This window comes from Kitasatospora sp. NPDC042419 (assembly GCF_056437345.1).
Map to the genome: position 1 here is coordinate 114,120 of NZ_JBWKAW010000010.1, position 115,343 is coordinate 229,462.

Consider the following 115,343-nt stretch of genomic DNA (forward strand, 5'->3'; position numbering starts at 1 on the left):
GGCGGCGATCGGGAGTGGGGGCGCGGGCGGGGGCAGTGGAGGGGGCCGGGGCTGGGGCTGGGTGGGTCAGCCCAGGGCGATGGCGAGCACGTCGTCCTCCCGGCTGATGTGGTCGATGGTGATCTCCCCGGTCGCACCGTTGTAGGCCCCGGTGCCGCCGGTGACGGCGAAGGTGTGGGACCACTGCGTGGGCGCCGCCAGCACCTCGGTCAGCGCGGGGAGCGGCCGCTGGTAGGCGGTGGCCGCGGTGAGCGTCCCGTCGGCGAGGCGGAGCACCAGGGTGGCGATGACCAGGGCCCCGTCCGGTCCGACGGTGACGGGCAGGCAGTGGGCGCTCTCGGTGCCGACGGGCTGCCCCTCGGCGTCCCGGAGTTCGTAGTGGACGAAGTACGGCGTGCCGGTGGTGAGGACGTCAGGGATGTTCGCCGACGCGCGCTTCCCCTGCAGGTTCAGGGTCCTGGCGCGCCGGGCGGCGTGGGCGGGTGTGGCCGCTCCGAGCGCCGCTCCGGCGCCGACGGCGGCCGCGGATGCCATCCGCAGGGCGTTCCTGCGGTCGATGTTCGTCGTCATGTCGCCGGTGCCTCGTGCTTCTCGGGTTCGCACGTCGTCGTGCTCGTGTGGTGGCGTCGCCCGCGCGGTCGCGCGAGGACGGACGAGGGCGCGGGTACGGGCGGGGTGGGGTGGTCCGCGTCCTCTTCGGACACGCGGCTCCCTTCCCGTCCCGGTCGGCGTCTACCACCCGCCCGGGCAGGGTTCCCTCGAACGGATGAGCGCCTCGCCCAGTGCTGCTGACGGTGACCGGTGGTCAGGTCCGTTGCTCCCTCCTGCGGAGGGGGAAGGTCGAGCGAGGCGGAGCGGACGGTGAGCACGACGGGCAGCGGGTGGTGCCCGCCGAAACGCGCCGAGCCCCGGCCGGGCGGCGGCGCAGGTCAGGGGCTGGGCCGGGGCAGGCCGGGGCGCGGTCGGCCGTTCACCGCGTGATGAGCCCGGGCACCGGGAACCCGACGGCCCCCGAGCCGTTCGGTGCCCTGTCCGGCCTCCCGGATCAGCCGGACGGACCCACCCGAGGGTGCCGCGCGTTAGGCTGCCCGCATGAGCAGCGGCGACCACGAACAGCGCGTCGAGGCGACCGGGACGGCCGGAGCGGCCGGAGCGGCCGGAGTGGTCCGGGTGGCCGGAGCCGCCGGGGACGCGGCGGACGGTGCCGCCACGCACGGGACGCACGGGACCGCCGCCCTCCCGCCGCTGGACCTGATCGCCGGGCTGCTGGCCACCGGCGGCGTCGCCGTCCTCAGCGGTGCCGGCCTGTCCACCGAGTCGGGCATCCCCGACTACCGGGGCCCGACGGGCAGCCTCCGCCGCCACACCCCGATGACCTACCAGGAGTTCCTCGCCGCCGAGGGCAACCGGCGACGCTACTGGGCGCGCAGCCACCTCGGGTGGCGGACGATCGTCGAGGCCCGCCCCAACCCCGGCCACCACGCCGTGCAGCGGCTGCGCCGGGCCGGACTCGTCGCCGGGGTCATCACCCAGAACGTCGACGGTCTCCACCGCGCCGCCGGCACGCTGGACGCCGTGGAACTGCACGGCGCACTCGACCGGGTGGTCTGCCTGGACTGCCGGCGCACCACCCCGCGCGAGCGGTTGGACCAGCGCCTGCACGCCCTCAACCGAGCCTTCCCCGCCCGGCTCCGGGCCCTGGACGGGACGGTGGCGGCCAACCCCGACGGCGACGCCGACCTGCCCGCGGACCTGGCGCAGTCCTTCCGGATCGCCCCCTGCGAGGTGTGCGGGGGAGTCCTCAAGCCCGACGTGGTCTTCTTCGGCGAGAACGTGCCCGCCCCCCGGGTCCAGCACTGCTACGACCTGGTCGACGACGCCCGCGCGCTGCTCGTCCTCGGGTCCTCCCTGAGCGTCCTCTCGGGACTGCGCTTCGCCCGCCGCGCCGCCCGCGCGGGAAAGCCCGTCGTGATCGTCAACCAGGGGCCCACCCGCGCCGACGCGCTCGCCGCCGTCCGGGCCGAGCTCCCGCTCGGCGCCGCGCTGACGACCCTGGCCGACCGGCTCGGAGCCCCGCCGCCGGTTTCCTGACCGCTCGGCCCGCACCCGTCGTCGTCCTCCCCGCTCGGCAGCCCGCACCCGCCGGGGCGCTCGCCGCCACCCGCCGGTGGTCCGTGACCCCCGTGACCCCCACCCCGTGGCGCGCGCAGCCCCGTCCGCCCGGTCCGCCCACACCTCCCGCACCTCCCTCGCGGCCCGCGCGGCCCGGGAACGTGGCTGGGCCCGACGGAGGACCCTGCGGAGTGTTGCGCCGTTCCGGCCCGGGACCGTCCGCGCATAGTGCGTCATGACCTTCACCCGGACAACGGCGCTCACCGCCGCCGTGCTGACCGTCGCGGCCGTGACCGCCACCCTGCTCCCACCCGCCCCGCAGGCCGCCGCCGGCACAACCCCGCCGTCGCACGCCTGCGTCCGCTCCGACCCCGCGGCCGACGCCCGCGCCCGCGAGGTGCTCGACATCGCCCGGCAGGTCAAGGAAGAACTCGACCTGAACTCCGTTGTCCTGCGCGTCACCGTCGACGGCCGGGAACTGGTCACCGGGGCGCTCGGCGAATCCATGACCGGGGTCCCGGCCGAGCCCGACATGCACTTCCGGGCGGGCTCGGTGGCGTTCCCCTTCCTGGGCATCGTGCTGCTGCAGCTCGCCGAGGAGGGCCTGGTCGGCCTGGACGAACCGGTGTCGCGCTGGCTGCCCGGCCTGCCGCGCGCCGACGAGATCACCCTGCGGATGCTCGGCGACTCCACCTCGGGGCTCGCCGACTACGTCACCGACCCCGACTTCCTCGCCGCGATCTACGCCGACCCCTTCCGGCACTGGGACGCCGACGAACTGGTGGCCATCTCGACGAGCCACCCGTTCTGGTACCGCCCCGGCACCAACTGGAGCTACTCGCACGCCAACTTCGTCCTGCTCGGCGCCGCCCTGGAGAAGATCACCGGTACCCGCCTGGACCACCTCCTGGAGGAACGGGTCACCGGCCCGCTCGGCCTGCGGCAGACCGTCAACAGCTACACGCCCGACATCCCCACCCCCGTCCTGCACGCCTTCACCGCGTCGCGCGGCACCTACGAGGAGTCCACCTTCTGGAACCCGTCGTGGACCACCGCGCCCGGGGCCGTCCTCGTCACCGACATCTGCGACCTGGCCCGGTCCGTCGAGGCCGTGGGCACCGGAGAGCTGCTCTCCCCGGACTCCTTCCGGACCCAGCTGAACCCCGGCACCGTCGGCCTGCCCGGCCCCGGGCCCGACTGCCCGGAGACCGTCTGCCTCCCGCAGACCGCGGCCCGGCACTTCGGGCTCGGCGTCATCGTCGCCGACGACTGGATCCTGTCGAACCCGTCCTTCTACGGCTACGCCGCGATCGAGGCCTACCTGCCCGCCGAGCGCCTGGCCGTCGCCGTCGCCACCACCAAGGGCTGCGCCAGCCCCGACCGCAACACCGCCCAGGACGTGGCCGGCCGCATCGCCGCCCGCCTCGCCCCGGACCACCCGCTCACCCTCGGCTGACCGGGGCACCCGGGTCGCCCGGGCGACCTGGGCCGGCGCGCGTGCGCTGGTGGGCACACGCGGCGGAGGGCGCCCGGTCCCGGACCCGTGTGCGCGGGTCCGGGACCGGGCACCGGTCGTTGTTGTCGTCGCCGTCGCCGTCGCCGTCGCCGTCGCCGTCGCCGTCGCCGTCACCGTCACCGTCACCGGACTGTCGGCGCTATCGGCGGTGAGCGGACGTGAGCTGCTCGGTCAGCCAGTCCGCGGTGGCGGGGAGCCAGTCGCCCAGGGCGTTGCCGAGCAGGTGGTTGCCGTGCGGGACGAGCAGGAGGCGGCCGTCCGGCGCGGCGTCGGCGAGCGGAAGGGCGTTGGTGACGCCGGGAATGCGGTCCTCGCCGCCCTCGACGACCAGGAGCGGGCAGGTGATCCGCTGCGCCAGGCCGGTCAGGTCGACGCGGCCGGCGAACGCGCGGGCGGCGTCAGGGTTGCCGCAGCGCTGGATCAGAGTCGCGGTGACGAAGGGCACCAGGGCGTCCCAGTCGAGCCGCCAGGGGCCGCTGACCAATGCGGCGGCGCGCACGCGCGGTTCGTGGGCAGCGGCCGTGGCGGCGTAGTAGCCGCCGAGGCTCAGTCCGATCACCCCGGCCCGGCCGACGTCGATGCCGCCGTCCTCCCCGGCCGTGCGGGCGTCGAGCGGGGAGAGCGCGGTGAGCGCGTCGAGCGCCCGTGTGACGACCCGGTGGTAGTCCGGATCGGGGGCGCTCTCCGGAGCCAGGGCGCCCTGACCCGGGCCGTCAAGCGCGAGCACGGCAGCGCCGCGGGCCAGCAACGCGTCGGCGACGCGGTGGAACTCCTCCTTGCCGGAGTCCATCCCCGGGAGCACCAGGACCACCGGGGGCCGCACCACCCCGTCCGGCCTGCGGAGCCAGCCGGTGAACCCCTCGCCGGTGATTCGCTCGGCCGCCGGGTCGAGGTGCGTCAGGGCCTGCTCCATGGCCTGGTCGGCCTCGGCCGCGGCCAGTGCGGCGGCCTGCCGGTCCGGGTGGGGGAGCAGGGTGGCGAAGTGGAACCAGCGGGCCGCGGTCCGGTACGCCTCGCCGGCCGACAGGCTGCGCCCCGCCGCGGCGGCGGCCCCGGCTGCGTCGAGGTGACGGCGGCCCGCCTCGCGGAAGGCCTGCGGCCAGTCGCGCAGTGCTTGCAGGGGGCCGGTGACCCGGTCGTACTCGTGCGGGTCGAGGCCGGTGCCGGTGGCGCGCGGGCGGTTCTCCGCGACGAACGCGGGCAGCAGGTCGGGGTGGTCGAGGAAGGAGAGGTCCAGGGTCATCTCGTCGGCTCGTTCTCGTGACAGTGGTGGGCAGTGGGCGCTGGGCGTTGGGCGGTGGAGGGGAGGGATGGTGCGGGCGAGGGTCAGGAGACGGTCAGGACGGCCTTGCCGCGGATCCGCCGCTCCCTCAGATCACCGAGGACGGCGGCCGTCTGCGCCCACGGGGCGACCAGGCCCAGCTCAGGGGTCAGCCGTCCCTGCTCCACCAGCCGGACGAGCGTCGCGAGGTCCCGGCCGGTGGCCTCGGCGGAGTCGGTGTCCGCGTAGTGGAAGTGCCGGATGGTGGCGGACTCCGGACCGGCGAAGAAGTCGAAGAAGTCCAGCGTCACGGGAGTGCGGGAGGCCTGGCCGAACCAGATCAGCGTCCCGCGCCGGGCCAGCCGGGCCAGCGCGACCGGCAGGGCGGCGCCGCCGGTCGACTCCAGTACCAGGTCGTAGGGGCCGCGCGCCTCGCCGACGTCGTGGATCACCTCGGCCGCTCCCAACCCGGCGAGCCGGCGCCCGCGTTCGGCGTCGGCCGTGACCACGGTGAGTTCGGCTCCGGCGGCCGCCGCCAGTTCGGTGACGTAGTGGCCGACACCGCCCGACGCCCCGGTGAGCAGCACCCGGCGGCCGGCCGGCGCGCCGGCGAGGCGCAGCAGTCGCAGCGCCGTCAGCCCGGCCAGCGGGAGCGCCGCCGCCCGGACACTGTCGACGGTCTCCGGCAGCTCGGCCAGCGCGGTGGCCGGCACGGACACGTACTCAGCCCAGCCCCCGGTCGACGGGTGGCCCACCACCCGTCGGCCGACGGCGGGACCGGAGCCGTCGGCGGCCGCCTGCACGACCAGCCCGGCCACGTCCTTGCCGGGCCGCCAGCCAGGCGCGGGGGACTCCAGCTGGAAGGTCTCACCGCGGTTCACCGAGAAGGCCTCGACCCTGACCAGCGCCTCGCCCGGGCCGGGCCGGGGCTCCTCGACCTCGGCGAACTCGACGGTCTCGTCCGCCCGGCCGGTGGGCACCAGTGCCTTCATCGCTTCCTGCTCTCCTGATCGTGGATCGGCGGCCGGCGGCTCACCCGCGGCCGGTGGGTCCAGCAGACACCGGCCGGCCGGGCCGGGGCCAACAACCGTCCGGTCCCGGCGACAACCGACGGTTGTCGGGCTCCACAGCGGGCGCGCGCCCGCCCACATGCCGCCCTGTCGTCCGCGCCGCCCTGTTGTCCGCGCCGTCCTGTCGTCCGCGTCGTCCTGTCATCCGTGTCATCCGCGTCGTCCGCGCCGTTCGGGCCGCCCATGCCGTTCGGGCTGCCCGCGCCGCCGGTCATCGTCCGACCCGACCCGTGGAGGGCGGCTGCGCCGCGGGCCGTTACGCTGGGCCGCCATGGATCTCGATCTTGCCCAGGTCCGCGCCTTCACCGCCACGGCCGACGAACTGCACTTCGGGCGGGCCGCCGCCCGCCTGGCGATCAGCCAGCAGGCGCTCTCCAAGCGGATCGCCCGCCTGGAGAACGCGCTCGGTGCGCGTCTGATGGAGCGTGACGCGAGGGGCGTCACGCTCACCGACGCAGGCCGGCGCTTCCTGGAGCCCGCCCGGCGTGCCCTCGCCCAGGGCGAGCAGGCGGTGGCGGCGGTGGCCCGCAGCCGCCGGCCGCTGCGCATCGACGTCTGGGGACACCTGTACGCGCCGATGCGCACGCTGGCCCAGGCGGTCGGCCGCCCGGCCGGACCGGAGGCCGGGCAGGGGAGGGGATCGGAAACGGAGGCCGAACCGGAGATCGAGCCCGTACCGGGGCGGGACCTGGCCTCGGTGGCGGCGGCCCTGCGTTGGGGCGAGTCGCACGCCGGCTTCGGCCGGGTCCATCCGCTGCCCGCGGGCGACGACACCGGGCTGACCCACCGGCTGGTCCGTCTCGAACCCGTGGACGCCCTCGTCAGCACCGACCACCCGCTCGCCGGCCGGGACGTGCTCAGCCCCGCGGACCTGCGGGGCAGCGTGCTGCGCTACCCGGCGGCCGTGGACCGCCTGGACTTCCTCACCCGGTTCGCCGACCGGTTCGCCGTCACCGCGCGGGTCGGCGGACCCAACCTCGGCCTGGAGCACTTCGTCGAACGGATCCGGACCGACCCGGGTTGCTTCTCCCTCTTCCCGGCCGACTGCCCGCTCCCCGACCTCCCGGCCGCCGCCCCCGTCCGTCCGTCCGTCCGTGCGGTCCCACTGGCCGACCCGACCCCGCTGTACGCGTGGTCACTGCTGTGGCCGTCGGACCCCGACGCCGCCCATCCCGGTCTGGACACCCTCCTGCGCGCCTTCGCCGCCCGGGCCCGGAGCAGTCGCTGGCTGGACTACGACCCCACCCGCGACTGGCTGCCCGCCCCCGACCTGGCCGCCCTCCGCGGGCTGTGAGCTGCCGGGGCAGGCCGCGTGCGACGCGATCGCCCGGACCCAGGCGGAACCCGAGGCGTCAGTGATCACTTCAGCGCGCGGGCGGTTTCGACCGCCTGCCGGACGTCCGGGTGCGCGTCGTCGGCGAGGCTGTCCAGCAGCTCGCCGACCCCGGGTGTGGACCACCGGGCGACCGCCCAGGCCAGGTGTCCCCGGACACCGGGGTCGGGGTGGGTGGCGAGGTGGGCGAGACGGACGAGCGGGCCGCGTCGGCGCATCGCGAACCAGTACAGCGCGTCCCGGAGCGCGGCCGGGTCTCCGGGGTCACCGGCTTCCGCGATCCGGGCGAGCAGTACCCCGACCCGCGGGGGCGGGCCGTCCAGGGGGTGCGGCAACCGCTCGCGCAGGCGCCGCGAGCCGTACTCGCCACGGATCCGGCACCCGTTGCAGGTGCACGGGCGCACACCGTGTGCGCCGGGCATGTACCGCCACCCCGCGACCTGCGGCGGGGTGCGGATCCTGTGCACTTCGCGCGGACGGATCGCACGGGGCACGAACACCTCCCATCCGCGGGGATCCTTCGTCGCGGCGATCCGCCGCACCGCCTCCGCGGCGGTCAGAGCGGCCTTCACCTGGTCCGAGTAGCGCCCGACCAGCACCTGTTGTGCGTCATCGAGACGCAGGTGGACGGCGAGCAGCCCGCCCTGGCTGCCGGACCGTGCCAGCTCGCGCAGCCACTGGTGGGTCACGGTGTACGACGGCAGCACCGGGAAGCAGTACACCCCGCGAGCCCCGCTCCGCTCGTAGCTCACGGCGCGGATCCCGGACCGCCGGATGCGCGGCACGTTCGCCGCCGAGGTCAGATGCACGAACATCGCCATGACCGCGCATATTAGACGATCACTCCGAAGGATTTCGGAACACCGGAGAAGGGTCGGTGGAGCGAGCGCACGGGAGAGTCCTGCCCGCGCCGGTCACCGGCTGCCCTGGGGTTCTCGCACCCACTCCAGTGCAATGATGAAATGATCACCGGATGAACGACGACGCCTCCGCGCCGACGCCCGTCATCCTGGGGATCGACGACCTCCGACCGCTCCCCAGGGCCACTCGGATCGCCCGCACCAGCCGCGAAGGCATCCGGCTCCTGCAGGAGCACCGCGGCGGCTTCATCGACGAACTCTGGCTCGACCACGATCTCGGCGGCGACGACGACATCCTTCCCGTGGTGACCCTCCTGGAAGAAGCCGCCTTCAGCGGCGAGCCCTTCCGGATCGGAACGGTCTTCGTTCACAGCGCCAACCCCATCGGCGCCGCAACCGTCGTGCAGGCACTCACACGCTGGAACTACCGAGTCCGACGCGCTACGGCCTAGCGAACCCGCCCCGGGGCCGAGACCTCGGCGCCCGGCACGACCCGCGAGACGCTGCGATCGGCCCTCTCGCGGGCGGCGGAAGCCGTTCGAGCAGCGGCTCACCCCGACCCTGAAGGGCCACCTGACCGTTGTGGGGCAGTAGCGTGCACCCATGACTTGGCGGGGACCGACGTATCGGACAGTGGACGGGGAGCGAATCGACGGGGCCTGGTGCCATGTCTGGCGGCGGCACCGACCGGACGGCGAGTACTTCATCGACGACCTGATCGTCTTCGCCGACGGGACGATCAGGTGCAGCGAGCACCTGGACCTGCCCGGCCTCGGAAAGCTGTTGGCATCTGGGCGGATCGCCGTGACGAAGCCGGGCTCTCCCCGGATTCCGGACGAGCCGTCGAAGTGGCTCTCCCGCCGCGGTGAGGCATTGACCCCCGAGGGCTTCCTCCTGGAGGTCGCCGACCAGATCGAGGAGCTCAGCGGGCGCCCCACCTCAAGGCAGCGGTGCCGGGACGCGATCCGGCGTTTCCCGCAGGAGCCGACCGAGCAGGCCCGGACCCTGCTGCGGGACGCGTATTCACCGCCCCGGCCGGGGCGGAGTCGGGGGCGATTCCGGCGCCCGGTGAGGAGACCCGGCTCGACCACCTCGGCGTCGAGGTCGGGTCTGTCGAACAGGTCGCAGCCGCGACCGTCCGGTTCGGGGGCGCCGGCCTCGCCACCTTCGAGGAGGCCGACACCTCCTGCTGCTACGAGCTCCAGGACAAGGTCTGGGTGACCGGCCCCGGCCGGGTGGCCCTGGGAGGTCTACGTGGTCAAGGCGGACGCCGACACCCTCGGCAAGGGTGCGGCTGCGCCGGACGCCTGCTGCGGTACCGCTGCGCCGTAGCCGGCCCGGTCCCGGGTTTCCCGGATTTCGAGGATGCCGTAGGCGGTCGTGGCTGTTGCTGCGGCTGTGGCGTGGTCGTGGTCAGCCGACCCGGATGACGCTCTTTCCGCGGGTGGAGCCGCTCGCCAGGTCGGCGATCGCGCTCTCCACGTCGGCGAGCTCGTGCTCGGCGGTGATGTCGATGCGCACCGAGCCGTCGGCGAGCAGTGCCAGTGCACGGGTGACGCTCGCGGCCAGCCGGCCGGGGTCGGTCCGGCTCAGGAGGTTGCTGTTGTAGGTCATCAGGGACTGCCCGTTCATCAGCAGGTCGTTCGCCGAGACGTCGACCGGCTCGAAGGTGGAGATGTTGCCGTAGACCGCGAGACGGCCGTGCGGGGCCAGTCGCGCCAGGTTCGCGATCCGGGTCGCACCTCCGACGGGGTCGAGGATCGCGTCGAAGGTCTCCTCGCCGAGGGCCTCGGGGAACTCCTCCCGGGTCAGCACCTCGTGGTAGCCGAACCGGCGCGCGTACTCGGCCCGGTCGGGGTCGCCGGCCACGCCCACGATCCTCCGGGCCCCTGCCGCGGCGGCGAACTGCACCGCCAGGGTGCCGACCCCGCCCGACGCCGCGTGGATGAGCACGCTGTCCCCGGGGTCGATCCGGGTGACGGTGTTGATCAGGTCGTAGGCGGTCGGGGCGGTCCAGCCGGCCCCGGCCGCGGTCCGTTCGTCGACGCCGTCCGCGCGGACGGCCAGTGCGGACGGGGCGAGCGCGACCTGGGCGAAGCCGCCCCCGCCGATGAGGGCGGTGACCTGCTCCCCGATGCGGCTCCCGTCCACGCCGTCGCCGACCGCGACGATCCGGCCGGCCGCCTCGAAGCCGGCTGCGAACGGGCGGGGGACGGGGAAGTGACCGTCGCGCACCAGCACGTCGCCCCACTGGACGCCCGCGTAGGCGACCCGGACGGCCACCTCGCCCGGTCCGGGCACCGGCTCGGGGGCTTCGGTGAGGCGGAAGTGGTCGTCGGTGCCCAGAACAACAGTCTTCATCGAGTTTCAACTTTCTGCGTCGACTCAGTAACCTGACACCGGTGAATCTAGGAGTATCAGGTAGTTGAGTCAAGTGAGGAAGTTGAGACATGGCTGAGGTGCCCGTCGAGGAGTACCTGTGCACCCGCATCCGCCGTGCCGAGCAGGCACTGATGGGCCACCACGAGGCGGTGCTGCGCGGCTACGGGCTGACCATGACCCAGTACGCGGCGCTCCTGGCGCTCTCCAGGGCGGACGGCCGGTCCGGCGCGCAACTCGCCCGCTCCTGCGGCGTCTCCCAGCAGAGCATGGCAACCGTCCTGAACGGCATGCAGACCAAGGGGCTCATCGACCGCCAGGCCTCCGCGGCCCATGCGAAGGTCATGCTCGCCACCCTCACCGACGCCGGGCGGGACCTGCTCGACCAGGCCTACCAGGAGGTCATCGTGCTGGAGCGCGCCCTCACCGACCGCTTCAGCCCCGACGAGCACCGGCAGTTCTGCGAGCTGCTCGACCGCGCCACCGCCACCCTCGTCGAGCAGACGCCCAAGCCCGCGGGACGCTGACCCCGTCGCCGTCGCCGTCGCCGTCGCCGTCGCCGTCGCCGTCGCCGTCGCCGTTGCCGGGGCCGGGGTCGAGCGCGGGGTCGGGGGCGGCGACGGCAGTGCCGCAGGCGCGGCTTCCTAGTGGAAGGTGAACGCGGGTGCGGTGTCGGCGGCCTGGGCGGCGCGGTAGACGGGCCAGGCCAGGGCGAGGTCCTGCCACGGCAGCCCGACCGGCGCGAACACCGTCGGCCGGTCGCCCTCCCGGGCGGGGACGGTGCCGCGCAGGACGTCCGACAGCGTGCCGGCCGCGTCGTCGGCCCGCAGGCCGGCGCTGTGCAGCACGCCCGAGGCCGAGGCGAGCGCGGTGTCGTCGACCAGCAGGCGGCTCGCCCGGAGCAGCGCGGGTGACAGCTCCGTCTTCCCGGCCTCGTCGAAGCCGAGGCTGGTGATGTGCAGCCCGGGCCGCAGGGCGTCGACGTCGAGCAGAGGCTCGCGCGACCAGGTGGCGGTGATCACGATGTCCGCCGCATCGGCGGCCGCTCCGGCGGTGGGCAGGACCTCGCCGACGGCCGCCGCCCGTTCCGGATCGAGGTCGTGGGCGTACACCCGGCCGATCGGCCGCAGCGTCCGCAGGGCCCGCAGCGTCGTCCGGCTCTGCGCTCCCGCACCGATGACCGCGACCGTCTCCGCACCCTCCGGTGCGAGGACGTGCGTGGCCAGGGCTGCGGCCAGCCCGGTCCGCCAGGCCGTGACGGACGCCGAGTCGAGCAGCGCCAGCAGTTCCCCGTCCGCGAGCGAGTGCAGGCAGACGACCCCGCGCAGCGCCGGGGTGGCACCCGGGAACTTCGCGTTGACCTTCACCGTGTACGCGGGGACGTCCGGGAGCAGCCCCGGGATCAGGCACATCGCCGTGCCGGGACCGGGCAGATCGGCGCCCACCCGCCGGGCGGCGGGCAGGAGGTCGCCGGCGCGGAACCCCGCCTCCAGGGACTCCAGCACGGTCGGCACGTCCAGTGCCGCTTCGACGTCCGCGCGGGAGAGCAACAGGGTCATGGCGGAGTCTCCCACCTGGTGGACGGACCGGACGGACCGGGATGCAGAACGGGGGTGGCAACCGTGGAACGGTTGCCACCCCCGCAGGTCGGAGCGCCGGGCCCGAATCGAACGAACTCTTCCCACTGAAAGTGGGCGTGCTGCCAATGCACTACCGACGCCTGGCCGACCGGGCTTCCGGCTGCTTCCGCAACCCGCCCTGCCGACGAGGAAGAACCTACCAACGGATGATCGGAAACCGAAATCGCCCTGAACGCCGCTTCCATGACGGTTCGCCGCCGGCCGGTGGTAGGTGCAGGGGTACTTCGGAGCCTGCCCGGGCGGGCGTCGCCCAGGGCAGGCTCGGGGCAGGCCGAGGACAGGCCCCGGACAAGCCCCGGCAAGCCCCGGACAAGCCCCGGGCAGGCCGCGGGCGTGCCCGGAAAACGCCTTGCCGCCGGGAACGGTCGGGGACGATCCTCGGGCATGGACCTTCCCCTGCACGTGATCGAACTGGACGCCGACCTGACGCTGCGCCGCTTCGCGGGCGACGCGGACCTCCCGGAATACCTCCGGGTCGTCGAGGAGTCGCTGGAACACCTCCGGCCGTGGATGACCTGGGTCGCCGAGCACAGCCGGGAGAAGATCGCCGAGTACCTGGCCGTCCGTCAGGAACGCTGGTCGAGCGGGACGGACTTCGCCTACGCGATCGTGCTGGACGGGGCGATCGCCGGCGCCTGCGGGCTCTTCCGGCGCGAGGGCACGGCCGACGACGGCAGGGAGATCGGCTACTGGCTGCACCCCGCCGCCACCGGTCGCGGGGTGGCGACCCGCAGCGTCCGCGCGCTGGTCGAGCAGGCGTTCCGGCTCCCCGGCGTCGACCACGTCGAGATCGTCCACGACGTGGCCAACCGGGCCAGCGGCGCCGTTCCCGCACGGCTCGGCTTCACCGCACACCTCCGCCGCCCGGCCGAGCGGCTGGCCCCGGCCGAGAGCGGGGAGGAGCAGGTCTGGCGGTTCACCCGCCGTCAGGCGGGGGCCGGGGCGGCCGCCGAGGCTTCCTGACCGCGCGGGGTCGGCTCCCGTTCCGGGCCCGACGGCGGGTGGCGGCCTGCGGGGGCAGCCCCGGATCAGGGCTGGAACGGCATGCCCGGCCGGGGGCCGCCCCGTCGGTGGAGCCGGCGCAGGAAGGAGAGCACGCCGGGGGTGCCGGCCGCCCAGGCGGCCGACTCGGCGGCGGGGTCGCCCCGGGGCGGCGGGTGTCGGCGGCGATGCGGGGGGCCGGTCCTCCGACTCCTGCCGTCAGGTCAGGAGTCGACGGGACAGTCGAAGCGCGTCGGGATGTAGGTGACCCACGGGTCGTCGATGCACGCCACCGGGGTGAGGTCCTCGTCGAACTCGTCCTCGAAGGTGATGGTCTCGTCGTCGATGTCCAGCGGGCCGGCGTCGCGGATGTCCAGGGCCAGTGCGCTCATGGGTGGTTCCTCCCGTACGGGTTGGCGGATTCCTTGCGGCATGCCCATGCTGGCCGGCCCAATCGGTTCACCACAGGGGCTCGACATCGCCACATCTGTGGACTTGCGGGGCGGCCCTTGACGGGATGTGTGTGAGGGGCGGAGCCGCGTCCACGGTTGTACGGCCGGCTGGCCGACTGGCTGGCGGGCCCGCCGGGGCGCCTCACCTTCGGTCGCCGATGTCGTCGGTTCCGGAGCCTGCGTGAAGGGCGGACCCTGATCGTCCTTCCGGCGAAGGCGTTGCGATCGGAGAAGTGCTCGGCATTACCGGTCGGCGGCCGGGCTGTCGGACGCGGTCATCGAGCAGGGATGGCAACGCGGCCGTCTCGCATGAGGTTGTCGGCCACCGGCCGGTTCGGCGACGAGGGCCGGGGCGGCGGCGCCGCAAGGGGAGACGGGACGTCTGAGGGAAAGGCGGATTTATGGTTCGTCATACAATGAAGTGTCACATTCTGTCGAAACCGGTGATCGCGAGACGGCCCGGTGCTACGGTCTGATCATGTCCAAAATCGACATCGATCTGCTGACCGCCGAGTTCTTCGGGGCCTTCGACAACAGGGACGGCAAGCCGGCCGACGTGGCGCGGCTCCGGCGGCTCCTCATTCCGGGTGGCGTGATCGTCAAGACCGGCCCGGAGCTGACGGTCTACTCCGTGGAGGAGTTCATCGAGCCGCGCGAGCGGTTGCTGAACGAGGGGCGGCTGGTCGGATTCTCCGAGTGGGAGACCTCCTCGCGGACCGAGATCGAGGGGGACATCGCGTCCCGGTTCGGCGAGTACCGCAAGTCCGGGATCCTGGACGGGGAACCGTTCGAGGGCGGCGGGACCAAGACCATCCAGTTCGTCCGGACGGCGGAGGGCTGGCGGATCGTCGCGTTCTCCTGGTACGACCGGCCCTGACCGGCCCTGACCGGCCCTGATCAGGGGGCCGGGCGCCCCCGGGGTGGCGGCGGATCATCCCTGGCCGCCCGGCCAACCGAGCCCCCGCCCCTATCCCTATCCCCGCGGCGTTCCTGACCGGAGCCCGCACGGGCACCGGTCAGGCGGAGCTCCGGGCGACCGGGTTACGGGAAGCTGAGCCGGGCGACGACGGGGGAGTGGTCGGAGGGGCCGGGGTGCGGTGCGGTCGGCTGGGCGCCGTTCACGTCCGGCAGGCTCGCGGTCCCGGTGGAGACGGCGGTGACCCGGTCGAGCAGCGCGTGGCTGATCAGGATGTGGTCGATGAGTTCGCGCTGACCCTCGAAGACCCGGGAGAAGCCGCCCTCGGCGAGGATGCGCGGGGCGAGGTTCCAGAGCCGGCTGCCGTCGCGGAGGTCGGGGTTGTCGAAGCCGCCGGTGCCGATCTGGGAGCCGGGAGGTCCGTAGAGGATCTGGGTGGTGGCTGCCTGCCACTCGTCGTTGAGGTCGCCCAGGACGACGACCCCGCGGGTGCGCCCCTCGTCGGCCAGCAGGCGGTCGGCCAGCTGGCGCACGGCTGTGGCCTCGGCGCCGCGCCGGAACAGGGCGTAGGCGGCGTAACGGGCCCGCTCGCCCTCGTCCTCGGTGCTGTGGCGGTTGCCGGGGAAGGTGAGGAGCTTCGACTTCAGGTGGCAGACGACGAGCTGGAGGGTGTGGCCGGGGGCGGGCTCGACGGACACGGCCAGTGCGCCGCGCCCCATCGTGTGGATCGGCTCGCCGACGTCCTCGACCTGGATCGGCCGCAGGCGGTCGGGGAAGGCGGTCCGGTCCTCGATGCGGGTGAGGGGGTGGCGGCTGAGGAAGCCGACCCTGATGCCGCGGCTGTCGGGGTGGTCGGAGATCTCGGTGTGCCAGTCGCCGTCGAGGCGCTGGGCCAGGTCGGCGAGTTCCGCCGGGCCGCCGACCTCCTGGACGCCGAGGACGTTCGGTGCGATGCGGTTGACCGCGTCCGCAAGGGCGGTGAGTTTGGCGTCGTAGACGTCCTGGTTCTTGGCGGCGCACCGGCGTGAGGGCGGGGCGCCCTCCTCCCGGGGCCGGCAGAGGTTCTCCAGGTTCCACGTGCCGATGACCACGTCCATGTGTGCTCCTGTCGCCGTGTCGGGGCGGGCCCCGGCGTCCCGGTGCCGCTGTCGTGGCCCAGTGTCCCGGCCGTCGGGGGGTGGCCGGCCGGGAGGGCGGGGGCGGCGCACGCGTGTTCACCCGCGTGGTCGTGAGTCCGACCGGAAATGAGCCGAATATGTGCCATGAATGAGAGTCGGAAGTCAATTCTGGATCGGAATTGACCGACTTGGGAAATCCCCGGAATTCCCTGGCGATTTGACGTAGGGGGGCAGTACGCTCACGGAGCATTGGCACCGGGTCGGCGGACACGGGGCGTCGTGCCATGCGGACAGGAGATTCCCGGTGATCGATCTGCTGTTGTACCCGCACACCGACCTGCACGTCGTGCTCACCGGCGCGCCGCCGTTGAAGCTGACGTTCCTCACCCGTGACGAGGCCGTCCCCCCGTCCGACGCTTTCGTGGTCACCCCGGTGGCGTCCAGCCGGTGCGACGTGGACTTCTTCGCGCCGCACAAGGACAAGGGGTTTCGCTTCGAGGGCGTACCCGTGTTCGACAAGGCGACCGGGACCGTCACCGCCACGACCCCCGGGGTGTTCCTGTTCCAGGCCCGGCTGGACGACCGCTACATCGTCGGGCGGCTCCAGGTGCACCGGTCGATCGTCGGCTGGTGGTTCGGGAACGATTCGATCACCACCGCCCTCGACCCGCGGGTCGCGCACACGCAGCCGTCCGTCTACGCCAAGTTCAGCGACGACCCCGGCGTCGGGACGGACCTCGTCGGCGACATCACCGGCCACGGGTACGTCCAGCTGACGCCGACCGACCCGACCAAGCTGGCCGTGACACCGCAGGGCCGGGTCCGGGGCCTCGTCGTCACACCGCTGCTCCCGGACACCGTCTGGAAGATCTCCGGCTCCATGGCCGGCGTGAGCCCGCCACAGCCGCTGGACGTCCGGGTGGTCGACTACGCCGCGCAGCACGCGGTGGCCCAGCAGCAGGGCGGCGACCCGGCCGCGATGGCGGAGAAGCACAACGTGCTCTTCCTCGCCGAGGGCTTCCGCGAGGAGGACCGCGGCCGGTTCGACGAGATCGTCACCCGGGTGACGCACGAGATGTTCGAGAAGCCCGCGCACGAGCCGTACGGGATCCTGCGGGGCAGCTTCAACGTCTTCAAGGCCTTCGCCGCGTCCCGGCAGCACACCGTCACCTGCGGCTTCCGGGTCACGGACGCCAACACGACGACGGAGGCGGGCCGGGCGAAGGGCAACGGGTTCCCCATCCCGCTCAACCGGAAGGTCTCCGCCGGGAACTTCTACACCCTGGAGGAGCTCGTCCAGCGGGTCGGGCTGCCGAAGCGCGACGATCCGCGGACCCCCGCCAAGTGCCTGACGGACTGGCAGAGCCAGGACCTCGACGACTTCAGACCGGAGCGGACGGACACCCCGCTCATCGAGGCCTGGAAGCGCCACCAGTCGGTCGGGATCCTGCACGCCCGCGACACCTTCCTCGGCTTCTACCTCGGCACCCGGTTCGCCGACCGGGAGTCGGGCCGGGGCCCGGTCACCAGGCCCGGCGCCGACGCCGTCAACGACCCTGCGGTCAAGGCGTTCGTCAAGCGCGTCTACGAGTTCTACGCGAACCCGCCGACCAGGACCCTGACCCTGGACCCGCGCCGCCACCCGCCCGAGCTGTACATCAGCGGACGCTACGTCAACCCGGCCAACACGCTGATGCGCTACGTCGGCGGCCTCACCGTCCCCGGCGCGGCCGGGCCGATCGGCACGCACTGGCAGCCGGACGACGGCCGGTACCAGCCGAGCCGCGGACTGATCGCGGTGATCGCCTACGACGGCGTCGTCGGCGGTACCAACATCAACGTCAGGACGGTGACGGCGCAGACGGTGCACAGCTTCCCCGCGCTGCCCTTCGTCTACGCCAGCGCGGCCGACCGGCGGGAGATGCGGCGCGACCCGCTGGACGCGATCGCCGTGGACTTCGACGACGTCGTCCAGACGGTGGCGCACGAGTTCGGCCACAGCTTCAACCTGGAGGACGAGTACGAGTACACCGGCGGCGACGGCGACGACGCCAAGCGGACCAACGACCTGACCGCCGACAACGCCTCGGTGCTCGGCTTCCTGCGGTCCGGCACGGACCCGAACGACCGCCACATCGAACCGGACCGGATCAAGTGGCTCAAGCTGCCCCGCATCCGCACCGCCTCGGTGCTGCTCGCCGACTCGGTGAACGTGACCACGCCGGTCCGGGGCGTGAAGCTCACCGTCGGCCCGGGCAACATCGCCGAGTGGACGCTGGCCAGGACGCTCCTCACCGAGGTGCGGCTACGGGCCTTCGGCATCCTGCCGGGCGGCCAGCAGCTCCCCCTGAGCACGGCGGGCGACCGGTACCTCGACGGGCTCCTCGTCGGCGCCGTCCTCCCGGCCGAGGGCGCGATCGTCCTCACCCGGGCCGGGTCGGCGCCCTTCCCGACCTTCGTGAAGGGCTCGCTCGTCTTCGTGCCGCTGAAGGACAAGCAGCGCGAGCCGCTCCAGGTGGTGGAACCGAAGGTGCTCAAGTTCCTGCGGGACAACCACACCCCGCTCAACCTGGACCCGGACACGGCCGAGCGGAACGACGAGGAGGACGTCCCCCTGGAGATCCCGGACTTCAGCGCCCCCTGCAAGCCGGCCCGGCTGGTCGGCGTCTACGAAGGGGCCGCCCGGGTCGCCGGCGCCCACTACCGGCCGACCGGCCGGTGCAAGATGCGCAAGAGCTCGGTGGAGTTCTGCCACGTCTGTGCCTGGCTGATCGTCAACCGCGTCGACCCGACGTTCCACGCCCTCCTCGACAAGCACTTCTACCCCGAGTCGAAGAAGGAGGCGAAGAAGCATGAGTGAGCCGGGCACCTTCGAGCGGATCCTCGCCGAGGTCGGGCAGGCCCTGCTGCCGCTGCGCGAGGCGCTGGCGACACCCGCCGCGTTCCGCGGGCTGCTGCGCCGGCTGGGATGGCTGGTCGACGACATCCCCCAGCCCTTCGTCGAACTCCGCACCGGCGTCGAGACGCTCTACGACGCCCTGCGCAGCCTGCTCGGCGACGGCGGGCTGAACGTGGGCGGCACCGCCGGCGACGGCGGGGCCGGTGCGGCCGCCTCCTTCTCGGCGGACGACGTCAAGCGTGCGGTCGGCGCCGTCCAGGGACTGATCAGGGGCATCCACGCGATCACCGACGCACCCGCGTCCGCCATCCCCGCCTCGCTGCGCGCCGACGGCTTCCCCGCCCTCTTCCCCGGCCAGCTCCTCGACCACCTGGTCGTCACCTACCTGCAGCGCTACCACCCCGGCGTCGGTTTCGCCCTGCGCAGCCTCGGCGTCATCAGGGCCCGCTACGCCCCGGCGACCGGCGGGCGCCCGCCCTACGTGCACCTCTCGCTCGACCTCGGCGAGCTGCCCAGGGCGCTGACCGACCCCTCACAGGTACTCAGGAACGCCTTCGGCTGGGGCGAGCCCGGCCTCGACCACGCCGCACTGCTCTCCCAGCTCGACAACCTGCTGCGCTCCGTCGTCCCGAGCGTCGAGGTCGAGGACGTCCCGGACGCGACCGCGGCGGCCGTCCGGGGCAGCGCGCCCGACCCTCTCCTCCCGCCGTCCAGGGCGCTGGCCGCCGTCCTCTTCGAACGCGTCCAGCCGTCGGCGCGGATGGCGGCCGAGGTCCGGCTGCTGCCGCTGCCCGCCGCCGACGGCGCCCTTCCGGGCCTCGCACTGCTGCCCTCCTTCGCCGGGCGGCAGGGCTTCCGGTTCGAACTCGGTCCGGACATCGCCGTCACCATCCGCAGCGACCTGGACCTCCAGGGCGGGGTCGCACTGCTGGTCCGCCCCGACCGGGGCGTCGAGATGGTCCTCGGGTTCGCCGGCTCCGGCACCCCGGCCCGCGCCAACGGCGCGATCGACGTCCGGATCGAGCGGTCCGGTCCGGCCGGCGAGCCGACCGTGCTGCTCGGCTCGCCCGGCGGTACCCGCCTGCAGTACCGCCGGATCGCCGGCGTCGGCGGGGTGCGCCTGGTCGGCGAGGCGGTCGACTTCTTCGCCGAGATCGACCTGGAAGGGCTGGAGTTCGTCCTCTCGCCCGGCGGCGCCGACGGCTTCGTCTCCTCCATCCTGCCCAAGGACGGCCTCACCCTCGGCGCCGACCTCGCCGTCGGGCTCTCCCACCGCCAGGGCTTCTACTTCCGCGGCACCTCCAACCTGGAGATCCACCTCCCGACCCGCCTGGAGCTCGGCCCGCTGGAGATCCAGGGCCTGACGATCTCGGCCTCGCCGTCCGCCGACCGGCTGCCGATCGGCCTCGGCGCCTCCTTCAAGGCCCGGCTCGGACCGCTCACCGCCGTCGTCGAACAGATCGGTCTCACCGCAGACCTCGCCCTGCGCTCGAAGGGCGACGGCAACCTCGGCCCGCTCGACGTGTCGCTCGGCTTCAAACCGCCCAAGGGCGTCGGGCTCGCGGTGGACGCCGGCCCGGTCAAGGGCGGCGGCTACCTCTTCTTCGACCCGGACAACGGCGAGTACGCCGGGGCGCTCGACCTGGAGTTCTCCGGGCTCGTCGAACTCAAGGCGATCGGCCTGATCAGCACCCGGATGCCGGACGGCACCGACGGGTTCTCGCTGCTGATCGTCATCACCACCGAGTTCGGCGGCACCGGCATCCAGCTCGGCTACGGCTTCACCCTGCTCGCCGTCGGCGGAGTGATCGGGCTGAACCGCGGCATGAACCTGCAGGCCCTCGCGGAGGGCGTGCGCACCGGCGCGGTCGAGTCGGTGATGTTCCCCAAGGACGTCATCGCCAACGCACCCCGGATCCTCTCCGACCTGCGCCGGTTCTTCCCGCCCGAGCGGGGCCGGTTCCTGATCGGCCCGATGGCGAGGATCGGCTGGGGGACGCCCACCCTGGTCAGCGTCTCGCTCGGGGTCGTCATCGAGATCCCGCCCGGCAACATCGCCGTCCTCGGGGTGCTCAAGTGCGTCCTGCCGAACCGGGAACTGCCGCTGCTGGCACTCCAGGTCAACTTCGTCGGTGCGCTGGAGGTCGACAAGTCCAGGCTGTGGTTCTTCGCCGAGCTCTTCGACTCCCACGTCCTGACCATGACCATCGACGGCGGCATGGGCCTGCTGGTCGCCTGGGGCGACGAACCCGACTTCGTCCTGACGGTCGGCGGCTTCCACCCGTCCTTCAAACCGCCGCCACTGCCCTTCCCGGTGCCCAAACGGCTCTCGGTGGACATCCTCAACCGGCCGGGCCAGCTGATCCGGGTCTCCGGCTACTTCGCCGTCACCAGCAACACCGTCCAGTTCGGCGCCGCCGCGGAACTGCGCCTCGGCTTCGGCGGGTTCGGCATCGAGGGCCACCTCTCCTTCGACGCGCTGTTCCGCTTCTCGCCGTTCGCCTTCACCATCTCGATCTCCGCCGGGGTCTCGCTGAAGGCCTTCGGCGTCGGCGTCTTCGGCATCGACCTGCGGTTCCAGCTGGAAGGCCCGGCGCCGTGGCGCGCGCACGGCAGCGGCTCCATCTCCCTGCTGTTCTTCGAGATCTCCGCCGACTTCGACATCACCTGGGGGGAGGAGCACACCACCACCCTGCCCCCGGTCGCCGTGCTCCCGCTGCTGGCCGGCGAGATCGCCAAGACCGAGGGCTGGCAGACCAGGCTGCCCACCGGCGGCGGCAACGCCCTGGTCACCCTCCGGCAACTGCCCGAGACCGACGAGCTGGTCCTCCACCCGCTCGGCACGCTGTTCGTCCGGCAGCGGGCCGTCCCGCTCGACGTCCGCCTCGACCGCGTCGGCGCGCAGCGGCCCGGCGACGGCCGGCGGTTCAGCCTCGCCCCGGCACCGGACAGCGGTCTGGTCCGGGTCTCCGTCACCGGCGAGAAGTTCGCGATGGCGCAGTTCCAGGACATGGACGACGCGGCGAAGCTCTCCCGCCCCGCGTACGAGAGCCAGGACGCCGGGCTGGAGCTGACGGCGGCCGCCGGCACCCTGCTCTCGCCGCGCGTGGTACGCCGCAGCGCCCGGTACGAACTCCACATCATCGACAGCGGGGTGCCCGCGACCGCCGCCGCGGCGCGCCGGGTCGTCCCCATGGCGGCCCGCTCCCGCACGGCCGCCGGCGGCGCCGCGCCGAAGCGCTACCACAGCGTCAGCCCGGCGGTGTTCACACAGCTGCTCCGGGGCAGCAGCACCAGCCGCTCGCCCCTCTCGCAGCACGAGACCGCGCTGCGCAGGCCGTTCACGGCCGAGGAGACCGTCCGGCTCGCCGACAAGCGCTACGTCGTCGCCAACGTCCGCAACAACGTGCAGGCCTACCCGCCCGGCGGCGGCCTCGCCACCGCGACCTTCCGCAGCCGGACCACGGCGGAGGACGCCCTCGCCGACTGGGTCGACCGCGACGGCAGCCTGGCCGGCACCCTGCACGTCATCCCGGAGGACGAGGCGGTGGGCGTGCCGTCCACCCCCGGCACCTGGACGGTCGCGGGGCCGCCGCCCACCGTCGCGTGGGACGTCGAGGCGGTCCGCCTGACCAGCGGCAGGATCCTGGTGGCCGGCGGCACGGACGCGGCCGGCCGTGCGCTCGCCGCCACCGCGCTGTTCGACCCCGTCGCCGGGACGTGGACGGCCGCCCAGCCGCTCACCGGGGCCCGCAGGCTGCACTCCACCACCAGGCTCGGCGACGGCCGGATCGCCGTCGTGGGAGGCCGCTCCGGCACCGGCGGCCCGGCCGGCAGCCGGGACTCCGCGGACGGCGCCGGCCCCGGAGGCGACACGGCCGGCCGGGGCCTCACGGACAGCGGCACGGTGCTGGCCACCGCCGAGCTGTTCGACCCGGCGGCCGGCACCTGGACCGCCACGGCCGACGGGCTCGCCACCGCACGCCACGGCCACTCGGCGACGCCGCTGCCCGACGGCACACTGCTGGTCGCCGGCGGCACCGACCGCAACGGCCGGGCCCTGGCCGGGGTCGAACTCCTCGACCCGGCCACCCGCACCTGGCGCTCCGACCTGCCCCCGATGACGGACGCCCGGACCGGCCACCAGGCCGTGCCGCTGAAGAACGGCCGGGTCCTGGTCGTCGGCGGCGCCCTGCCCACCGGCGGGCCGGAGCGGGCCCTGGCCCACTGCGAGCTCTACGACCCGGCGACCGGCACCTGGACACCGACCGGGAGCCTGCTGACCGCGCGCAAGGGCCACCAGGCGACCCTGCTGGCCGACGGCCGCGTCCTGGTCACCGGCGGCGACCCGACCCCCGGGCCCGGCCGCTACGACCCGCGCAGCCTCGCCACCGCCGAACTCTACGACCCGGCCACCGGCAGCTGGACGGCCGCCGCCCCGCTGCCCGCCGGCCGCGGCCGGCACCGGTGCCTCGCCCTGCGCTCCGGCCTCGTCCTGCTGATCGGCGGCACCGGCGCACCCACCCGGCGGACCGGCTACCGCAACGTCGCCGCCTACGACCCCGCCCGCGGCAGCTGGAGGACCACCGGGAGCCTGACCACCGGCCGGTCCGGCTTCGCGGCCGTGGAACTCACCGACGGCCGGGTGCTGACCGTGGGAGGCGTCGCGCTCGCCGGTGCGGCCGCCCCGGGCCCCGACCCGCTCGAACCGGCCGCCACCACCGAGCTGTACATCCCCTGACGACGGAAGGTACGACGCGATGACCAGTCCCACCGTGGTGGCCGCAGCGACGTGGACGGCCGCGCACGACCTGACCAGGGCCGCCGCCTGGCACGGGCAGCACGACGGGCCGGTCGTGCTCAAGGGCACGAGCAAGGTCCTGGTGGTCGGCGGCGCTGACGCCGGCCGGGCCGCGCTCGGCCAGGCGCTGGTCTACAACCCGGCCGACGACACCTGGAAGCCCACCGCCACCCAGCCCGCCCCCCGCAGGCTCCACACGGTGACCGCGCTCGCCGACGGACGAGTCCTCGTCACCGGCGGGATCGGCGGCTCCACCGCGCCCGGCCTGGCCACCGCCGAGGTCTACGACCCGGCGGCCGACACCTGGACCTCGGCCGGCACCATGCGCCAGGCCCGCTGGGGCCACAGCGCCGTGCTGCTCCCCGACCACAAGGTCCTGGTGGCCGGGGGCACCACCGTCCGGGCCGGCGGGAGCACCCGGGCCCTGCGCTCCGCCGAGCTGTTCGACCCCGCCGCCACCACCGACGCCGCCCGGTGGACCCAGGCCGCGGAGATGACCGACGCCCGCACCGGCCACCCCGCCGTCCCCCTCAAGGGCGGCAAGGTCCTGGTGGTCGGCGGCACCGTACCGGTCGGCACCGACCAGGACGCCGCACTCGCCTTCTGCGAGCTGTACGACCCGGCGACCGGCACCTGGACGCCGACCGGGAGCCTGCTGCGCCCCCGCGCGCTGCACCAGGCCACCGCCCTCTCCGAGACCACCGTGCTGGTCACCGGCGGCCGCGCGCCCGGCGCCGACGACGACGGCACCTTCGACCCGCTCAGCCGCCGGACCGCCGAACGCTTCGACCTCACCACCGGCACCTGGACCGCAGCCAGGGACCTCACGGCCGGACGCGCCGCCCACCGCGCCGTCCCGTTCGGCGCCGGCCGTGTCCTGGTGATCGGCGGCGCCGGCGGCGGCGCCGACGAGGCCGGCTACCGCAGCACCGCGCTGTACGACGCCGCCACCGACCGCTGGACCGCCGGACCGGGCCTCGCGACGGGGCGCTGGGCCTTCGCCGCCGCCGTCCTGCCCGGCACCCGGGTACTGGTCACCGGTGGCGCCGCCCGCTCCGGCCTCGCCGCGGCCGACCCGACGGTCACCGAGCTGACCGCGGCCACGGAGCTCTACGACGGGAGCGGCGCATGACCGCGAACGGCTACTCCTTCCTGCCCTGGCTGCGCACCGGCCTCGCCACCCGGATCACCGGCGACCCGGGCACCGCCGCCCGCGCGACCGTCCCGGTCGAGCTCCTGCTCGGCGGCGAGTCCCTGACCGGCGCCCCGCTGACCCCCCTCCCGGTCGGACGACCGGTCCAGCTGTACGGTCCGGGCGACATCACCGGCGTCGACTCCCGCGCCGTCTCCCGCCTGGAACCGCGCCCGGGCACCACCAACGTCGAGCCCAACTACCTCGCCCACATCGAGTTCTACGACGAGGGCCTTCCCTGGCGCTACAGCCCGGCCGCACCCGACGCCGCCACCGGACGCCTCGCGCCCTGGCTCGCACTCGTGGTGCTGGCCGCCAGGACCGACCCGGCGGGAGCGCCCGCGGAGTTCGAGGACGGCACGGGCGGCGGGCCGCTCCCGTTCATCACCGTGAAGGACCCGAACACCCTGCCGCCACCCGCCCAACTCGGCGCCTGGGCCCACGTCCACGTCCACGGCGCGCTCGACCTCCCCGTCGCCAGGGACCTCTCCGGGCCCGGCGACCCGGTGCTGCACGCCTTCGAGGAGGTGCTGCGCACGGACCCCGACCGGGCCTGCTCCCGGCTGGTCTGCCCGCGCCACCTCCAGCAGGACCGGACGTACGAGGCGTTCCTGGTCCCGGCCTTCGAGACCGGGCGGCTGGCCGGGCTCGGGCTCGACCCGGCCGCCTCCCCGGGCGCGCTCCACGCCAGTTGGGGCCCGCACTACGAGGGCCGCCAGGCCGAGGGCCGGCTGCCCTACTACCACCGCTGGTCCTTCACCACGGGGGCCACCGGCGACTTCGAGTACCTGGTCCGGCTGTTGCAGCCGCGCCGCCCGGACCCGCGGGTCGGCCGCCGGGACCTCGACGTCCACCGGTCCGCCGGGCCCGGGCTCCCGCCCATCACGACCCCGGCCTCGATCGGCGGGGTCCTACGACTCGGCGGTGCGCTCCAGCTGCCCGAACTGCCGGTCGACGACTGGGAGAACTGGGACAACTGGTACGACAGGCCGCCGCCCGCGGCCCCGTACCCGCACCCCTTCCAGCAGGCCCTCGCCGGGCTCGTCAACCTGGCCGAGGCGTACCGGGACGCCACCCCGGCGGCGGTCCACGGCGCGCTGCCCGCCGCGCAGGCGCAGTCGCTGTCCGCCGGCGTGGACCCCGTCATCACGCCCCCGCTGTACGGCCGCTGGCACGCACTCACCTCCCGGCTGCTGGTCGGCGCCGACGGCCACCCGGTGCCCCCGCCCGCCGACCGCAACTGGGTGCACCGGCTCAACCTCGACCCGCGCTACCGGGTCGCCGCCAACTTCGGCGCCCAGGTGGTCCAGGCCCGCCAGGAGGAGTTCATGGACGCCGCCTGGGCCCAGGTCGGCGACGTCCTGAAGGCCAACGCCAGGATCCGCGAGGCCCAGCTGGCCCGGGAGGTCGGCCACCGGCTCCAGGTCAAGCACCTGGAACCGCCCGCCCCGCCGGCCGTCCCGCCGCCCGGCGCGCTCGCCGCGCCCCCGCCGCCCTCGGGCAAGTACCTGACGCTCACCGCTCCCGCGCACGGGCGGGTCACCGCCCCGGCCACCCCGGCGCCCGCATCCGCCGCAGCGGCAGCCGCAGCCGGTGCACCCGCCGCGTCCGCCCCGGTCGCCGAGGACCTGGCGGTGGGGTTCCGGGTCGCGGCCAGCCGGGTGGCGGCGGCGCCGGTCTCCGCCCCCATGCGGCGGATCACCCGCCCCGGCTCCCGGCTGATGCGCTCCCTGACCTTCCCGGCGGACCGTCCGCGCGAGGCACTGGTGCCGCGGATGGACGCCGCCGTCGGCCCGGTGACCGCCGCCGCGGTCAAGACCAGACCGGCGGCCCTGGTCACCCCGGCACGACTCGACCGCGAGCTGCACCCGGTGATCGGCCTGGCGGCGGCCGCCGGGGACGCCAACCCGGTCGGCTCGCTGCCGGTCAGCCGAGACTTCGTGATCAAGGAACTCGGCGACCCCGTCCCACCGACCACCGGCGGCACGGAGGACAGCGAGGAGGCCCGGCGCTTCAAGGACGCGCTGAACGAGCTCTACGAAGGCTGGGCGTCGGCCGCCGCCGTCGGGCGGCCCGCCGTCCGGGAGCAGCTCGGGGTGACCGGCACCACCGGCGCCGTCCTGGAACGCCTGCGTTCGGACACCACCGTCCCGAGGAGCCTGCTCAGCTCCGTCAGCCTGCCCGAGCGGCTGCGGCCGTTCGCCGAGGAGTTCATCGAGGCGATGGCCTACCCGGTGATCGACCTGCCGATGTACCAGTCGCTGATCGACCTGTCGGTGGACGTGTTCGCCCCCAACCTCAACCTGATCCCGGCGAACTCCATCACGCTGCTGGCCGACAACCGGAGGTTCATCGAGTCCTTCCTGGTCGGGCTCAACCACGAGATGGCCCGGGAGATGCTCTGGCGCGAGTTCCCCACCGACCAGCGGGGCACGCCGTTCCGCCAGTTCTGGGACCCGCGCGCCGTGCTCTCCCCGCCCGGGGAGACGCCCGGCCAGCGCCGCGAACGGCTCTACGACATCCGGCCCGTCCACACCTGGGGCCCGGCCGCCCTGCTCGGCCGTAACGACAACCGGCAGCTGCCGGGCACCCACCAGAAGGAGGACCTCGTCCTCGTCATCCGGGGCGAGCTCCTCAAGAAGTACCCCAACGCCGCCGTCTACGCGCACCGGGCCGCCTGGCCGCTCGACGACGACGGCAACCCGGTCACCACCGGCGAGCGGGTGCCCGCGCCGCTGCCCGACGAGGACCACCCCTCCCCGGACCTGGTCCGGCTGCCGCGGTACGAGGCCAAGGTCGAGCCGGACATCCACCTGCTCGGCTTCGACCTCGACGCCGCCGAGGCCCGCGGCAAGCCGCCCGGCGACCTGGGCTGGTTCTTCGTCATCAAGGAGCGCCCCGGCGACCCCCGCTTCGGCGTCGACGAACCCGAGGGCCCGCCGGCGCCGGTCGAGGTCTGGAACGACCTCAGCTGGCGGCACGTCGATCCCGACCACCTCGGCTTCATCGAGTTCGGCGACGCCACGCACGTCGGGCTCGCCGACTTCAACGGCTCGGAGGACGACCAGGAGAAGCAGGAACAGCGGCAGGAGGACGCCGCACTGCCGCTCTGGCACTCCGGCCTCAGCTCGGCCGACATCGCCTACATCCTCTTCCAGGCACCGGTCCTGGTCGCCGTCCACGCACAGGAGATGCTCCCGGTATGGCCGACAACGACCTGATGGCCGACGACGACGCGACGGCCGACGCAGCCACCGGCGACACCGCCGCGCCCGCCCCGGGCCGGGCGCCGGTCCCGGGCCCCGTGCCCGCCCCGGATCCCGTACCCGCGGCAGCCCCCGTGCCCGCCCAGGGCCCGCCGCCCGCCGCGGCTCCGGCGCCCGCCGCGGCTCCGGCGCCCGCCGCGGCCCCGGTGCCCGACACCGGCCTGAGCGACGACTACCCGGTCCTGCTCGGCCCGGTCCGGATCGAGGCCCGGTTCACCGCCACCGAGTTCCTGATCCGCGTCTTCCCCGACGAGTGGTCGGTCGACAGCTTCGAACCCCGGCCGACCGAGGCCGAACTCGGCGCACTCGACGCCTACTGGACGGCGCTGTGGCGCACCGGCGGCGACGCCGTCGGCGAGCAGACCGCCTGGCACGAGCTGGTCGGCCGGATCCCGGCCGGCCGGGCCACCTGGCTGCTCGGCGACCACAAGCCGGCCAACCCCGCCGACCGGCCGGTGTCCGTGCCGGCCGGCGCCACCGTCCTCGTCGTCCGCAGTGACACCGCCCCGCCCGCCGCCGCCCGCCCGCCCGCCACCGCCTACTGGACGTCCGTCTGGCGGGCCCACGGCGACCGCGCCGCCCTGCGGGCGGCCGAAGCCGCGCTGCTCGCCGCCGCCGGCCCGACCAGGGCGGCCGCGATCCGCGCCCGCCGCCCGGCCGGGATCGACGCCGCCCCGACCGGGACCGGCGACACCGTGGTGGTCGCCTTCCTCGTGGTCCCGCGCCCGCCCGCCTCGGCGATCGCCCCGGAGTCCTGGACCACCGCCGCCAGGGCCACCCTGCTGCCCGACCGCTTCCGCTTCCTGGGCTGGGCCGGCGGCCGGAAGGTCTTCGACCTCGACGGCGAACCGGTACCGGCCACCCTGCCGGTCAGCCCCGACCCGGCCGCCACCGACCGGCTGAAGGTCGACGAGTCCACCGGCGCCCTCCACGTCCCCGAGGAACTGCGCTGGCTCACCGAGTTCGAGCGCGCCGTCACCCTCGGCATGGGCCTGCGGATGCCCCTCACCGCGGACCTCAAGGGCGGCCTCGACCGGCTGGTGGTCCTCGGCCTGCGCCGCCGGTCCGCCCCGGAGCAGACCGCCACCGACCTGACCGCCCTGCTCACCCGGCAGCTCCGCAGCCCGGCCGGCCTGAGCCTGCTGCCGCAGGGCACCCCGACCAACAACACCGAGCAGGCCCCGGCCGGCCTGCACCCCGGACTGGAGGCCGACGCCGGCCTGCGCTCCGCCGCCACGCTCCGGGCCGCCCCGGCCGGCGCCGACTGGACCGCCCGGACGGACGGCCAGTGGTTCGCCGAGCTGCTCGGCCTCGACCCGGCCGCCCTCGCCGGGATGGCGCACGCCGACGCCACCGACCAGCGCGAGGCCCGGGCCGCCAACACCGCGCTCTGGCCCACCACCTGGGGCTACCACCTGCAGACCATGCTCCACCCGGTGCTCAGCCGCGACGCGGTCGAACAGACCAGGCGCTTCTTCGTCCGGTACGTCTCCGGACGCGGTCCCCTCCCCACCGTCCGGATCGGCCGCCAGCCCTACGGGATCCTGCCGACCACCGCGTTCACCCGGCTCGCCTGGCCCGCCGCCGCCACCCACCGCCGGGCCCTGCACACCGTGCTCGGCGAAGCCGCGGCCGACTGGCAGGCCGCCACCGCCAAGGTCGCCCACCTCGACGGCCGGGCCGACGACGCCCACCAGCACCTGCTGGACATCCTCGCCCTGCACCCCACCTCGGCCGAGTACCACCAGCGGTACGCGCAGAGCGTCGAGGACGTCTTCAACCGGGAGAACCTCGGCGCACTCGGCTCCACCGTGCTGCCCGCACTGGAACGCCTCGGCATGCCCGGCCCGATCCGCGCCCTGCTCACCCGGCTCGGCCACCCCGACACCGGCCCCGCCCAGGACCCGGACCTGATCCGCCGCCTGTTCACCGACACCCACCACCCGCTGCTGGCCCCGCTCGTCGACGACCGGCCGCTCTCCGAGACCGCCCCCGTGCGGCCCTACACCGCCGACGGCGCCAACTACCTGCGCTGGCTCGCCGCGCACGCCCGCACCGGCCTGGAGACCATTCGCACCGAAGCCGGCTTCCCCGCCGACGACCGGCCCGCCGCACTGCTGTACCTGCTGCTGCGCCACGCGCTGCTGCTCGGCTGGGCGGACGCCGCCACCGAACTGGCGATCGCCCACGGCGTCGCCACCCCCGCCGAGGCCGCCGGCACCGACCCGGCGTTCATCCACGTCAGGATCCCCGCCCCGGGGCAGGCCATCCCCAGCGAGAGCCGGTTCCGGCGCCTCTACTCGCCCTCGCCCGAGATCACCGGCGACCCGTCCCGGCTGGTCGTCGACCACATCCCGCTGGTGCTCGGCACCGACCCCGCCACCGCCCGCCTCACCGAACAGGCCGACGCCCTCGACCTGCTGACCGACCTGCCGACCGCCCGGCTGGAACGCCTCCTCGCCGAGCACCTCGACTGCGCCACCTACCGCCTCGACGCCTGGCGCCTCGGCCTGGCCAACGAACGCCTCGCCGAACTGCGCTACGGCCCGGACGGCCCCGACGGCACGGCCCCGGCCCGGCGCGGCCTCCACCTCGGCGCCTACGGCCGGCTGGAGAACCTCCGCCCCCGACTCCGACAGCTCACCCCGGTCACCCTGACCGGCCCGCTCGCCGAGGTCTTCAAGGGCACCACCCCGCTGATGCACGACTCCGCCAACGGCGGTCACCTGCACGCGCCCTCACCCGACCAGGCCAGGACGGCGGCCGTGCTCCGCGCCGGCTACCTCGCCAACGGCACACCGCAGAACCCCGGCTCGTTCGCCGTCAACCTCAGCTCCGCCCGGATCCGGACCGCCCTCGGCATCCTCGACGGCATGCGCCGGGGCCAGTCCCTCGGCGCCCTGCTCGGCTACCGCCTCGAACGCGCCCTGCACGACGCCCACGAACGGGCCGAAGTCGACAGCCTCGTCTCCGCCCTGCGCCTGCACTTCCCGCTGCGCGCCGGCCGGATCGCCCAGACCGTCCCGCACCAGGCCGACGGGCCCGACCCGGCCAAGCCCCTCGCCATCGAGCAGATCGAGGCCCGCAACGTCGTCGACGGACTCGCACTGGTCCGGCACATCACCCGCACCGACGTCCCCGACACCTACCCCTTCGGCCTCGGCAGCGCCCTCCCCGCCGTCGACGAGAAGCAGCAGACGGTCGTCGACCGCGCCGTCCGCGGACTGCTCGACGTCCACGACGCCCTGGCCGACCTCGCCGTCGCCGAAGGCACCCACCAGGCGCTCCTGGGCAACGCCGAACGCGCCTCCGCCACCATGGACGCGTACGCCAAGGAAGGCCTGCCGCCCGAACCCGCCGTGATCCGGACCCCGCGCAGCGGCACCACCCTCACCCACCGCTTCGGCCTGCGGCTCACCGCGGGCCTCAAACCCGACCAGGGCGCCCCGCCGTTCAGCCGCAACAACCCGCGCGCCCAGGCCGAACCGGCCGTCAACGCCTGGCTGCCGCGGCTGCTCCCGCCGCCCGACACCGTGGTCGCCCAGGTCACCTGGACCGACCCGGTCAGCGGCCGGCCCCGCTCCCGCGCCGTCACCCAGGCCGACACCGGCCTCCAGCCCGTCGACCTGCTCTGGGCCCTGCGCCCGGTGGGGGAGGGCGCCATGACCGACCTCGACGACCGGATCACCGGCGTCGTCATCGCCAAGGACAGCCCGCGTCCCGACGCCGAACTCACCATCCGCTACACCGAACGCGTGGCCGGGAAGATCACCTTCTTCGAACTCTCGCCGCTGGTCGGCGCCTTGCGCTCACTGCTCACCACCGCCCGGCCGCTGCGGCCCAGCGACCTCGTCCCCGCCGCCGGCCCGACCCCCGCCGACCGGGCCGCCGACACGGCCGTCTCGCTGCCCAGGGAGCGCCCCGCCGCCGTCCGGGCCTCCCTCGACACCCTGCGCCGCGCCCTCGCCGACTACCTCGCCACCCTCGCCCCGCTCTTCCCCGCCGACGCCCCGCCCCGGCGCGCCGACCTGCTCGCCGGCATCGACACCCTGCTCACCGGCTACGCCGGCCTGGTCACCACCGCCGGCGGCTTCGGCCTGGTCCGAAGCGGCTGGGGCGAACTCGCCCAGTGGCGCCGCGGCGTCTTCACCGACGTCCTCGCCGCCGTCGCCGCGACCGCCGAGCGGATGGCCAGGGCACTCGCCCAGGCCGACGCCCTGCTCGCCGCCTACGACGCCCTGCCGTCCGCCACCTCCGACGCGGAACGCTTCCACCTGCTGCAGCGCGCCGAACGCCTGATCGCCACCAGACCGACCGCACCACTGCCCTCCCGGCCGTCCACCCTGCGCGTCACCGTCGCCGGCCGCCGCCAGGCCTTCGACAACCGGCTCCAGGCCCTCAAGGCGCAGGCCAGGACGGGCCGGACGACCCTGAGCGGACTGCTCGCCGAGGTCGCCGCCAAACTGCCGCTCACCGACATCGACCCGACCGGCCTGGACCTCACGCCCCACCAGGACCGCGTCGTCGCCCAGGGCCGCGAACTGCTCGACCGCACGGTCGCCCTGCGCACCGAGATCACCGGCCGGCTCGCCGCCGCCGACCGGGCCCTCGCCGAGTACGACGCCGCCGCCCCGGGCCCCGACCGGGTCGAGGCCGCACTCGACGCCCTCCGGGCCCTGCTCGGCGAGGACGCCCTCGCCGTCCCCGAGTTCACCCCCGCCGCCCAGCTCGCCGCCGACTGGAAGAAGGCCCGCGACGACAGCGCCGCGCTGGTCCAGCACCTCACCAAGCCGCCGTTCGGTCGGGACTTCCCGATCGACGACTGGGCCCACGGCATCGCCCGGGTCCGGGAACAGCCGCGCCGCTGGGAGCAGGCCGTCCTGCTGAGCGACGCCCTGCGCGGGCCCGGCGGACTGCTCGGCGACCTGCTGGGCGAGCTGCTCCAGGCCAAGGAACCGCAGCTCGTCCCCGTCCAGCTGCCCTACCGGCCCGACGACCACTGGCTGGCCATGGACTTCAAGCCCGGCACGGCCGTCACCGAGGACAAGGTCCTGTTCACCGCGCACTACGCGCCCGACCCGCCGCCCGGCACCACCACCCAGGCCGGCCTCCTGTTCGACGAGTGGACCGAGGTCGTCCCCGCCGAACGCGAGACCACCGGCATCGCCGTCCACTTCGACGGACCGGACTCCGAACCGCCCCAGGCGATGCTGCTGGTCGTGCCGCCGGTCCGCACCGGCACCTGGAGCACCGACGACCTGCTCGCCGCCGTCGACGAGACCTTCGACCTGGCCAGGACGCGGGCGGTCGAACCGGCACACCTCGACGACACGCCCTACGCCCAGCTGCTCCCCGCCACCGTCCTGTCGGCCACCCGGCAGCCGATCACGATCTCCACCGATCTCGCCGTCGCCAACCAGCGCTGGAAGGCCGCCCATGACTGAGCCCCGGATCGACGACCTCGCCCGGGCGATCGAGGCCCGCACCCACCCGGCCGTCGGCGTCTGGAACCGCCTGGAGGGCCGTCCGCGCACCACCGACTTCGAACGGGCACTGCGCGCCGAGGTACGCGACCCGCTCTGGCTGCTCACCCGGCAGTGGCAGCTCGGCGAGTTCCGCGGCAGCGACGCCGGCTCGCCGGTCACCGCGACGTACTCGGTCGGCGGCGCCGCGCCCGGCCGGTTCCGCCCGGTGGGCGGCGCCGCCGAACCCCTGCCGCCGGACCGTCCGCTGGAGGCCCTCGCGGAGCGGCGCCCGGTGCCCTTCCGGTTCGGCGCCGACCCGGTCGCCCTCGACCTGCGGCTCGCGATCGGCCGCCGCTGGCTCAAGCTGATCGGCCGGAACCCGGCCCTCGGCGACCTGGTCTTCGACTTCCGCGGCCAGTACGTCAAGCTCTACCCGATCGCGCTGCCCGACCCCGACGGGGACGACGACGCCGCACGGGTCGCCCACCCCGAGGTCTGGGCGACCGTGCAGGCCGTCGCCGGCCGCCGGATGGACGGCTACCTGCTCTACCGCCACCTCAAGACCGGCGGGCGCGCCTCCGACCGCATCAACGACCTGCTGCACGTGCACTACCCCGCACTGGACGCCCTCGGCGACCGCCTGGTGGCGTGGTTCGACGGCCTGATCGACCAGCCCGCCGGCGACGCCACCTGGGACCCGCGCCGCCTCGAACACCGCTTCTCGGTGGCGACCGCGGGCGAGGACGGCACCGAGACCGTCCTCACCGCGCAGGAGTACCCGGGCGGCGAACTCGACTGGCACGCCTTCTCGATCGACCCGGACACCGCGGTCGGCGGCACCGGCCCGCCCCCGCCCCCGCTCAACCGCACCGTCTTCCCCGCCCCGGTCCGCTTCTCCGGCATGCCGCTCCCGCGCTGGTGGGCACTGGAGGACGGCCGCACCAACTTCGCCGCGGTCTCCCCGGACAGCACGGACCTCGCCCGGCTGGTCTTCCTGGAGTTCGCACTGGTCTACAGCAACGACTGGTACCAGCTCCCGTGCGACCTGCCCGCCGGCACCCTGGCCTCGATCCGGGGACTCGCCGTCACCGACGTGTTCGGCCAACGGCTCTGGATCACCCCGGCGGGCAGCGGCAGGGACGAGGACTGGCAACGCTGGTCGATGTACACCCTCGACACCATCGGCGACGAGGACGTCCCCGCCGACACCCGGCTGTTCCTGCCGCCCAGCGTGCCGAAGGTGGCCGACGGCCCGGCCCTGGAGGAGGTGTCGCTGATCCGCGACGAGAACGCCGACCTGGTCTGGGGCATCGAACGGACCGTCCAGCTCGCCACCGGCGAGGGCCGCCGCGGCAGCGAGGTCGCCGCCGAGATCCAGGCCCACCACCTGCGCCTGCACCCGCCCGCGCCACCGGACGGCCCGCTCGCGCCCATCACCTACCGGGCGATGAACTCCGTCCCCGAACACTGGATCCCGTTCATCCCCGTGCACGTGCCCGGGGACAACCGCAGCATCCAGCTCCAGCGTGCCGCGATGCCCAACGTCGTCGGGGTGCTGCCGCCCGTCCAGCCCCGGACGTCCCTGCTGCGCGAGGGACTCGACGAGACCGAACCGCGCGGGTACTTCGTCAACGAGGAGGAGGTCCCGCAGTCCGGCACCAGGATCACCCTCGCCTACAACCGCACCCGCTGGCGCGACGGCCGGGTCTGCCTCTGGCTGAGCGCCGCACGCGGGACCGGCCGGGGCGAGGGATCCAGCGGCCTGGCCTTCGACCTCCTCGTCGACACCCCGCCCACCGACCGGTGACCCACCGAGCAGCGACCCACCGAGCAGCGACCCACCGGCGGGGGAGGTGTGAGGTCGTGACAGCATCCGGGGTGTGGTGATCTACGACGAACGTCTCTCCGTCCCGAGGCGCTGGTGGCTGACCGTCCTGGTGGCCGCCGCCGCCCTCGCGGCCGCCCTGCTCCCGCTCGGCGCGCCGGCCGCGGCCGCCGCCGCGGCCCTCCTGCTGACCATGGCGGCCTCGGTGCTGTGCTGGTACGGCGCCGCCCGGATCCGGATCTGCGACGGCGTCCTCGTGGCCGGTCCGATCGTGCTGCGAGGCGAGCACACCGGCGCGGTCGAGATCCTCGACGAGGCCGCCGCCTTCGCCTGGCGCACCCGCCTGGCCGGTCCGCGGGCACGCCTGCTCATCCGCACCTACCTGCCCCGCGCCGTCCGCGTCGAGGTCGCCGAGCCCGCCCTGCTCTGCTCGTACGTCTACCTCTCCACCCGCCGTCCGACCGCGCTCGCGGCGGCCCTCGCGGAGGCGCGCGACCGCTACGCCACCACGGCGGCCCTGCGCGGCTGACGGGATCCGGCCCGGCGGGGGCGGCCTGGCGGGGTCGGCTCGGCGGGTCGGCCCTGCTCGACGCGCCCGGCGGGTGCGCCTCAGACGGCCCTCGGTTGCCGCGATGAGCAGCGGACGTCCGAGCCTCCTCGGGCGGTCGACCGCACCCCATGGCTCCTACGATTCGAGTCATGGCTCGTTCTGACGATGTGCAGCCCGCGTTCTGGGACGCCGGCAGCAACTGTGGGGTGTAGCAGCCGCTGACCGACCAGGCTGTGCGGGACGCCGAGCGATTGCTCGATGTCACGCTCCCGGCCGCGCTGCTTGATCTGTTGCGCGTTCAGAACGGAGGCCGGGTGACAGACGCTTGGAACGCTTCGTCGAGGGCCTCACTTCCGCCGGCGACTTCGACTGAAGCGCCACCGGGACACATTCGGCTGACCTCGCGAACCGGGCAGATCCCGCCCACGTCACGGCAGGGCGAACGCCGCCTGATGCGGCACTGGACAACCGCCGCACCTGCCAGGAACCCCGCCGTGTCACCCGCCCGGCCCGGGGCAGTCTCCTCACATACCCTCAAGTCACATACCCTCAAGCCGTTCATGGAGGTCCTCGGCGAATCGCGTCCGATAGACGCCGTGGACGATGGCCCCGGGAGACTGGTAGCCCCTGTGCTCAGGGTTCGAGACAACCCCGTCCCACGGCGCCACGCCTTCTGGAAGCAGCGGAGCGCGGCCCAGATACATCCGAGCGACTTCTTCCAGCCGTCGTTCTCCCGCAATCACCGAGCTCCACAGCCCGTAGCCCTGCCCGACCACCCACATGCACAGATCCTCGGTGCTGTCCTCGGACCAGACGTCCCCGTCCACGCTCACGCCTTCCGAGAAGTCGGCGAGCGATTCCGCCGCGGACTCGTATGCGAGCGCGAAGGCTTCAAGCACCTCCCGCGAGTGGGACTCCAACCACAGCTCCAGGGCGGACAGACGCGGTCGTGTCGTTTCCAGGACCTCCCAGAACCAATCGGAAGCATGATCCGGTCCCATCGCGGCTCCCGTGTCGACGGCTGCGGTACTCGCCCGACCGTACAGCGCGGTGGAGTTCCCCGGACACGCCCGGGCCTCATCGTCGGCGAACGGCGCTGACCATCTGCACAGGCACCGGTCTGTCGTCGGGCCCGCGCCGCCTCACATCCGGGACCTCAGCACGTCGACCTCGCATCCCGGCGCGAACGGGTCGAAGCCGTGCTCGATCAGCCAGCGAACCACCAGCAGGCTCCGCAGCGACCACCACGCGTGGATCACGTCGAGGTCGATGTCGGTGCCGTAGCCGGCGAGGACGTCGCCGAGGTGCTCCTCGTGTCCGAGCGTGAAGGTGGCGAGGTCGTACAGGGCATCGCCCTGGCCCGCCTCGGACCAGTCGATGATGCCCGTGACCTCGTCGCCGTCGACGAAGACGTGCGCGATCTGCAGGTCGCCGTGCGTGAACGCCGCAGTCCACGGTCGGAGCGCGGCCTGGGCGACCTGGCGGTTGCGGGTGACCAGGTCGGCGGGCAGGAGGCCGTTCGTCACGAGCAACTCGCACTCGTGGTCGAGTTCCGCCGCCAGCGTGACGGTGCTCCGGCCGGCCTGGCCCGGCCAGGGCGGCAGCGGGGCGTCGTGCAGCTTCCGGATGGCGGCGCCCGCCGCGGCCCACGCCGCCGCCGACCCGGTCGACGGCCCGCCGAGGCGCCCGAGCGTCGTCCCCGGGATCGCGGCGATCGCGAGCACGGGCGGCTTGCGCCACAGGACCTCGGGGGTCGGAACCGGCGCGAGGGACATCGCCTCGACCTCGACGTCGATGCGCGCCTGATCGGCGTCCACCTTCAGGAACACGTCGCCGACGCGCAGGGTGGCGCGCTCGGAATGGGCGACGACGAGTTTGACCTCATCCATGGGCGACCAGTATCCCGGGGACGGTCGCCGACGTCGCCAGGTTTATCGCGCGCGATCACGCGGCTGACCACGTCCCGCTATGCGGCGGCCCCGGTTGTCGAGCGACTAGTTGACCAGACCGCCTGCGGCCGACCCAGGAACCACCGCGCCCGACGGGGCCCGCCAGGGCTGTCGGCGTGCCGTGCTTGGATACGGCCTTGCCCCGAGCGTGGAAGGAAGAGAACTTGACGCGCACGACACCACCGCGGCCTCTGGACATCACTACAGGGTTTCCGGAACTCGCCGGCCTGGCCAGGACAACCACCCGCCTGCACCCGACTCCCGGAGCGCCGACCGTCCACGACAGTTCGGTGGGCGGTCCCCTGCTGTGGCCGGTGGACGAACCCTGGCCGGAGAATGAGCCGGGGTGTCCGCCGGTCAGGCCGGTGCAGAGGCCGGCAGACGTCCACCAGGTGCGGGCCCTGCTGACCCAGGCGTGGGTGCGGCTACACCCTGCAGGTCTACAGCTGCGTCAGCACGCCCTCGCACCTGCCGCGCACGATCATGCAGTAGCCCGGGCCAAGGCACCCCGAATGGCGACTCCCACCGTGATGAGGATCCGCCGGACTCAAAGAGCAGTGTCGGTGGTCGTACAGTTCGGATCTACCGAAATTCCTGTGATCGGCCCCGCGTTCACCGGGCCGAGCGCCGTGTTGTCACACGGCACGTAGCACTGGAAGTGCGGGGGCTCGGCCGCACCCGCCCGTCCTGACACCCGCCGGCCCCGCCGTTCGCCGGCCCTGCCGACCGTCGGTCCCGCCGTCCGCCGGCCTCGGCTGCCCGCCCCGGCACCCGCCGGCCCTGCCGGCCGTGGACCGTGTTGCCTCAGCGGTCCTCCGGCGCACCGGCGCCTACGGGGTGCTCGGCGGCCGGGCGGTCGCTGCCACCCCCTGTCCCCGCCGAGCCGAACCTGACCGCCGAGACCTCGGCGTGTCCGATCCGCCGCAGGGCCAGGAGGACCGGTTCGTTGAGCACGGTGAGGGCGACCATGGCCTCCAGCTGCTCCTCGGCGGGGTAGCCGGCCAGCACGTCGAGCTCGAACTCGGTGAGGGGGGCGACGGCGGCCGCGTACGGGCGCAGCCGGGTGATGTCGCAGGGGTGGCCGAGCCGTTCGAGCGCGGTGACGGCGTCGACCAGGTTCCAGTACAGCGGTGAGTCCTGGCACTCGCTCCAGCCGGTCTCGGCCAGCAGCTCGTCGACGGCGGCGCGGGCCGCGGTGCCGGGTTCGGGCCTCTCCTCCTGGTCCGGGCGGCCGCTGAACAGGGCCTCCTGGGCGGCGCCGAACCGCTGGTGCTGGTCGAGCGTGTCGTCCTCGGCGGCGCGGATGACCTCCTTGGTGGCCGCGATGCTCATCCCGCCCACCTGGACGAGGGCGCGGACCAGTCGGAGCCGGCGCAGGTGGGCCTCGGTGTACTCGGAGCGGGAGGCGGTCACCCGGTCGCCGGCGGGCAACAGGCCCTCGCGCAGGTAGTACTTGATCGTCGCGGTCGGCACGCCGCTGCGGGCACTGAGGTCGGACAGCCGCATGGCGGGCTTTCCTTTCGGACGGGCTGGACACCCCGGAGGGATAGTGTCACTATCTTAATAGGGATAGCGACACTATCCATGAACCTCAGGGGTGAGTCATGGCACCAACTACCCTTTCACGCGGGCGAACCACCGATGCCCACGACGGCGACGTCGTCGTCTTCCTGATCGGCATGCGCGTCAACCGCTGGCGCGCCGTGCGCCAGTGGTGGCCCGCGTTCAAGGCGATGCCGGCCATGCTGCGGGAGCTCGCGACCGACCCGGACTCGGGCATGGCGGGCTTCCGGGTCGTGGTCGGCGGCGGCCTGCGCGAGATCACGGTGATCCAGTACTGGCGGGACGCGGACCGGCTGATCGCCTACGCCTCGGCGACCGACCGCAACCACCGGCCCGCCTGGCAGGCGTTCAACCGCCGCGCCCGCGCCGCCTCGGCCGCCGAGATCCCGGCGGCGGGGATCTGGCACGAGACCTTCCACGTGCCCGCCGGCCGGCACGAGTCCATCTACGTCGGAATGCCGGACTTCGGGCTCGGTGCGGCGTTCGGCACGCAGCCCGTGGCGAAGCGCGGCGACACCGCCGCACAGCGGCTTGCCCGCCAGGCGGGCTGACCACGGCGGCCCGGGCGGGATCCGGGCGGGGCGGGATCATGGGCGGGGCGGGGAGGGGTGGGATCGTGGCGGGTCGGTGTCCGCGCCGGGCGGGCCGGCTCCCTCCCTTCGGCCCGCGCCCTCCGCTCCCTCCCGTTGGAGCCCTGTCCTCCCTGGTCAGCCGTCCGTTCGGTCGGCGGAGCCCCTTCGGAGATGTGGTCTGATGGTGCGATGATCGACGAACGCTTTGCCGCAGAGTGCCTGACCCCCGTCGAGGAGGTGGTCCGGCAGGCGGCCGCCGCCGAGATCATGCCGCACTTCCGGACGCTCGCCGCCGACCAGGTGGCCGAGAAGAAGGGCCCGCACGACCTGGTGACCATCGCCGACCGGCGCGCCGAGGCGTACCTGTCCGCGGCCCTGACGGCGCTGCTCCCGGGCTCGGTGGTGGTGGGGGAGGAGGGCGTCGACGCGGACCCCGACCTCTACCAGGCCCTGAGCGGCGACGACCCGGTCTGGATCATCGACCCGATCGACGGCACCCGGACCTTCGTCCGCGGCGGGGAGGGGTTCTGCACCCTGGTCGCCCTCGCCCACCAGGGCGAGGTGCTGGCCTCCTGGACGTACGCGCCGGCACGCGACGAAATGGCGACGGCGCTCCGGGGCGGCGGCGCCCGGTTCGACGGCGTTCCGCTCCACGCCGGATCCCCCGAACCCGGTGCACCGCTGGAGATCGCCGCCTCGCACCCGTCCTACACCACGCCCGAGCTGAAGCACTCCCTGCTCGGGCTGCGCACCGCCGGGGTGACCACCAGGCCGTGTGCCGGATCGGCCGGTCTCGAATACCTGGCCATCGCCCGCGGCCGCCTCGACGCCACCGCATTCTGCTGGGAGAGCGCCTGGGACCACGCGGCCGGCCTGCTCCTGGTCGCCGAGGCCGGTGGCGCCCACACCACCGTTGCGGGCGTCCCCTTCCGCCTCGCCGGCGGCAACACCCTCCCGTTCACCGCCGCCCGGGACGCCGGGACCGCCGAACGCGTGCGCAGGCTCCTCGCCGCCGAGTGACCCACCCGTACCTCCCGCGGTGCCGAGTGGCCCACCCGCACCCCCGCACGCCCGCGCCGGACACGGTGTGCGGGGGAGTGCCTCCGCCGGGGGAGTGCTCGAACCGTCGCCTGGCTCCACCGGTTCGAACGCCTCCGCAACCGCTACGAACGCCGAGCCGACCTCCACCAAGGGCTGCTCGAACTCGCCTGCAGCGTCATCTGCTTGCGCAGACTCCGCAAAGGGTTCCCCGAAGTGATCAGCACGGCCGTACCGGACTCGTTAGGAGCCCCGGAACGGAGAACTCGGCAGCCAGGAATTCAGCCTCCGCCGGCGTGACCCGCAGGCCTGGGCCCAGGAGGTCACGCAGCATTCCGGCGGTCTCGGCAACCGTCCCACCGTAGGTCTGGCCGAGGGTACGAAGGACATGGGCCCGGGCGGGTTGCTGGGCGACAACGCTGAGCACAACGCCTCCCGTGGCCCGCAGGACAGCATCCCGGAGCCACTCCGGCCCTATTCCCTCGAAGCCCTCGTCCGAGCACTCGTGGCAAATCCGGCTGTCCCTCCAGTAGAGCCGTCCGGCCCGGACGACCTGCTCCGGCACGCTCGTGGAGGGGCGTCCGCAGTACCAGCAACAGCCCGGATCGACCCTACTCATGCTCGGCAGCACCCCTGGGTGTGAGGGCGTAGGGCCTGGAGAGAGTTCGGTCCGACGTCACGACTGCGGCGTCAGGAACCGGATTCACGGTCACCGCCGCATTCTGACGGAGCAGCCCAGGCGGTCGCCACCCCGTTTACCGGGGCCGCCGACCAAGCCGGCACTCCGAAACGGTCAGTTAGGGTTGGGGCAGCGGTTGGTCCACGAAAAGCAGGGTGTGGGGATGTCCTCGGAGTGGGATCGCCGGCGGATGCTGCGCGACGCCTACAAGGCGGAGCGCAAGCGTGATGAGTGGGACCGGCTCGGCATCGACCGCGGACAGCTCGACGATCTCCTCGACCACGTCGAGGAGTGCCTCGCGGATACCGGCTGCGATCACACGCTGAGGTACTCCCGGGCCTGGGCCGGCGACAGGTCGGTGGCGTGGTCCGAGCTGGAAGCGGGCCTCCTGGCCGGCGGCGCAGGCTGCGACTGCGAGGTGCTCCTGAACGCCGACCCGGACGAAAGAGTCTGATTTCCGCGTTCTCGACGGTGCTCGCCGCCGGGCGAACGCCTGGATCCACGGCTTCCGACGCCCTCCGGTCCGCCGGGACGTCCGCGACGACATCCACGCCCCGCAGGGCCCTCCCCTCCGGTCTCCCCTCCGGTCTCCCCTTCGGTCTCCCCGTCGGTCTCCCCGTCGGCCCCGCCGCCGCGCCCTCCGAAGACGCGCGACACCGAGGCGGGCGGCCTGCGGGGTCAGCCGAACGGGGTCCGATGCAGTGAGATCAGCAGGCGCCAGCTGCGGGCGGCGAGCTCCTCGGAGGTGGCCGGCACGAGGCCGTGCAGCCAGTCCGCCAGCAGTGCGGTGAACGTCGCGGCGACGGCGGTGGCCACCAGGTCGGGGTGCGGCGCGCCGGCCAGGGTCCGCTCGGTGCGGCTGCGCTCGCGCAGTTCGCGGTGCAGGACCTCGCCCAGGGGGCCGGCGCCGCCGGGCAGCAGCAGCGAGCGGTGGACGGCCGCGTGCTGTTCCACCTCGGCCAGGAACGCGGTCAGCGCGGCCGGCGGTGCGGCCGGGTCGGGGATGCCCCGCCAGGCGTGGAGCGCGTCGACGCCGTTGCGGGCGACCTCGGCGCAGGCGTCCACGGCGAGGGCCTGGAGATCCTCGTAGTGGACGTAGAAGGTGGCCCTTCCGACGGCCGCGCGACGGACCACGGCGGCCACGCTGACCTCCGCGAGCGGACGTTCGGCGCACTCGGCGAGCAGCGCGGCGCGGAGCCTGGCCCGGGTGCGGTCGGTGCGCGCGTCGCTCATCGGGCGGCCAGTACGGCGGCGAGCGCGAGGGCGCCGGGCAGGGCCTGGGCGAACAGGATCCGGCGGTTGGCGGTCGCCGCGCCGTAGAGGCCTGCCACCACGACGCAGGACAGGAAGAAGACCTGGACACGGAAGCCGGTGGGGTCGTCCGCGATCAGTCCCCAGACCAGGCCGGCAGCCAGGAATCCGTTGTACAGGCCCTGGTTGGCGGCCAGGGGGGCGGTGGCCTTCGCCATCTCCGCGTCGAAGCCCGAGAGGCCGCGTCCGGGCGCGCGCTCCCAGAGGAACATCTCCAGCACCAGGATGTAGCAGTGCAGCGCGGCCACCAGGCCCACCAGTGTGTTCGCGACGATTCCCATGACCGGGCTCCTTCTGGACGGTTGTCCATCAATCATAGACACATGTCCAGGAGTGGCTTCACGCCCATGTACTTCAAGAGATGAAGTCCCCTGATGGGTATGGAAGTTCTTTGCTTCACCTCTTGACCGGAGTCTGCCAAGGCGGGACAGTGTGGCGACCGCTGAGAGCGCTCTCAGCCCGCCTCGCCCCCGTTCCTCTCGCCCGCCGCGCCCCCACCGCGCCGAGGGAAGGCACCCCCATGACGGAACCAGTCCCCGCCCCCGCACCGCCGCCCGCCGGGCACCACCCGGCCCGCCGCCACGCCGGGCCCCGCCGCAGCCTGCCGGTCGCCCTGCTCACCGTGCTCGCCCTCCTGCTCGCCGGGTTCTGGACGGCGGCGGGCGCGCGGGCGGCGGCCGACTACACCCAGTCGGCGACCACCGCCGGCCCCGGATCGGTCCGGTTCACCTTCACCCCGACCACGCCCACCGCCCTCGTCGACGTCCACTACCGGCCGAGCACGGGCGGCCAGCAGGACTTCCGGATGACCCGCAGCGCGGAGAGCTGGCAGAAGACCGCCGACGGCCTGGCCGCAGGCTCCACCCTGGAGTACTGGTTCACCTACGAGAAGGCCGGCCCGCTCCACGACACGCCGCACTTCACCGTCACCGTGGGCCCCTCCGCCCCGGGCGGGCCCGGCGGTGGCGGCGGCCCCGGAACCTTCCCCCTGACCTTCGTGAACAACACCCGGGGCGCCTACCCGGACTCCCAGGTCTACGTGACGGTGCTGGGCATGGTCACCCCGGGCCAGTGGTCCTACCTGAGGCCCGACGGCTCGACCGCGCACATCGACCACCGCGACGCGGCGGCGCCCGGCCACCTGACCAAGAACGGCGTCGCCTACCCGAACATGTCCTTCACCCTGGACCGGGCGCGCAGCGTTCCCTCGCCCGCCTCGATCCGCGGCGGCCGGATCTACGTCTCGCTCGGCTCGCCGCTGTTCATCCCGGTCTCGCCCGACGACCAGGGCTGGGGCGGTCCCGATCCGCGCAACCCCGCCGACCCCAACAACGACGTCTACTACGACTGGTACGAGTACACCTACGTCCACGGCGAGGTCGCGTTCGGCGGCAACACCACCCAGGTCGACGGCTTCGGCCTCCCGCTGACCGCCCGGCTGCAGCAGACGTCGAGCGGCTACGACACCACGGCCGGCATCACCCGCACCCGTGCCGAGGTGATGGCGGGCTACGCCGCCGCCGTCGGCCCCGCCTTCCGCCCGCTGCAGGGCGCGTACCGGATCGTCGCGCCGCGCTCGTCCGGCCTGTTCCTGGCCGGCGGGGCGCAGCAGGCGTACCTCCAGCCGGTCATCGACCGTTTCTGGTCCGCCTTCAGCACCGGGCAGTTCACCCTCACCCGGCTCGGCGAGACCTTCGCCGGACGGGTCGGCGGCGACACCCTGACCTTCACCAAGAACGGGGCCGGGCCGTTCCGCCTGGCCAAGCCCACCTCGCCGGACGTGATGGCCTGTGCGGGCGCGCTGGCCAGCGGCAACGACACCGAGAAGCAGCTCGGCGCCGAGCTGTGCGCGGCGTTCCACCGCGGCGTCGCGCTCACGCCGGCCGACTGGTACCGGCCGGCGGCCTACTACCGCAGCGGTGCGGCCGGGAACGACTACGCCGCCTACCTGCACGGCGTCAGCCTCGGCGGCCGCTCCTACGCCTTCCCGTACGACGACGTCAACGACCAGTCGTCGGTGCAGATCCTGGGCAACGCCGATCCGCCCGCCGGCCTGACCCTCGGTGTCGGCTGGTGAACCCGAGCCGGCGGACGGGAGCTGCACTCCCGTCCGCCGCACCTCCCCGGCGCCGGGGGCACCGCACCACCCGGCGCACCGGGCCGACCTGACCCGTCGGCCCGGCCCGGCCCACCCGAACGGTCCGGCCCACCCGAACGGTCCGAGCGACCCGGCCGGGCCGGCCCACCCGGCCCATCCGATACACCCGACCCATCCGATCCACCCGAAGCGCACCACCCCCACGTCCGCCCACCCACGGAGGTGCACCACCGTGTCCGGAAACACCACGCCCGACGCCGCCGAGGCCAGAGCCGCCGCCACCCGTCGACGGCGCCCCCGCAGGGCGCCGGCCACCGTCCTGGCCGCCGCCGGCGCGGCCGCCGCACTCTGCGCCGCACTGCTCGGCTCCACCGCCACGGCCGTCGTTCCGCCCGCCCCGGCAGGCTGGACCACCGTCTGGAGCGACGACTTCGGCGGAGCCGCCGGCACGCTGCCCTCGGCCGCGGACTGGATCGTCGACACCGGCACCAGCTACCCGGGCGGCGCCGCCAACTGGGGCACCGGCGAGGTCCAGAGCTACACCGCGGACACCGCCAACCTGCGCCAGGACGGCGCCGGGAACCTGCGCATCACCCCGATCCGGGACGCCGCCGGCAACTGGACCTCCGGGCGGATCGAGACCCGGCGCAGCGACTTCGAGCCGCCGGCCGGCGGCAAGCTGCGGATCGAGGCCCGGATCCAGATGCCGAACGTGACCGGCGCGGCCGCCGACGGCTACTGGCCGGCCTTCTGGACGCTGGGCGCGCCGTACCGCGGCAACTACTGGAACTGGCCGTCCATCGGCGAGTTCGACCTGATGGAGAACGTGAACGGAGTCAACCAAGTCTGGGGCACCCTGCACTGCGGCGGCAACCCGGGCGGTCCGTGCAACGAGACCTCCGGGCTCGGCGCCGTGCACGCCTGCCCGGGCTCGGCGTGCCAGGGCAACTTCCACACCTACGCGATGGAGTGGGACCGCAGCGTCAGTCCGCAGCAACTGCGCTGGTACGTCGACGGTGTGCAGTTCCACTCCGTCACCTCGGCACAGATGGACGCGGCCACCTGGAACGCCGCCACGGCGCACGGGCACTTCATCCTGCTGAACGTGGCGATGGGCGGCGCCTTCCCCGACCCGGTGGCCGGGCACCGGACGCCCACCACCGCCACCGTCTCCGGCGTCCCGATGCTGGTCGACTACGTGGCGGTCCACCGCACCGGTGGCACGACCACGCAGCCACCGACCACCCCGCCGACCACCACCCCGCCGACCACGACGCAGCCGCCGACCACCTCGCCGCCCGGCGGGACCGGCAGCGCGTACGCCACCATCCAGGCCGAGGCCTACGGGGACCAGTCGGGGACGGCGGTGGAGACCACCACCGACACCGGGGGCGGTCGGAACCTCGCCGCCCTGGCCGACGGGGACTGGGCGCTGTACCGGGGCGTCGACTTCGGCGGCACCGCGGCCCGGCAGTTCAAGGCGCGGGTGGCCTCGGGCGCGGCCGGCGGGGTGAGCGGGCTGGTGGAGGTCCGGCTGGACAGCCCGAGCAGCGCCCCGGTCGGGTCGTTCGCCGTGGCCGACACCGGGGGCTGGCAGAGCTGGACCACGGTGCCGGCCAACATCAGTGCGGTCACCGGTCGACACGACGTCTACCTGACCTTCACCAGCGGCCAGCCGGCCGACTTCGTCAACGTCAACTGGTTCACCTTCAGCACGACGTGACACGGGAAGCCACACGGGAAAGCACACGGGCAACCGTGCGGCGGCGGCAGGCGGTCACGGCCTGCCGCCGCCGCGGCGCGCGGGTGCGGGCACCGAGGTGGGAGCGCTCTCAGCGGTGCCCGTGACCCGCTAGGCTCTGAGGACGAAGCGTCCGCGCGAGAGGAGCCCACGGTGCCGGAGCAGCCACCGCGTCCCACGGTCGAGGCCGACCCGGCCGTGTCGCGTCCGACGCTGGAGTCGGTCGCCGAGCTGGCCGGGGTCTCCCGGGCCACGGCCTCGCGGGTGGTGAACGGCGGCGCCGGGGTCCGGGCGGCGCTGCGGGAGAAGGTCGAGAAGGCCGTCCGGGACCTCGGCTACGTCCCCAACCTGGCCGCCCGCACGCTGGTCACCCGGCGCAACCAGGCCGTCGCCGTGGTGGTCGCCGAGCCCGGCAGCAGGCTCTTCTCCGATCCGTTCTTCGCCCAGCACCTGCGCGGCATCGGCCGCGAACTGTCCGCCGCGGACAACCAGATGGTGCTGATGATGGTCGAGGACCAGCACGACTACGAGCGGGTCGGCCGCTACCTGGCGGGCGGACACGTGGACGGTGCGCTGCTGTTCTCGCTGCACCAGCCGGACCCGCTGCCCGGCATGGCGCGCCGGTCCGGTCTGCCCTTCGTGGTGGGCGGCCGGCCCGGCTGGCCGGGCGCGGACTCGGAGCGCGACCTGGTGTACGTGGACAGCGACAACCGCGGCGGCGCCCGGCTGGCCGTCGGCCACCTGCGGTCGCTCGGGCGCACGGCCATCGCCACCATCACCGGCCCGCTCGACCAGACCTCCGCGCTCGACCGCCTGGACGGCTACCGCGACGTGCTGCCCGACGGCGACCCCGCGCTGGTCGCCGAGGGCGACTTCACCGCGGACGGTGGCGGCCGGGCGATGGCCGAACTGCTGGCCCGCCGGCCCGGCCTGGACGCGGTGTTCGCCGCCTCCGACACGATGGCCTCCGGTGCGCTCAGGGTGCTGCGCGAGGCGGGCCGCCAGGTGCCGGAGGACGTGGCCGTGGTCGGTTTCGACGACGTCGAGTCGATCGCCGCCTGGACCGAGCCGCCGCTGACCACGGTGCGCCAGGACATCGAGGAGATGGGCCGGTTGATGGCCCGGCTGCTGCTGCGGCGCCTCGCGGTGGGCGGCGTCGGTGCGCCCGGTGGTCCGGCCCCCGCCGGTCCGGGTCGGGGGGCGGGCGGCCCCACGTCGGTGATCACCGCGACCCGGCTGGTCCGGCGCGCCTCGGCCTGAGCGTCGCAGCGCCCGGAAGGCGGGCGGACCGCGGCTGACGGCGGCCGCGGGGGAGAGTGGGGCCCGGGCGCGCGCCGCCCTCCGAGTCGCCCTCTGAGCCGCCCTCTGAGCCGTCGTCCGAGTCGTCGTCCGAGCCGTTGTCCGCGGCGCCCGCGCAGGCCGTCCGCATCCGCTGCCCGCCTCGCGGCGCTGAGCAGGGCCTTCGCCCGTTGCCTTCACCCTCTGAACGCCTGAGCGCAGGTGTCCCGGAGATTACGTTCGGATTTCGACCCCTTGACCGGCCCGCCGGTGCACGGCACTCTCCTCTCAGACGTTCTGAGAGCGCTCTCAGAGAGCGCTCTCACGTTCCGCCACCGAACCTCACCCTCGCCACGCAGCCCACCCGCCCCGCCAGGGAGACCCCATGCGCCGCTCCGCCGCCGCTCTCGGCAGCACCGCCCTCGCCGCCACCCTCCTGCTCGCCGCCTGCGGCGGCTCCGCAGGGTCCGCCGGTTCCTCCGGCGCCGCCGAAGGCAAGGTCACCATCACCGTCGACCTCTTCGGCACCTTCGGCTACAAGGAGAGCGGGCTCTACGACGAGTACACCAAGCTCCACCCGAACATCACGATCAAGCAGAGCGACACCCAGGACGAGGGCCAGTACTGGCAGGCCCTCCAGACCAAGCTGGCGGGCGGCGGCGGACTCGCCGACATCCAGGGCCTGGAGGTCGGCCGGGTGGCGAGCGTCCTGCAGCGGCAGGCGGACAAGTTCACCGACCTGAGGACCCTCGGCCTCGGCGCCGTCAACGACGAACTGGTGCCGTGGAAGGGCGCCGCCGTGAAGGCCGCCGACGGCCGCGTCCTCGGCGCCGGCACCGACATCGGACCGGAGGCGATCTGCTTCCGCACCGACCTGTTCAAGGCCGCCGGACTGCCCACCGACCGCACCGAACTGGCCGCCCGCTGGTCGACCTGGCAGGGCTACCTCGACCTCGGCCGGCAGTACGTGGCCAAGGCCGCGCCCGGCAACGCCTGGACCGACAGCGCGGCCGGCGTGTTCACCGCCCAGGTCGGCCAGCAGAAGGTCCGCTACGCCGACGAGAGCGGCAAGCCCGTCCACGAGACCAGCGAGGCCGTCAGGACCGCCTGGGCCGACGCGGGCCGCCTGGTCGCGGACGGCCTCTCCGCGAAGCTGCCGCAGTGGACCCCGGAGTGGAACAAGGCCTTCAGCACCGGCAAGTTCGCCACCCTCAGCTGCCCCGCGTGGATGCTCGGCTACATCAAGGGCCAGGCCGGCCAGGCCGGTTCGGGTACCTGGGACGTCGCTCCCGGCCCCGGTCGGACCGGCAACTGGGGCGGCTCCTACCTGACCGTGCCGAGGGCGGCCAAGCACCCGAAGGAGGCCGCCGAGCTCATCAAGTGGCTCACCGCCAAGGAGCAGCAGACCACCCTGTTCACCAAGCAGGGTTCCTTCCCCTCCTCCACCGGCGCCCAGGCCGCGATCAAGGACGTCGCGGACCCGTACTTCAACAACGCGCCCATCGGCCGGATCTTCAGCGAGTCGGCGGCCGCGATGCCCGCCCAGGTGCTCGGGGTGGACGACGGCGTGATCGGCAAGGCCTTCACCGACGCCCTCGGCGAGGTCGAGCGGACCGGCACCGCGCCCGACACCGCCTGGAAGCACGCGACGGACAACATTCGCAAGGCGAGCGGCAACTGACGGATCACCAGGAACACCGCCATGGCCGTCACCTCCTCCGCCCGACTGCCCGCCGCCGGCCCCGCCCGGGTCCGTGCCGGCCGCGGCGGGCGGCTCGCCCCCTACGGCTTCCTTGCCCCGTTCTTCGTCCTCTTCGCGGCCTTCGGGCTGTACCCGCTGCTCTACACGGCCTACGTGTCGCTGCACCGGGTCGAGTTGCAGAGCACCGACCGGATGGACTGGCTGGGCCTGCAGAACTACACCCGGCTGCTGGCCGATCCGTTCTTCTGGAACGCCCTGCGCAACACCTTCACCATCGGTGTCCTCTCCACCGTCCCGCAGTTGCTGATGGCCCTCGGCCTGGCCCACCTGCTCAACTACCGGCTGCGCGGCCGGACGTTCTTCCGGGTCGCGATGCTGCTTCCCTACGCGACCTCGGTCGCCGCCGCCACGCTGGTCTTCGCCCAGCTCTTCGGACGCGACTACGGCCTGATCAACTGGCTGCTGGGCCGGCTCGGACTCGCCCCGGTGGACTGGCAGGCCGGCACCTGGGCCTCGCAGTTCGGCGTCTCGGCGATCGTCACCTGGCGCTGGACCGGCTACAACGCGCTGATCTACCTGGCCGGCATGCAGGCCATCCCCGGCGAGCTGTACGAGTCGGCGGCGGTGGACGGCGCGTCCAGGTGGCAGCAGTTCCGGCACGTGACGATCCCCGGCCTGCGTCCGACGATCGTCTTCACCGTCGTGGTCTCCACCATCGGCGCCACCCAGTTGTTCGGCGAACCGCTGCTCTACGAGGGCAACGCCGCCGGCGGGATCTCGCACCAGTACCAGACCCTCGGCCTCTACCTGTACGAGCAGGGCTGGAGCTTCTTCCACCTGGGCCGGGCGGCCGCCGTGGCCTGGGTGATGTTCCTGCTGATCGTCGTACTCGCCCTGTCGAACGCGGCGATCGCCGCCCGGCGCAACCGTACGGACCGGTGACCTCGTGACCACCCTGCGACCGCCCCGCCCGCGTCCCGCCCGGCTGGGCCCGGCCCGCCGCCCGGCGCTGTCCGGCGGGCGGGCCTCCCGCTCGCCGCTGCACGGCGGCCCGCTCGCCTACGCGGTGCTGACCGCCGCCACCGTCGTGTTCGCCTTCCCGTTCTACTGGACGCTGGTGGCCGCCAGCCGCACCAATGCCGAACTCAGCGCGGCGACACCGGCGTTGACTCCAGGCCCGAACCTGCTGCACAACCTCGGCGAGGCACTCCGGCAGGCCGCCATCGGCCAGGCGCTGCTGAACTCACTGCTCGTCGCCGCCACCGTCACCGCCGGGGTGGTGCTCTCCTCGACGCTCGCCGGGTTCGCCTTCGCCAAACTGCGCTTCCGGGGCCGCGGCCTGCTACTGGCGGTCACCGTCGCCACCATGATGATCCCGCCGCAGCTCGGTGTGATCCCGCTGTTCATGCTGATCGTCCGGCTCGACCTGCAGAACACCCTGCCCGCGGTGATCCTGCCCTCGCTGGTCTCCGCCTTCGGGGTGTTCTTCATGCGGCAGTACCTGCTCCAGGCGCTGCCGGACGAGCTGATCGAGGCCGGCCGCGTGGACGGCGCCTCGCTGCTGCGGATCTTCCGCTCGGTCGTGCTCCCGGTGGCCCGGCCCGGCATGGCCGTCCTGGGCATGCTGACCTTCATGGCCACCTGGAACGACTTCTTCTGGCCGATCGTCGCCCTCAGTTCGCAGAACCCGACCGTGCAGGTGGCACTGAAGTCGCTCGGACAGGGGTACGTCCCCGACCAGTCGGTCGTCATGGCCGGCGCGCTGATCGGTACCCTCCCCGTCCTGCTGGTGTTCGGCCTGCTCGGCCGCCAGATCGTCGGCGGCATCATGCAGGGCGCCGTCAAGGGCTGAACACCGCCCCGCCCGTGACCGCACTCCCGCAGCCGAACCCGAACCCGCAGCCGCGCACCCTTGCCCTCGCCTCGGCCCGCACCGGTGCGGCCGCCGCCCGCACCGTCTCCGCCGACTCCTCACTCCGGAAGGCCCCATGACCGACCAGGCCCCACCGCCCACCTTCCCCGCCGACTTCCTCTGGGGTACGGCCACCGCCGCCTACCAGATCGAGGGCGCGGCCGCCGAGGACGGCCGCACCGCCTCCATCTGGGACACCTTCAGCCGGACCCCGGGGAAGGTCCGCAACGGCGACACCGGTGACCTCGCCACCGACCACTACCACCGCTACCGCGCGGACATCGCGCTGATGGCCGAACTCGGCCTGCCCGCCTACCGGTTCTCGCTCGCCTGGCCGCGCATCCGGCCCGGCGGCCGCGGCCCGGCCAACAAGGCGGGCCTGGACTTCTACGACCGGCTGGTGGACGAGCTGCTCGGGCGCGGCATCGCCCCGGTCGCCACGCTCTACCACTGGGACCTGCCACAGGAGTTGGAGGACGGCGGCGGCTGGACGGACCGCGCCACCGCCCACCGCTTCGCCGAGTACGCCGCGCTGGCCGCCGCCCGCCTCGGCGACCGCATCACCACCTGGACCACCCTCAACGAGCCCTGGTGCAGCGCGTTCCTCGGCTACGGCAGCGGCGTCCACGCCCCGGGCCGCACGGACCCGGCCGCCGCCCTGCGGGCCCACCACCACCTGCTGCTCGCGCACGGCCTCGCCGTCGGCGCGCTGCGCGCCGAACTGCCCGCCGCCGCACAGGTGTCGCTCACCCTCAACCTCGCCGCCGTCCGCCCGCACACCGACCACCCGGCCGACCGCGAGGCGGCGCGGCGGATCGACGGCCTGGCCAACCGGATCTTCCTCGACCCGGTGTTCCACGGCCGGTACCCGGCGGACGTGCTCACCGACACCGCCGGGGTCACGGACTGGTCCTTCGTCCGGGACGGCGACCTCGCCGAGATCTCCCGCCCGCTCGACTCGCTCGGCGTCAACTACTACAGCCCGACCGTGGTCGCAGCCGGCGAGGCGGACGAGCGGGCCGCACGCGGGGACGGCCACGGCGGCGGACCGTCGCCGTGGCCCGCCGACCACGGAGTCCGCTTCCTGCCCGCCGAGGGGGAGCGCACCGCGATGGGCTGGCCGGTGGACGCCGGCGGCCTGTACGAGCTGCTCACCCGGCTGCGCGACGAACTGCCCGGCCTGCCCCTGCTGGTCACCGAGAACGGCGCCGCCTACGACGACTACAGCGACCCGACGGGTGCGGTCCACGACCCGGAGCGGGTCGCGTACCTGCACGCCCACCTGGCCGCCGTCCACCGGGCGATCGGTGACGGCGCACCCGTGCGCGGCTACTTCCTCTGGTCGTTCCTCGACAACTTCGAATGGGCGTACGGCTACGGCAAGCGGTTCGGCATCGTGCACGTGGACTTCGCCTCGCAGCGGCGCACCCCGAAGGACAGCGCCCGCTGGTACGCCGAGGTGGTCCGGACCGGCATCCTGCGGCCGCCCGGCCGGATCCCCCCGGGGCGGCAATCCCTAGTGCCGGAGGGCTGACTGCCCGTCGTCCAGCACGACCAGTAGGGCGAAGGCGAGCACCCACAGCAGGGCGAGGAGCGCGGCGCAGGCGATCGCCGAGACGACGAACTGCCGTGTCACGCTCTTCGTGTACCACTTCATGCCGAGCCTCCGCCGCTGTCCGTCCCGAATCGATCACAGTGACGTGGTCCGCGTCCGGACGGTTCCCCGCCGACTCCGGCCTGTCCGCCTTCCCGGGCGGACGGGCCGTGGCGTCCCGCGCCGGGCAGGGGTGGGCGGTCCGGTCCAGCGGTTGCCGGCGCATTCCGGTGGCCGGTCGGGACGGCTCAGGGGACCGTTCGGGTGGCGGCGGGGTTCGGCGCCCGGGCGGGGCGGGCAGAGCCTTCGGCATGACGACTCCCTCGGCTGCGACCACGCGCCCCGGTGCGACCACCGTGCCCGGCCACCGCCTCCCGCATTCGCCCCACCTGTCGCCGGACTCCGGCAGCGGCCTCGCCCGGGCCTTCCGGGCCCACGCATGAGCACCGCCGACCGCCACGGAAAGGCAGGACGGACCCCATGAGCACGTTCGTACTCGTCCCCGGCTTCTGGCTCGGCGCCTGGGCCTGGGACGCCGTCACCGCGCCGCTCCGCGAGGCCGGGCACACCGTCCACCCGGTGACCCTGACCGGCCTGGCCGAACGTTCCGACGAGGCCGGGCCGGAGGTCGGGCTGGAGACGCACATCGCCGACCTGACCGGCCTGATGGCCCGTGAGGACCTCCGGGACGTCGTGCTGGTCGCGCACAGCGGCGGCGGTGCCCCGGTCACCGGCGCGGCCGACCGGATGCCCGAGCGGATCCGGCGGGTCGTCTACCTCGACAGCGGACCGCTCCCGGACGGCGCCGCGCTGCGCGACCTCTGGCAGCCCGCCTACCGGGCCCGCGCGGAGGCGAACCTGGTCGGCGGCTGGCGGCACCCGATGCCGCCCTGGGAGGAACTCGCGGCCGACGGCGCGAGCCTCGACGGCCTGGACCAGGCCACCCTCGACCGCATCCGGGCGCGTGCCACCGACGTGCCGGCCAAGGCCTTCACCGAGCCCCTCCGACTGACGGGCGGCGGGCACGGGACGGCGAAGGCGCTCGTCTCCTGCTCGTTCCCGCTGGACCAGATCCGCGCGATGATCGCCTCGGGGAACCCGTACTTCGCCGCGCTCGCCGGTCCCGAGTGGGCGCTGCGCGAACTGCCGACCAGCCATTGGCCGATGTTCTCCCGGCCCGCCGGGACGGCAGCGGTGCTGGAGGAGCTGGCGGCCCTCTGAGCGGGCGGCTTGTGAGTGGTCGTCCGTTCCGACGCTGAGGCCGGCGAGGGGCCGGTGAGGGGCGCCGGCGAGGCGGCCGGTCAGGGGCCTGATCGGCCCGGGCCCGGGCCCGGGCCGATCCCGTGAGTGCCCGGGTCCGGTGGGGGCCGGGGGAGCCCGCCGGTTCGGGCCCGGCGCCCCCGGCCGGCTCAGGTGGTGGGGCTCCCGGGCGGGCGGAGGGTTCGGCGGACGGCGTTGCGGAGCCAGTGGTGGGCCCTGTCGGCCGCATGGCGGGGGTGCCAGGCCATGCCGACGGTCACGGGCGGCAGCGCCAGGGGGATGTCCAGGAGCTGCAGGCCGAGGGCGATGGCGTCGCCGGTGAGGGGCGAGGGGGCGGCGCCGGGGAGCGCTGCAGGTACGAGGCAGACGACGTCGCTGCGAGCGGCGAGCGTCATGGCGGCCAGGTGGCCGGGGAGGACGATGCCGACCCGCCGCCGAAGGTTCTGCTCGGCCAGGGCGGTGTCGAGGGGGCCGGTGAACCGGCCGCGGCGGCTGACCGCGACGTGTCGGGCGGCGGCGAGCCGGGCCGGGGTCAGGGGACCCTCGGTCAGCGGATGGCCGGGCCGGACGGCCGCCACCATCCGGAGGCTGACCAGCGTCTCGACCCTGGTCTCGGGGTCCACGTGGTCGATGGACCCGACCTCCAGGTCGATCCGGCCGTCGCGCAGGGCGGGGCCGGCCTCCAACTCCTCGGCCAGGAGCCGGAACGAGATCCCCGGCGCCTCCTGCTCGGCCAGGCGCAGCAGCCCGGGGGCCAGTGCCGCGCCGACCAGGTCGGCGGTCTGGAGGGTGAAGGTGCTGCGCAGGGTGGCGGGGTCGACGCCGGAGTCGGGGCTGAGCAGGGCTCCGAGGCGCTGCACCACGGCTGCGGCTTCCTCGCGCAGGGCCTGGGCGCGCGGGGTGGGGACCATCGTCTGCCCGGCCCGGACCAGCAGCGGATCCTGCAGGGTGCGGCGCAGGCGGGCGAGCGTGCGGCTCATCGCGGCGGGCGAGGTGTGCAGGCGGGCGGCGGCCCGGGTGACGCTGTTCTCGGCCAGCAGGGCGTCCAGGGCGATGGCGAGATTGGCGTCGAGGGACGAATCCGGGCTGTTCACCAGGGTTATTCCACTTCGGTCAATGATTCCGTGCCGACGTTCCCATTGTGGCAGCACCGGGCTCCTCAGCAGGATGAAGGGCGTACCGACCAGCGCGACCCGCGAGGTTTTCATGATCGTCATAACTGCTCCCACCGGGAACATCGGCCGTCACCTGCTCTCCCGGCTCCTGGAGTCCGCGCCCGCCGCGGGCGAGGAACTGCGCGTGATCGTGCGCGACCCCGCCCGGCTTCCGGACGCGTCGCGCGGACGCGTCGAGGTGATCGTCGGCTCGCACGCGGACGCCGAGGTCGTGGACCGGGCCTTCGAGGGCGCGGACGCGGTCTTCTGGCTCGTCCCGCCGGGTGCCGCCCCGACCCCGCAGGCCGCCTACAGCGGCTTCAGCGGACCGGCCGTGAGGGCGCTCGCCGCCCACCGCGTCGGCCATGTCGTCGGCGTCTCCGCACTCGGCCGCGGCACCCCGCTCGCCGACCGCGCCGGCCTCGTCACCGCCACCCTCGCCCTGGACGACCTCATCGCCGAAAGCGGCGTCGCCTACCGGGCCCTGGCCAACCCGTCCTTCTTCGAGAACCTCCTGGAGGAGGCCGACTCGATCCGCGAGAAGGGCGTCTTCACCGACTCCGTCGACGCCGACCGCAGGGCTCCGCTCGTCGCCACCGCCGACATCGCGGCCGTGGCCGCCGGCCTGCTGCTGGACCGCTCGTGGACCGGCACCGGCAGCGTCCCCGTGCTCGGGCCGCAGGACCTGTCCCCCAACGACCTGGCCCGCATCATGACCGAACAGCTCGGCCGCCCCGTCCGCTACCGACGCCAGTCGCTCGACGAGCTGCACACCGCCCTCGTCGGCCACGGCCTCGACGAGGCATTCGTGCTGGGCGTCGTCGACATGAAGCGGGCCAAGGACGAGGGCCTGGACGCCGGCGTCGCCCGCACCCCCGCCACCGCCTCCCCGACGGGCTTCGAGCAGTGGTGCGCCCGCACCCTCAAGCCCGTCGTCCTCTCCTGAAGCCCACCGCCCACGCCCGCATCCCCGCCCGCATCCACGGCCTCGAACCCGTGGCCACCGTCACCGCCTGACACGCCACCCACCTCGCGCGACCTGGTCCGACGCCTGCTGCCCACAGGACGTCCGCTGCCCAGGACCGGGCGGAGGGCGCCGGGTCGGGAGGAGCCGAACCGCGGGTGGGAGGCGGGTCCCTCACGTCGGCTCAACCGGCGAGGTGCCGTCGGACGAACGGTGCCGTTGCCAGGACGAACACGGTGAAGGCGAGCAGCCGTTGGAGGCCGGGCTGAGCGGCGAGGCCGGAATGGTCCCATCCGCCGGTGCGTGCTGTCAGGCGGTTCGCGGGGAGACGAAATCGACTCGCCCCACCCCGATTTGACCGGGAAACTCGCGCCATGACCACAGACTTCACGGTGCGCCCGGCCCGGCCCGCCGACGCGGGCCGCCTGGCCGAACTGCGCTGGATGTTCAAGCACGAGGACCACGAAGGGCGGCCACCGGCTCCGGAGCGGCCCCGGGAGGAGGCAGAGCACTGGATCCGCGACCGGCTCGCGGACGGCCGCTGGTCGGCCTGGGTCGCGGAGACCGAGGGCGAGATCTGCGGTCACGTGTTCCTCTGCCCGGTGGAGCGGGTGCCGGAGCCCTACGAGGACAACAGTCCGATCGGCTACGTCACGAACTTCTTCGTCCTGCCGTCACGACGGAACGGGGGAATCGGCTCGGCGCTCCTGGAGGCGCTGAAGCGGCATTCGTCCGACACCGGCCTCGAAGGCTTGATCGTCTGGCCGTCGGAGCGCAGCACCCCGCTCTATCAGGGTTTCGGCTTCCGGGCCCCGGAGGAGCTGCTGGAACTCCCGCTCGACACCTGAGAACCACGGGGCCGGCCGGGGAGGTCCGCCGCCGGGGGCGTGCTGTTGACGACCCGTCGTCAGGTTCCCTGACGGGAATGTCATTAACAGTCCTAGGCTCGGGAATGTCAAGGGGGCAGGGCGGCGGAAGTCGCCGGCCCGTTCGGGGCCGCGTCGGTTCGGCGGGACGGCTCCCGTCCCCTTTTCGTGGAAGAACCCTGGTTCGGGAGGTTGTCGTGGTCCGCGTGCACGGGCTTGTCCGCTGTTTCCGTATCGGAGGATGGGGTTTCGGAGGGCGCTGAGCCGAGCGGGGGGCGGGTCTTCGGGCCCGCCCCCACCCGTCTCACCGCTGCCGCGCCGTCGGCACGTACCCTCACCCGGGCACCCGGGCACCCACTCGCTCACTCACTCACTCTGCCCGCCGTCCCCTCCGGCGGGGCCGCACGACGGAAAGGCGGACCGACCCTGAGGACGCACATCCCGTACCTCCTGGCCTGTACGAGCACGGTCGCGGCCCGCGCGGCCGACGAACGGTTGCGCCCCTACGGCCTGACGGTGCGTCAGTACGGCCTGCTCGCCCAGCTGCGGGACGAACCCGAGCTGACCATGGCGGAGTTGGCCCGCCAGCTCGGCATCGCGCGCCAGTCCGTGCACGAGCTGGTGGACGCCCTGACCGAGGCGGGCCACCTGCGCCGCCGCCCCGGGGCCACCGACCGCGCGCGCCGCCTGGAGATCACCGACACCGCCCACTACCTCCTGACCAGGATCGAGGGCCCGCTGGAACGGGCGGAGGCCGAACTACTGGAGCCGCTCTCGCCGCAGGAGGCCGAGACGCTGCGCGTCCTGCTGCAACGGGTGCTCGCCCACGCCACGGACGACGAGTCCTGGCTTCCGCCGGTCTGATCCGTCCCGGGAGGACCGGCCGGGCCCGGCGCAGCGCACCCGATTCGCCGGCCGGGCCCGCCGGTGCCCGGTCGGAAGGCGTCCGGTCAGAAGGCGTCCGGCAGGCACTCCTCGGCCAGCTCTCCGTTGAAGGCGTTCCGTGCGTGCTGGAGCATCCGCCGGCTGTAGGTGCGGTCCGTCGCGAGCGCGGAGTAGCCGTCGCCCTGGACGTCCACCAAGCCGACGGTGGCGGCCAGGTAGACGTCCAGGCCCGGGTACATCAGCTCGATGCAGGGGATGTCGTCGACGTCCAGGGCGAACACCGGGTACTCGCCGTGCGCGTCGGGCTCGCCGGTCGCCAGGACCCGGCGGGAGTCCGATCCGCCCGGGAGCAGGAAGCACTCGTCGAAGCGGTGCGACAGGGTGTCGAAGCAGGAGCCCCACATGTCGCCGTACTCGTCGTCGGCCAGTTCCCCCAGCGACCGCGGAGTGAACCGGTCGTCCGGTCCGAGCCAGTCGAACCGGCGCAGCAGGCCGGTGTCGAACGCCAGCCAGCGCCGCAGGCTGGGCGGGAGCGGGCGCCCGCTGGGGAAGGTGAGGGCGTCCAGGACGTCGGCCGGGAGCGGTGCGGGCTCCCCGTCGACCCACGGTCCGACGAACGGGGCGTAGTCGAGGACGAGCCGGTGCGGATCGGCTTCGACGGAAGCGATGACGCGCTCGGTCAGTTCGATCCCGTGGGCGGCGGTGGGGGACGTCGGGGACGTCGGGGAGGTCATCGGTCTGGGCGTCCTGTTCGCGGGTGGTCCTCTGGTGCTCGGTCGCGCCGAATCTACGGCCGGGCACCGACAGTTGGCGGACCGGGGTGGGCGGCCGGACGGTGCCACCCACCCCGTCGCGCGGTCAGGGCCGCCGCGGCGGGCCGATCAGCGGGGTGCAGACCGGGGCGGCGAGGCCGATGAACACGACGAGTTCGCGGCCGCCGGGGTTGGTCTGGAGCGGGACGGTCTGCCAGTTGTTCGCGACCCAGACGTTCCCGGAGGGGTCGATCTGCACGCCGGTGTTCCGGGTGAGACCGTCGAAGGTGTAGCCGGTGTCGGGCGGCGAGATGGGCTGGCCGGTCCGGTGGCCGGGCGGGCAGGCGGAGAGCCGGGTGCCGCAGAGCCGGGCGAGCCGGTGGCCGCCGAAGTTGGCGACCCACACGGTGTCGTCGCCGTCGACGGCGATGCCCCAGGGCAGGAAGAGCCCGTCGTTGACGAAGGGCTGCTCGGGGGTGGTGCCGTCGGGGCGGACCAGGGTCACCGAGGCGCCGGGCACCCGCTGCACCACGTCCTTCACCGCGTCGGCCAGGTCGGCCGTGGTGCCGTCCTCGCAGGGGAGCGGGACGACGCCGCTGTTGGAGACCCAGGCGTTGCCCGCGCTGTCGGTGGCGATGCCGAGCGGCCGCCTGATGCCCCCGCCCGTGACGGTGCGGACCGGCTCGCCCCCGGGGGAGAGCGTCATGACGTTGTCGCTGCCGTTGCCCGTCACCCAGACCTGTCCGCCGCCGTCCACGGCGAGGTCGAAGGGTTTGACGAGGCTGCCGTCCGGAGGTTCGACCGCGCGTGCGGCCTGCGGGTCGCCGTGCGGGATCACGGTGACGCTGCGGCCCCCGCAGTTCGCCACCCAGATGGTGCCCTGCTGGTCCGAGACGGTCCCCTGGGGCTGCACGATTCCGCCCGAACGCCAGCCGTCGGCGGGGGACTTGGCCGTGCCGTCCGCCCCGAACTGGGAGACGCTGCGGTGGAGCGGGTCGGGGTCGGTGTCGCAACCGGTGCCCTGGAAACCGAAGTTGGCGACCCAGACGTCGCCCTCGGGGTCGAGCGTGATGCCGAACCCCGCGCCGTAGAGGCCGCCGCCCTGGTAGGGGGCGCCCGGTGCGTCCTCGCCGGTCGGGGTGAACTTCAGGACGGTGCGGCCGCCGCAGGCCGGGATCCGGGGGTCGGCGCCGTACTGGTAGTCGTTGGTGACCCAGGCGTTGCCGTCGGAGTCGAAGGCGATGTTGCCGGGGCCGTCGAGTTCGTGGCCGTTGCCGGTGTAGCGCAGGGCCAGCGTCCAGGCGTCGGGGGCGGCGGGCAGTGTCGGCCGGTAGAGCGGCTGCGCCGAGGCGAGGGCGAACAGTTCGGCGGCGTGCTCGCCCGGCGCGTGGGCGATGTCGACGGCGGCCTCGAAGGTGTTCTCGGGCGCGGGTTTCCCGGCCTGCCGCGCGAGCCGGAACAGTTCCGCGCAGGTCCGCCCGTCGACACAGCCGGCCAGGATGTCGGCCAGCGTGTTGAAGGCGGCCAGCGTGGAGGTCTCCGCACCGTTGGGCGAGGTGGCCAGCACCCGCGCGACGCCCCCGTCGGTGAGGTCGGCGAGGTTGTGCGAGATCGCGGCGGCGTTCTGCAGCCCGGGGTGGCCGCCGGAGATCCCCTCCGGGCCGGCGAACCGGGCCATGGCGTAGGCGGCCGCCACCGTCGTCCGTTCGTTCACCACCACCGCGGGGTACTCGTGCGGTGTGCCCAGCACGGCGGCCAGCCCGACCGGTCCGCCGCCGCCCCGTTCGGCGAACAGGTCGTCGCCCCGTTCGGCGAACACGTAGAGCACGGCGCGGGGGTCGGCCGGCCGGTGGTAGGAGAGCCGGAAGCGGCCGTCGGCGTCGGTCCGGCCGCGCGCCAGGGCTTCGGCGGGCGCGCCGGGCCGGTCGCCGGCCCGGTAGAGGGTCACCCGGGCCGAGCCGATCGGCGTGTCCCCGCTGCGGACGACGCCCTGCTGGACGTCCGGGCCGCCGCTCTCCGCCGGGGGGCTCCCCGAGGCGGCCTGGGACGTACCGACCGTCAGGGCGAGGAGGGCTGCTGCGAGCGGGAGCAGGCCCCGGCGTAGGCGCATGTCGTGGTTCCGTTCCATCGGTGGCGGAGGGGCGGTCGCCGGCGGGCCGGCGGCTCCCGCCCGGACGGCAGCGCCAAGATCGCACGCGGGTTCGCCCGGGTGGTGTGCGGCGGGCACGGTGCGGTGGTCGATTACACCCATCGGGTGAGGCCGTACGTCCTCCCGGCAGGGGTCGGCGGTGCACCCGGCTGTCGGGCGGCGGGCCGTACCGCGCGGCGGGCTGATCAGCATGGCGGGCCGTACCGCGCGGCGGGCCGTCCCGCGCGTCCGGCTGTTCCGCGTGCCCGGCAGGCGACCCTGCCGCGCGGGCGGCCCGGTCAGTCCGGGGCGGAGTCGGCGTAGCGGTCGGCGGCGAAGGCCCGGATCGCGTCGGGGACACCCCGGCCCCGGTCCGGCAACCGGTCCAGGCGCAGCAGCGCGTAGATCTGGTGGCCGTCCACGGTGTGGGGACCGTTCGATGCCGAGGTCGGCCCCCGGCGCCGAGTACACGGCGAGCCACGGGTCCCGACCGGTCACTCTCGGCAGTGGCCCGCACGTCACGGCGGAGAGCTGCTCCCAGTGCAGGAACACCTCGTCACCGGTCGCCTTGCGGACCTCGATCCCGGCCGGGCCCACCCGGAGCCGCAGCGGCCGGCGCCAGTGCTGGACGGTCCGGAACACCAGGGAGGTCTCGACGATGCCGAGGATGGGCCAGAGCGGGGGCCCGAGGCCCACCGCCAGGGGCACGGCGACGGCGGTGGCAGCGGTCAGCAGCAGGAATGAGCGTCGCCAGGCCCTCCGGCCGGCGGTGAACAGCCGTTCCGGTCCGCCGTGGCGGGGATCCACGGCGTCCGTCGGACCGTTCGGGAGGACGCCGGGAGGGGCGCTCTCCAGCCGGGTCCCGGCGTGGCGGCGCAGCGCCTCGGCGAGTTCGGGGATCGGCTGGTCGAGGTCCTCGCAGTCCAGCACGGTGTAGGAGTGTGCGCGGCGGCCGAGCCCGTCGGGCCTTCGCGGCAGGGTCGCGCCGGGTACCAGGGTGAGCACCAGCCGGGGCTTGGGCGGGACCACCGGCGCGTCGTCCTGGTCGCGGGGCGTGACGTCGGTGACCGGCGGGTGGAACAGCACCGCCGACTCGACGTGGTGCCAGGGCAGATGGGCGTCGTGCAGGGTGATCCCGTGCTCGTCGATCCGCAGCCGGAACGGTCTCCTCAGTCGGGCCAGGTCGCGGATCCCGATCAGACCGGCGGACGCCAGGAGCGCCATCGCGAGCAGGGTGGTCGTCCGTGGCAGGCTGCCGGTGACGAGTGTCCAGACGGCCGTGCCGGTCACCACCGTCAGCGACCAGAGGATGCGGAACCGGGCGCGTCGGCGGATCTGCCCCCGAATCGTGAACTCCACTTCCAGGCCTTCCTGTTGGAGTGTCACTGTCGCCCCGAGCCTGCCCGCGCGCGGGCGCCGGGCGACCTCGGCGGCCGTGGTGTGGCCCGACCGTGACGCTTCCGGGACGCCACCTCCTGCCCGCAGGTCCGGACCGGGTCCGGAGCGGGTCCGGAGCGGGGCCGGGCGGTGTCGGGCGGGTGAACCGCCGGTCGCGGACGGGGCTGGGATCCGCGTCGCGTCGCCGGTGTGGTCGGCAGCGGCCGCACCGGGAGCGCCGGGCGGGCGCGTGACGAACCGGTGCCGGGTGGGGGCCCGCGCAGGGAGCGGGAGTCGGGAGTCGGGAGTCGGGAGTCGGGAGTCGGTGCCGACGGCTGCGGCGGCCCGACGGTCACCCGTAGCCGGGCGCGCGAACCGTCGGCGACATCGCGGCGCATGGTCCCGCCGATCGGCGCGGGGCGCGCCGCGGAGCCCCGCCGTCCGACCGGGGAGTGGCGGGTCGATGAGTCGACGGTGTCGCGGGCAGCGGGCGTCCGCCGTCCGCCGGCCCGGCGCTCACCGCGGCGGGGGACCGGCCTCCCCGGCGCCGCTGTGGCCGCCGCGGCCGCTGTCCACACCGTCCGTGGGCTTCGCGCCGTCCACGCCGTCCACGCCGTCCACGCCGCCGTCCGGGCCGCCCGCCCGCGCGTCGGACGACGTCAGCATGGCGACCGTCGACCGGAACGCGGTCCGGTAGACGCTCGGACTGGTGCCCGTGTACCGCTGGAAGTGGTGCCGGAGGTTGGCGGGCGTCCCCAGCCCGGTGCGGGCCGCGATCCTCGCCACCGGCTCGTCGCCGCGCTCCAGGAGGCGCTGCGCCCGCTGGACGCGGGAGCGCAGGAGGTACTGGAGCGGCGGCAGCCCGGTCTCCGCCCGGAAGCGGCGGGTCAGGCCGCGCACGGTGAGCCCGGCGTGGTCGGCGATGTCGTCCAGGGTCAGCGGATGGTCGAGGTGGGCCTCCATCCACCGGACGGTCGGCGCCAGGCCGGGCCCGGACGCCCCCGGCACGGCCGCGCCGCCGCCGGCCCCGCCGTCCAGGGGCCCGTTCGGGGCGTGCAGTTCCAGGAAGACCTGCCGCTCCGTCTCGACGGCGACGGGCACACCGTGGTCGAGGGTGATCAGCCGCAGGCAGAGGTCGAGGCCGCCGAGCACCCCGGCGGCGCTGTAGAACGGGTCCGCCTCCACCACGGCCCCCTGCGGGTCCACCGTGACACGGGGATGACGCCTCGACAGCTCGGCGGCGAGCCCGCGCCCGGTGGCGGCCCGGCGGCCGTCCAGCAGTCCGGTCGCGGCCAGCGTGAACGCCCCCGAGCCGACCGTCCCGATCCGGCAGCCCCGGGCGGCGGCGGCCAGCAGCGCGTCGGCCACCCCGGGCGGCGGTCCGTCCGGGGCACCGTCGGGCCCGGGCACCAGCACGGTGTCGGCGGCGCCCAGCCCGTCCAGACCGTCCAGGCCCCACGGGGTGTCGAGGCCGAAGGAGGCCGGGCCGCCGGTGCTGCGGAAGCCCGGGGCCGCGCAGTACCGCACCTCGTAGGAGACCTGCGGATGGCAGCGGGCGGCCGTGCCGAAGCACAGCCCGGGTGCGGTGAGCCGGTGGCCCGGCACACCGTCGAGCGCGAGGACGGCGATCACTGGCATGTCCAGAATTTAGCCCAGGGTGACCCCGGGGCCGCTGTCGGCCCCCGGGCCCGGAGCGAAGGATGGACGCAGACGGCACCGCAGGTCAGAGGCCTGCGGTCGCCGGTCCCGACCATCCCGCGGCGCGCCTGCGCGCGCCCCCCGAACGAACGGATCGCTCGTGTCCAAGCCCAGTTCCCGCCTGCGCCGTGCGGCGCGCACCGTCGCCGTCGCCCTCGCCACGGCCGCCTGCGCCGCGACCATGACCGCGCCGGCCGAGGCGATCGTCAACGGACAGGACGCCACCGCCCGCTACCCGTTCATGGCGTCGATCCCGATGACCGTCCCGGGCCTCGCGTTCGACGACGGCGTCTGCGGTGCGACCCTGATCCACCCCCGGTGGGTGCTGACCGCCGCGCACTGCGTCGACACGAACCTGGTGAAGCCCGACGGCATCGTGCGCATCGCCTCCGACCGCCGCACCTCCGGCGGCACGGTGCGCGGCATCGAGCGGGCCGTGACCCACCCCGGCTACGCGCTCGGCTCGCCCAACGAGAACGACCTCGCCCTCGTGCGCCTCGACCGGCCCGCCCCGCAGACGCCGATCCGGATCGCGGACCGCCCCGGGGCCCCGGGGACGCCGACCCGGCTCCTCGGCTTCGGCACCGTCGTCGACACCACGGACATCACCAAGGCCGCCTTCGCCGGGCGGCTCCAGCAGCTCGACACCCGCCGCGGCGCCGTCGACGAGTGCACGCCCGGCCGCGCGGGGCTGACCCGGCTGTGCACCATCAGCCAGGAGCCCGGGGCGATGGCCTGCATCGGGGACTCCGGCGGCCCGCAGATCCAGCGCGGCCGGGGCGGGCGCTGGGAGCTGATCGGAACCACGTCCGGCGACGGTGACACCGACCCCACCTGCTCGACCGGCCCCGGGCTCTACACCAGCGTGCCGGCGTACGCGGACTGGATCCGGGCGACCATCCGGACCTACGGGGACTGACGCCCCACCCGTCCGGCGCGCCCGGCCGTGCGGCGTGCTCCGCCGTCGCCATCGCTGTCGCTGTCGCCGCGTGGTGCGCCCGCCCGTCCGGTGGCCCGGCCCGTCCGGCGCGCCGGACGGGCCCGCGCGTCCTCCCCGGCGAGCGCCCACCCTCCCCGTCCGTGTCCGAACCCTCCCGGAATATCCTTCCACCATGCCAGTGATCGCCGTTCTCGCACTCGACGGCCTGCCCGGACACCACCTCACCACCCCGGGGCTGGTGTTCGGCGCCGCCGCCCGCGACCGTCCCGCCGCCGCGTACGACGTCCGGCTGTGCGCCGTGGGCGACGGCCCGGGCCCGGCCCGGATCGGGTCGCCCGCCCCGGCCGCGATCACCCTGCCGTGGGGCCTGGAGGGCGCGGCCGGCGCGGACGTCGTCCTGCTGCCCGCCCACGAGGCCGGCGAAGCCCACCGTGACCGCCCCGCACCGGAGTTGCTCGACGTCCTGCACGCGGCCGCCGAGCAGGGCGCCCGGATCGGGGCCGTGGGCACCGGGGTGTTCGTCCTCGCGGCCACCGGCCTTCTCGACGGGCGCCGGGCCACCACCGGATGGCGGCACCAGGAGGAACTGGCCCGGCGGCACCCCCGCGTCGAGGTCGACCCCGCCGGGACGCTCGTCAGTGACGGCCCCTTCCTGACCTCGGCCGGGGTCTTCGGCGGGATGGACGTCTGCCTGCGGGTGCTCGCCGAGGACCGCGGCGAGCAGGTCGCCGGCGAGACCTGCCGCGAACTGCTCAGCCCGCTCCTGGTCCACGCCGAACGGGTCCGCGACGGCATCGACCGCCGGCTCGCGGACAGCAGCGGACTCGACGACACCCTGAGCTGGCTGGAGACCCGGATCCACCTGCCGCTGACCCCGGCCGACATCGCGGCGCACGCCGGCATCAGCGTCAGCAGCCTCAACCGCCGCTTCCGGGCGCGCACCGGGGGCAGCGCCGCGAGCTACCTGCTGCGCCTGCGCCTCCGGCGGGCCCGCGAACTGCTGGAGCGCACCGACGAACCGGTGGAGGCGGTCGCGGTCCGGACCGGCTTCGGCTCCCCGGCGGGCCTGCGGCACCACTTCGCGCAGCTCACCGGCACCACGCCCAGCGCCTACCGCGCCCGCCACCGCACCACCCCGCCCGGCCCCTGACGTGCGGCCGGGCCGGGCCGGGGAGGCCGGCCGAGTGGGAAGCCCGCCAGCCCGTCAGCCCGCCAGCCCGCCAGCCCGTGGGCCCGTCAGCCCGTGCGCTCGGCCGCGTAGCGGTTGGCGGGCCGGGGCAGGCCGAGGTGGCCGCGGAGGGTCCGCGCGGTGTACTCCGTCCGGAAGGCGCCGCGACGCTGGAGCTCGGGGACGAGTCCGCGGGCGATCGCCACGAGGTCGTGCGGCAGCCGGCCGGGGCGCAGCCGGAACCCGTCGAGCCCCGCCGTGTGCCGGTCGAGGAGCAGGTCGGCGAGTTCGGAGGGCGTCCCCGTGAAGATCTCCGCGTCGGAACGCAGCGGTGCGCCGTCGAGTCCGTCGAGGCGGTCCCGTTCGCGCGCCGCCTCGCCGGGGCGTTCGTCGAGGAGGACCAGGAGGTCGGCGAAGACCTTGAGCGGCAGGTCGGCCGGCCTGCCGACCGCGGCCCGGGCGGCCGCGACCTCGGCCAGGATCGCTTCGGTGCCGGCGGGGGAGTGCGGGGTGACGAAGACCAGGTCGGCGCCCTTGGCGGCCAGTTCGTAGGGGATGCGCGCGTGGGCGAGGACGGCGACCGGCGGCTGGCCCTGCGGCGGGCGCGGGGTGATGGACGGGCCGCGGACGGCGAAGTGCTCACCGGTGAAGTCGATCGGGTGGAGGCGGCCGCGGTCGAGGTAGCGGCCGGTCGTGGTGGAGCGGATCTCGGCGTCGTCCTCCCAGCTGTCCCAGAGCCGCCGGACCACGTCGACCACGTCGGCGGCCTCGTCGAAGAGCGGGGCGAGGCGCTTGGAGATCGTGTCGGGGTCGTGGATGTCGTCGATGGTGAGCTGCGGTGTGCTGCGGCGGCCGAAGTGGGCGGCGTCGTCGGCGCGGGAGGAGAGCTGCGGGCGCCAGCCGGCCCGGCCGAGGCTGGTGAAGTCGAGGGTGGCGAGGGCCGTGGAGAGGTGGAACGGCTCGGTGTGGGTGATGTTGGTGGTCGGCACCAGCCCGATCCGCGAGCTGAGCGGTGCCACCCGGGCGGCGACGAGGACGGCGTCGAGCCGGCCGCGAACCTGGTCGGTCCGCTCGTCCGGCCCGGTGGGGTCGGCGGACTGGAGGGCGAGGGTGTCTTCGAGGGTGACCAGGTCGAGCAGGCCGTGTTCGGCTTCGGCCACCAGGTCGGCCCAGTAGCGGGCGGTGAACAGCTCGCCGGGGCGGGCGTCCTCGGCGCGCCAGGCCGCGGGGTGCCAGCCGGCCCCGTCGAGCGCGACGGCGAGGTGCAGCGGAGGCCGGTCCGGCCGGGTGCGGCTCATGCGGTGGCCTCCTGTGCCGGTCGGCGGGCGTCCGTCAGCCCGAGGTGGTCGCGGAGCGTGCTGCCGCTGTAGTCGGTGCGGTACACGCCCTTCTCCTGGAGCAGGGGCACCACCCGGTCGACGAGTTCGTCGAGTCCGCCCGGGGTCAGGTGCGGGGTGATGACGAACCCGTCCGATCCGTCGCTCTGCACGAACTCGTCCATCGCGTCGGCGACTTCACGCGGCGTACCGATGAACGTCTGCCGGCCGGTGACCTCGGTGACCAGCTCGCGGACGCTCAGGCCGCGCTCCTGGGCCAGGGTGCGCCAGGTGCGGGCGGTCTCGGCCCGGTCGATCCGGAAGAGTGCGTGTCCCTGGAGCAGCAGGCTGTCCGGATCGGGGTCGATCTCCGGCAACGGGCCGTCCGGGTCGTAGCCGGAGAGGTCGCGGCCCCAGACGGCCTCCAGGTGGGCGATCGCCGTCTGCGGGCTGATCTGTGCCCGGCGGATCTCGGCGGCGTGCTCGTGTGCCTCCTCGGTGGTGTCGCCGAGCACGTAGGAGACGGCGGGCAGGATCTTGAGCTGGTCCGGCGTGCGGCCGTGGCCGGCGAGCCGGCCCTTCACGTCGCGGTAGAAGTCCTGTGCCTCGGCGAGCTTTCCGTACCGGCTGAAGATGACGTCGGCCTCGGCGGCGGCGAACTCCCTGCCCTGCGGGGACTCTCCGGCCTGGATGACCACGGGGTGGCCCTGCGGCGGGCGCGGCGTGTTGAACCGGCCGGCGATGTCGAAGTGCGTGCCCCGGTGGGTGAAGGCGCCCGCCCCGGGCCGGACGAACCGGCCGGCCGCGGTGTCCGCGAGGACGTCGCCGTCCGCCCAGCTGTCCCACAACTCCCGTGCGGTCTGCAGGAACTCGGCGGCCCGGGTGTACCGGTCGGCCTCCGCGAGGAAGCCGCCGCGGCGGAAGTTCTCGCCGGTGAAGTCGTCCCAGCTGGTCACCACGTTCCAGGCGGCCCGGCCCTCGCTCAGGTGGTCCAGTGCGGCCAGCCGCCGGGCCACCTCGTACGGTTCGTTGAAGGTGGAGTTGACGGTGGCGGCGAGCCCGATCCTGGAGGTGACGGCCGCGAGCGCGCTGAGCACGGTCAGTGCCTCGGGGCGCCCGGCGACGTCCAACTCGTAGAGCTCGCCCTTGTGTTCACGCAGCCGTAGGCCCTCGGCGAGGAAGAAGAAGTCGAACTTCCCCCGCTCGGCGGTCCGCGCCACGTGGGTGAAGGTCTCGAAGCCGATCTGGCTGCCGGCGCGCGGGTCGGACCAGACGGTGGGGTTCCCGATCCCGGGAAGGAACACGGCGAGGTGGATCTGCTTACCTGGCACGACGAACGACCGCCTCCTGTCAGCCCGTTGGTCCGGGCCCGCCCATCCTGCGCAGGCCCGGGGAGCGCGGGCAACCGCCGCAACCAACTGTTCACGGGCGGCAACGGGGCGCCATGCGGGGACACCGCAGCGGCGAGATTTGGACAGATGAAGGCTGAAACCGGAAGTAGTCTTCAAAAACAAGGTTGGAATACAATATTCCGATTGAATCCATGGCAGTATGTGAGGTGTGAAGCGTGAAATGTCACATGGCTTCCAATGGACATCCCTACCCACGAACGGGAAACACCCGATGAATCGGCTCCTCGCCATTCTTGCCGGCAGTACTCTCCTGACCGTCGCCGGCGCCGCTCAGGCCTCCGCCCAGGTCGCCGACCGGGCCTCCGGGGAGGCCGCGTCCGCCGCCGTCACGAGGACCTGCGTGACCGGCTACCGTGGCGTCGTGGTCAACGAACTCTGCGCCGTCGTCTACGGGAACGAGGTCTCGTTCTCCGCCACGGCCGAGCCGCTCGGCGTCTCCTGGACGTCGCGCAAGGTCGGCTTCACCTTCACCGCCTCGGTGGTCGGCGGCCCCCAGCTCGGCGCCTTGAAGCCGGCCCCCGTCGTCCCGCGCAGCGGCGTCGAGGTGGGCCGGATCACCGGCTCCGCCCCGTGCGGCTCGACCGTCGAGGCCCTGGTCGACGTCACCGAGTGGGGCTGGCCGCCGTCGACCGCCACCCTCGCGGTGCCCGTGGTCTGCTGATTTCCCTCGGGGGGTACGGGCCCTGCCTGGCCGGTCAGGCAGGGCCCATCCCGCCCGACCCCGCCGCCTCCGAAGCGCCGCCTCCTGTGACCTGCCTCCTGCGGTCTGTCTTCCGGTTCCTGTCTCCGCTGCCTCCCGCCTCCCCGCCTCCCCGCCTCGTGACGGGGTCGGGACGGGGTCGGGACAGGAGGGCGTCGGGACGGGACGGCGTCAGGACAGGACGGCGGCGATCAGGGCGACGTTGCCGCCGCCGAAGTTCCGGTCGAGCGTGATCCGGACGTCGAGCGGCTGGGTGGCGTCGCGGGGGCGGTAGGTCAGCGTGTGGACGAGGTAGTAGTTGGCGTTGAGCGGGCCGGGGGTGCTGCCGGCCGTGTCCGTGTAGGCCTCGGCGCTGCCGTCGCGCAGGGACGCGACGCAGCGGAGTGCCGCCTGGTGGTACCCCGTGTACAGGCGCAGGACCCGGGTGCCGGTGCCGCCGGGGACCGAGAGCCGGAAGCCCGCCCCGTCACCGCCCTGGAACACCACGGTCCGGGCCGCGTGGACGGACTCGTAGGGGGTGCCGCCGTGCCAGGAGAACGTGACCGGCTGGTCGCGGTAGTGGATCCGCCACGGCGGATCGGAGCCGAGCCGGACCGGGTCCCCGATGAGGAAGGCGCCCGTGCGGCGGGTGACGCAGTACCGGCCGTCGGGGCACTGCTGGGAGGTGGGGCCCTGCACATAGGTGTCGGTACTGTTCGCGTCCGTCGGGAGGTAGCCCCAGTGGACCCAGTCGAGGCTGTCCCCGGCGGAGAGGTCCACGTCGGTGGCGGGCAGGATCTCCCGTGAGCCGGTGAGCTCGCCGCCACCGGCGGCGGCTCGCGGGCTCGTGGCGTCCGTCCCCTTCGGGGCGGCGGGGAGTCCGCGACCCCCGAGGGCGGGGGCCAGTGCGTAGCCGGTGACGGCGGCGACGAGCGCCAGGGCCACGGGCAGGGCGAGACGCCGGACCGGGTGCGGCGGCCGGCGGCCGCTCGCGCTGTCCGTGCGTATGTCCGTGCGAGTGCCCGTGCGCGTGTCCGGGGGTGTGCCCGGAGGCGGGGCGGGTGTGTCGGCGGCTGCCGGTCCCGGGCCCGCCGCCGTGCTCGCGCTTCCGGGTGCGGCGCCGTCCGCGGGTGCGTGCGGGGGGCCGGGCGCGGCGGCGGCGTTGCGGGCGATGACGAACAGGTCGGCCTCTCCGGTCACCAGCCGGGTCGGCGCCGGCTTGCGGTCGCGGGCCAGGTTGTCCGCCAGGCGCTCGTAGACCTCGCGGATGGTCAGTTCGGCCGGTCCGCCCTCGATGCCGGTCTCGATGATCTCCGCCAGGTAGCGGGTGAAGACGGTGTGGGGGCGCCCGTCGTCGGAGTCCTGCTCGAACCGTGCGGTCCCGTAGGGCCCGGCGGCGCCGATGACCGTGACGCCCCTGATGTCCGGCACGGTGGCCAGGGTGATGAGGTCGCGCTCGGGTGCCAGCGTGCCCTCGCGGGTGACGGCGAGTCCGGCGTGGCAGCAGTCCAGGATGACGATCTTGGTGTCGGCGCGGCTGTGCCGCAGGGCGTGGCGGACCGCCTCGAACTGCAGACTGGTGGTGGCCCGCCGCTCGGCGTCCGACCGCGTTCCGGGCAGGGCCAGGCAGAGCTCGTTCCGGTCGTCGGCCTGCCCGTGGCCGACGTAGTAGAACAGGGCCGTGTCGCGGGCGTCGGCGAACAGGTCGACCAGCCGGTCCGGCAGGTTCTCGTGGCCGGGGACGTCCAGCAGTACCGAGACCCGCTCCTCGGGCCAGCCGCACAGGTCGCCGGTGAGCAGTCCGTGCATCCGGGCGATGCTGTGCGCCGCGGCGGGCACCTGGGTGAGGTGCCGGTAGCCGGCCGTGCCGACGAGGACCGCCGCCGAACGCGAGAAGTCGCGGACGCCGGAACGGTCATTCACCGAGGAGCCGCTCCAGTACGGGCAGCACGTCGTCGACGTTCTCCGCTTCGAGGGTGAAGCTCCGCTCCCCGTGGACGACCTCGACCCGGAAGTTCTTGCGCCGCGAGCGGATGAACTCGGGGAGCACCCGGATCGCCGCCACCAGACCGGAGGATCCGCCCAGCACTGCCAGGACGTCCAGTGCGCCCTGTTCGCCCGGGCCGGGCGTCCCGGCACGGCGCACGACCGCCGCCTCGGGCCCGGTCTCCGTCAACCATCGTTCCAGGGAGCCCAGTTGCTCGGGCTCCGACACCGAGATCCGGACTTCTCCGGTTCTTGACCCACTCCGCTCGGATGTCACGGCACTCCTCGTGGCGAACGCCTCCTCGGACAGCCGACAGTGTGCCAGAGGGCGGTTCCGTGCGGAGCGGAAATGCTGCGAAATCCGCTGCGGTGCGAGTGACTTGGCAGTCCGGTAGGGGGCCGGAGTTGGTCGGAGCGGGCAGGTGCTCCGGCTGCGCGGGCCGCACCGTCCGCGACGTCGTCAGCGGTGTGCGCCGCCCGCCCCGGGCCGGCCCCGGACCGCGCCGGCCCGGGGCGGGCGCGCCGGTCCGTCGGCGCGAGCGGTCACGCGGATCCGGGACGGCTCAGCCTGGCGAGACGCACCAGGGCGAGCGGGTGCTGGGCGGCCCTGCGCGGGGAGGGGGAGATCCGTACCGTGGCACGCGCCCGGTCCTCGGCGCACAGCGGCGCGGCGGGCGGGTTCATCGAGTGGTGACGTGCACTCATGTCGTCGGAGCCTTCCTGGTCGGGGGCGCGGCGGCCCTTCTCGCCGGCAACTCCAGGGAACCGGCCCGGACCGCCCGGATCAATGCGGGTGACTACCTAACGACCTGGGGGAACGCTGGGGGAGCCACCCGGGAACGGGGCGGCCCGGGGTCCGGCCGGGGCCGCAGCCCCGGGTCGTCGCCCTGCGGCCGCCCCGCCGGTCCGGCCCCCCGCAGCCGCACCCCGGTGCCGCGGCGCGCCCGCGACTCCCCGAAGCGCCGCAGGTCAGACCGGGTTCCCGTCCGCCGGACCGTCCCCGCCCTCGTCCGCATCGGCCTTCGCGAGGGCCCGCGCAGTCTCGGCACGGCTCGTGCCCAGCTTGTGGAGCACGTTCGCCACGTGGTGCTCCACCGTCCGGGGCGAGAGGAACAGCGCCTGGGCGATGTCCTGGTTGCCGGCGCCCTGCGCGAGGAGTTCGGCGACCTGGCGCTCCCGGGGCGACAGGCGCTTGCCGTAGCCGCGGCGCCCCGGCGAGCCGGTGTTGCCGAGGTCCAGGTCGCGGCGGAGCTTCTGGCAGCGCGCGATGTCGGAGGTCGCCGCCACGTCCAGGTAGACCCGCTCCGCGGCGGCGATCCGCTCGGTCGCCCGGACGCGGTCGTGCGGCGCCAGCGCGGCGGCGATCCGCTCGTCGGCCCGGGCCGCCTCGTACGGCCGGCCGATGTCGTGCCACTGGTCCCGGGCCCTGGTGAACGCCTGGTCGGCGCCGGGTTCGCCGGCCGCGCTCAGCAGCAGTCCCCGGGCGAGTTCGATGGCCGCCGACACCGCCGGGGCGCCCCGGTCGGCGAGGGCGTCCGCGGCCTCCTCGGTGACGGCGCCCGCCAGGGCGCGGCCGCCGGTGGCGATGAGCGCCTCGACGGCGACCGGCAGCAGTTCGGCGGTACGGGCCCAGGCGCCGGCCTGGCGCGCGGTGGTGAGGGCGGGGCCGACCGTGGCGGCGGCCGCGACGGGGTCGCCCTCCAGCAGTTGCAGGCCCGCGAGCCCGGCGGCGGCGCGCAGCGCGGCGGTGACCTGGGACTCCCGCTGGCCGTACCGGCCGGCGATCTCGAACTCCTCGCGCGCCAGCGCCAGCCGGCCGCGGGCGGCGGCCAGCCGTCCGAGCAGCAGGGAGCGTTCGGCCCCGGCCATCGCCAGGTCGTCGAACTCCGCGCCCAGCGTGTCGAAGCGCTGTTCCAGCCCCTGCCAGCGGCCGGCCAGCATGTCCAGCCGGATGAGCGCGAGGCGGCTGTAGCACTCCAGGTAGGGGATGGCCGCCTGCCGGGCCAGCCGCCGGCTCTCCGCGAGGAGGTGCGAGGCCCGCCGGTCGTAGCCGAGTTCGATGGCGATCTCGCCCGTGTTGTACAGCGCCCGGGTGGTCTGCCGCATGATCTCGGGACGCTCGGACGAGCGGGGCAGCTCGTCCAGCCGGTCCCAGACCGCCGGGTCGCCGTCCCGGGCCAGGAAGGTGAGGGAGGTGGCCAGCACCGCGGCGGCGACGTCCTCGTCGGGGCTGTCCGCCAGCAGGCGGTCCGCCCGCGACAGCCAGTCCGCCGCGTGCCGGCCGGCGCCGTCGCGCTCGTCCATGGCGATCGCCACCATGGCCCGGGCGGCCCGGGCGGGGCGCTCCTCCAATTCGTCCAGGGCCTCCCGGATCCGGTCGAATCCGGCCCGGTTCCCGCTGTGGACGGCGGTGAGGAAGCCGAGCGCGAGGCGGATCTCGCCGCGGTCCGCGACCGGTAGCCGGGGGTCGGCGATCATGCCGCTGAGCACCTGGATGCTGGCCGCCGGGTCCACGTCGTCGGCCGCGAGCCGGGCCAGCGCGAGCGCGGCCCGGCCGCGTCGCTGCGGGTCGAGGCCCGGTTCGTCGAGGAGGCTGCGCAGCATCGCGCGGGCACTGCCCGGGTCGCCGAGGGCCACGGCCTGGTCGGCGGCGGCCTGGGCGAGGTCCTGCCAGGCGCGGCGGTCGCCCATGGCGAGCGTGTGGTGGGCGATCTGGACCAGCGGCCGGGGGACGCGGGTGTCCAGGGCCTCGACCGCCCTGCGGTGCAGCAGCCGGCGCTGCGGACCGGGGACGCGCTGGTAGGCGACCTGCTGCGCGAGCACGTGGCGGAAGGCGTAGCGGTCCGGGGCGCTCTCGTGGAGGACGGCCGCGTGCAGGGCCTCCGTCAGGCCGTTCGCGCCGGGGCCGGGTTCGAGGCCGGCGACGGCGGCCAGCAGGTCCTCGTCCGCGGGGACGGCGAGGACGGCGGCGGCGGCCACGACGGCGTCACCGTCGCCGCTGAGCCGGGCGAGCCGTTCGGTGACGGCGTCGCGCAGCCCCTGCGGCACGTCGCGCCGGGCCAGCTCGGCGGCCAGGTCGCCGGCCGGATCGGCGCCGCCCGGACGGCTGCCCGTCCTGCCCTCGGTCCGGGGCCGTTCGGCGATGGCGAGCAGATCCTCCTCCGCCGTGAGGGGCAGGCCCTGGCTGCGGTCGAAGAGGACCCGGGCGAGGTCGGACGTGGCGCGCGGGCCGAGCGCGGCACGGGCCAGCTCGTGGACGTCGGGCTCGGTCAGCGGGCCCAGCCGGATCAGTGCACCGGCCACGCCGGGCGGGCGCCGGTAGGCGGCGCCGAACGCCGGGGCGTCGGGCGGCATGTCCTCGGCGCGGTAGGTGACGGCGAGGGCGAGCCGCGGCGGCATGTCGCGGGCCAGCTGGAGCAGCAGGTCGCGGGTCGCGTCGTCGGCCCAGTGCAGGTCCTCGATCACCAGGACCGCGTCGTCGAGGGCGCCGAGCAGCGCGCGCAGGCCCTGGACCAGCAGGTGGCGCCCGGAGAGCAGGCCCTCACCGCCGGCCGGCGCGGGGGGCAGGAACGGGGCGAGGTCGGGCAGGACCCAGCGCAGCGCGCCGGCGCTGGGCGGGAGGTCGCCGGGCGGGGGCAGCAGGGCGGCGGCGTCCCGCAGGGCTTCCACCACCGGGCCGAACGGCAGGGGTTCGCGCAGCGGGTGGCAGAGGCCGCTGAGCACGGCGCGTCCGGGGCCGGTGCCGGCCGCGACGGCTTCGGCCACCAGGCGCGACTTGCCGATGCCGGCCTCGCCCTCGACGACGAGTACGGCGGGCGGGTGCGACAGCGCGTCGCGGGCGCGGGCGAGTTCGTGGTCGCGGCCCACGAGCGGGAATCCGGCGCCGTGGGCGGTCGGGGGCTGAGGCCGGCTCATCGCCGCGGTGCCTTGGGACGGTCCTGGCGGGCGGCACATCCTGTCTGGGCGGGCATGCCCCTATGATGCCCCCGCCCCCGGCGGGGGCGTCGGGCGGGCCCGGTCCGACGGCCGCCGAAGGACCGGTCCCGGTTCCGGTCCCGCGCCGGCCGGCCGGCCGGCGCGGCTCACCTCACCCCGGCAGGCCGACGGGGACGCCGCCCGGGATTCCGGCAGGGATGCCGGTGGGGACGCCGTCAGGGACCCGGACGAGGGGCCGTACGACGCGGCCCGGTGCCTCGACGACCTCGCAGCCCGCCCGCGCCAGTCGTGCGACGGTCTCCGCGGCGGCGCGGTCGTCGAGCGAGAAGACGAACGGTCCGGGGACCAGGACGACGTCCACCCACCCGTCCTCAGCCGCCGCCAGCAGGTTCTCCAAGGCGGGCAGCGGGCCCCGGGCGGACCGGCCGTGGTCGGCGTAGACGTCCGGGAACGGCAGTCCCCGCCGGACGGCCAGCATCTCCATGGCGGTGCGCACGTACTCCGCCTCGCGGGTGTCGTAGGGGTGGCACCGCAGGTACATCGCGGGCCGTCGCACCGATCGCACCGGCGGTTGGGCGTCGTCCATGCCGTTCACCTGGCCTTGCTCGTCGTGAAGCCGTCGGGAAGCCGTCATCGAGCCGTCGTGAGGCCTCTCGTGAGGCCCGTCCTGAGGCCGGTCGTGAGGCCGGTCGTGAAGCTCCTCGTGACGGGACGGCGGTGCCTGGTGCGGTGCCGCCGGTACCCCTGTGGCCGCTGTGACTCGTGCGGCGCCCCGGGCCGATGGTCAAGCGGACCTCCGGAACGGTGCGGGGAACAATGCGGGTGACTACCCATCTCTCGTTCCCTGTCCCGGTCCGGCGGCGCCGGACCGGGACACGGGCCGCCCGCCTGTCGCGCCCCGTCCCGCTTCGCCCCGCCCCGCCCCGTCGCGATCGCGGGGGAGCGGCGCCGTCCGCCCGTGGCCGCTCCCGTTCGTGGCCGGTTCCACCGGCGCGCGCGGGCCGGGTTCCGGCGCGCCTCCACCGGATGGTTTTCGGTCACGGATGCACTATCTAAGGCCCGTTCCCCGCCGGAGGCGCAGATGTGGGTGGGAAGTGCCGTATTCCATGGCAGTATCGATGTTGCGATGTGACATATCACATTGTGTTCGAAGGGTGTCGGCCCCACACGGCATGCCTCGCCGACCCTCAGGAGAGAAGTCCCGTGAAGCGATCCGCCCTTGTCCTCGCCGCCGCGCTCGCCGTCGCCGGTCCGCCGGCCGCAGCCGCGGCAGCTCCCGCAAACACCCCCGCAATCGCCCCCGCATCCGCAGCCGTCCCGGCGGCCGCCCCCGTGACCGTGGCCGGCTCCGCTGCGGCGACGACCACCGCGACGACCACCGCGACGACCACGTGCGGCCCCGCCGTGGTGATGATCAACAGGCTGAACTCGGTCTGCGTGACGGTCGACGGCACCTCGGTCAGCGTCTACGGCACCAGCATGCAGCTGGTCCCGGGGCCCGGCCGGAGCTTCCTCTACACCACGTCCGCGGCCGTCGTCGGCGGAGCCGCGCTGGGTGCCCGCAGCGGCTCCACCTACCTCGGCGCCGGAACCGGCTACGTCAGCGGCCCGCGGACCGAGGCGCCCTGCGGCTCGACGGTCCGGGCGTCCTTCGCGCTGACGGACTTCGGTACCCCGCCGCCCGCCTCGACCGTGGACGTCCTCGTCACCTGCTGATGCAGGGCCCGCCCCGGGCTGCCGTTGCGCGGCCCGGGGTGACCCCGTCCGCGCGGGTGCCGCCGCGGCCGCCGCCGAAGCCCGGGGCGGCCGTGGCGGAGCCGAAGGGTAGGGGTCGACCGGCCCCGGGGGAGCGGAACGCGGACGCGCCGGTCCCGTACGTCCGTTCGATCCTCATGCGTTGATTCGGTCCCGGCTGGGGGCCGACCTTCGGGGCGGTCCCGGGGCCCTACGCTCGGCGGCCATGTACAGGACACTGTGGAGCCGTTCCGTCCTCGCCCTCGTCGTGCCGGCCCTCGTGACCGGCCTGTTCCTCGCGGCCGTGCCCGCCCGGGCCGCCACGGCCGCGCCCCTGCTACCAGTACCGGTCACGCTGGTGAGCGACCGGCCGACGACGCCCCCCGGGTGACTCGTTCACCATGACGGTGACCGTCACCAACCCGCACGACACCCCGATCCGCTTCGTCTTCCAGACCGTCCAGCAGACCTACGACACGATGACCGACCTGTCCCGGGGCCTCAAGTACGAGCTGACCGCCTGCAACGGAGCGCCGTACCCCCAGACGCCCTGCGGCAACTCCCAGGCCGGAGGCGTGGGCGCGTACTACGCCCTGCCGCTGGCGGCCGGAGCCAGTACGAGTTTCACCCTGACCTATGCCGTCGCCCCCGACTCCGCCTGCGGGAGCGGGCTGAACGTCGACTTCTACTCGTACGTCTACTACGAGTACGACGGCGGAGCCGCCACCAACGACGGCCTCACCGGCGGCACCGGCACGGACGTCGGCTGCCCCTGAGACTGTGCCCCGAACGGGCCGGCGACGCGGCGAGGTGCGCGCCGCCGGGCCCGCTCGGGGTTCGGGCACCGGGCCGGGACGGCCGGAGGTCAGCGAGCCGGGCCGGGCCGTTCGGCGCCGTGGTCCTGCCCGGGCGCGCGGACGTCGGAGGTGTGGACATCGGACGCGTCGAGGAGGCCGCGGAGCAAGGGGGCGAACCGGGGGACCGCGACATCGGGCGGCCAGGGCCGGTACGCGATGGTGTCGTGGGCGTGGACGGCGATCCGCAGGGCGGGCCAGAAGCTGTCGGACACGTCCCCCGTGGCGCCGTACCCGGCGGCCGCCGCGCCGATGAGCCGCTGCCAGGCGTCCGGTGCGCGCGCCCCGAGCGACCACCGCAGTTCGATCAGCTCGCCCACCGGCCACCCCAGGTCGTACGCCGCCGGGGCAAGACAGACGTCCTCGCCGATGAACACCGCGGTCCGGCCTCCCGGCCCGCCGGGCAGCAGTGCACCGAGCCCGGGTGCACCGTGGCAGAGCACCCCGCCGGCGCCCGGTGCCAGGGCGCTCGCACAGCCGCGGAGCAGGGTGGCGTAGCGCCGTGCGCCCAGCGCACCGCGCAGCAGCCGCGCACCGGGGACGGGTGAGTCGCCGGTGAGCCAGGCGTGCAGCCTGCGCAGGGCGCGGGAGGGGGCGGGCGCCGGGAGCCCCGGCGGCAGCGGCGTGCGGTGCAGGCCGGCCAGGAGGCGGCCGAGAGCGCCGACGGCGTCCACGAGTGCGGTGTGTGCCGGGTCGTCCTCCGTCGCGCCGGCGCCCAGCAGCAGGAGGTGGGCCGCGCTGAGCGGGCTGTGCGCGGTGTAGTGGCGGCGTCCGAGGCCGTCCTCCTTCCCGACGAGCCAGCCGGCGCCGACGGTCCCGGCGGTCCCGGCGGTCCCGACGGTCCCACCGGTCCCGGGGACCGGGGCCAGGCCGGCGAGCAGCTCGGCCAGCCCGGGGGAGGAGGACGCGAAGGGGGACGGCGCGTGCGGGCCGGGCGAGCGCGACCAGAGGTAGCCGTGCGCGGTGCGGCGCACGGTGGTGTGCAGCAGGCCGGTCCCGAACTCCGCGGTTTCAGCGGCCACGGCCCGCTCCCGGAGCCGGGACGGGCGCCCGGTCGGCCGCGGGGGTCGGGGCGCCGGCGACACCCCCGTGGCCGCCGGCATCCCCGGTCGTGTCGGGCCCGGCCACCCCGCCGAGCCCCTTCCCCCCGTTTCCCCCGTCCCCCCTGCGGGCCCCGCCCCCGCCCCCGCCCGCGTCAGCGTCAGCGCCGTTGCTGCGCCCGGCCCCGCTCGGTTGCCCGCCCCCCAGGGGCGCCCTCGGTTCCTCCGCGGGCGCGATCGGCCAGTGCAGCGGCAGCGGCGGCAGCAGCTGCACGGCGTCGGCGTCGGCGGCGGTGGTGGTGGCGTCGGCGCCGTCCTGGACGGTGCGGGCGTTCTGCACGGTTCTTCTCCTGCGGTGTGCGGGGCGGCCACCCGGGCGCCTCGATGCGCGCCGGCCGGGGGTGTTCGACCACGCCCCGGCCGGTGTGACCGATCCGAATCTGGCAACCGCGCCTTGTCCGGACCTTGCGAAGGGTGTTGAACCCGCAGGTCAGCGCTGATTTCGCGTTCCGGGAGCGATGGCTAGGCTTGCCACAGCGGGCGCCGGTCATCTGAAGTTCTTTCAGAAGCAAGGAGATTGACGGCATGTCAGTACGGATCCGACTGTTCGGGGGAGTCGAGGTGGAGATCGGCCGGCGGGCCGTCGACCTGGGGCACCCGCGCCAACGGTGCGTGCTGGTCGCCCTGCTGGCCGACCGGGACGTCTGCGTGACCGCGGACCAGCTGCTCGAACGGGTCTGGGGCGAGGCCCCGCCGAGGCGCGGCCGGAGCACCCTCTACAGCTACCTCTCCCGGCTCCGGCAGGCCCTGGACGAGGCCGGGGCGGCGAGGATCGAGCGCCGGGACGGCGGGTACGCCGTCGACGTCGACCCGATGGCGGTCGACCTGCACCGCTTCACGCGTTGGACGGACGAGGCGCGGAGCGCCGAACCGGCGCGTGCGCGGCTCCTGTTGGAGCAGGCGGTCGCGCTGCGGCGCGGCGCCCTGCTCCCCCGGATCGACACCCCCTGGCTGAACGGCCTCCGCGAGCGAGTCGACGAGCGGCACCGTACCGCCGAGGCCGACCTGATGGACCTCAGGCTCGACTGCGGCGAGCACGCCGAGGTGCTCGGCGACCTCCGGCGGCTGGCGGCCGACCGGCCCCTCGACGAGCAACCGGCCGGGCGCCTCATGCTCGCCCTGTACCGCAGCGGACGGCAGGCGGACGCGCTGGAGCACTACGAGCGCACCCGCCGGGAGCTCGCGGAACAGCTCGGCGTCGCCCCCGGCCCGTCGCTGCGCCGGCTGCACGTGCGCATCCTGGCCGCCGACCCGGCGCTGGAGGCGCCGCACCCCGCGCCGGCGCCCACCGGTCCGCCGAGCGCCGCACCGTCGTCCACCGCGCCGCCGTCGACCGCACCGTCGTCCACCGCCTCGCCGTCCACCGCCTCGCCGTCCACCGCCTCGTCGTCCACCGCGCCGTCGTCCGCCGCGTCACCGCTCACCGTGCCGCGCCAACTGCCGCTGCCGCCGGACCGGTTCACGGCCCGGGAGCGGGACCTGGAGCGGCTCGGTGCGCGCGAGGACGCGGACTCCCGCCCGGTCCTGGCGGTCACCGGGGCGGGCGGGATGGGCAAGACCTGGCTGGCCCTGCGCTGGGCCCACGACAACCTCGACTCGTTCCCCGACGGGCAGCTCTTCGTCAACCTGAGGGGCTTCGACCCCGCCGAGGCCCCGATCCGGCCGCAGACCGCCCTGCGCGGCTTCCTCGAAGCGCTCGGGGTGGCCCCGCACGCCGTGCCGACCGACCTCCACGGACAGACCGGCCTCTACCGCAGCCTGACGGCGGCGAAGCGGATCCTCGTGGTGCTCGACAACGCCCAGGACACCGAGCAGGTCCTCCCCCTCCTGCCCGGCGGGCCCGGCTGCACCGCGCTGGTCACGAGCCGCCGCCGCCTGCCGGGCCTCGTCGTGGCGCACGGAGCGCACGCGCTGACGCTGGGCGCGCTGTCCGGCGAGGACTCCGCCCGGCTGCTCGCCGGCCACCTGGGGCGCGGCCGCGTGGACGCCGACCGGCCCGCCGCCGACCGGCTGCTCGAACTCTGCGGGGGGATGCCGCTGGCGATCAGCGTCCTCGCCGCCCGGGCGGCCGACCGGCCCGGCCTCGCGCTGTCCGAGCTGGCGGAGGACCTCGGGCGGGTGCGCAACACCCTCGACGCGTTCGGCGCCGGCGACACGGGCGCCGACGTCCGGGCCGTCCTCACCTCGTCCTACCGGACGCTCGGCCGGCCCGCGCGGCGGCTCTTCCGGCTCCTCGGCACGCACCCCGGCCCGGAGATCTCGCTCGCCGCGGCCGCCGCGCTCGCCGGTGGACCGCTCCCGGACGTCCGTCCGCAGGTCGCCGAGCTCACCCGTGCCCACTTCCTCACGGAGGACCGGCCGGGCCGCTTCACCCTCCACGACCTGGTCCGGGCCCACGCCCTCGAACTCGTCGCGGAGGACCCCGACCGCGACGGGGCGTTCGCCCGGCTGGCCGACCACCACCTCCACACCGCGCTCGCCTGCGACCGCCTGCTGAACGTCCACCAGGACACGGCGCCGCTGCCGCCGCCGCACCCCGGCTCCGGCCCGTGGCAGCCGGCGGACGAGCGGGCCGCGCACGCCTGGTTCACCGCCGAGTACCCGGTGCTGGACGCGCTCGTCCGGCAGGCCGGCGCCGACCGGCCGGCGGCCCGGACCTGGCAGCTCGCGAGCACCCTCAGCACCTTCCTCGGCAGGGGAGCGCGCTGGCACGACATGGTGGCCGTGTTCGGGGCGGCGCTGGCAGCGGCCACGGCCGCCGGCGACCGCGCCGAACAGGCGCGCGCGCACCGCGAACTGGGCTGCGCCACGATGGAGCTGGGCCGCCAGGACGAGTCGCTCGCCCACCTGGAGGAGTCGGTCCGGCTCTGCCGGGCCCTCGGCCGGCCCGAGGTGGAGGGCCATGCCCAGCTCCTCCTCGGCTACCTGTGGGAGACCAGAGGGGACCAGGAACGGGCCCTGCGGCACGACCTGCTCGCCCTGGACCTGTTCGAGGCGGCCGGTGACGGCATCTGCCGGGCCAGGGCGCTCAACGCGGCGGGCTGGGACTACGCACAGCTGGGCCGCTACGCCGACGCGGCGGACACCTGCCGCCGGGCGCTGGACTACCACCGGGAGGTGGGGGACCACCGGGGCGAGGCCAACGCCTGGGACAGCATCGGATTCGCCCTGCAGGGCCTGGGCCGGTACCCGGAGGCGGCCGACTGCTACGAGCGCGCCCTGGTCATCAACCGGACCATCGGCCACCGCTCCAACGAGGCGCAGAACCTCGAACACCTCGGTGACGCGCACCACGCGGCGGGCAAGGTCGCCGACGCGTGCGCCGCCTGGCGGGAGGCGGCCGAGGTCCAGACCGACCTCACCCACCGGCTGGAGGACGTGGCCCGGCTCACCGCCAAGATCCGCGACTGCGTCGCGGCCTGAGCCCACCGCCCCCGCCCCTGCCCCTGCCCCTGCCCCGGCCCCGCCCCCCGCGCCCGCCCCAAGTCCCGCCTCGCCGGCCTCGCCTCTCCCCGCCCCGCTTCGGCCTGCTCCGGCCCGCCTCACGTCACCCCGCCCGGTCTCCGGCATGCGCCGAAACGCCGCCAAACACCCTCTCCTCCGCACAAAACGGCACGTTCCCACCTCCCGTGACTCAGACTCTTGCAACGTTTTCGCTTCATGCAGCGAAAACAGCGAGAAAATCTTGCTAACGCCTCGATGAGCTGACTACATTCACTTCCGCCGCTCGTCAGGGGAGCGGCGCGGCGAACCCGAGTTGCGAGGGTGGCGCCGCACCAACGCGCGACGCCGGTGTGTGCGGCGGCGGCGCATCGAGAGAGGAAGACCCGGACATGGGTGGCAGAGTCGTGGGTGGTTCGAGCCGGCGCGGGTTCCTGAAGGGACTGGGTGCCGCGGCGGTCGCCGCCGGCGGGGGTTCGGTCCTGGCCGCGTGCGGCGGTTCGGACTCCGGCGGCGGCGGTGGGAACGGGGGCTCGGGCGAGCTGTCCGGGGCGATCACCGTGTGGAGCTGGAAGAACCCCGCGGCCGAGCTGAAGGCCCTGATCCCGGCCTTCAACGCCGTCCACCCGAAGGTGCGGGTGACGGTGCAGGACATCGGCAACCCGGCCATCTGGGACAAGATCACCATCGCGATGGCGGCCGGCGGGCAGGGCCTGGCCGACGTCCTGCACATCGGCGTGGACTACCTCCCCAGCTACATCGAGAAGTTCCCCGGCGGCCTGGCCGACATCTCCAAGCTCGGCGCCGACAAGCACGCGAGCTCCTTCGCCCCCGGCCTGTGGCAGACCGTCTCGCGCGACTCCAAGGTCTACGCGCTGCCCTGGGAGGCCAACGCCGCCGGCTTCTTCTACCGGGCCGACCTCTTCAAGAAGGCCGGCGTCGACGCCACGACCATCGCCACCTGGGACGACGTCATAGCCGCCGGCAAGAAGGTCAAGGAGGCCACCGGCACCGCGCTGCTCGCGGTCGACCGCTCCGCCTCCCAGGCCGACTCGGCCAACCTCTTCCAGCTGCTGCTCCAGCTCCAGGGCGCGTTCTACTTCAACCTGGACGGGAAGATCACCATCAACTCGCCGGAGGCGGTCCGGGCGCTCACGATCATCAAGGAGATGAACGACGCCGGGCTGCTCCTCGACGTGCAGGGCTCGCCCGGCCAGCCCGGCTACGACTCCGCCGTGAAGGCCGGCAAGGTGGCGGTCTGCCCCAACCCGGCCTGGTACGGCGGCTACATGGAGACCCTCGCCGCCGACCAGAGCGGCAACTGGCAGCTCATGCTGCCGCCCGCCGTCACCCCGGGCGGCTCGCGGTCGGCGATCGTCAACTCCACCCACCTGGCCATCGCCGGGTCGAGCAAGAACCAGCAGGCGGCCTTCGCCTTCGCCGAGTTCGCGCTGACCCGGCCGGAGTCGCAGGTCGCGATCTACAAGAACAAGGGCATCTTCCCCGCCCTGCTCAAGGCCTACGACGACCCGGTGTTCCACGGCGAGTCGGCGTTCTTCGGCGGTCAGAAGTACGCCGAGGTCCTCCTCGAAGAGCTGTCCAAGCCGTCGGTGCCCACCAACTACACCGCCGACTACGCGCGCGGGCTGAAGGTCATCGACGACGCCCAGACCAAGGTCCTGCTCCAGGGCGCCGAGCCGGCCGCCGTGCTGAAGGCCGCCGCCGAGCAGCTCGTCCAGCAGACCCGGCGGGCGCAGGCATGACCTCCGTCCGACTCGAACGGCCGGCCCCGCCGGGGGCCGGCCCCTCTCCCACGAGGACTTCCGGCCCGGCCCGTCGGCGGACGGGCCGGGCCGGGGGCGCCCGCGTGGCGCCGTACCTGTTCGTGCTCCCGGCCCTCCTGCTGTTCGCGGCGTTCCGGCTCTACCCCGTCGGCTGGTCCTTCGTCCTCAGCCTGTACCGGACCGAGGGCACCACGCAGACCTGGACCGGCCTCGGCAACTACGAACGCCTGGTGCACGACCCGCTGTTCTGGAAGGCGCTGGGGAACACCGCGTTGATCCTGGTGGTCCAGGTGCCGGTCATGCTGGCGCTCGCCCTCGGCCTCGCGGTGGCGCTCAACTCGGCGCTGCTGCGCTGGAAGCCGGTGTTCCGGCTGGGGTTCTTCCTCCCGGTGGTGACCGGTCTGGTCACCTACGGCCTGATGATGGGCGCGCTGCTCAACCAGGACTCCGGCGCCGTGAACTGGCTCCTGCAGCTGGTCGGACTGCCCGAGGTGCACTGGCTCACCGACCCGTTCTGGGCCCGGATCGCCATCATGCTGGCCCTCACCTGGCACTACACCGGCTACAACGCGGTGATCTACCTGGCCCGCCTCCAGACGATCCCGGCCGAGCACCTCGAAGCCGCCGCCGTCGACGGCGCGGGCGCCTGGCGCCGGTTCTGGCACGTCACCCTCCCCGGCCTGCGGCCCGCCGTGGTGCTGACCGTGGTGCTGTCCACCATCGGCACCCTCCAGCTGTTCGACGAGCCGTTCATCATGACCGGCGGCGGCCCCGACAACGCCACCACCACCATCGGCGTGTACCTGTACCAGACCGGGTTCCGGTACTTCGACTTCGGCTACGCGTCCGCGATCGGCTACGCGCTGGTCCTGATCATCTCGCTGTTCGGCCTGGTCCAGGTCAAGCTCGCCAAGGAGGAGGACTGATGGCCGGCACCAGCCCCGCCTTCCGCGCGTCCCGACGGGGCCAGGTCCTGCTCACCGGCGGGATGCTCGTCCTGCTGGCGTTCACGGTCGCGCCGCTGTACTGGCTCGTGATCGCCTCCACGCACACCTCGCACGAGATCTTCGGCCGCCCGCCCCACCTGCTGCCCGGCGGCGAACTCGGCACCAACCTCGGCAACCTGGAGGAGTCCGTCGGCTTCGGCCGCGTCGTGCTCAACTCCGTGCTGCTGTCGGTCGTCTACACCCTCCTCGGCGGGGTCGTCTGCACCCTGGCCGGCTACGGGTTCGCCAAGTACCGCTTCCGCGGCCAGGGCCTGCTGTTCTCCGTCCTGCTGCTGGCCCTCGTGGTGCCCGCCCAGCTGACCGTCGTGCCGCTGTTCAAGATGATGGTCAACCTGGACTGGCTCAACACCTACCAGGCCGTCCTGCTGCCCAACCTGGCCCTGCCGTTCGGGATCTTCCTGATGCGGCAGTCCATGCGGTCGCTGCCGGACGAACTGCTCCACGCCGGCCGGATCGACGGCTGCGGCGAGTTCGGCCTCTTCTTCCGCATCGCGCTGCCGACCATGCGCCCGGCGCTCGCCGCGCTGGCGATGTTCCTCTTCCTCTTCCAGTGGAACGACTTCCTGTGGCCGCTGGTCGCACTGCGCGACCCGTCCGCCTACACCATCCCGGTCGCCCTGGCCGCCCTCACGGGCAGCTCCGACGTCGACTACGGGCAGCTGCTCACCGGGACGGCGGTGGCCGCGGTCCCGATGGCCGTGCTCTTCCTCTTCCTGCAGAAGCACTTCGTCTCCGGGATGCTCGCCGGGGCCGTCAAGCAGTGACCGACCCGCAGACCTCCGACCCCGAACCCACTTCAGAGAGGCCTCCCGTGGAGACCGGCTCACTCGACCTCGCCGCACTGCCCACCTTCACCGCGGACCAGTGGGGGAGCGGCACCGGCCGACTCGACCTGCTCGGCGCCCGGATCACGGTGGACGCCCCGCAGGGCACCGTCGACCTGACGCCCGCCCCCGGCGCCGAGGGCGACACCGCCGTGGTCACCGCCGCCGCCCCCGCCACCCAGGTGACGGTCCGCATCGACGTGCCGCTCGGCGACGCCGCCGGCTTCTGGCACCCGAACGCCAACTGGGAACGCACCCTGCCGGCCGACTGGTCGCCCTGGCGCTCCGTCTCCCTCGTGGACTCCGCCCCCGCCGGCTGCCTCTACGACACAGCCGGGAACGCCGTGCTCGCCTTCGCCGCCGACCGCACCGTCCGGCAGACCGCCGTCCGGTTCGGCGTCTCCGAGGAGCACAAGCGCTTCGGCGTCTGGCTGCGCTTCCCGCTCGGCCCGGGCGAGTCCTTCCGACTGCGGCTCGCCGCGCCGGGCGAGACCCTGGCCGCCGCGCTGCGCGAACTGCGGGACTGGTTCGCCGGCCTCCCCGGGGGCACGCCCCTGCCCACCCCCGACTTCGGCCGCACCCCGGTCTACTCGACCTGGTACGCCTTCACCCAGGACGTCGAGGCCGGCGCCATCGAGCGCGAGGCGGTACTCGCGGCCGAACTCGGCTGCGGCCAGCTCTTCCTCGACGACGGCTGGCAGCTGCACGGCGACGGGCGGGGCTACGCCGGATGCGGCGACTGGCGGGCCGACCCGGCCAAGTTCCCCGACCTCCGCGCGCACGTCGCCGCCGTCCGGGAGACCGGCCTGCGCTACACCGCGTGGATCGCCCCGCTGCTGCTCGGCGAGCGCGCCGACGCCCACCGGGACTGGGCGCGCTACGCGCCGCACCGCGTCCACCGCCTCGACTGCCGCATCCTCGACCCCCGGCACGCGGAGGTACGCGACCACGTGGTGCGCACCTGCCGGGACGTGGTCGAGACCTACGACCTGGACGGCCTGAAGATCGACTTCCTGGACGAGGCGGTGGCCTACGCCGCCGCGCCTGTCCCCGCCGACGCCGGCCCCGGCTTCGTCGCCGACGCCGGCGAGGCCATGGCCGTGATGATGGCCGCCCTCCGGGAGGAGCTGCGCGCCCTGCGCGGCGACGACTTCGTCATCGAGCTCCGCCAGCGCTACACCGGCCCGGCGATGACCGCCTTCGGCAACCTGCTGCGCGCCATCGACTGCCCGGCCGACGCGGTCGCCAACCGCGTCCGGACCCTCGACATCGCCATGCTCGCGCCGGGCGGCACCGTCCACTCCGACATGCTGATGTGGGACCCGCAGGGCCCCCCGGAGGTGCTGGCCCGACAGATCCACGGGGCGCTGTACTCCGTGCCGCAGATCTCCACCCGGCTGTCCGAGCTCTCCGCGTCCCACCGCGAGGCCCTGGCGTTCTGGCTGGCCACCTGGCAGCGGCTCAGCCCGGTCCTGATCGGCGGCCACTACGAGCCCGGCCGGCCCGACGAGCTGTACCCGCAGGTGACCGCCCGGCTCGGGGACCGGTGGGTGATCACCACCTACGCGGACCGGCCGGTCACGCTGCCCGCGGAGTCGTGGAGCGACCTCACCGTGGTCAACGCCTCGACCGCGGGCCGCCTCCTGCTGGAGGTCACCGGACCGGACCGCCGGGTCACGCTGACCGGCTTCACCGCCGCGGGCCGCGCACAGCCGCCGCTGGTCCTCGACCTGCCCGCGGGCCTCCACTCCGTCCCGGTTCCGGCCGGTGGACTGTGTCAGGTCATCGACCACGCCAAGTGACATAGTTACGGCCGTCGGGAAACGATCAACCCATTGGGGGTAGGTAAGTGGAGCACGAGAAGGTCGGGATCACCGAGGTGGCCCAGCGTGCCGGGGTGAGCGTCGCCACCGTCAGCCGCGTGCTCAACCGCAAGGCGGGCGTCTCGCAGAAGACCCGCCACGTGGTGGAGCGGGCCATGGAGGAACTCGGCTACGAGCGCGGTGGCACGGCCGGCGGCATCGTCGGCGTGATCACACCCGGTCTGTCGATCCCGATCTTCGGTGCCATGGCGGAGCGGATCGGCCTGGCGCTGGCCCCGCACGGGCTGCGCGCGGTCGTCTGCCCGGCGCTGCCCGGGGGCGTCCAGGAGCGGGACTTCCTCAAGTCGCTGCTGGACCTGGGCGCCTCCGGCATCGTGTTCTGCTCCGCCAGCAACACGCTGGACAACTTCGACCCCGAAGTCCTCCAGCTGCTGGAGAACCGCCCCGTCCCCTACGTCTGCATCAACGGCCGCTTCGAGGACAGCCCTTCGGTGGCCTACTCCACGGACGACTCCTACGCGGCCCAGCTGTCCGTCCGGCACCTCCACCAGCTCGGCCACCGCCGGATCGGGATGGCGGCCGGCCCGGTCGGCAACCGCCCGACGGACCGCCGCGTCGCCGGCTACCAGGCCGCCATGACGGCGCTCGGCCTCGGCGAGGACGAGCACCTGGTGGTGCATCAGACCTACTCGGTCGAGGGCGGACAGTTCGCCGCCGAGCAGCTGCTGGAGCAGGGTGCCACCGCCGTCATCGCGGCCAGCGACCAGATGGCGCTCGGCGCGATCCGGGCCATCCGCCGGCAGGGGATGTCCGTCCCCGCGGACGTCTCCGTGATCGGCTACGACGACGGCCCGCTGATGGAGTTCACCGATCCACCGCTGACGACCGTCCGCCAGCCCATCGACCGGCTGGCCTCGGAGGTCGCCCGCGGTCTGGTCGGCCTGCTGTCCGGGCACCAAGTCCCGGTCGGCGAGCTGATGTTCCAACCCGAGGTCGTCGTGCGCGGCACGACCGGCCCGCTCCGTGACCGGCGGCCGCCCACCTGAGGCCGCCGGGGACCGCCTTCCCACAACGCTGTCGGAGGATCCGCTTGTCCCCCACCCTCGCACCCAGCGCGGGCCACCGCGCCCGCGCCCACCTGGGTCTGGTCTCCCTGGCCCTGAGCGCCCTCACGCTCGCCCCCGCCGGCGCGGCCCGCGCCGCGTCCGGCGCCCCGGTCGCCCCCGGCGGCAGCTACGTCCTCACCTCGGCCGCCACCGGGCAGTGCCTGGGCGGGAAGTGGTCCGGCTCCGCCGACCTGACCCCGCTCGTGCAGCAGCCCTGCCAGGAGCGCCTCGACCAGCGCTGGCAGCTCGTGGCCAACGGCGCGGGCGGCTACGCGATCGTCAACCGCGCGGCGCCGAACGCCTGCCTGAACGTCGAGGGCGGCTCGACCGCCTCCGGCGCTCCGATCATCCTGTACCGCTGCGACGGCGGCGCCAACGAGCAGTTCACGCTCGGCACCGCGGCCGACGGCGCGACCGCCATCCACCCGCAGAACGGCGCGCTCTGCCTGGACGTGCCGGGCGGCTCCCAGGGAGCGAACGTGCAGATCCAGCAGTACACCTGCCACGGCGGCGCCAACCAGGCGTGGCTGCTGACCCGCGTCGACCCGCTGGTCATCGCCAACCCCGGCTTCGAACAGGGCGGCGCCGGCTGGACGTTCACCGCCCACACCGGCACCGCCGGCAACAACCCCCACAGCGGTTCCGGCCTCGCCTACCTGGACGCCGGAACCGGGTACCGGGTGAGCCAGACCGTCACCGCCCCGCGGAGCGGCGCGTACGACTTCAGCGCCTGGATCGCCTCCGGTGCCGCCGGCGGCACCCTGACCGTGCAGGTCAACGGCGCCGCCGCCGGGTCGGTGACCGTCCCGGAGCAGCGGACCTACGCCAAGTACACCGTCTCGCGCGTCCGCGTGAACGCCGGGGACACCGTGACCCTCGCCATCGGGTCCGCACCGGGCGGCTGGGTGAACGCCGACGACGTCGCCGTCGCCCCCGCCGCGCCCAACGACCCGCGGATCAGCTCCTCGAACGCGACCGTCACCGCCCTGTTCGACTGGGCCAAGGCCAAGGCCAACTCCTTCGTGAGCCAGCCCGGTTCGACCGGCCCGGTCAACGCCGACGAGCGGAACAGCGGCGGCACGGGCCAGGCCGTCTACAGCGACACCTACTGGGCGGGCTACCCGCACCGCTCCGGCTTCTACTCGCGCGACTTCGCCCACCAGCTGGTCGGCGCGCACCTGCTCGGGCTCGACGCGGCCAACAAGACGATGCTCCGCGCGTTCGCGTCCTCGGCCACCCCCGAGCACGGCTACGCGCCGTACTGGGCCGTCAACTTCGACGCCAAGAGCCCGCTCTCGATCGACTACCGCAGCCCCACCTCCTTCGTCCGCGAGCTGCCGGCCACCTTCGAGCTCGCCCAGAAGATCAACGAGGCGTACACCTGGACCGGGGACTCCGACTACGTCCACGACCCGGTGCTCTCCGGCTACGTGGCCAACACGGTCGGGCCCTACATCAGCCGGAGCACCGGCCCGATCGACAACGGCGGCGTGCCCGTCGCCCAGGCCACCAGCGGCGACATCTTCAAGGGCGTGGCCAGCTACAACGAGAACGGCGCCACCCTCGCCGAGGCCGGCGACGCCATCGGCTCCCAGTACCAGGCCTACCTGGCCGCCGCCGCGCTGGCCACCGCCAAGGGCGACACCGCCCGGGCCGCCGGCTACACCCAGGCCGCCGCCACGCTCAGGAGCTACTTCAACAGCAGCTGGAGCGTCGACCCGGCGCACCCGGACCGGGTCGTGCGGGCCTACGACGTGGACGGCACCGCGTACTCGGACTGGGGGAAGGAGAACTCCTGGTTCATACCGCTCAAGGGCATCATGGACCCCGGAACCCGCCAGGACGACTTCCTCACCTGGATCGACGCCCAGGCGTCCGGCTCCGGAGCGCCCGAGAACCTCGAAGCCGCGACCTACCTCCCCGACGTGTTCTTCGCCCACAACCGGGGTGCCACCGGCTGGAAGTGGATGCAGTACGTCTACGACAACATCGGCACCCCGCACAGCACCGGCCGCTTCCTCAACGGCGACTACCCGGAGATCCCCTTCACCCTGCTGAGCCAGACCGTCCAGGGCCTGATGGGCGTCCAGCCCGACGCGGCCCCGCACGCCCTGACGACGGTCTCCCGGCTGCCCGCCGACATCGGCTGGCTCGGGCTCACGTCCATCCCCGTCGGCCGGGACACCGTGTCGCTGCGGCACGACGGCACCACGAAGTCGACGCTGACCAACGACTCCGCCACCGGCAGCCTCAGCTGGACGGCCCGGTTCACCGGCGCCCACAGCGGCATCACCGTCGACGGCGCCGCGCAGCCCGTGCGGACCGTGACCGTGGAGGGCACCACGTACACCTACGCCACCGTCACCGTTCCCGCCGGCCGGACCGTCGTCGTCCAGACGACCGGCTGACCAGACCGGGCTGCGGCGCCCCGCCGACCCGGTGCGCGCCGCAGCCCGCCCGCCCTCACCGGAAGCCGATCCCCACGGACGCCGACGGCGGGGGCGGGCACCGACCACGGCCTCCCCGCACCGAAACCCGGCGGGGAGGCCGTGGACGTTCCCCGGACGGCGCGGTCGTGCGCCGCCGGGCACGGTCGTGCGCTCCCGGGGCTTGGCCGGGACCTCCGCCGCGGCGGCCGAGGCGCGGCGCGGCCTGGCGAAAAAGGCCGGAGGGCGGCGGCGGACCCGGCGTTCCCGGCACGGCCCGGGGGGACACGGGCTAGGGTTCCGGCCGAAGGGGCGGTGGGCATGGCGGTGGAGTTCGGGGTACTCGGCACGATCGAGGCGAGCGTGGCGGGCCGGCCCGCCGACGTGGGGCACCTGCGCCAGCGGTGCGTCCTGGCCGCGCTGCTCGTGGACGCCAACCGGGCGGTGCCCGCGGACGAACTCGTCGACCGGGTCTGGGCGGGCCGTGCACCGCAGCGGGCCATGGGGACGCTGTACAGCTACCTGTCGCGGCTTCGTCGGGCCCTGGGCGGTGCGGGCGCGGAGGTACGGATCGGGCGGCAGGCCGGCGGCTACGTCCTGGAGGTGGACCCGGGCGCCGTGGACCTCCACCGCTTCCGCGCCCTCGTCGCGCGCGCCCGGGCGGCGGACGGAGAACAGGCGGCGGGGCTGATGCGGCAGGCACTCGACCTCTGGCGGGGGGAGGCCTTCGCCACCGTCGACACGCCGTGGTTCCGCGAACTGCGCCGCAGTCTGGAGCAGGAACGCTTTTCGGCCGAACTCGACGGCACCGACATCCGCCTGCGGAACGGACAGCACGGCGAGGTGCTGTCCGCTCTCACCGCCCGCACCGCGCAGCACCCGCTGGACGAGCGGCTGGCCGGCCAGCTGATGCTCGCCCTGTACCGCAGCGGCCGCGGCGCCGACGCCCTGGCCCACTACCGGGAACTGAGGCACCGACTCGCCGAGGAGCTGGGCGCCGACCCCGGCCCGGCGCTGGAGCGGCTGCACCGGCAGGTCCGCGCCGACGACCCCGGACTGACCGCCCCGCGGCCCGCCCCGAGCACCGGGCCGCCGCCCGGCCTCCCCGTACCGCGCCAGCTCCCCGCCTGCCCGTCCTGGCTGACCGGCCGGGAGCGGCAACTCGCCCGACTGGACGAGGCGTTGGACCCGACGGTCACCGCCGCCGGCGCCGCCGACACGGCCGCCGTCGCCACAGGCGCGCCGGGAGCGGCGATGCCGGTCTGCGCGATCGGCGGCAGCGGCGGCATCGGGAAGACCTGGCTGGCCCTGCACTGGGCGCACCGGAACCTCGACCGCTTCCCGGACGGCCAGCTCTACGCGGACCTGCGCGGCTTCGACCCCTCGGGGGAGCCCCTGGCCCCCGCCGTGGCGGTGCGCGGCTTCCTGGACGCGCTGGGCGTCGCCTCCGACGCGGTGCCCGCCGACCCGCAGGCGCAGCTCGGCCTCTACCGGAGCCTGGTCCACGGCCGGCGGATGCTGGTCGTGCTGGACAACGCCGCCGACGCCGGCCAGGCCGCCGACCTGCTGCCGGGCAGCGCCACCTGCTCGGTACTGGTCACCAGCCGCCGACGGCTGACCGGCCTGGCGAGCTCCCACGGTGCCCGGTTGCTGACGCTCGACGTGCTCGCCCCGCCGGACGCCCGCGAGCTGATGGTCCGCCACCTCGGGGCGGAGCGGGCCGCGGCCGAGCCGGCCGCCGTCGCCACCCTGCTGGAGCACTGCGCCGGCCTGCCGCTGGCGATCAGCGTCGTCGGCGCCCGGGCGGCCGCGCATCCCGACTTCCCGCTGGCCGTGCCGGCCGAGGAGCTCCGGGACGAGTCGGCACGGCTGGACGCGCTGGACGCCGGTGACCTGACGGCCGACGTGCGCGCGGCGTTCACCGTGTCGTACCGCGCCCTGACCGCGGGGGCGGCCGAGGCGTTCCGGCTGATCGGCCTCGCCCCGGGCCCGGAGACCGGGCCGGCCGCCGTCGCCGCGCTGACCGGCCGGCCGGCCGGCGCCGCGCGCGCCGCGCTGGGGGAGTTGGAGAACGCGCACCTCGTCCGGCAGCCGGTGCCGGGCCGCTACCGGCTGCACGACCTCGTCCGCCTCTACGCGGCCGAACGCGCGCGCCAGGAGCCGGACGGCAACGACCGGGCGCTGCTGCGGCTGACGGACTTCTACGTGCACACGGCCGGTCTCGCCGCCGAGCGGCTGGACCCGCACCGGGACCGGGTGGGCCCGCCACCCGCCGCGCCCGGCGCCACCCCCGAGGAGCCGGCGGACCACGCGGCGGCCCTCGCCTGGTTCACCACCGAGCACGCGGTGCTGCTCGGCGCGATCGACCGCGCGGCGGCGCTCCGCCTGGACGCACAGGCCTGGCACCTCGCGTGGGCGCTGGAGACGTTCTTCGACTTCCGCGGCCACTGGCACGACTGGGCGGCCACCCAGCGGACCGCGCTGGACGCGGCACGGCGGCTCGGCGACCGGGACCGGGAGGCCGGGGCGCACCGCAGTCTCGGCAGCGTGCACACCCAGATGGGCCGGCTCGACGAGGGCCACGCCCACTTCCACCACGCGCTCGACCTCTACCGACGGCTCGGCGACCTGACCGGCCAGGCCCACACCCACCGCGGCCTGGGCTGGGTCCGGGTCCAGCAGGACCGGCAGCGGGACGCCCTCGGCCACGCCGAGCAGGCCCTGGACCTGTACCGGCGGACGGGCCACGCGGGCGGCCAGGCCAGGGCGCTGAACAACGTCGGCTGGCTGCACATCATGCTCGGCGACCACCGCACCGCCCTGGAGCACTGCGCGCAGGCGGTGCGGCTCAACCAGGAGATCGGCGACCGGCACGGCGAGGCGGGCGCCTGGGACAGCCTCGGCCACGTGCACCACCACCTCGCCGAGTACGCCGAGGCCCTCGACTGCTACCGGCGGGCCCTCGCGCTGGACCGGGGCTTCGGCGACCGGTACGGCGAGACGGAGATCCTGGGCCACCTCGGCGACACCCACCTCGCCACGGGCGATCCCGAGGCGGCCCGGCAGGCCTGGCGGCAGGCGCTGACGATCGCCGACGAGACCGGCCACCCGTCCGTCGAGGAGCTCCGCGGGAAGCTCGCCGCCCTCCCCGCCTCGGCCCCCTGACGCCGACGCCGGCCGCGTCGTAGCCCGCTGTCGCCGGGCCGCACCGTCGAGGCTGCATGCGGACGTCACAGATTTGTCGTGCCCCCTTCACTCCGGTGACGGCCGGATAGGACATGATCTGCTGCGGCGGGGCGTCCGCCGCAGCGTTCTGACAAGGGGACAGACACCGTGACCGTCCGCCGCACCCTCACCGGCACCCTCACCACCGGCCTGCTCGTCGCGGCCGCCGTCCTGCTGCCGGCCCGACCGGTCACGGCCGCGGCCGGCCCCGGTGACCTCCCGTTCGGCTCGGCCACCACCGTCGGACTCCACAACACCTACGACCCGGCCGCCTTCGGCTACCTCGCCCAGGGCCTCGACACCGGCACCGGCATGATCGAACTGGACGCCTGGGCGGACACCGTCACCAAGGAGTGGAAGGTCAGCCACTCCAACCCGCTGGGCAACGCCAACAACTGCGTCAGCGCGAGCACCCCCGCCCAGCTCTACTCCGGCGGCGGCAACAAGAACCTGGAGACCTGCCTGGACGACGTCCGCGTCTGGCTCGGCGCCCACCCCGGCGCCGGCCCGCTGGTCGTCAAGCTGGAGCTCAAGGCCGGCTTCGCCGGCAACCGCGGCATGGGCCCCGCCCACCTCGACTCCCTGATCGCCGCCCACCTGGGCGCCGCCGTGCTGCGCCCGGCGGACCTGCTCGCCAAGCCGGGCGGCGGCTCGTACGCGAACGCCGACGAGGCCGTCCGCGCGGGCAACTGGCCGACCAGGGCGGCGCTCGCCGGGCGGGTGCTGGTGTACGTGATCCCCGGTTCGTTCGAGGAGGGCAACCCCTTCGACACGCTGCACACCGACGTCGAGTACGCGCGCCACCTGCGCGACCTGGCCGCGGCGGGCCGGACCGGCGACGCGCAGGTCTTCCCCGCCGTGCACGGCGCCGCGTCCGGCGACCCGCGCACCAAGTACGGGGAGACCTCGATCCGCCCGTGGTTCGTGGTGTTCGACGGCGACGCGGCCGCCTACGCCGGAGGGATCGACACCTCCTGGTACGACGCGCGCCACTACCTGCTGACGATGACCGACGCCCACAAGGTCGCCCCGGCCATCAGCGGCACCGACCCCACCGCCGACCAGGCCCGCGGCCGGACCGAACAGCTCGCCCGGGCCCACGCGAGCATCGTCTCCAGCGACTGGCGCAAGCTGCCCGCCGTGCAGTCCCTGGTCCTGCCGCGCGGCTGACGGACGGCTGACGGACAGCTGACGGGAGCCTGACGGACGGCTGACGGGCGCCGCGCGCACTCCGACCCGCCACTGCAGGCAGTGGCGGGCCGGAGCTCTGACGGTGTGCCGCTCAGGGGGCCACTCGGGCGGCCGTCCCGGCGGTCACCCGGGTGGTCACTCGGGCAGTCGTCCGCCGCCCTTCCGCCGGCCCGCCGAGGCGCCGCGTCGCCGGGCGGCGACGATCAGCACCGGCGTGCCGGCGAGGAGCAGCGCTGCTCCCGCCGCCGTGACCGTGAGGAGGTCACCGGCACCGGTCTCGGGCAGCGCCGCCGGGGCGTGACCCGCAGGCTGCTGCGGGGCGGGCGGCCTCTGGTGCGGGGCGTGCGTGGGCCGCGGGGAGTGGGCGGGGCTCGGGGAGTGCGTCGGCCGGGGGGAGTGCGTCGGCCGCGGCGAGTGGGTGGGCCGCGGCGAATGCGTGGGGCTCGGGGTGTGCGTGGGACTCGGGCTCGCCGTCTGAGTGGGGCTCGGCGTCTGGCTGGCCTGCGGCCGGCCCTTGACCGTCACGGTCGCCGACGAGGGCGGCGAGGTCACCTTCGTCGGGCCGGGTGCGACGGCGGTGGCGACGGCCGTGTTGGCGAGGGTCTCCTTGCGGAGGTCGGCCTCGGTGACGGTGTAGGTGCCGGTGCAGGTCAGGGAGCCGCCAGGGGCCAGCGGCGTGGCGGGGCAGGAGAGCACCGGGGCGGTCCCCGCGCCGTCGAACGCGGTGTCCGTCACCTCGGCGTGGGTGAGTGTGACGTTGCCGGTGTTGGTGACGAGCAGGCTGTACCTCACGGTCTGGCCCTCGTGGTCGACCACCTCCGGGGTCGCGGACTTGGCGAGGGTGAGTTCGGGCTTCTGCGTGAACGTCACCGTGGCGGTGGAGGGCGGGGAGGTGACCGGGGGACCGCTGGGCGGGGTGCCGGTCGCGGTGACGGTGTTGCTCAGGGTCCCGGCTTCGGCGTCCGCCTGGGTCACCGTGTACACGGCCGTGCAGGCCATGGACTGGCGCGGGAGCAGCGTGGTCAGCGGGCAGCTGATCACCGGGGGCGTCCCCGTGCCGGAGAACGTGGTGTCCGTGACCGTCACGCCGGCGAGTGTGACGTTCCCGGTGTTGGTCACCACGTAGAAGTAGGCCAGCGTCTGGCCCGGCGTCAGGGTCGTCACCAGCGTCGAGCGCCGGTTGTCGCCACCGCCGCCGGCGGTGGCGGCGGTCTTCTCGACGGAGAGGGCGGCGCTCTGCAGGGCGACCGCGGTCACGGTGGAGTCGGGCGCGGTCACCGTGGCGCCGGAGGGCGCCTGGCCGGTCGCGGTGCCGACACTGGTGATGCCGCCGGCGTCGACGTCCTCCTGGGTCACCGCGTAGAGCGCGTTGCAGGTCATCGTGGCGCCCTGGGCGAGGGAGGTGCCCGGACAGGAGATCACCGGAGCGGTCCCGGTGCCGCTGAAGGCGGAGTTCGCGGCGGTGACCGAGGTCAGCGGCTCGTCACCGGTGTTGGCCAGCAGGTAGGAGAAGGTGACCGTCTGGCCCGCCGCGGTGAAGGTCGTCGGAGCGGCGCCCTGCGTGAGCGTCAGCGCCGGTGACTGCGCGCTGGCGACCGTGGCCAGCGGGAGCGCTCCGGCGAGCACCCGTGATGGTGCGGGGCGATGAGGACTCGTCCTGGGGCGGCACGGTGCCCTGGGCTCGCATGAGGTCGAGCGAGCGGGGGAAGCCGTGTCCGGCATCGCCGGGCGGTGACCAGCCGGCAAGGGATCCGAACAAGTCAGACGGAACGTGGGTTGTGCGAGGACCGGGCACGGTCGCATCTTCGCCGCAGGGCCGTTCCCCATCGATGTCGGATGACTGGGCGTCACGCCGCGGTCGTCCCCTGCGGGTGGGGGCCGAATCCTCTCCCTTTTCAACGTATAGCGCACGGGGGGCCTTGCGGCAAGGCCCTGGTCGGGGCGCAGAATGGGCGGCCGAGACCGGAACCGGAGGAAAAGGGCGGGTTCACGGTATCTGTGTTCTTTTGCGGCCTTTGGGCAGGTCGCGCAGGGCTGCCGCGCCGCCGGGCCGTGCGGAGCGGCGGGTGGAATCCAATCTCGTCGAATGGGCGTTCTGATGATTGACGTGATCGTGGTCGGCGGCGGACCGACCGGCTTGATGCTGGCGTGCGAGTTGCGGCTGCACGGTGTGCACGTGGTCGTGCTGGAGAGGCTGACCGAGCGGACCGGGCAGTCCCGCGGGCGGGGCCTGCACGTGCGCAGCGTCGAGATCATGGACCAGCGCGGTCTGCTGGACCGGTTCCTCGCGGCCGGTGAGAGGTTCCAGGTCGGCGGTTTCTTCGGCGGCATCCACAAGCCGTGGCCGGACGGGCTGGACACGGCGCACCCCTACGGCCTCACCACCCCGCAGCCGGCCACCGAGCGGCTGCTCGACGAGCACGCGCTCGAACTGGGGGCCGAGATCCGGTGGGGCTGCGAGGTGGTCGGGCTGCGCCAGGACGCGGACGGGGTGGCCGTCGAGCTGGCGGACGGCACGGGGCTGCGCTCGCGCTACGCCGTCGGGTGCGACGGCGGCCGCAGTACGGTCCGCAGGCTGCTCGGCGTCGCCTTCCCCGGCGAGCCCGCCAGGGTGGAGACCCTGCTGGGCGACATGGCGGCGACCGAGGACCCGGCGACGATCGCCGCCGTGGTGGCGGAGGTGCGCAGGACCGAGCTGCGGTTCGGCGCCATTCCCGACGTGGACGGGAACGAAGGGGTGTACCGGATCGTCGTGCCCGCCGACGGCGTGGCCGAGGACCGTACGACGGCGCCGACGCTCGATGAGTTCAGGCGGCAGTTGCGGGTGTTCGCGGGCACCGACTTCGGCGTGCACTCGCCGCGCTTCCTGTCCCGGTTCGGCGACGCGACCCGGCAGGCCGAGCGCTACCGGGTCGGCCGGGTCCTGCTGGCCGGTGACGCGGCGCACGTCCACCCGCCGGTCGGCGGCCAGGGGCTCAACCTCGGTGTGCAGGACGCGTTCAACCTCGGCTGGAAGCTGGCCGCCGCGGTCGACGGCTGGGCGCCGGAGGGGCTGCTGGACAGCTACCACGCCGAGCGGCACCCGGTGGGCGCGCGGGTGTTGGACAACACCCGCGCGCAGACCACGCTGATGGGCGCCGACCCGGGTGCCGTCGCGCTGCGGGAGCTGTTCTCGACGCTGATGGACTTCGAGGAGGTGAACCGGTACGTCACCGGGATGATCACCGGGGTCGGCGTCCGCTACGACTTCGGCGAAGGGCACGACCTGCTCGGCCGGCGGATGCGGGACGTGAAGCTGGAGCGGGGGCGCCTCTACGAGCTGATGCACGGCGGCCGCGGCCTGCTGCTCGACCGGACCGGCCGCCTCTCGGTGGAGGGTTGGGCGGACCGGGTCGACCACGTCGTCGACTCCGGCTGGGAACCGGACGTGCCGGCGGTGCTGCTGCGTCCGGACGGCCACGCGGCGTGGGTCGGCCAGGACCAGGAGGAGCTGCACGCCCGGCTGTCCGAGTGGTTCGGCGCCCCAGCCGGGTGAGCGCACGGCCACGGCCCGGTCCGACGCCCCGCCACCGGGCCAGGCCGGCCGGTGGCGGGGCGGTGGCGGAGAGGTGGCGGGGCGAACACGGGGTGGCGGTTGTTACGGGGCGGTCAGGCCGGGCCGGCCGGCGGCCACCGCCCACGAGGCCGTGGTCCGCACCGGCGACGTCCGGACGGCGGTGCTGTCGACCGTCCTGGCGTCGGTGAGCCACCGCTCCCGGTTCACGTCCAGCCGCAGGTAGCCGCGTCGCAGCCCGTCGAAGTACCGGACGTGCGGGTTGAGGGTCGGGTTGAGCGCCTTGAGCGGTGCGTCGAACGCCACGGGGAAGTCCGAGCTGACGCTGGTCGCCGTGAACTCGACCGCCACCGGGGCACTGGCCAGGTCGTCGCGGTCGATCCGCAGGTCGCTGAACCAGGAGGAGTGGATGTCCCCGGCGAGCACCACCGGGTTGGCCACCGCCGTGTCGCGGAGGAACCGCAGGAGCCGGGTGCGGGCGGGGTCGTAGCCGTCCCACTGGTCGAGGTTGGCGATCGGCGGCAGGGGGTGGGCCGGGTCGAGGAAGTTGGGGAAGCGGATCTGGCTCATCATCACCTGCTGGGCGATGACGTTCCACCGGGCCGGCGAACCGGTGAGCCCGCGCCGCAGCCAGGCCTCCTGCTCGGCGCCGGTCAGCGTGCCGCCGGTGTTGCCCGTTCCGGCCGAGAGGGGGCCGAAGTCCTCGTAGTACGAGCCGGGTTGGTCGGTCCGGTACTGCCGGGTGTCGAGCACGTTGAGCCGCAGCAGGTCGCCGAAGTCGAAGCGGCGGTGGATCCGGTAGTCGGGGGAGCCGTTGCGGTACGGGGTCCGCAGCGGCATGTGCTCGTAGTAGGCCTGGTACGCCGCGGCCCGCTGGAGGGCCATCGCGGCGGGGTCCTGGTGGCCGGCGCCGGTGTCGTCGAACTCGTCGACCAGGCCGGCGTAGTTGTTCTCCACCTCGTGGTCGTCCCAGGTGACGACCCACGGGAAGGCCGCGTGCGCGGCCTGCAGGGCCGGGTCGGTCTTGTACTGGGCGTGCCGGGCGCGGTAGTCCGCGAGGGTGGAGAGCTGGTCGAACCCCGGGGTCTGCGGGGTGGTGTGCAGCCGGTCGGGGTAGGCGCTCTTGGGGTCGGTCTCGTAGATGTAGTCCCCGAGGTGCAGGACGACGTCGAGGTCCTCCTCGGTGAGGGCGTTGTACGCGGGCCAGTAACCGTGCTGCCAGTCCTGGCAGTTGACGACGCCTATCCGCAGCCGGTCGGGGTGGGAGCCGTACGCCGGGGCGGTGCGCGTCCGGCCCGCCGGGCTCAGGTGGCGGCCCGCGCGGAAGCGGTACCAGTACTCCCGGCCCGGCTGCAGCCCGCGCACGTCGACATGGACGCTGTGCGCCCGGGCCGGCTCCGCGATGCCGACGCCGCGCCGGGCGATCCGGCGGAAGCCCTGGTCGTGGGCGACCTCCCAGGTCACGGGCACCGCCCTGGGCCCCATGGACGCGGGCTCGAAGGGGTCGGCCACCAGCCTGGTCCACAGGACCACCCCGTCCGGCAGCGGGTCCCCGCTGGCCACGCCGAGGAGGAAGGGGTCACGGCGCACCGGCTCCGCGTGCGCCGTGCGGACGGAGAGCGCCTGGGCGCCCGCCGCGACGGCCGCGCCGACCAGCAGGCCGCGCCGGCTGAGGGCGGCCCGCGACCGGGGCGGCCGGGGCTCCTGCGGGGCGGGTGACGTGCTCGTCGTGGACGGCGGCATGGACGACCTCCTGGCGCGGTTCTGCGGAACGGAAACCCTGGGGCTGACATTCCATCAGATGCCCGTGGAGGTGACACGAACGGCCCGTCTCCTGCCGTCGAAGCACGGGTGAACTGCGGCGGGTGTCGCGGGAATTGCGGGCGTTGGGGGTATTGCGAGAGCGGCGGGTGCAGAAGGTGCAGAGGGTGCGGTCCTCAGTCGGCCGCGACCGGCAGGAGACCGCGCTCGCCGAAGACCTTCTTGGCGACGAAGGTGGCGTTGAGGGCTTTGGGGAAGCCGCAGTAGGCGGCGGAGTGCAGCAGCGCCTCGACGATCTCCTCGGGGGTGAGGCCGACGTTGAGGGCGGCGTTGACGTGGACGTCCAGCTGGGGCTCGCAGCCGCCGAGCGCGGTGAGCATGCCCAGGGTGACCAGCTGCCGGTCGCGCGGCGCCAGCCCCGGGCGGCGGTAGATCTCGCCGAACCCCCAGGCGACGACCTGGTGGGCCAGCTCGGGACTGATGTCGGCCAGTGCGTCGACCACGCGCTGTCCGCCCTCGCCGTCGACGCGGGTGAGCACCTCCATGCCGCGGTCGAAGCGGTCCTGGCGGGATTCGGCGGCGTTCGTGGGGGTGTCGTTCATCGTGGCGGTCCGTTCCAGCTGCGCGGCGGCGGCTTCTCGTCGTGTCCGGTACTGCCACGACCGTAGGACTTCGAGTGCACTCAAGCTCAAGTCCGGCACCAGCTCAAGTCCGGCACCGTCGCCGCGGCGGCGTGCCGGTGCTCCGCAGGGCTGCCCCGGTTCGGCTTGCGGGCACTGCCGGAGCGGGCTTGAGTGGATTGGTGATCCCCGGGCCGGCTTCCGGTGCACCGGAAGCCGGCGGCGGCGCCGTCCTGACGAGGAGGAGCGATGGCACACCACAAGTCGAACAAGCAGGTCGAAGGCGACCCCGACACCGGGCACGGACGCGGCCTGCCGCGCCGTCCCGACGAGGACGAGCTGGAGGAGCGCACCGAGGAGGATCGCGAGGAGGTGGGCCTGCCCCCGGACCCGGGGACCAGGCTCGACGCCGACATCGCCGCCGAGACCGACGTGGAGGGCGGGGGAGCCTGACCCGGTCCGGGACGCCGCTCAGGCGTGGGCGCCCGCGCACTGGGGGTGCCCCCAGCTGCTGCCGACCTTGGTGATGGTGTCGCCCTTGGCGTAGGAGCGGGTGCACGGGCACGTGCCGGCGAAGCGGGCCTTCAGGGTCCGCGAGCCGCCCGAGGGGCGCTTCGCCGTCGTGGACGGGGCTGCGGCGGGCCGACCGCTGCGCGGCGACGTCCGTGCGGCGGTGGCCGGCTCCGGCTCGGGGAGGTCCGCGCCGGTTCCGCCGGCCGCCTCCTGGGTCCGGGCGGCGTCGCTGGCGGCCTTGTCCGCGACGGCGTTCAGCGGGTCGCCGTCCACCTGGTGGGCGGGAACGTACACGAAGACGACGTCCCGGCCCTCCAGGAGCGCGTCGATCGACTGGATGATCTCGCGGTTGGCCACCGGCTTGCCGGCGGCGGTCTTCCACCCGTTGCGCTTCCAGCCCACCAGCCACTTGGTCGCCGCGTCGCGGGTGTACGTGCTGTCGAGGCGGACCTCCAGCGGAACGGCGGGGTCCGTGGCGAGCAGCAGCTGCTGGAGCGCGGTCAGCTCGCCGATGTTGTTGGTGCTGTGCCCGAGCGGACCGGCCTGCCAGCGCTGCGGCACTCCGGCGCTGTCGGCCACCACGTAGGCCCAGGCCGCCGGGCCGGGGTTCCCCTTGGCGGCTCCGTCACAGGCGGCGATGACTCGTTCGATCATGGACCGATCATGCCAGGGCCGGGGACGTGCGGTCCAAGCCGGTGGGCGCGCGCAGCCGCCCCGGGCGACCTGGCCCGGCAGGGTGCTCCCCCCGACCCGGGCCGGCGCGGCGTGTGCGGGGGGAGCACCCTGCCGGGTGCGCCCGCTCGTTGCCCCGTCACGGACGGACGCCGTGATCAGCCACCGGCCGGAGACGTGCGGCTGTCGGAACGGCCGCTCCAGGCTTGCTCACCCGGTTCGCAGTGGTAGCAGTGCGCGACGACACCGTCGTGGTTGTACCACTCGTGCGCTCCGCAATCCTGCCCGCCCTTGGCGGCCAGGCCCCGATCGACCAGGAACCACGGCAGGTTGCGGCGCAGGCGGGTGCGCCATCGGTAGCGGCCGGTTCGGATCATCCGGGCAGCATAGGTCCTGGCGCGCCGGGCTGCCCCGGAGGGGCCGGTCCGCGGCCGGGGGACGAGCGGGCCGTGGGGCGGGGGCCGTGGGGCGGGGTGAAGGGTCGACCGCGCGGTGGGTGTCCGTCGGCGCGGGAACGGCCCGTGCGCTGTCGCACCCGCTATGCAGGGTGCATGTCGTTCTCGCACCCCAGCAGCCCCCGGCCGTACGGCCGGCCCCCGGGGCCGGGCAGGCGTCCACCCTCCCGCGGCGCGGTGCGCGCCGAACGGGTCCCCCCGCTCGGGGGCCGGGTGCGGCGCGCGGACCCAGGCGGTGGGGCATGACGGTGAGGCGGCCTTCGGTGCGGTGGTCGCCGTCCCCGCCGTCTCGGTGGTCTGGTCGGTCTACGCGGAGCTGCGCCGCCCGGGGCCCGTCCCGTCACCGACGTCCTGACGCCGGGAGCCCCGCCCGGCGCCCCGCCGCCGACCTGGGGCGGGCCGCTGTTCGCGCCGGCTGCGCCGCCTCGCCGCTGCCGGGCGCTTCACCGTCTGACGGAGGGTCAGTTCGTACTGTCCGTACGGCCACGGCTGATGACCCGGTGCCGCCGCTGCGGCAGCTCCGCGGATCCGGCCTGTCGTCGGCGTCGGCCATAGTCAGGCACGCACAGCCGTCGGGCCACGCCATGTGGCCGTCTGGTCACCAGTTCAGGGGATGCGATGTCGATACACGAGAGCCTGGCAGTCCTTCGCCGTGCCGGCGAAGCCGGAACGGTCTCGATCTCGGCGTCGGAACCGGCCTCCGCCGAAGCCGTCCGTGCCCGCGAGACGGGGCTGGAACCCCACTTCGGAACCGTCGACTGGACGGCCCCGCCCACCTACCGGGCCTTCCTCGCCGAGCACAACACCTTCGCCTGCAGGCGCGGGGACGTCGCAACCGACGAGTACAGGGAGTTCGTCGTCGTCGGTGACGATGCCATCGCCGAGCTGAACTCCGATCTCGTGCACCTGCCGGAGCACGTGGACCGCGGCGACGGCCGGTGGCTGTCCACCAACCACCTGGTCGGGTTCGCCCTCGCCGACGCGGACGGCGAGGGGGTCTGGTGCTTCGATGTCACCCAGCCGGACGCGAACGGCGAGTACCCGGTCTACTACCACCACCAGGACGACGAGGAAGGGCGCGCACGCTACGTCGAGGGCGGGGGCTGGGAGGGCGGGGCCGACCCGGCCCCGGACTTCCCCACGTTCGCCGCCTGGCTGGACGCCGTGGCCGCCGCGTTCACCGCGCCCGAGCCGCCGAGCTGGTTCGAGGAGCTGGGCTCCCCGGGTTTCCGTCCCGGCGGGGTTCACTGACGACCCTCACCGGCACCGCCCCTGACGCGCCGGTGCCGGTGAGGTGCGAGTACGGTCCTGCGAGTACGGACCGTGGCCTGGCTGCGCGCCCGGCTACGCGCCCGGGGCCTCGTCCGGGTGGAGGGCGTCGAGGATGCGGGCGAGGCCGAAGGGGAACTCGTCGGCGTAGTCGTAGCCGGGCTTGAGGACGTGTTCGGCGGCCAGCTCGGCGAGGTGGGGGTAGGCGTCGGCGGGCATCTCGCTCAGGATGGCGCCCGCGACCTCGTCCAGCTCCGCCCCGCCCTTGAACGGCAGACTCACCTCCTGGAGCACGAAGCCGTACAGGTAGCTGTCGATCAGCGAGACGGCGTGCGCGGCCATCGGTACGGAGAATCCGCCGGTGCGCAGCGCGCCGATGACGGCGTCGTGGTGGCGCAGGGTCGCCGGGCCGGGCTGGGCGCGGGAGTCCATGAGGCCGATCGCCCAGGGGTGGCGCAGCAGGGCGGCGCGCGCGGAGACCGCGCGCTGTCGCATGGCGCTCTTCCAGTCGGTGTCGTGCGGCGGTAGCTCGATCTCGCCGAACACCGCGTCCACCATGCCGTCGAGGATCTCCTCCCGGCCTGCCACGTGGTGGTAGAGCGACATCGCCTCCACTCCCAGCGGCTGGGCGATGGCCCGCATGGTGAGGGCGGCCGACCCCTTCGCGTCCGCCACTTCCACCGCCGCACGGATCACGCGCTCACGGCTGAGCGGCGTGCGGGTCGGTGTTCCGCGCCGGCCCTTGCCTCCCTCGGGCATCCGCCCCTCCTCCACGTCCATTGACTGCCTTACGTGGTAAGGCTAACGTGCCTTACAGCATAAGGTCACCATGTCGGCGAAGGGGCTGCGCCGTGGGCGAGGATCGCGTGAAGAAGGTCTGCATCATCGGGGCTTCGGGGAAGCTCGGGCAGTACATGGTCGGGCACGCGCTGGAGCGCGGCTACGAGGTGGTCGGCGTCTGCCGGGAGCGCAGTGTGCCGAAGCTGGCCGCGTTCGAGGGCCGGATCACCGTCGTCCCCGGAGCGACGAACGACCCGGAGGTGATCCGGCGGGCGGTCGCCGGGTGCGACGGGGTGCTGACGGTGCTGGTGCCCTGGGGCGTGCAGCAGTACGCGTCGGGTACGGCGCAGGCGGTCCTGGACCACGCGCGGCCGGGCGCGCGCCTGGTCTTCTCCTGCGGCTGGCACATCACGCGCGACGGCAAGGACAAGTACTCGCGGATGTTCCTCCTGGGCGTTCGGATCGCTGCCGTGCTGGGCAAGCTCGTCCGCGCCGCCGAGATCGACGACCAGGTGGAGGCGTGTCGGCGGGTGTTCGCGAGCGACACCCGGTGGACCGTGGTGCGCGGCAGCGACCTGGAGGAGGGCGAGAGCCAGGGCCTTCCCGTGTGGAGCCGGCACGTGGGCGACCCGGTACTGGCCGGCAACCTGACGCGCCGGGTGGACTTCGCGCTGTTCATGGTGGCTGCGCTCACCGACGACGCGCTCGTCCGGGAGGCCCCGGCGATCGTCGGCTGCCGGACCGCGAGCGCGCTCGCCCACGCCGGAACCCCGCGCGACCGGGACTGAAGGCACTGCCGCAGTCGGCGGACCGCGGGCGGGCGGGTCCCGCGACGGGGCTGGCCCCGCGCCGAGCGCCGCGGGCCGTACCTGTCGATCGACAGGTACGGCCCGATGAACTCCCCTTGGCCGCACCTCGGTTGTGCGGGCATCAGGCAGCGGGGCCTGCCGGGGCGGGTCCCGTCGCGAGGGCGGGCCCGGCGGCTCCGTCAGGGCTCTACGGGCGGTCTAGTACCACAGGTAGAGGTGGACCTTCCACTTGCCGTCGGTGCCCAGGCCCGGCTCGCAGGTCGCGATCCAGTTGGGGTGCTGGCGCAGCCAGTACGACCCCTTGGTCTGGCAGGCCGCCACGCTCGGGTGGCTGCTGTAGAAGTGCTTGACCGGTGCCGCGAGCCGGCCGTCCGCCGTGGCGCCGCCGCCCTCGGAGGTCCGGACGGCCCCGGTGGGCGCCGCCTGGGCCTGGGCCGGCACCGCCACGGCGCCGATGGCGGCGACGGCTCCGAGCGCGAGTCCGGCGAGAGTCCTACGGATGTTCATGCTGTGACCTTCCGTCGATGCGGGGGACCGGTGCGGTCCCGCCGTCCGTGTCCGCACCCGGCGGTCGTCCTCGCCGGTGCGGTCATGTCGGCAACTCTGCTCGGCCGGTCTGGGAGAAACCTTGCGAGGAACCTTGAAGGCGCGGTCGTCGACGGTAAGTCCCGGATCTGCCACCGGAGTCGGCGAGGCACGGGTGCGGGCCGCCGTACCTTCGGCGGCCCGCCGTCGCTGCCGGGAGATCGCGGGGCCGGGGGACTGCGTCGCCGGCCTCAGGCGGGCCGGCCATCGGGTCAGCCCATGCTCTTCGCACCGTCCAGGGACTCGCGGAGGATGTCGGCGTGGCCGGAGTGCTGCGCGGTCTCGGCGGCGATGTGCATCAGGACCCGGCGGGCCGACCAGCGCACGTCGCCGTCGAACCAGGGAGCCGCCGGGAGCGGGTGCGAGGCGTTCAGGTCGGGCAGGACGGCGACCAGCTCGTCGGTGCGGCGGGCGACCTCGGCGTAGTCGGCCAGCACGCCGGCCAGCGTCTCCCCGGGCAGGAGCCGGAACTCGTCCTCCCGCCGGGCCCAGTCCGCCTCCGTCATCCGGTTGAAGTCGGGCATCGCGGACGGGCCCGACAGGATGAAGTCCACCCAGACCCGCTCGACCGATGCGACGTGCTTGATCAGCCCGCCCAGACAGAGCTCGCTCACGGTGGTGCGCCGTCCGGCCTGCTCGTCGGTCAGGCCCTGGGTGGTGAGGCGCAGGAACTCCCGCTGCTTGCCAAGCAGTTCCAGCAGGTCGGCCCGCTCGCCGGTGGCCGCGGGCGCGGCCTCCGTGGCCGGGGTGGCCGCAGCAGGCGCGGTGGTGGGCACGGTGAGGGTGGTGATGTCGTTCATGGTCCCGCCTTCGTCAGTAGCTCGTTCCGTCGACAGGAACCACAGTAGGGACCGTCTAGGTCAGATCCTGTCCGCCATCACCCTGCCGATCCGTCATCCCTCCTGGGCCAGGTACCGGCGGCCGGCTATCTGCTCGAAGATCAGGTTGGTGCGGGTCTGCGCCACCGCCGGATGGGTCGTGAGGTTGTCCACGACGAAGTCGCGCAGGCCCTCCGGCCCGGCGACCCCGACGTGCAGCAGGTAGTCGTCGGACCCCGCCATGTGAAAGACCGCCAGGACGCCCGGCAGGTCGGGGGCGGTGCTCCGAAAGCTCTCGTTCTGCTCCCGGGTGTGCGCCCGGAGCCGGACCGAGATCATCGCCTGGAGCGGCAACCCGATCGCGGCCGGGTCGACCTCGGCCCGGAAGCCGCGGATGATCCCGCGCTCCTGCAGCGCGCGCACCCGGGCCAGACAGGTCGAGGGCGCGATGCCCACCGCCTCGGCCAGGGCGTTGTTCGGCATCCGGGCGTTGTCGGCGAGGACCCGGACGATGGCGCGGTCGACGTCGTCGACGGACGCCCGGCGGGCCTGCGGATTGTTCGGCACGGCGCACAGAATTCCAGCCGGTTCCGACGATTCGCAAGACTTCTCGTACATCTGCCGAATCTTCTTCGGCTGCTCTTCCCGCCGATGCGCGGAAGTTCCATCCTGGCGGCGAGCAGCGAACGCCGCTCCGCCGCCCCGCCCGGGGACCGGACGACCAGTGACCCGGGAGAGCCGCGCACATGAGCCCGACCACCGACTTCGCCGCCGCACCCGCCGTCGGTCCGGCACCCGCTGTCGGTCCGGCACCCGTTGTCGACCCGCGGCCCGCCGTCGACCCGGGGCCCGAGCTGGACGGCGCCGACTTCGCCCTCCCCGCGGGCGGCCTGGACGACGCCCGGCGCCTGCGGGCCCTGGACACCGTGGACGAGTACCTGTCGCGCAAGCGCCGGCACCTGGTGGGCTACCAGGCCACCCAGGACATGCAGGGCTGCGCGCTGGACCTGGCCCGGTTCATGCCGAACAACATCAACAACCTCGGCGACCCGTTCCAGAGCGGCGGCTACAAGCCGAACACCAAGGTCGTGGAACGCGCGGTGCTCGACTACTACGCGGCGCTGTGGAACGCCCGGCGGCCCCACGACCCCGCCGACCCCGAGTCGTACTGGGGCTACATGCTGTCCATGGGCTCGACCGAGGGCAACATGTACGCGCTCTGGAACGCCCGCGACTACCTGAGCGGCAAGGCGCTGATCCAGTCGCCGACCGCCCCGCTCGACGCCCCCCGGTACGTCCGGGCCGCGCCCGACCGGCACAACCCGAACGCCTACCGCCCCGTGGCGTTCTACTCCGAGGACACCCACTACTCCTTCGCCAAGGCCGTCCGGGTGCTGGGCGTCGAGACCTTCCAGGCCGTCGGGCAGGAGCGGTACCCGGACGAGTGCCCGCTGGTCGACCCGGCCACCGGCCGCCGCGAATGGCCGGCCGAGGTGCCCTCCGCCCCCGGCCCCTCCGGCCGGTCCTGGGACGGTCCCGGCGAGATCGACGTCGACGCCCTGGCGGTGCTGGTCGAGTTCTTCGCCGCGAAGGGCCACCCGGTCTTCGTCAACCTCAACCTCGGCAGCACCTTCAAGGGAGCCCACGACGACGTCCGGGCGGTCTGCGAGCGACTGCTGCCGATCCTCGAACGGCACGGCCTGGTGCGGCGCGAGGTGGTGTACGGCACGGACCCGCGGACCGGCGAGCCGCTGGTCGACCGGCGCCGCGGCTTCTGGATCCACGTCGACGGCGCGCTGGGCGCCGGCTACGCGCCGTTCCTGCGGCTCGCCTCCCAGGACCCGGCCGCGTACGGCTGGGCCCCCGAGGCGGCGGTGCCGGAGTTCGACTTCGGGCTCACCCTGCCCACCGAGCGGTCCGGCGACGTCGACATGGTCTCCTCGATCGCCATGAGCGGCCACAAGTGGCCCGGCGCGCCGTGGCCGTGCGGCATCTACATGACGAAGGTCAAGTACCAGATCTCGCCGCCGTCCCAGCCGGACTACATCGGCGCACCGGACACCACCTTCGCCGGCTCGCGCAACGGGTTCTCCCCGCTCGTCCTCTGGAACCACCTGTCCCGGTACTCCTACCGGGACCAGGTGGACCGGATCCGCGCCGCCCAGGAACTGGCGGGCTACCTGGAGACGAGGCTGCAGGAGCTGGAGCGCCGGACCGGCGTCGAGCTGTGGACGGCCCGGAACCCGGGGGCCGTCACCGTGCGGTTCCGCAAGCCCGGCCCCGAACTGGTGGCCAAGTGGTCGCTCTCCTCCCAGGACGTCCTGATGGTCCCGGGCGACGAGTCCACCCGGCGCAGCTACGTGCACGTCTTCGTGATGCCCTCGGTCGACCGGGCGAAGCTGGACGCCCTGCTCGACGACCTCGCCGAGGACCCCACCGTCCTGGCCGGGCCCGCCCTCCCGCGGTGACGGACCGCCGGTGACGGACAGCCGGTGACGGACCCCGCCCGGGGCGGGACCGCCCGGGACGGCGCCCCGAGTCGGCCCTGAGCCGGCCCTGAGCCGGCCCTGAGTCGGCCCTGAGTCGGCGCCCCGCGCCGGTGAACCGGGCGATGCGCTCAGCCCGCGGGCCGGGTGGCGCGCAGGACGCCGATCTTGTCGATCCGGTGCTCCGGGTTGCCGTTGGCGTCCCGCCAGCGGTTGCCCGCGGCGTTGTCCTCCGGAGTGGCGCAGGTCGAGACGGTGATCATCGGCTGGACGGCCGGCTCGCCCGGCCGTCCCGGGACGGCCGCGCGCTGCTCGGCCAGCGAGCTCGGGGAACGGAACGAGGTGGTGCGGGTGTCCGTGACCACGTACTCGTACTCGGTGCCGCCCAGGGTGACCAGCACGGTGTCGCCGTTGCGCACCGACGGGAGGTCCCGGAGCGGGCTCCCGGCCGAGAGCCGGTGCGCGGTGACCAGGTAGTTGCCCACCTCGCCCGGGCCGACGCCGCCCTGCTCGCCGAAGGGGCTGGCGGCCACCCCGCCGTTCTGGATCCGGGTGCCGGGCCCGTCGTCGGTGGTGCCCCGGTAGGGGACCACCTTCAGCCCCGTCAGGCCGATCGACGGGATGGCCAGGACGGCCGTCTCGGTCCGCGCCGCCGCGCCGGCGGAGGCGGGCGTCGCGGCGGGGACGGGCGTCGTGCCGGGGGTCGGACTACCGGTGGCTCCGGTGGCTCCGGTGGCAGCAGGGGCAGAAGGGGTAGCGGGGGCGGTGGGGGTGGCGCTGCCGGTGACGTCGGCGGGGGAGGTGCCCGCCGCGGGGCCGGGCGTCACCGGCGCGCCGGGCGGGCTCGCGGGAGCCGAAGCCGCGGTGGGCGGGTCGGCCGTTCCCGGGCCGGCGGCGCCACCCGCGCAGCCCGCGAGCAGGGCGAGGACGGCTCCGGTGAGCGCGGCGGCGATGACCTGTGGTGCGGGCACGGGGGTCCTGTGGGGTCCGGGGGTGGTTCGTGGGCTGCCCATGGTGCCTCATCGGCGGTGTCCGGCGGCGGGTCGGAGGACCGGCGGAGGCGGAACGTTCGCCTATCGTCATCTTCGCCGCCCCGGAGCCGCCCCGCCCGCGCACCACGGCCCGCTCCCGCCCGCACGGCGGGACCGGTCCCCGCCGTGCCCGCCTTCGGCGCAATGGCCGGGGACGCGCACCCGCCCCGCCAAGCTGTCCCGGGTGAATGCCAGGGCATCTGCCGAGCTGGGCCTGGGGCGCCTGATCGCCCTGTCCGACGGGATCTTCGCCATCGCGATGACTCTCCTGGTCCTGGACGTCCAGGTGCCGCCGGGGCTGGACGACACGGCGTTCCGGGACGCGGTGCGGGACGCGCTACCCAAGCTCGGCGCCTACGCGCTGAGCTTCGCCATCCTGGCCGCCTTCTGGCGCGACCACCGAAGGATCCTCGGGCAGGCCCGTGCGCTCGAAGGCAGGTCGCTCACGCTCGCGCTGGCCGGGCTGGGGATGATCGCGATGGTGCCGTTCCCCTCCGCGATGCTCTCCGAGTACGCCTCGCAGCCCGAAGCGGTCGCCGGCTACGCGATCACGGTGAGCGTGATCGACCTGCTCCAGCTGGCACTCCTGCGGGCCGTCCGCCGCAGCCCCCGCCCGGACGGCGCGTCGTCCTCCGCTCCCGGGGGCACCGCAGCAACCGGGGACGCCGCTGCTCCCGCCCGGGCCGCCGGGACGGCCGCCGGTCCCGGTCCGGCCGCGTCGGCGGGCACGAGGTGGATCACGGCCGACCTCGGTGTGACGGTACTGGTCTTCGGCGCGACGGTGCCGATCGCCTTCGCGTCGCCCGCCGCGGCGATGTGGTGCTGGACCGTCCTGGTGCCGCTGAAGATCGGCATCGGCCGGCGCGAGCGTGCCGAGAGCCTGTCCGCCGGGGGCCTGTCCTGAGCGGCCGGACGGCGGCACTGTCGCGCTCCGGCCGCGGAACGCGACGAGGAACCCCGACCGTGACCGTCGGGCGGCGCCCGTCACAGGCGCCGTCACAACCGCGTCCGTCCCCGTCCCCGTGCCCGTGCCCGTACCCGGTGGAGCGGGTGCGGTCAGCGGCCCGTGCCGAGCACCACGTCGGCGACCAGGCGGGCGACGGCCTCCGGCTGCTCCACCATCACCAGGTGTCCGCTGTCCGCGACCGCCTCCAGGGTCACGGAGGGGCAGGCCTCCAGCCCGGCGCGCTCGGCGTCGGTCAGTCCGATCTCGTCCCGGTCGCCGCGCACCACCCACGCCCGGACCCCGGAGCCGCACAGCCGCGTCACCAGCGAGCCGTGCCGGTCCAGGTACGCGAAGTACTCGATCATGGACTGCCGGCAGAACGACGCGGAGTTCTTCTCCAGCTCGGCGATCAGCGCCGGCCTGCGCCGCTCCGGGATGCTGTCCGCCAGCGCCTTCGGCGTCAGCCACAGCATCGCCGGCCAGGCCAGGGCCCCGAGACCGGGGACCCGCCCGATCGACGTCGCGACCGCCAGCGCCTTGGTCTCGTCCGGGCGCGAGAACGTCGGGGAGAGCAGCACCACCGGACCGGAGAAGTGCCCGCCGGCCACCATCTCCAGGGCGATGTTGGCGCCGATGCTGTGACCGACCACGACCGTGCAGCCGTGGTCGGCCGCGAAGGCGCCGGTGATCGCCGCGTAGTTCTCCATCGACAGGTCCGTGGGCGCGACCGTCCCGGCATGGCCGGGGACGGTCGCCGCCAGCAGCCTGATCGGTGCGTCGGCGAGCGGCGGCGCGGCCGTCATGTCCTCGTAGAAGGCCGCACTGCACAGCGCTCCGGGCAGTAGCAGGACCCGGTGCGGGGCGTCGGCGGGGCCCGACTCCCGAACGTCCCACATGCGGAATGGCGCGGTACCGCCCACGGTTGGTCCCTCCGTCTCGTTCGACCTCCCGCAGTCTCCCGCGCTGCCGCCCGCCGACGGGTGACCCAGGGCCGAGCGCGGCATGTCGGCCGCCGCACGGCGCCCCCCGGCGTCGCCATGGCTCAGACGATGCCCGGGTGCGTCGGTGTCCAATCCCGGCCGGGGCGCCGGTCGGCGGCGCGGCGGTCGGAACCACCCGGGGCGACCGGGTCCTTCGACTCCCCGTCCGCCGGGGCCCGGTGGGCACGCGGGGTGCGTCCGGTCGGTGGCGTGCGGGTCAGCCCAGGCCCTGTACGGCGTAGAGCACGCCGACGGCGACGGCCAGGACGCCGAGCAGCAGCCGCAGCGCGGTCTCGGGCACGTGCGGCTGGAAGCGGGCGCCGAGGTAGCCGCCGCCCAGGCCGCCCAGGCCGCAGGACAGGCCGAGCATCCAGTCCGGCGCGATGTCGCCGGTGGCGGCCAGGGCCAGCGCCGCGTAGGTGCCGGCGCCCACGAGCGAGGTCACGAACGTCGAGGCCAGCGCGGCGGGTGCCACCTCGGCGATCGGAACGCCGCGGCCGACCAGGACCGGGCCGAGGACGGAACCGCCGCCGATCCCGTAGACCCCGCCGATGACACCGACGGCCAGGGCGAGTCCCGTGGTGGTCCGGGCCGTCGGCGCGGTGGCGGCACGGGATCCGGCGGGGCGCAGGGTGCGGAGGCACAACCACACGCCGAGCGGCAGCAGCAGGCCGGCGACCAGCAGCCGGAAGACCCGCGGTCCGGGGACGGCGAACACCCGCACCACGGCGCCGATGACGACGCCAGGCACGGTGCCCGCGATCAGCAACCGGGTGAGCGGCCCACCCGACCTCCCGGCCCTGCGGTAGCGCAGCAGCGCACCGGGCCCGGCCACGACGTTGAACAGCAGGTTCGTCGGCGTCACCGCCGGGCTCGGCACGCCCAGGACACTGACCTGGACCGGCAGGAGGAACACCGCCCCGGACACGCCCACCGGCGCCGTCACCATCGAGATCAGCAGCCCGGCGGCGAAGCCGAGCAGGCTCGAAGACCAGCTCACCGCGAGCCCCCTCAGCACGTCCTCGGGTCAGTATCCGCCACGCCCGCGCACCCGGCGGGGCGCGTCCACGGACCGGACTGGACCGGACCGGGCTGGACTGGACCAGACCGGTCCGGGCCGTCCGGTCTCCGCCGGGACCGGTCGAGTGCGTCGCTGCTCCCGAGGCGCCCGGGACGGACGTGAGGCCCGGCCACTCGGTGGCCGGGCCTCACGTCCCGTGGGTGTCCCGTCGTTCTCCACCGTGCCCGGGGAGGGCGGCCGTCGGTGACCGCCCTCCCCGGGCACGGGTCGGTCAGTTCGTGCTGCCGCTGCGGCGGACCAGGCCGGTGAGGGCGTCGGCGGCGAGGAAGGCGAGCAGGGTGACGCCCAGGACGGGCAGGGCCCAGCCGACGGCCGCCGTCAGGGGCACCCCGACGGCGAGGGCGGGCAGCGGCAGACGCCGCCAGGCGCCCCGGGCAGGCGCCTTGCCGAAGCGGGCCGAACGGTCGGCGCGGGTGGGGCGGCGCTGCCACCACATCCGGTAGCCGAGGACGGTGACGAAGCTCAGCCCGACGGCCAGGGCGGTGAGGACGAGCTGGTTGGCGAGGCCGAACAGCTTGCCCATGTGGCCCTGGACGCCGAGCTTGGAGAGCTTGGCCAGGAGCGGGTGGTCGGCCCAGCGGGTGTGCGCGGTCACCGTGCCCGTGGCGGTGTCGACCGCGACCCGGTCGTAGTGGACGGGCCAGGTGTCGTCCTTCTGCGCCACCGTCCAGGCGGAGGCCGGGTCCTCGGCCGGAGTGACGGTCACGGTGCCGCCCAGCCCGGTGCTCCGGGCGGCGGTGAGGGCGGCGTCGAAGGCGGCCGGGTCCGGGTCGGCGGGCGCGGGCGCGGCACCTCCGTGGCCTTCGTGGCCGGAGTGCTCGCCGGCGCCCGGCGTCCGGACCGGCTCGGCGCCGCCGTCGGCCGGCGGCCCGGGG

Annotated in this window: 89 protein-coding genes and 3 pseudogenes (1 of these 92 only partly in view); 52 read left to right on the forward strand and 40 right to left on the reverse strand. The window is 74.4% G+C overall.

The annotated features are described in order from the left end of the window. Positions 1-66: 66 nt before the first annotated feature. Complete coding sequence (locus tag AC067J_RS20635) at positions 67-570, reverse strand: allene oxide cyclase barrel-like domain-containing protein (RefSeq protein WP_478301167.1); 504 nt, start codon at positions 568-570, stop codon at positions 67-69. A gap of 522 nt (positions 571-1,092) precedes the next feature. Between AC067J_RS20635 and AC067J_RS20640 the strand changes: the two genes are divergently transcribed. Together AC067J_RS20640 and AC067J_RS20645 are read left to right on the forward strand one after the other, a co-directional pair. Further along, positions 1,093-2,091, forward strand: a complete 999-nt coding sequence (locus AC067J_RS20640; RefSeq protein WP_478301168.1) for an NAD-dependent protein deacetylase — start codon at positions 1,093-1,095, stop codon at positions 2,089-2,091. Between the two features lie 256 nt (positions 2,092-2,347). Next, positions 2,348-3,568, forward strand: coding sequence for a serine hydrolase domain-containing protein (locus AC067J_RS20645; RefSeq protein ID WP_478301170.1), 1,221 nt, complete (start codon positions 2,348-2,350; stop codon positions 3,566-3,568). Positions 3,569-3,767: 199 nt separating this feature from the next. On the opposite strand, the gene AC067J_RS20650 is transcribed toward AC067J_RS20645, so the two are convergent. Together AC067J_RS20650 and AC067J_RS20655 are read right to left on the reverse strand one after the other, a co-directional pair. Beyond that, complete coding sequence (locus AC067J_RS20650) at positions 3,768-4,871, reverse strand: alpha/beta hydrolase family protein (protein WP_478301171.1); 1,104 nt, start codon at positions 4,869-4,871, stop codon at positions 3,768-3,770. An 83-nt stretch (positions 4,872-4,954) separates the two neighbouring features. Then, on the reverse strand, positions 4,955-5,881 hold the full coding sequence (locus AC067J_RS20655; RefSeq protein ID WP_478301173.1) for a zinc-binding dehydrogenase: 927 nt from the start codon (positions 5,879-5,881) through the stop codon (positions 4,955-4,957). Between the two features lie 349 nt (positions 5,882-6,230). On the opposite strand from AC067J_RS20655, the gene AC067J_RS20660 reads away from it, so the two are divergent. Then, positions 6,231-7,253, forward strand: coding sequence for a LysR family transcriptional regulator (locus tag AC067J_RS20660; RefSeq protein WP_478301174.1), 1,023 nt, complete (start codon positions 6,231-6,233; stop codon positions 7,251-7,253). 65 nt (positions 7,254-7,318) lie between these two features. Here the strand turns inward: AC067J_RS20660 and AC067J_RS20665 are convergent, their stop codons facing one another. Further along, positions 7,319-8,113: a HEAT repeat domain-containing protein gene (locus AC067J_RS20665; protein WP_478301176.1), complete on the reverse strand. Its 795-nt coding sequence runs from the start codon at positions 8,111-8,113 to the stop codon at positions 7,319-7,321. A 152-nt stretch (positions 8,114-8,265) separates the two neighbouring features. On the opposite strand from AC067J_RS20665, the gene AC067J_RS20670 reads away from it, so the two are divergent. The 3 genes and pseudogenes from AC067J_RS20670 to AC067J_RS20680 form a co-directional block, all read left to right on the forward strand. Then, positions 8,266-8,604 carry a cyclic-phosphate processing receiver domain-containing protein gene (locus tag AC067J_RS20670; protein ID WP_478301178.1) on the forward strand — a complete coding sequence of 113 codons (339 nt, stop codon included), beginning with the start codon at positions 8,266-8,268 and terminating at the stop codon, positions 8,602-8,604. Between the two features lie 151 nt (positions 8,605-8,755). Then, a pseudogene (locus AC067J_RS20675) lies at positions 8,756-9,076 on the forward strand (DUF7638 domain-containing protein); the annotation flags it as partial. Positions 9,077-9,216: 140 nt separating this feature from the next. After that, a pseudogene (locus tag AC067J_RS20680) lies at positions 9,217-9,582 on the forward strand (glyoxalase/bleomycin resistance/dioxygenase family protein); the annotation flags it as partial. Here the strand turns inward: AC067J_RS20680 and AC067J_RS20685 are convergent. Further along, positions 9,566-10,513 (reverse strand): quinone oxidoreductase family protein, encoded by a 948-nt coding sequence (locus tag AC067J_RS20685; protein WP_478301180.1) that lies wholly within the window; start codon positions 10,511-10,513, stop codon positions 9,566-9,568. The pseudogene AC067J_RS20680 and the gene AC067J_RS20685 overlap by 17 nt on opposite strands. A gap of 89 nt (positions 10,514-10,602) precedes the next feature. On the opposite strand from AC067J_RS20685, the gene AC067J_RS20690 reads away from it, so the two are divergent. Then, the gene (locus AC067J_RS20690) at positions 10,603-11,058 is read left to right on the forward strand and encodes a MarR family winged helix-turn-helix transcriptional regulator (RefSeq protein ID WP_478301182.1); all 456 of its coding nucleotides are present in this window, start codon (positions 10,603-10,605) and stop codon (positions 11,056-11,058) included. 117 nt (positions 11,059-11,175) lie between these two features. Here AC067J_RS20690 and AC067J_RS20695 read toward each other — a convergent pair whose 3' ends face one another. After that, positions 11,176-12,090 (reverse strand): ornithine cyclodeaminase family protein, encoded by a 915-nt coding sequence (locus AC067J_RS20695; protein ID WP_478301184.1) that lies wholly within the window; start codon positions 12,088-12,090, stop codon positions 11,176-11,178. A 465-nt stretch (positions 12,091-12,555) separates the two neighbouring features. Here AC067J_RS20695 and AC067J_RS20700 point away from each other — a divergent pair, with 465 nt between their 5' ends. Continuing rightward, the gene (locus AC067J_RS20700; RefSeq protein ID WP_478301185.1) at positions 12,556-13,134 is read left to right on the forward strand and encodes a GNAT family N-acetyltransferase; all 579 of its coding nucleotides are present in this window, start codon (positions 12,556-12,558) and stop codon (positions 13,132-13,134) included. Positions 13,135-13,376: 242 nt separating this feature from the next. On the opposite strand, the gene AC067J_RS20705 is transcribed toward AC067J_RS20700, so the two are convergent. Further along, positions 13,377-13,544 carry an SflA family class IV lanthipeptide gene (locus AC067J_RS20705; RefSeq protein WP_478301187.1) on the reverse strand — a complete coding sequence of 56 codons (168 nt, stop codon included), beginning with the start codon at positions 13,542-13,544 and terminating at the stop codon, positions 13,377-13,379. Positions 13,545-14,082: 538 nt separating this feature from the next. Between AC067J_RS20705 and AC067J_RS20710 the strand changes: the two genes are divergently transcribed. Continuing rightward, positions 14,083-14,481, forward strand: a complete 399-nt coding sequence (locus AC067J_RS20710) for a nuclear transport factor 2 family protein (protein WP_478301189.1) — start codon at positions 14,083-14,085, stop codon at positions 14,479-14,481. Between the two features lie 164 nt (positions 14,482-14,645). Here AC067J_RS20710 and AC067J_RS20715 read toward each other — a convergent pair whose 3' ends face one another. Then, entirely contained in the window at positions 14,646-15,617 is a 972-nt protein-coding gene (locus AC067J_RS20715; RefSeq protein ID WP_478301191.1) for an endonuclease/exonuclease/phosphatase family protein, read from the reverse strand. A 325-nt stretch (positions 15,618-15,942) separates the two neighbouring features. Here AC067J_RS20715 and AC067J_RS20720 point away from each other — a divergent pair, with 325 nt between their 5' ends. From AC067J_RS20720 to AC067J_RS20750, 7 genes are all read left to right on the forward strand, one after another. Then, complete coding sequence (locus tag AC067J_RS20720; protein WP_478301193.1) at positions 15,943-18,498, forward strand: hypothetical protein; 2,556 nt, start codon at positions 15,943-15,945, stop codon at positions 18,496-18,498. Next, positions 18,491-23,278: a DUF6603 domain-containing protein gene (locus AC067J_RS20725; protein WP_478301194.1), complete on the forward strand. Its 4,788-nt coding sequence runs from the start codon at positions 18,491-18,493 to the stop codon at positions 23,276-23,278. Before AC067J_RS20720 ends, AC067J_RS20725 begins: the two co-directional genes overlap by 8 nt. Positions 23,279-23,297: 19 nt before the next feature. Beyond that, complete coding sequence (locus AC067J_RS20730; RefSeq protein WP_478301196.1) at positions 23,298-24,470, forward strand: Kelch repeat-containing protein; 1,173 nt, start codon at positions 23,298-23,300, stop codon at positions 24,468-24,470. Continuing rightward, a complete protein-coding gene (locus AC067J_RS20735; protein WP_478301198.1) occupies positions 24,467-27,751 on the forward strand; it encodes a hypothetical protein in 3,285 nt (1,094 codons plus the stop codon). The genes AC067J_RS20730 and AC067J_RS20735 overlap by 4 nt, the downstream gene beginning before the upstream one ends. After that, complete coding sequence (locus AC067J_RS20740; RefSeq protein WP_478301200.1) at positions 27,733-33,240, forward strand: hypothetical protein; 5,508 nt, start codon at positions 27,733-27,735, stop codon at positions 33,238-33,240. The genes AC067J_RS20735 and AC067J_RS20740 overlap by 19 nt, the downstream gene beginning before the upstream one ends. Then, positions 33,233-35,068 carry a hypothetical protein gene (locus tag AC067J_RS20745; RefSeq protein WP_478301202.1) on the forward strand — a complete coding sequence of 612 codons (1,836 nt, stop codon included), beginning with the start codon at positions 33,233-33,235 and terminating at the stop codon, positions 35,066-35,068. Before AC067J_RS20740 ends, AC067J_RS20745 begins: the two co-directional genes overlap by 8 nt. A gap of 73 nt (positions 35,069-35,141) precedes the next feature. Further along, a complete protein-coding gene (locus AC067J_RS20750) occupies positions 35,142-35,615 on the forward strand; it encodes a DUF3093 family protein (RefSeq protein ID WP_478301204.1) in 474 nt (157 codons plus the stop codon). Positions 35,616-36,175: 560 nt separating this feature from the next. Here AC067J_RS20750 and AC067J_RS20755 read toward each other — a convergent pair. The 3 genes from AC067J_RS20755 to AC067J_RS20765 all read right to left on the reverse strand — a co-directional run bounded on the left by AC067J_RS20755 (position 36,176) and on the right by AC067J_RS20765 (position 39,091). Next, complete coding sequence (locus AC067J_RS20755; protein WP_478301206.1) at positions 36,176-36,637, reverse strand: hypothetical protein; 462 nt, start codon at positions 36,635-36,637, stop codon at positions 36,176-36,178. Positions 36,638-36,778: 141 nt separating this feature from the next. Next, positions 36,779-37,525 carry a phosphotransferase family protein gene (locus tag AC067J_RS20760; RefSeq protein ID WP_478301208.1) on the reverse strand — a complete coding sequence of 249 codons (747 nt, stop codon included), beginning with the start codon at positions 37,523-37,525 and terminating at the stop codon, positions 36,779-36,781. 864 nt (positions 37,526-38,389) lie between these two features. After that, positions 38,390-39,091: a MerR family transcriptional regulator gene (locus AC067J_RS20765; protein WP_478301210.1), complete on the reverse strand. Its 702-nt coding sequence runs from the start codon at positions 39,089-39,091 to the stop codon at positions 38,390-38,392. A gap of 98 nt (positions 39,092-39,189) precedes the next feature. Between AC067J_RS20765 and AC067J_RS20770 the strand changes: the two genes are divergently transcribed. The 3 genes from AC067J_RS20770 to AC067J_RS20780 all read left to right on the forward strand — a co-directional run bounded on the left by AC067J_RS20770 (position 39,190) and on the right by AC067J_RS20780 (position 41,891). Further along, positions 39,190-39,699, forward strand: coding sequence for a DUF4188 domain-containing protein (locus AC067J_RS20770; protein ID WP_478301212.1), 510 nt, complete (start codon positions 39,190-39,192; stop codon positions 39,697-39,699). A 210-nt stretch (positions 39,700-39,909) separates the two neighbouring features. After that, positions 39,910-40,740 carry an inositol monophosphatase family protein gene (locus tag AC067J_RS20775; RefSeq protein ID WP_478301214.1) on the forward strand — a complete coding sequence of 277 codons (831 nt, stop codon included), beginning with the start codon at positions 39,910-39,912 and terminating at the stop codon, positions 40,738-40,740. 860 nt (positions 40,741-41,600) lie between these two features. Next, complete coding sequence (locus AC067J_RS20780) at positions 41,601-41,891, forward strand: DUF2695 domain-containing protein (protein ID WP_478301216.1); 291 nt, start codon at positions 41,601-41,603, stop codon at positions 41,889-41,891. 224 nt (positions 41,892-42,115) lie between these two features. On the opposite strand, the gene AC067J_RS20785 is transcribed toward AC067J_RS20780, so the two are convergent. Further along, the gene (locus AC067J_RS20785; RefSeq protein WP_478301218.1) at positions 42,116-42,670 is read right to left on the reverse strand and encodes a TetR/AcrR family transcriptional regulator; all 555 of its coding nucleotides are present in this window, start codon (positions 42,668-42,670) and stop codon (positions 42,116-42,118) included. Beyond that, on the reverse strand, positions 42,667-43,029 hold the full coding sequence (locus AC067J_RS20790) for a DUF1304 domain-containing protein (protein WP_478301220.1): 363 nt from the start codon (positions 43,027-43,029) through the stop codon (positions 42,667-42,669). The genes AC067J_RS20785 and AC067J_RS20790 overlap by 4 nt, the downstream gene beginning before the upstream one ends. 239 nt (positions 43,030-43,268) lie before the next feature. On the opposite strand from AC067J_RS20790, the gene AC067J_RS20795 reads away from it, so the two are divergent. From AC067J_RS20795 to AC067J_RS20830, 8 genes are all read left to right on the forward strand, one after another. After that, a complete protein-coding gene (locus AC067J_RS20795) occupies positions 43,269-44,825 on the forward strand; it encodes a glycoside hydrolase family 64 protein (RefSeq protein WP_478301222.1) in 1,557 nt (518 codons plus the stop codon). A 253-nt stretch (positions 44,826-45,078) separates the two neighbouring features. Beyond that, on the forward strand, positions 45,079-46,569 hold the full coding sequence (locus AC067J_RS20800) for a carbohydrate-binding protein (protein WP_478301224.1): 1,491 nt from the start codon (positions 45,079-45,081) through the stop codon (positions 46,567-46,569). Between the two features lie 171 nt (positions 46,570-46,740). Next, a complete protein-coding gene (locus tag AC067J_RS20805) occupies positions 46,741-47,847 on the forward strand; it encodes a LacI family DNA-binding transcriptional regulator (protein WP_478301226.1) in 1,107 nt (368 codons plus the stop codon). A 403-nt stretch (positions 47,848-48,250) separates the two neighbouring features. After that, positions 48,251-49,546 (forward strand): ABC transporter substrate-binding protein, encoded by a 1,296-nt coding sequence (locus tag AC067J_RS20810; RefSeq protein WP_478301228.1) that lies wholly within the window; start codon positions 48,251-48,253, stop codon positions 49,544-49,546. A 21-nt stretch (positions 49,547-49,567) separates the two neighbouring features. After that, a complete protein-coding gene (locus AC067J_RS20815) occupies positions 49,568-50,509 on the forward strand; it encodes a carbohydrate ABC transporter permease (RefSeq protein WP_478301230.1) in 942 nt (313 codons plus the stop codon). 4 nt (positions 50,510-50,513) lie between these two features. Beyond that, positions 50,514-51,419: a carbohydrate ABC transporter permease gene (locus AC067J_RS20820; RefSeq protein ID WP_478301232.1), complete on the forward strand. Its 906-nt coding sequence runs from the start codon at positions 50,514-50,516 to the stop codon at positions 51,417-51,419. 14 nt (positions 51,420-51,433) lie between these two features. Beyond that, the gene (locus AC067J_RS20825; protein WP_478301234.1) at positions 51,434-51,559 is read left to right on the forward strand and encodes a hypothetical protein; all 126 of its coding nucleotides are present in this window, start codon (positions 51,434-51,436) and stop codon (positions 51,557-51,559) included. Continuing rightward, complete coding sequence (locus AC067J_RS20830; RefSeq protein WP_478301236.1) at positions 51,556-53,013, forward strand: GH1 family beta-glucosidase; 1,458 nt, start codon at positions 51,556-51,558, stop codon at positions 53,011-53,013. Before AC067J_RS20825 ends, AC067J_RS20830 begins: the two co-directional genes overlap by 4 nt. On the opposite strand, the gene AC067J_RS20835 is transcribed toward AC067J_RS20830, so the two are convergent. After that, on the reverse strand, positions 52,996-53,136 hold the full coding sequence (locus AC067J_RS20835) for a hypothetical protein (protein ID WP_478301238.1): 141 nt from the start codon (positions 53,134-53,136) through the stop codon (positions 52,996-52,998). The two genes, AC067J_RS20830 and AC067J_RS20835, sit on opposite strands and share 18 nt — an antisense overlap. A 417-nt stretch (positions 53,137-53,553) precedes the next feature. Here AC067J_RS20835 and AC067J_RS20840 point away from each other — a divergent pair, with 417 nt between their 5' ends. Further along, the gene (locus AC067J_RS20840; protein WP_478301240.1) at positions 53,554-54,294 is read left to right on the forward strand and encodes an alpha/beta fold hydrolase; all 741 of its coding nucleotides are present in this window, start codon (positions 53,554-53,556) and stop codon (positions 54,292-54,294) included. A 188-nt stretch (positions 54,295-54,482) separates the two neighbouring features. Here the strand turns inward: AC067J_RS20840 and AC067J_RS20845 are convergent, their stop codons facing one another. After that, the gene (locus AC067J_RS20845; protein WP_478301416.1) at positions 54,483-55,436 is read right to left on the reverse strand and encodes a LysR family transcriptional regulator; all 954 of its coding nucleotides are present in this window, start codon (positions 55,434-55,436) and stop codon (positions 54,483-54,485) included. A 103-nt stretch (positions 55,437-55,539) separates the two neighbouring features. Between AC067J_RS20845 and AC067J_RS20850 the strand changes: the two genes are divergently transcribed. The 3 genes from AC067J_RS20850 to AC067J_RS20860 all read left to right on the forward strand — a co-directional run bounded on the left by AC067J_RS20850 (position 55,540) and on the right by AC067J_RS20860 (position 58,181). Next, a complete protein-coding gene (locus AC067J_RS20850; protein ID WP_478301241.1) occupies positions 55,540-56,433 on the forward strand; it encodes an NAD(P)H-binding protein in 894 nt (297 codons plus the stop codon). A gap of 392 nt (positions 56,434-56,825) precedes the next feature. Then, the gene (locus tag AC067J_RS20855; RefSeq protein WP_478301243.1) at positions 56,826-57,299 is read left to right on the forward strand and encodes a GNAT family N-acetyltransferase; all 474 of its coding nucleotides are present in this window, start codon (positions 56,826-56,828) and stop codon (positions 57,297-57,299) included. Positions 57,300-57,833: 534 nt separating this feature from the next. Next, entirely contained in the window at positions 57,834-58,181 is a 348-nt protein-coding gene (locus tag AC067J_RS20860; RefSeq protein ID WP_478301245.1) for a MarR family winged helix-turn-helix transcriptional regulator, read from the forward strand. A gap of 86 nt (positions 58,182-58,267) precedes the next feature. Here the strand turns inward: AC067J_RS20860 and AC067J_RS20865 are convergent, their stop codons facing one another. The 3 genes from AC067J_RS20865 to AC067J_RS20875 all read right to left on the reverse strand — a co-directional run bounded on the left by AC067J_RS20865 (position 58,268) and on the right by AC067J_RS20875 (position 64,097). After that, positions 58,268-58,936 carry a hypothetical protein gene (locus tag AC067J_RS20865; protein ID WP_478301247.1) on the reverse strand — a complete coding sequence of 223 codons (669 nt, stop codon included), beginning with the start codon at positions 58,934-58,936 and terminating at the stop codon, positions 58,268-58,270. Positions 58,937-59,060: 124 nt separating this feature from the next. Then, positions 59,061-62,441, reverse strand: a complete 3,381-nt coding sequence (locus AC067J_RS20870; protein WP_478301249.1) for an NHL repeat-containing protein — start codon at positions 62,439-62,441, stop codon at positions 59,061-59,063. A 534-nt stretch (positions 62,442-62,975) separates the two neighbouring features. Further along, positions 62,976-64,097: a GlxA family transcriptional regulator gene (locus AC067J_RS20875; protein WP_478301251.1), complete on the reverse strand. Its 1,122-nt coding sequence runs from the start codon at positions 64,095-64,097 to the stop codon at positions 62,976-62,978. A gap of 160 nt (positions 64,098-64,257) precedes the next feature. On the opposite strand from AC067J_RS20875, the gene AC067J_RS20880 reads away from it, so the two are divergent. Further along, positions 64,258-65,076 carry a S1 family peptidase gene (locus AC067J_RS20880; RefSeq protein WP_478301253.1) on the forward strand — a complete coding sequence of 273 codons (819 nt, stop codon included), beginning with the start codon at positions 64,258-64,260 and terminating at the stop codon, positions 65,074-65,076. Positions 65,077-65,269: 193 nt separating this feature from the next. Next, complete coding sequence (locus AC067J_RS20885; RefSeq protein ID WP_478301254.1) at positions 65,270-66,247, forward strand: GlxA family transcriptional regulator; 978 nt, start codon at positions 65,270-65,272, stop codon at positions 66,245-66,247. An 86-nt stretch (positions 66,248-66,333) separates the two neighbouring features. On the opposite strand, the gene AC067J_RS20890 is transcribed toward AC067J_RS20885, so the two are convergent. Further along, positions 66,334-67,563: an LLM class flavin-dependent oxidoreductase gene (locus AC067J_RS20890; protein ID WP_478301256.1), complete on the reverse strand. Its 1,230-nt coding sequence runs from the start codon at positions 67,561-67,563 to the stop codon at positions 66,334-66,336. Next, positions 67,560-68,912, reverse strand: coding sequence for an NtaA/DmoA family FMN-dependent monooxygenase (locus tag AC067J_RS20895; RefSeq protein WP_478301258.1), 1,353 nt, complete (start codon positions 68,910-68,912; stop codon positions 67,560-67,562). The genes AC067J_RS20890 and AC067J_RS20895 overlap by 4 nt, the downstream gene beginning before the upstream one ends. Positions 68,913-69,204: 292 nt before the next feature. Between AC067J_RS20895 and AC067J_RS20900 the strand changes: the two genes are divergently transcribed. Beyond that, positions 69,205-69,654, forward strand: a complete 450-nt coding sequence (locus tag AC067J_RS20900; protein ID WP_478301260.1) for a hypothetical protein — start codon at positions 69,205-69,207, stop codon at positions 69,652-69,654. Between the two features lie 210 nt (positions 69,655-69,864). Here the strand turns inward: AC067J_RS20900 and AC067J_RS20905 are convergent, their stop codons facing one another. From AC067J_RS20905 to AC067J_RS20925, 5 genes are all read right to left on the reverse strand, one after another. After that, complete coding sequence (locus AC067J_RS20905; protein WP_478301261.1) at positions 69,865-71,595, reverse strand: caspase family protein; 1,731 nt, start codon at positions 71,593-71,595, stop codon at positions 69,865-69,867. Next, positions 71,588-71,935 carry an effector-associated constant component EACC1 gene (locus AC067J_RS20910; protein ID WP_478301263.1) on the reverse strand — a complete coding sequence of 116 codons (348 nt, stop codon included), beginning with the start codon at positions 71,933-71,935 and terminating at the stop codon, positions 71,588-71,590. The genes AC067J_RS20905 and AC067J_RS20910 overlap by 8 nt, the downstream gene beginning before the upstream one ends. A gap of 266 nt (positions 71,936-72,201) precedes the next feature. Then, positions 72,202-72,363 carry a hypothetical protein gene (locus AC067J_RS20915; protein WP_478301265.1) on the reverse strand — a complete coding sequence of 54 codons (162 nt, stop codon included), beginning with the start codon at positions 72,361-72,363 and terminating at the stop codon, positions 72,202-72,204. Between the two features lie 264 nt (positions 72,364-72,627). Continuing rightward, positions 72,628-75,573 carry a helix-turn-helix transcriptional regulator gene (locus tag AC067J_RS20920; RefSeq protein WP_478301267.1) on the reverse strand — a complete coding sequence of 982 codons (2,946 nt, stop codon included), beginning with the start codon at positions 75,571-75,573 and terminating at the stop codon, positions 72,628-72,630. 172 nt (positions 75,574-75,745) lie between these two features. Next, positions 75,746-76,180, reverse strand: a complete 435-nt coding sequence (locus AC067J_RS20925) for a hypothetical protein (RefSeq protein WP_478301269.1) — start codon at positions 76,178-76,180, stop codon at positions 75,746-75,748. A gap of 617 nt (positions 76,181-76,797) precedes the next feature. On the opposite strand from AC067J_RS20925, the gene AC067J_RS20930 reads away from it, so the two are divergent. The 3 genes from AC067J_RS20930 (at position 76,798) to AC067J_RS20940 (ending at position 78,104) form a co-directional block, all read left to right on the forward strand. Continuing rightward, on the forward strand, positions 76,798-77,310 hold the full coding sequence (locus AC067J_RS20930; protein WP_478301271.1) for a hypothetical protein: 513 nt from the start codon (positions 76,798-76,800) through the stop codon (positions 77,308-77,310). Between the two features lie 244 nt (positions 77,311-77,554). After that, the gene (locus AC067J_RS20935) at positions 77,555-77,719 is read left to right on the forward strand and encodes a hypothetical protein (RefSeq protein ID WP_478301273.1); all 165 of its coding nucleotides are present in this window, start codon (positions 77,555-77,557) and stop codon (positions 77,717-77,719) included. 10 nt (positions 77,720-77,729) lie between these two features. Next, complete coding sequence (locus AC067J_RS20940; RefSeq protein WP_478301275.1) at positions 77,730-78,104, forward strand: hypothetical protein; 375 nt, start codon at positions 77,730-77,732, stop codon at positions 78,102-78,104. 89 nt (positions 78,105-78,193) lie between these two features. Here the strand turns inward: AC067J_RS20940 and AC067J_RS20945 are convergent, their stop codons facing one another. Both AC067J_RS20945 and AC067J_RS20950 read right to left on the reverse strand, forming a co-directional pair. Then, positions 78,194-79,204 (reverse strand): hypothetical protein, encoded by a 1,011-nt coding sequence (locus tag AC067J_RS20945; protein WP_478301277.1) that lies wholly within the window; start codon positions 79,202-79,204, stop codon positions 78,194-78,196. Beyond that, positions 79,194-79,562: a hypothetical protein gene (locus AC067J_RS20950; protein WP_478301279.1), complete on the reverse strand. Its 369-nt coding sequence runs from the start codon at positions 79,560-79,562 to the stop codon at positions 79,194-79,196. Before AC067J_RS20950 ends, AC067J_RS20945 begins: the two co-directional genes overlap by 11 nt. Positions 79,563-79,807: 245 nt before the next feature. Between AC067J_RS20950 and AC067J_RS20955 the strand changes: the two genes are divergently transcribed. From AC067J_RS20955 to AC067J_RS20995, 9 genes are all read left to right on the forward strand, one after another. Further along, positions 79,808-82,705 (forward strand): AfsR/SARP family transcriptional regulator, encoded by a 2,898-nt coding sequence (locus tag AC067J_RS20955; protein ID WP_478301281.1) that lies wholly within the window; start codon positions 79,808-79,810, stop codon positions 82,703-82,705. 410 nt (positions 82,706-83,115) lie between these two features. Then, positions 83,116-84,486: an ABC transporter substrate-binding protein gene (locus AC067J_RS20960; RefSeq protein ID WP_478301283.1), complete on the forward strand. Its 1,371-nt coding sequence runs from the start codon at positions 83,116-83,118 to the stop codon at positions 84,484-84,486. A 104-nt stretch (positions 84,487-84,590) separates the two neighbouring features. Then, a complete protein-coding gene (locus AC067J_RS20965; protein ID WP_478301285.1) occupies positions 84,591-85,433 on the forward strand; it encodes a carbohydrate ABC transporter permease in 843 nt (280 codons plus the stop codon). Next, positions 85,433-86,278 carry a carbohydrate ABC transporter permease gene (locus AC067J_RS20970; RefSeq protein WP_478301287.1) on the forward strand — a complete coding sequence of 282 codons (846 nt, stop codon included), beginning with the start codon at positions 85,433-85,435 and terminating at the stop codon, positions 86,276-86,278. Before AC067J_RS20965 ends, AC067J_RS20970 begins: the two co-directional genes overlap by 1 nt. Positions 86,279-86,325: 47 nt before the next feature. Further along, complete coding sequence (locus AC067J_RS20975) at positions 86,326-88,140, forward strand: glycoside hydrolase family 36 protein (RefSeq protein WP_478301289.1); 1,815 nt, start codon at positions 86,326-86,328, stop codon at positions 88,138-88,140. A 47-nt stretch (positions 88,141-88,187) separates the two neighbouring features. After that, entirely contained in the window at positions 88,188-89,207 is a 1,020-nt protein-coding gene (locus AC067J_RS20980) for a LacI family DNA-binding transcriptional regulator (RefSeq protein ID WP_478301291.1), read from the forward strand. 44 nt (positions 89,208-89,251) lie between these two features. After that, positions 89,252-91,675: an RICIN domain-containing protein gene (locus AC067J_RS20985; protein WP_478301293.1), complete on the forward strand. Its 2,424-nt coding sequence runs from the start codon at positions 89,252-89,254 to the stop codon at positions 91,673-91,675. A gap of 339 nt (positions 91,676-92,014) precedes the next feature. Continuing rightward, positions 92,015-94,858: an AfsR/SARP family transcriptional regulator gene (locus AC067J_RS20990; RefSeq protein WP_478301295.1), complete on the forward strand. Its 2,844-nt coding sequence runs from the start codon at positions 92,015-92,017 to the stop codon at positions 94,856-94,858. Between the two features lie 168 nt (positions 94,859-95,026). After that, a complete protein-coding gene (locus AC067J_RS20995; RefSeq protein ID WP_478301297.1) occupies positions 95,027-96,088 on the forward strand; it encodes a phosphatidylinositol-specific phospholipase C domain-containing protein in 1,062 nt (353 codons plus the stop codon). Between the two features lie 156 nt (positions 96,089-96,244). Here the strand turns inward: AC067J_RS20995 and AC067J_RS21000 are convergent, their stop codons facing one another. Next, positions 96,245-97,735 carry a DUF7507 domain-containing protein gene (locus AC067J_RS21000; protein ID WP_478301299.1) on the reverse strand — a complete coding sequence of 497 codons (1,491 nt, stop codon included), beginning with the start codon at positions 97,733-97,735 and terminating at the stop codon, positions 96,245-96,247. A 472-nt stretch (positions 97,736-98,207) separates the two neighbouring features. On the opposite strand from AC067J_RS21000, the gene rox reads away from it, so the two are divergent. Continuing rightward, complete coding sequence (rox, locus tag AC067J_RS21005; protein ID WP_478301301.1) at positions 98,208-99,644, forward strand: rifampin monooxygenase; 1,437 nt, start codon at positions 98,208-98,210, stop codon at positions 99,642-99,644. Between the two features lie 102 nt (positions 99,645-99,746). Here rox and AC067J_RS21010 read toward each other — a convergent pair whose 3' ends face one another. Both AC067J_RS21010 and AC067J_RS21015 read right to left on the reverse strand, forming a co-directional pair. Further along, complete coding sequence (locus AC067J_RS21010; RefSeq protein WP_478301302.1) at positions 99,747-101,405, reverse strand: alkaline phosphatase D family protein; 1,659 nt, start codon at positions 101,403-101,405, stop codon at positions 99,747-99,749. 194 nt (positions 101,406-101,599) lie between these two features. Next, a complete protein-coding gene (locus AC067J_RS21015) occupies positions 101,600-102,025 on the reverse strand; it encodes a carboxymuconolactone decarboxylase family protein (RefSeq protein WP_478301303.1) in 426 nt (141 codons plus the stop codon). 267 nt (positions 102,026-102,292) lie between these two features. On the opposite strand from AC067J_RS21015, the gene AC067J_RS21020 reads away from it, so the two are divergent. Beyond that, on the forward strand, positions 102,293-102,496 hold the full coding sequence (locus AC067J_RS21020; protein ID WP_478301304.1) for a hypothetical protein: 204 nt from the start codon (positions 102,293-102,295) through the stop codon (positions 102,494-102,496). Between the two features lie 18 nt (positions 102,497-102,514). Here AC067J_RS21020 and AC067J_RS21025 read toward each other — a convergent pair whose 3' ends face one another. Together AC067J_RS21025 and AC067J_RS21030 are read right to left on the reverse strand one after the other, a co-directional pair. Next, complete coding sequence (locus AC067J_RS21025; RefSeq protein ID WP_478301306.1) at positions 102,515-103,210, reverse strand: ribonuclease H family protein; 696 nt, start codon at positions 103,208-103,210, stop codon at positions 102,515-102,517. Positions 103,211-103,386: 176 nt separating this feature from the next. Then, positions 103,387-103,605 (reverse strand): hypothetical protein, encoded by a 219-nt coding sequence (locus AC067J_RS21030; RefSeq protein ID WP_478301308.1) that lies wholly within the window; start codon positions 103,603-103,605, stop codon positions 103,387-103,389. Between the two features lie 696 nt (positions 103,606-104,301). Between AC067J_RS21030 and AC067J_RS21035 the strand changes: the two genes are divergently transcribed. Next, complete coding sequence (locus AC067J_RS21035) at positions 104,302-104,934, forward strand: hypothetical protein (protein WP_478301309.1); 633 nt, start codon at positions 104,302-104,304, stop codon at positions 104,932-104,934. Positions 104,935-105,027: 93 nt separating this feature from the next. Here AC067J_RS21035 and AC067J_RS21040 read toward each other — a convergent pair whose 3' ends face one another. Continuing rightward, complete coding sequence (locus AC067J_RS21040; protein WP_478301311.1) at positions 105,028-105,711, reverse strand: TetR/AcrR family transcriptional regulator; 684 nt, start codon at positions 105,709-105,711, stop codon at positions 105,028-105,030. A 92-nt stretch (positions 105,712-105,803) separates the two neighbouring features. Here AC067J_RS21040 and AC067J_RS21045 point away from each other — a divergent pair, with 92 nt between their 5' ends. Next, on the forward strand, positions 105,804-106,520 hold the full coding sequence (locus tag AC067J_RS21045) for an NAD(P)-dependent oxidoreductase (protein WP_478301312.1): 717 nt from the start codon (positions 105,804-105,806) through the stop codon (positions 106,518-106,520). Positions 106,521-106,739: 219 nt separating this feature from the next. On the opposite strand, the gene AC067J_RS21050 is transcribed toward AC067J_RS21045, so the two are convergent. The 3 genes from AC067J_RS21050 to AC067J_RS21060 all read right to left on the reverse strand — a co-directional run bounded on the left by AC067J_RS21050 (position 106,740) and on the right by AC067J_RS21060 (position 108,511). Next, positions 106,740-107,048: a hypothetical protein gene (locus tag AC067J_RS21050; protein WP_478301314.1), complete on the reverse strand. Its 309-nt coding sequence runs from the start codon at positions 107,046-107,048 to the stop codon at positions 106,740-106,742. A 290-nt stretch (positions 107,049-107,338) separates the two neighbouring features. Continuing rightward, positions 107,339-107,926 carry a DinB family protein gene (locus AC067J_RS21055; protein WP_478301316.1) on the reverse strand — a complete coding sequence of 196 codons (588 nt, stop codon included), beginning with the start codon at positions 107,924-107,926 and terminating at the stop codon, positions 107,339-107,341. 93 nt (positions 107,927-108,019) lie between these two features. Continuing rightward, positions 108,020-108,511 carry an Lrp/AsnC family transcriptional regulator gene (locus AC067J_RS21060; protein ID WP_478301317.1) on the reverse strand — a complete coding sequence of 164 codons (492 nt, stop codon included), beginning with the start codon at positions 108,509-108,511 and terminating at the stop codon, positions 108,020-108,022. Positions 108,512-108,690: 179 nt separating this feature from the next. Between AC067J_RS21060 and AC067J_RS21065 the strand changes: the two genes are divergently transcribed. Beyond that, complete coding sequence (locus AC067J_RS21065) at positions 108,691-110,412, forward strand: PLP-dependent aminotransferase family protein (RefSeq protein WP_478301319.1); 1,722 nt, start codon at positions 108,691-108,693, stop codon at positions 110,410-110,412. 149 nt (positions 110,413-110,561) lie between these two features. On the opposite strand, the gene AC067J_RS21070 is transcribed toward AC067J_RS21065, so the two are convergent. Beyond that, the gene (locus tag AC067J_RS21070) at positions 110,562-111,401 is read right to left on the reverse strand and encodes a class E sortase (protein WP_478301321.1); all 840 of its coding nucleotides are present in this window, start codon (positions 111,399-111,401) and stop codon (positions 110,562-110,564) included. Positions 111,402-111,645: 244 nt separating this feature from the next. Here AC067J_RS21070 and AC067J_RS21075 point away from each other — a divergent pair, with 244 nt between their 5' ends. After that, positions 111,646-112,365 (forward strand): TMEM175 family protein, encoded by a 720-nt coding sequence (locus AC067J_RS21075; protein ID WP_478301323.1) that lies wholly within the window; start codon positions 111,646-111,648, stop codon positions 112,363-112,365. Positions 112,366-112,517: 152 nt separating this feature from the next. On the opposite strand, the gene AC067J_RS21080 is transcribed toward AC067J_RS21075, so the two are convergent. The 3 genes and pseudogenes from AC067J_RS21080 to AC067J_RS21090 form a co-directional block, all read right to left on the reverse strand. Next, entirely contained in the window at positions 112,518-113,303 is a 786-nt protein-coding gene (locus AC067J_RS21080) for an alpha/beta fold hydrolase (RefSeq protein ID WP_478301325.1), read from the reverse strand. Between the two features lie 301 nt (positions 113,304-113,604). Continuing rightward, complete coding sequence (locus AC067J_RS21085) at positions 113,605-114,387, reverse strand: TSUP family transporter (RefSeq protein WP_478301327.1); 783 nt, start codon at positions 114,385-114,387, stop codon at positions 113,605-113,607. Between the two features lie 292 nt (positions 114,388-114,679). Further along, positions 114,680-115,343, reverse strand: a pseudogene (locus AC067J_RS21090) (PepSY domain-containing protein) (its annotated part continues 38 nt past the right edge of the window); the annotation flags it as partial.

What these genes read in the sequence shown, in the direction of transcription:
- AC067J_RS21065 (WP_478301319.1), top strand. Translation starts at nt 108,691, where the DNA reads ATGAGCCCGACCACCGACTTCGCCGCCGCACCCGCCGTCGGTCCGGCA.
- AC067J_RS20730 (WP_478301196.1), top strand. Translation starts at nt 23,298, where the DNA reads ATGACCAGTCCCACCGTGGTGGCCGCAGCGACGTGGACGGCCGCGCAC.
- AC067J_RS20890 (WP_478301256.1), bottom strand. Translation starts at nt 67,563, where the DNA reads ATGAGCCGCACCCGGCCGGACCGGCCTCCGCTGCACCTCGCCGTCGCG.
- AC067J_RS20655 (WP_478301173.1), bottom strand. Translation starts at nt 5,881, where the DNA reads ATGAAGGCACTGGTGCCCACCGGCCGGGCGGACGAGACCGTCGAGTTC.
- AC067J_RS21030 (WP_478301308.1), bottom strand. Translation starts at nt 103,605, where the DNA reads ATGATCCGAACCGGCCGCTACCGATGGCGCACCCGCCTGCGCCGCAAC.
- AC067J_RS20935 (WP_478301273.1), top strand. Translation starts at nt 77,555, where the DNA reads ATGTACAGGACACTGTGGAGCCGTTCCGTCCTCGCCCTCGTCGTGCCG.
- AC067J_RS20790 (WP_478301220.1), bottom strand. Translation starts at nt 43,029, where the DNA reads ATGGGAATCGTCGCGAACACACTGGTGGGCCTGGTGGCCGCGCTGCAC.
- AC067J_RS20705 (WP_478301187.1), bottom strand. Translation starts at nt 13,544, where the DNA reads ATGAGCGCACTGGCCCTGGACATCCGCGACGCCGGCCCGCTGGACATC.
- AC067J_RS20775 (WP_478301214.1), top strand. Translation starts at nt 39,910, where the DNA reads ATGATCGACGAACGCTTTGCCGCAGAGTGCCTGACCCCCGTCGAGGAG.
- AC067J_RS20960 (WP_478301283.1), top strand. Translation starts at nt 83,116, where the DNA reads ATGGGTGGCAGAGTCGTGGGTGGTTCGAGCCGGCGCGGGTTCCTGAAG.
- AC067J_RS20855 (WP_478301243.1), top strand. Translation starts at nt 56,826, where the DNA reads ATGACCACAGACTTCACGGTGCGCCCGGCCCGGCCCGCCGACGCGGGC.
- AC067J_RS21050 (WP_478301314.1), bottom strand. Translation starts at nt 107,048, where the DNA reads ATGAACATCCGTAGGACTCTCGCCGGACTCGCGCTCGGAGCCGTCGCC.
- AC067J_RS20700 (WP_478301185.1), top strand. Translation starts at nt 12,556, where the DNA reads ATGGACCTTCCCCTGCACGTGATCGAACTGGACGCCGACCTGACGCTG.
- AC067J_RS20665 (WP_478301176.1), bottom strand. Translation starts at nt 8,113, where the DNA reads ATGGCGATGTTCGTGCATCTGACCTCGGCGGCGAACGTGCCGCGCATC.
- AC067J_RS20685 (WP_478301180.1), bottom strand. Translation starts at nt 10,513, where the DNA reads ATGAAGACTGTTGTTCTGGGCACCGACGACCACTTCCGCCTCACCGAA.
- AC067J_RS20990 (WP_478301295.1), top strand. Translation starts at nt 92,015, where the DNA reads ATGGCGGTGGAGTTCGGGGTACTCGGCACGATCGAGGCGAGCGTGGCG.
- AC067J_RS21010 (WP_478301302.1), bottom strand. Translation starts at nt 101,405, where the DNA reads ATGCCGCCGTCCACGACGAGCACGTCACCCGCCCCGCAGGAGCCCCGG.
- AC067J_RS20925 (WP_478301269.1), bottom strand. Translation starts at nt 76,180, where the DNA reads ATGGACGACGCCCAACCGCCGGTGCGATCGGTGCGACGGCCCGCGATG.
- AC067J_RS20660 (WP_478301174.1), top strand. Translation starts at nt 6,231, where the DNA reads ATGGATCTCGATCTTGCCCAGGTCCGCGCCTTCACCGCCACGGCCGAC.
- AC067J_RS20830 (WP_478301236.1), top strand. Translation starts at nt 51,556, where the DNA reads ATGACCGACCAGGCCCCACCGCCCACCTTCCCCGCCGACTTCCTCTGG.
- AC067J_RS20780 (WP_478301216.1), top strand. Translation starts at nt 41,601, where the DNA reads ATGTCCTCGGAGTGGGATCGCCGGCGGATGCTGCGCGACGCCTACAAG.
- AC067J_RS21080 (WP_478301325.1), bottom strand. Translation starts at nt 113,303, where the DNA reads ATGTGGGACGTTCGGGAGTCGGGCCCCGCCGACGCCCCGCACCGGGTC.
- AC067J_RS20815 (WP_478301230.1), top strand. Translation starts at nt 49,568, where the DNA reads ATGGCCGTCACCTCCTCCGCCCGACTGCCCGCCGCCGGCCCCGCCCGG.
- AC067J_RS20670 (WP_478301178.1), top strand. Translation starts at nt 8,266, where the DNA reads ATGAACGACGACGCCTCCGCGCCGACGCCCGTCATCCTGGGGATCGAC.
- AC067J_RS20760 (WP_478301208.1), bottom strand. Translation starts at nt 37,525, where the DNA reads ATGGATGAGGTCAAACTCGTCGTCGCCCATTCCGAGCGCGCCACCCTG.
- AC067J_RS20755 (WP_478301206.1), bottom strand. Translation starts at nt 36,637, where the DNA reads ATGGGACCGGATCATGCTTCCGATTGGTTCTGGGAGGTCCTGGAAACG.
- AC067J_RS20785 (WP_478301218.1), bottom strand. Translation starts at nt 42,670, where the DNA reads ATGAGCGACGCGCGCACCGACCGCACCCGGGCCAGGCTCCGCGCCGCG.
- AC067J_RS21015 (WP_478301303.1), bottom strand. Translation starts at nt 102,025, where the DNA reads ATGAACGACACCCCCACGAACGCCGCCGAATCCCGCCAGGACCGCTTC.
- AC067J_RS20920 (WP_478301267.1), bottom strand. Translation starts at nt 75,573, where the DNA reads ATGAGCCGGCCTCAGCCCCCGACCGCCCACGGCGCCGGATTCCCGCTC.
- AC067J_RS20735 (WP_478301198.1), top strand. Translation starts at nt 24,467, where the DNA reads ATGACCGCGAACGGCTACTCCTTCCTGCCCTGGCTGCGCACCGGCCTC.
- AC067J_RS20710 (WP_478301189.1), top strand. Translation starts at nt 14,083, where the DNA reads ATGTCCAAAATCGACATCGATCTGCTGACCGCCGAGTTCTTCGGGGCC.
- AC067J_RS20690 (WP_478301182.1), top strand. Translation starts at nt 10,603, where the DNA reads ATGGCTGAGGTGCCCGTCGAGGAGTACCTGTGCACCCGCATCCGCCGT.
- AC067J_RS20635 (WP_478301167.1), bottom strand. Translation starts at nt 570, where the DNA reads ATGACGACGAACATCGACCGCAGGAACGCCCTGCGGATGGCATCCGCG.
- AC067J_RS20640 (WP_478301168.1), top strand. Translation starts at nt 1,093, where the DNA reads ATGAGCAGCGGCGACCACGAACAGCGCGTCGAGGCGACCGGGACGGCC.
- AC067J_RS20715 (WP_478301191.1), bottom strand. Translation starts at nt 15,617, where the DNA reads ATGGACGTGGTCATCGGCACGTGGAACCTGGAGAACCTCTGCCGGCCC.
- AC067J_RS20885 (WP_478301254.1), top strand. Translation starts at nt 65,270, where the DNA reads ATGCCAGTGATCGCCGTTCTCGCACTCGACGGCCTGCCCGGACACCAC.
- AC067J_RS21035 (WP_478301309.1), top strand. Translation starts at nt 104,302, where the DNA reads ATGTCGATACACGAGAGCCTGGCAGTCCTTCGCCGTGCCGGCGAAGCC.
- AC067J_RS20810 (WP_478301228.1), top strand. Translation starts at nt 48,251, where the DNA reads ATGCGCCGCTCCGCCGCCGCTCTCGGCAGCACCGCCCTCGCCGCCACC.
- AC067J_RS20865 (WP_478301247.1), bottom strand. Translation starts at nt 58,936, where the DNA reads ATGACCTCCCCGACGTCCCCGACGTCCCCCACCGCCGCCCACGGGATC.
- AC067J_RS20645 (WP_478301170.1), top strand. Translation starts at nt 2,348, where the DNA reads ATGACCTTCACCCGGACAACGGCGCTCACCGCCGCCGTGCTGACCGTC.
- AC067J_RS20840 (WP_478301240.1), top strand. Translation starts at nt 53,554, where the DNA reads ATGAGCACGTTCGTACTCGTCCCCGGCTTCTGGCTCGGCGCCTGGGCC.
- AC067J_RS21025 (WP_478301306.1), bottom strand. Translation starts at nt 103,210, where the DNA reads ATGATCGAACGAGTCATCGCCGCCTGTGACGGAGCCGCCAAGGGGAAC.
- AC067J_RS20745 (WP_478301202.1), top strand. Translation starts at nt 33,233, where the DNA reads ATGACTGAGCCCCGGATCGACGACCTCGCCCGGGCGATCGAGGCCCGC.
- AC067J_RS20900 (WP_478301260.1), top strand. Translation starts at nt 69,205, where the DNA reads ATGAATCGGCTCCTCGCCATTCTTGCCGGCAGTACTCTCCTGACCGTC.
- AC067J_RS20770 (WP_478301212.1), top strand. Translation starts at nt 39,190, where the DNA reads ATGGCACCAACTACCCTTTCACGCGGGCGAACCACCGATGCCCACGAC.
- AC067J_RS21040 (WP_478301311.1), bottom strand. Translation starts at nt 105,711, where the DNA reads ATGCCCGAGGGAGGCAAGGGCCGGCGCGGAACACCGACCCGCACGCCG.
- AC067J_RS20875 (WP_478301251.1), bottom strand. Translation starts at nt 64,097, where the DNA reads ATGCCAGTGATCGCCGTCCTCGCGCTCGACGGTGTGCCGGGCCACCGG.
- AC067J_RS20795 (WP_478301222.1), top strand. Translation starts at nt 43,269, where the DNA reads ATGACGGAACCAGTCCCCGCCCCCGCACCGCCGCCCGCCGGGCACCAC.
- AC067J_RS20955 (WP_478301281.1), top strand. Translation starts at nt 79,808, where the DNA reads ATGTCAGTACGGATCCGACTGTTCGGGGGAGTCGAGGTGGAGATCGGC.
- AC067J_RS20650 (WP_478301171.1), bottom strand. Translation starts at nt 4,871, where the DNA reads ATGACCCTGGACCTCTCCTTCCTCGACCACCCCGACCTGCTGCCCGCG.
- AC067J_RS20850 (WP_478301241.1), top strand. Translation starts at nt 55,540, where the DNA reads ATGATCGTCATAACTGCTCCCACCGGGAACATCGGCCGTCACCTGCTC.
- AC067J_RS20915 (WP_478301265.1), bottom strand. Translation starts at nt 72,363, where the DNA reads ATGAGTGCACGTCACCACTCGATGAACCCGCCCGCCGCGCCGCTGTGC.
- AC067J_RS21055 (WP_478301316.1), bottom strand. Translation starts at nt 107,926, where the DNA reads ATGAACGACATCACCACCCTCACCGTGCCCACCACCGCGCCTGCTGCG.
- AC067J_RS20970 (WP_478301287.1), top strand. Translation starts at nt 85,433, where the DNA reads ATGGCCGGCACCAGCCCCGCCTTCCGCGCGTCCCGACGGGGCCAGGTC.
- AC067J_RS20740 (WP_478301200.1), top strand. Translation starts at nt 27,733, where the DNA reads ATGGCCGACAACGACCTGATGGCCGACGACGACGCGACGGCCGACGCA.
- AC067J_RS20725 (WP_478301194.1), top strand. Translation starts at nt 18,491, where the DNA reads ATGAGTGAGCCGGGCACCTTCGAGCGGATCCTCGCCGAGGTCGGGCAG.
- AC067J_RS20765 (WP_478301210.1), bottom strand. Translation starts at nt 39,091, where the DNA reads ATGCGGCTGTCCGACCTCAGTGCCCGCAGCGGCGTGCCGACCGCGACG.
- AC067J_RS20940 (WP_478301275.1), top strand. Translation starts at nt 77,730, where the DNA reads ATGACGGTGACCGTCACCAACCCGCACGACACCCCGATCCGCTTCGTC.
- rox (WP_478301301.1), top strand. Translation starts at nt 98,208, where the DNA reads ATGATTGACGTGATCGTGGTCGGCGGCGGACCGACCGGCTTGATGCTG.
- AC067J_RS21020 (WP_478301304.1), top strand. Translation starts at nt 102,293, where the DNA reads ATGGCACACCACAAGTCGAACAAGCAGGTCGAAGGCGACCCCGACACC.
- AC067J_RS20695 (WP_478301184.1), bottom strand. Translation starts at nt 12,090, where the DNA reads ATGACCCTGTTGCTCTCCCGCGCGGACGTCGAAGCGGCACTGGACGTG.
- AC067J_RS20835 (WP_478301238.1), bottom strand. Translation starts at nt 53,136, where the DNA reads ATGAAGTGGTACACGAAGAGCGTGACACGGCAGTTCGTCGTCTCGGCG.